We start from the raw sequence: 110,219 nt of genomic DNA, 5'->3' as shown, positions 1-110,219 counted from the left end.
GCTGGGAGTGGACGACGAATTCAAAAGAATTCTGTCCTGCTCCCTTTTTATTTTAATAAAACTTAATTAAAATTATCAGAAAGTGAAATATTTTTGATAATTTAATAATAATAAATTTTCATAAAATGATTTAAAATTGACACATCAAAACCGCTTACATTTATGGTAAATTAATAAAGGAACTGTATACATAGTATAGTTATCGATAAAATAATTGAATATCGTACGTATTGGGAGTGAACGGAATGTTTAAGTTTTTTCAAAAATTAGGTAGATCCTTAATGTTGCCTGTTGCTGTATTACCTGCAGGCGCAATTATTGTTGGTATCGGTAATTTGCTTAAAGCATTAAATGTATTACCAACAATATCACTATTCTTCACTACTGTAGGGTCAGCTATATTGGGCCAACTTGGTCTTATCTTCGCAATTGGTGTAGCAATAGGCATGGCTAAGAAAAACGATGGTGCAGTAGCATTAGCAGGTGCATTAGGATATGCACTGGTTGTAAAAGTATTATCTCCAGAGTTCATCGCACCATTATTTAACATCAAAGTAAGTGCTGTCAACGATGGATTTAGTAAGATGGATAATTCAAATGTATTTATAGGTATTATTATAGGATTAATTGCAGCATACTGTTATAACAAATTCAGTGATGTTGAATTACCAACAGCATTATCATTCTTTAGTGGTAAGCGTTTAGTTCCAATTATGACTGTTTTTTATTGTACATTTTTAATTGCGATTTTACTATTTGCTTGGCCATTTATTTACTCTGCAATTGTAGCTTTTGGTAAATGGCTAATTGGTTTTGGACCATTTGGGGCATTTTTATACGGCTTCTTCAACCGACTATTAATTCCTACTGGACTTCACCATGCATTAAATGCAGTGTTCTGGTTTGATACAGCAGGTATTAATGATATCGGCAAATTCCAAACTGGACAAGATGCTATTAAAGGTATCACTGGTCGATATCAAGCAGGATTTTTCCCAATTATGATGTTTGGTATGCCTGCTGCAGCGCTAGCAATGTATCATACTGCTGAATCAAGTCAGAAGAAACAAGTGTATGGTTGGTTTGTAGCAAGTGCTATTTCAGCATTTATGGTCGGCGTAACAGAACCGATTGAATTTGCGTTTATGTTTGTTGCACCAGTACTATTTGTGATTCATGCGTTATTAACAGGTTTATCATTATTTGTCGCAGCATTATTCCACTGGACAGCAGGCTTTTCATTTAGTGCAGGCTTAATAGATTATGCATTATCATTAATTAATCCTGTAGCTAACCACCCGTTAATGATTCTGGTTCAAGGGATTGTATTTTTCGCGCTATATTACTTTATCTTTAGATTTGTTATTAAAATATTTAATCTTAATACAATTGGACGTGGCGATAATTTATTAGCGGATCCTACAGCTAATACAACTGAAAATGAAGATACAAAAACTTCATCAAGTAAAAGTAAGTATTATCAATCTGCAAGTCAAATTCTTGAGGGGTTAGGTGGTAGTGACAATATTACTACGCTAACAAATTGTGCTACAAGATTAAGAATGGAATTAAAAGATAATTCTATAATTGATGAACAAAAAATTAGAAATGCTGGCGCAGTAGGTGTGACAAAAAGTGGTCAACATTCAGCACAAGTCATCATCGGCACACACGTACAACAAGTTGCGGATGAAATAGAAAAACAACTATAAATTGAAGAGAATCATTTTAAAAGTACGTCGACAGACACAATATGTCTTAGTGATTTGATAAGATATAAGCATATTGATAAATATATGTTGTTCAACTAACTGATGAATTTTAGGAGGCACCTATAATTCATCAGTTTTTTTATAATAGCAATATTGACATTAAGTGTGAAGACGTTAAGATTATAAGTATCAGAATATTCAAAAATAATGGAGCGAAAAAGCTATGAAATCAATACTATTTGATGTAGATGGTGTATTCTTAAGTGAAGAACGTTGCTTTGATACGTCAGCACTAACAATTGAAACACTACTTAAAAGTGAACAATTTTTAGGTATGGGTAAATCTTTTAAACTAAATGAATTAAATGACCAGCGTATTACTAAAATACGCAACAATATTTTTAAAAATGATATCATTCTAAATCGGTTAAAATCGATGGGGTTAAATTCAAATTGGGATATGTTATTTGTCGTTTTTAGTATTCATTTTATACAACTGTTGAAACAACTTTCATTACAAGAACGAGAAGAGATATTAAGCGAAAGTCATATCTCTGCTACAAACATGCGCGAAATTCAACCATTTATCGACAAAGCGTATCAAATTAATTATGAATTGCCTATTGCGTTTATTAATCAAAGTCAAAGTGGTAAAGATAATATTTATGCAGAACTAGAACGCTATGCGATGGAGCAGTTAAGTGTTAAAGATGCGAGTTTCTTCAAGCTCAAGGGACCATTATGGTATCTTACGAGAGACGTATACCAAGAGTTATACTTAGGATCTAACTTATTTGAACAAGTCGAACAAAAGCAACCGACGCTAAATGGCATAGACGGCTTTATTTATCACGAAACTGTGCTAAGACCTGTTGAAGAAATTCAATCATTACTTAACATGTTACAAGAGAAAGGCTATCATCTTGCTATTGCCACAGGTAGACCTAGAACTGAAACGTTAGTACCATTTGAATCACTTGGAATTAAATCATTCTTTTCAGATCAACATATTGTGACTGCAAGTGACGTAATGCAAGCTGAAAATGACTATCCTGACTTTGTACCACTTGGCAAGCCCAATCCGTTTTGTTATATTGCCACGTTAAATGGAAATAAAAAGGAAAATTATAAACAGTACATTACGGAACAAAATCACATAGTAAATAAAGAAGATGTAGTGATTGTTGGAGATTCATTGGCAGATTTATTTTGTGCTAAGCAAATAGGTGCCACATTTATTGGTACATTAACTGGGTTGAAAGGGCAAGACGCACGTGAGGAATTAGAACATTATGAAGCGGATTATATCGTCGACCATATAGGTTTAATTAAAGATATTTTATGCTAAAGTTAAAATTTTAAGTGTTTAAATTGTAAATTATAAATATTAAAAACCCCTTAATGATATAACGAAATCAATCATTAAGGGGTATAATCATGGGATTCACAAGATGTTTAATCTTAACTTAAGATAAATTATTTAACTGAAAGCGTAGTACCGTAAATTTTATTAAAACCACCTAAGCGGTATAATGCTTCAATGATTTCCTCTGTGACGGGTTGGTCAATAGATAATACCATCATGGCTTGGCCACCTTGTTCATTTCTTCCTAATGACATTGATGCAATATTTATATGATGTTCACCTAATAATTGGCCAGTCAAACCAACGATGCCAGGTTTATCACCATGATAAGAAACAAGTTGATAAGCATTAGGTTTAAAGTCAACTGAGTAATTATTAATACGTACAATGCGTGCTCCGAAACCAGCAATGACAGTGGCACCAATTTTAACTTCTTCTGAATCACTAATTAAGTGAACTTGAATATAATTGTTGAAAGTACCTTGTGATGCTCGTTTCTCTACGTTTCGTGTAACACCTTGTTCATTTAATAGTGCGAATGCATTAATGATATTGACACGGTCACCTAAATCTTGTTCTAATATTCGCTTAACAATTGAACGTGTAATTAAATCTGTTTCTTGTTTGGCTACATCACCATTAAATGTGACTTTGATTTCTCTTGGTGCACCATCAAGCAATTGAATGGCTAATTCACCAGATAACTCACCAATATCAATCCATTGTTGTGTTATGTCATCTATATCATTGAAACTAATTTTTGGTGCATTGACTGCATGAGTGACGTTTCCTTTTTCCAAAATATCTATTATTTCTTCTGAAACTGAAACTGCAACTTTTTCTTGAGCTTCTACTGTTGATGCGCCTAAATGCGGTGTCACAATAATTTTCTCATGTTCTAATAGCGGTGAATCGGTAGGTGGTTCATGTTCAAAGACATCTAATGCTGCACGCGCAATTTGGTTGTGATTCAGTGCATGCAATAATGCTTCTTCATCAATAATGCCGCCTCGAGCAACATTAATAATTTGTAATGTTGGCTTTGCTTTTGAAAAGAATTCCGCATTAACGATACCTTTTGTTTTAGGTGTTAATGGTGTATGAACAGTTACAAAGTCAGCTTGCTTTGCGATTTCGTCAATAGTAGCAAGTTTAACACCGAGTTGTTGCGCTTTATCTTCAGTAAGGTAGGGGTCATAAGCTAATACGTTCATACCGAAACTTTGAAGGCGTTGTGCTACACCGATACCAATTCGCCCAGCCCCAATGACACCTAATGTTTTTTGATACAGTTCTACCCCTTTGAATGCTTTACGATTCCACGCTTTATTTTTTAAAGATGCGTGTGCTTGAGGGATATTACGAGCCATCGCTAAAATCATCGCTACTGAATGTTCTGTTGCAGAGATGGTATTTCCATCAGGTGCATTAATTACAAGTATACCTTGTAGTGTTGCTGCATCAATATCAATATTGTCCACACCAACACCAGCTCGTGCAATCACTTTCAAGCTACTAGCGTGTTTAATCACTTGTTGGGTAACTTGAGTTTGGCTTCGAACGATTAAGCCCTCATAATCACCTATAATATTAATTAAAGCTTGTTCATCTAAATCCGTCTTAATATCTACGTGAAAATCAGGATGGTTTAATAAACTTTGTAAACCATCAGTTGAAATAGGATCTGAGACTAGAATGTTATGCTTCACTATGAATCACCTCTGAAAATTTTGTTATACCTTGTCCAATATAATTTGTCTGACGATAATCAGTAAGTATGACTTCTAATGCACTCACGACAGCTAGAATATCGAAAGGAGATACTTTACCCATATGTCCAATGCGTAAAATCTTTCCTTTTAATTTTCCTTGACCGCCAGCGATAGTGATATTGAATTTTGTTTTTAACGTTGACTTGATATGAGTCAGTTCGTCTTTATCTGTTGGTATAAACGATGTTACCGTAGGGGAAGCGAAATCATCTTCAACTAAAAGTTCCAAATCTAACGCACGTAATGCCGCTCTTAAACCATCTCTAATAATGTAATGACGTTTAATTGTGTTTTCAAAGCCTTCTGCATTAATTAAGTCAGCATAAGCGTTAACGGCTCTAAATAATCCAACATTTGGTGTGAAAGGGGTTGAGTCCTGCTGCAATGAATCAAAGTATTTATTTAAATTTAAGTAAAAGCGTGGTGTCGTAACTTCTTGGAAACGTTGCAATGCACGGTTAGAATAAGCTACGAAGGCTAGTCCGGGCGGTAGCATGATTGCTTTTTGGCTTCCAGAAACTAAAACATCAATGTAATCGCGTTTCAAGTTAACATCGACTGCACCAATACAACTAACTCCATCTACTATGAAATAGATAGCTTGATTGAATAGTTTCAACGCCTTACCTAATTCGGCTACAGGATGTAAAACAGCAGTTGAAGTTTCACAGAATTGTGTAAATACAGCTGTAATGGTATGTTCTAAATGACTGAGATATGTCATAAAATCATTTACATTAACGGGCTGTCCCCATTCTACGTTATAAATATGGACATTCGTGTAATACGTTTCTGCAATTTGTTTGAAACGATTACCAAATGCACCTGACACAATAACGACGAAATGATCATCAGGATTGACGATATTCAACATGCTTGCTTCTAAGACACTTGTCCCACTTGATGTTAAAATCATTACTTCATTATCAGTACCAAAAATGGGCTTCAAGTTGTTGAAGGCTTTTTTGGCGATGATTTCAAAATCTGGAGAGCGATGACCGACCATTGGCAATCCTAATGCATGATTAATTTCATTTGGAACTGGCGTAGGTCCTGGTGTTAATAATAGTGGTTCATAATAATTCATTAAAATTCCTCCCACGGTATAAGATTTTACCATTTTACCAAATATTCTGATAATTTAAAAGTGCAATCACCACCACATGGTTAGGCAAATGGTGATTGATGTTGTTTATTGTATGGTTGCTTGAATTTGAATTTCTACATTATTACGAATCGCATTTGATATCATGCAGTTGTGATCTGCGACTTCTAATAGTTTAGGTAGTCGATTTTCAAGTTTTTCCTTTTCTGATGAAGTGACTAAAATTTTTGGATAATGTGAAATCGTCGCCATCTTGAATTTGCCATTTTCAAATAGGGCGGTACCTATCGAATCATTTGTAATTTGAATGTTAGTAAATTTGGCTCTTTCTAATGTAGCTGCTAAAGAGATGATATAACAAGAAGATGCGGCAGAAACGAGTAATTCGTCAGGATTAGTACCTGTTCCGTTACCGCCGAGTGGTGCAGGTATGGAAATTTGTTCAGTAATCACATCGCCGCTAACAGTTCCAACTTCTTCGCGACCTCCACGCCATTGGGTTTGTATTTTAAAGTCATGCTTAACCATTTATATTTGACCTCCAGTTATATTATGGTAACTTTAGTGTAGTTTAAAGTGTGACATAATTAAAGAAAGGTGACTTCAATGAAAATAAATAGACCGAATCAAGCATTTCAAATCGTTGCGCATCGTGGTTTATCTAATCAATTTCCAGAAAATACACTACTTAGTTTTAAGGCTGCATTAATGCAACATGTTGATATGTTAGAAATTGATGTACATTTTAGTAAAGATCATCATTTAGTCGTTATACATGACGATACTATCGATCGTACTTCTAATGGTAAAGGTAAAGTCAAAGACTACACATTTGAAGAATTATCAACATTTGATTTTGGGATACAACATAATCCTTCTTTTATAAATACAAAAATTTCTAAATTTGAAGACGTATTATCCTTAAGTAAAAACTATTCAAAAACGTTACTTATTGAAATAAAAGTGCCACATCAGTATCCGGGTATTGAAGAAGCTGTTCTAAAAGCGCTTAAAGCTTATAATGTGCCTGAGCATAAAGCGATTATTCAATCGTTTGATGACACATCTGTGAAGCGGTTAAGGTCATTGGGAAGTGTGTATCCATTAGGGTTACTTGTTAGTAGAAAGAAATATTGGTATAAAGCTCCGGATTTTGAAGCAATATCACAGTACGCGGATTTTATTAATCCTAATTATAAATTAGTTACTTCTAAATTTATTAAAAATGCACACCGCCATTCATTGAAAGTTATACCGTACACTGTTAATCACTCGAAAGATGCTAAAAAACTAATACGTCTAGGTGTAGATGGCATCATATCTGATTTACCTGAAGCGCTCTTTAAGTTATAGAATTAAGCGAAAGGTTTATAAAAAAACCACCCATTCCATGAGGAAGGGTGGTTGTTCATTGTTATGAACTTATCTTGAGTAGTACTCAACGATTAATTGTTCATTGATTTCAGCTGGTAATTCGCTACGTTCAGGGAAGCGTACGAAAGTACCTTTTAAGCTATCTGCATCAAAGTCTAAGTATTCTGGTACGAAATTGTTAATTTCAACAGATTCTTTGATGATGTCTAAGTTTTGTGATTTTTCACGTACAGTGATAACTTGACCAGGTTTTAATGAGTAAGATGGGATGTCAACACGACGACCATCTACTTCAACGTGACCGTGACCAACTAATTGACGAGCTTGACGACGTGTACGAGCTAAACCTAATGAATATACAACTGCGTCTAAACGACTAGCTAATAAAATCATGAAGTTTTCACCGTGTACACCGTGTTGTTTACCAGCGATGTCAAATGTGTTACGGAATTGTCTTTCAGTCATGCCATATAAGTAACGTAATTTTTGTTTTTCACGTAATTGTAAACCATATTCTGATAATTTTTTACGTTGGTTTGGACCATGTTGTCCTGGTGCGTAAGGACGTTTTTCTAATTCTTTACCAGTACCGCTTAATGAGATACCTAAACGACGAGATTTTTTCCAGTTTGAACCTCTGAATCGAGCCATATTAAGACTCCTCCTTTTTCTTTTTTGTTGTTATGAATAAACAAAAAAGAGTGTTGCATGCCCAATAGGATATGTTGTTTTATGTGTCTTCACCTTATAGCGTCAGTTACGCGACACGTCCGCATTGGGAACAACATAGAGCTTATTGATATACAACTGCTATTTTCGTTAATTCACACAAAATCCATTGTAACAGTATTTATCAATGTGTCAATACTTTTTAATTAATTCGTTAGTTGTTTTTCGAGAACTTGAACAATATTTTCTAAACCTTGCTGATCTTCTATTGTAAATCGGTCTTTAATTGGTGCATCGATATCTAAAACACCTATAATGTCGTTGTTAACGTGGATAGGAATAACAATTTCAGATTTACTATTTGCATCACATGCAATATGGCCTGGAAAAGCATGAACATCTTGTACTAATTGTGTTTGATTCTCTGCTACTGCAGTACCACAAACACCTTTACCAATTGCAATATGAACACAGGCTGGATGACCTTGGAAAGGGCCAAGGATAAGCTCGTCATTGTCAATAAGATAAAAACCGACCCAATTGATTTGGTCTAAATTATCGTTTAACAGGGCTGATGTGTTACTTAAAATGGCAATAAGATTTTGTTCATCTTCAATTAAACTTTGAAGCTGCTTCATCAATAGATTGTAATTTGTTTCTTTTATTATTGGCATACACATACCTCATTTGTTATTTTTATTAAAATTATAAATGGAAAAATTTATTCTATCAATTCATTCATTTACTATTTTAATGAAAGCGGTAATTGCGTTATAATGATGATAATATAGGAGGAGAATGAGATGGTTTTATACACAATATTAGCAATAATTGTCATTGTTTTAATCATTGTAGGAATCATGTTTTATTTGCGTTCCAATAAACGAAAAGTTGTTGAAGACGCTGAAGAACGTAAATTAAAAGTTCAAAAATTACCTTTTGAAGAAAATTTAAAACAACTTTCTGCATTCAATTTAAAAGGTGAAACTAGAACGAAATATGATGCCTTTAAGCAAGACACCTTAGATTATACAAACAACTACTTAGCACCTGTGGAAGAGAAAATTCACGATGCTGAAATTCAACTTGATAAGTTTCAATTTTCTGGAGCACAAAGTGACATTGATGACGCACATGAGTTAATGGACAAATATGAGGCTGGCTACCAACAACAAGTTGAAGAAGTAAATGAAATCGTAGCTTTACATAAAGAAAACGATCAAGTTTTTGAAAAATGTAAAACGAATTATCGAGAAATGAAACGTGATGTTTTAGCAAACAGACATCAGTTTGGTGATGCTGCATCACCTCTTGAAAAGAGAATAGAATCATTTGAACCAGAACTTGAACAGTATGAATTACTTAAAGCGGATGGTAATTATGTTCAAGCACACAACCACATTATGGGGCTAAATGAATCGATGGAAGAAATTCAAGAATATATGGAAGAAATTCCGGAATTAATTCGAGAAGCGCAAAAAGAACTTCCTGGTCAGTTCCAAGATTTAAAATATGGTTGTCGTGATTTGAAGATGAATGGCTATGATTTAGATCACGTCAAAATTGATGGTACATTACAAAGTTTAAAAACAGAGTTAAATTTTGTGGAGCCAATGATTAGTCGTCTTGAGTTAGATAATGCAAATGATAAATTAGAACAAATCAATGATAAGCTTGATGAAATGTATGATTTAATTGAGCATGAAGTCAAAGCAAAAAATGAAGTTGAAGAAACTAAAGAACAAATCACTGATGAATTATTTAAAGCACGTGAAATGAACTATACTTTACGTACTGAGATCGACTATATTCGTGAAAATTACTTCATTAACGAAAGTGATGTTCATAGTATTAGACAGCATGAGAACGAAATTCAAAACTTAGTCGCTGTTTATGATGACATTCTTAAAGAGATGGCAAAATCTGCAGTCCGTTATAGTGAAGTCAAAGACAACTTAGAATATTTAGACGATCATGTTAAAGTCATTAACGAGGACCAAGAAAAATTACAAAATCATCTCATCCAATTGAGAGAGGACGAAGCTGAAGCGGAAGATAACCTCTTACGTATCCAATCTAAAAAAGAAGAAGTTTATCGTCGACTTTTAGCTTCAAACTTAACGAGTGTGCCTGAACGCTTCATTATTATGAAAAATGAAATTGATCATGAAGTACGTGAGACAAATGATCAATTTAGTGAACGCCCAATCCACGTTAAACAACTTAAAGATAAAGTTGCTAAAATTGTTATTCAAATGAATACATTTGAAGATGAAGCAAATGATGTATTGATAAATGCGGTATATGCAGAGCGCTTAATTCAATACGGAAACCGTTATCGTAAGGATCATAATAATGTAGATAAAAGTTTAAATGAGGCAGAACGCTTATTTAAGAATAATCGTTATAAACGCTCAATCGAAATTTCAGAACAAGCATTAGAAAGTGTAGAGCCTGGAATTACAAAATACATTGAAGATGAGGTAGCGAAAGGCTAGTTAAACTTTTAACGTTGTATATAACTTTATCGCGTTACTTTAAAATGAAACCTGTCTAATGAAAATAAATGTAAGCTACATCGCAATGTTGCAGTAGCGAATTGAATTGAGAATGAAGGTTAATGCAAATGTTCTCAAAGCCAGTCATCCTCGTAAGGGGTGGAACAATGAACTCTAATTGAGTTCTGTTCCACTCCTTTTTATATTTATCACTATGCTTCATACTAAAATGAATTTGATTATAAATTTATCTATTTCGAAGTTGAAGTATTGCTTTATAGATGAGTTTATTTAAATTTATGTTTGACGTCTTTTAATTTTATTTAAAAATAGTATAATGCTTTAGTATCTATTTTTGTAAAATATGTATATTAGAGTTCAATTTGACATAAATAAAATTAATAATTAAACGGAGAATGAAAGAGAGTGTTATAAGTGATATATTTTGACAATGCTGCCACTACAAAGCCCCATAGAGACGTGCTCGATTCATTTATTAAAGTTAATGAAGCGGTTTATTTTAATCCTAATAGTCCGCATAAGTGGGGGTTGCAAGCGGAAAAAGTGCTGCTACAGTCTAAGGAACGCATTCAAGCCATGCTACCCATTGGACAGAATACAGATGTTATATTCACAAGTGGAGCCACAGAATCTAACAATATAGCTTTAAAAGGGATAGCTTATAGAAAGAAACAGTTTGCTAATGAAATTATAACTTCTGTTCTAGAACATCCATCAGTTTTAGAAGTAATGAGACATTTAGAAGATGATGGTTTTAAATTAAAATATGTGAATATCACTTCAGATGGTCGTATCGATATCAATCATTTAGCATCGTTAATGAATGATAGAGTCGGGCTTGTTACTTGTATGTATGTCAATAATATTATGGGACAAATACAACCTATAGATGAAATAGTGACATTATTAAAAGATTATCCTAAAGCCCATCTACATGTAGATGCTGTTCAAGCATTGGGTAAAATTCCATTGCACCTTGAAGGGATTAATAGTGTAAGTTTCAGTGGTCATAAATTTAATGGACTTAAAGGTCAGGGATTACTATTAATTGATAATAAAGATAAATTAGAGCCCATTGTACATGGTGGAGGCCAAGAATATGGTATACGAAGTGGAACGGTTAACTTACCTATGAACGTCTCCTTAGTGAAAGCAATTGCTTTAGCACTAGATGATTTAAATGACCGTAACCATCGTATGCGTCATTTTAATAATGAGCTTCGTCAATTTTTCAAAAAATATAAAGGCGTTTATATTAATTCACCTGAAGATGGTGCACCACAAATATTAAATATTGCGTTCCCAGGGGTAAAAGGTGAAGTGTTAGTTAATGCATTTTCAAAATCTGATATTATGGTCTCAACGACAAGTGCTTGCTCATCTAAAAGAGGGAAATTAAATGAAGTATTAATGGCGATGGAAATTGCTGACAATAAAATAGAAGGTAGTATTAGATTATCATTTGGTGATTTGACTACAGAAGATGATATTAATCATTTTAAAGAAAAATTTGAAATAATATTTACAGAAATTAAGGAGTTGTTAAAGTAAATGAAGTTCGATCACTTATTAGTTAGATATGGAGAATTAACTTTAAAAGGAACGAATCGTAAAAAGTTTGTTAATGCATTGAAAGATAATGTGATTAAATCATTACAAACGATTGAGGGTACCCATGTAAAGGGGAAAAGAGATAGAATGTATATCTCATTAACTGAAGAAGCGGATGCGCAAGAAGTCATCGATCGATTAACTAAAATTTTCGGTATTAAATCGGTAAGTCCAGTGCATAAAACATCACAAGAATTAGAAGATATTAAAAAATTATGTGTTGATTTAGCTCAGGATTTCAAAGCGGGAGATACATTTAAGATTGATGTTAAACGTGTAGATAAATCATTCCCATTTGATACGTATGCATTACAACGTGAACTTGGAGGCACAATATTACAAGGCACGGAAGATATATCTGTAGATGTAAAACATCCAGATCATAATGTCAGAGTTGAAGTAAGAATGGATGGAGTTTATGTCTTTACACAAGTATTTGAAGGTGCCGGTGGTTTGCCAGTTGGTACAGGTGGTAAAACGCTCTTAATGTTATCAGGTGGCATAGATTCACCTGTAGCTGGAATGGAAATTATGAAACGTGGTGTAAACATAGAGGCGGTTCACTTCCATAGCCCACCTTTTACAAGTGAAAAGGCTAAAGACAAAGTGATTGAACTTACACGTATTTTATCAGAGAGAGTGGGACCAATTAAATTGCATATTGTGCCATTTACAGAACTACAGAAACAAATAAATAAAGTAGTTCACCCTAGATATACGATGACATCAACACGTCGCATGATGTTACGTGTAGCCGATATTGTATTAGAGAACGTTGGTGCACATGCGATTGTTAATGGTGAAAATTTAGGACAAGTTGCAAGTCAAACGCTAAAGAGTATGTATGCGATCAATGATGTCACATCTACTCCAATTTTGAGACCACTTGTTTCGTTAGATAAAGAGGATATTATTAAAAAAGCACGTGAAATAGGTACATTTGATGTGTCCATTCAACCTTATGAAGATTGTTGCACAATCTTCACACCAAAAAATCCTGTGACTGAACCAGATTTTGATAAAGTAGTTAAATATGAAAGTGTATTTGACTTTGATGACATGGTACAACGTGCGGCAGATAATATTGAAACCTTAACAATTAATAAAGATTATAAAAGTGAAAAAGACCAAAACACTGATGCATTAATGGATGAGTTATTTTAAAATAGAATAAACATACATTCAAATAAAGGGGAATTGCATCATGGAGATAACGTTAAATGTCATTTTAATTATTATTGCGTTTGGCTTCTTAGCTGCATTTATTGATGCTGTCGTAGGTGGGGGTGGCCTCATATCAATACCAGCACTATTAGCCATTGGAATGCCACCTTCTCTAGCTTTAGGTACGAATAAACTGGCTAGTTCGTTTGGCTCACTTACAAGCGCAATCAAGTTTATACGGTCGGGTAAAGTAGATTTAAACATTGTACTCAAACTTTTTCCATTTGTGTTTATCTTTGCAGCCTGTGGGGCGAGTTTAGCTACATTGTTGCCTGCACAAGTTTTGAAGCCATTAGTGATTATCATATTAACGCTTGTGCTTATTTATACAATATTCAAAAAAGATTGGGGAAATGTGCGCACCTTTTCAAAGCTGACAATTGGTAAAGCCATTATGTTTACATCTTTACTGTTACTAATTGGATTTTATGATGGTTTTTTAGGTGGGGGTACAGGTTCCTTTATGTTATTTGTGTTACTGATGTTTGGCTTTGATTTTTTGAGTGCAGCAGGTAACGCTAAAGTATTGAATTTTGCGTCCAATCTAGGTGCATTGGTTCTTTTTATTATTTTGGGCCAAGTTGATTTTGTATATGGATTGATTATGGCAGCGAGTATGGTGATAGGTTCCTTTGTAGGTGCACAATTTGCCATAAGTAAAGGTGTAGGATACGTCAAAATACTGTTTATCATTGTTACGGCGCTACTCATTTTGAAAAATACGTATGATTATATAATACAATTGTTACAACATTAACATGTATCAGTTCCAATTGATTGATTTCAGTTTTATGACTGTCGTATGATAACAATATAATGAAAATACTATAGGAGGTCATTTCATCATGACACAAATTACTTTTAAAAATAATCCAATTCATTTAACTGGTTCTGAAGTTTCAGAAGGGCAACAAGCGCCTGACTTTAAAGTACTGGATAATGATTTAAATGAAGTTAGTTTAGAAAATTATAAAGGTCAAAAGAAATTAATCAGCGTAGTACCTTCTATTGATACTGGTGTGTGTGATCAACAAACACGTAAATTTAATGAAGAAGCTGCACAAGAAGATGGCGTTGTTCTAACAATTTCTGCCGATTTACCATTTGCTCAAAAGAGATGGTGTGCATCTAATGGTTTAGATAATGTGATTACGTTAAGTGACCATAAAGATTTATCATTCGGACAACAATACGGTGTTGTTATGGAAGAGTTAAGATTATTAGCGCGTTCAGTCTTCGTATTAGATAGTAATGATAAAGTGGTTTATAAAGAATTAGTAAGTGAAGGTACAGACTTCCCTAATTTTGATGCTGCATTAGAAGCATACCGTAACATTTAATATTCAATTTAGATAATAGATATAACGTAAAAGTGTCCATATTTATTTCAATAATGCTATCTAAAGCTAGCGTTGATTATTTTACAGAAATAAACCTGATGGACACTTTTTTATTGGAGAGGATTAGGTATATGAGTGAAGAACAAACAGTGATGGAGAAGCTTTTCAAAACATTAGATGAAAATGCTAAAGCTTTAAATGAGCAAAATGGGCAAAGTTTCATTGAAAATTTAGGACTTGCAATGGAGGATGTATATCGCAATAAACGCGAATTGTTAGAACAAGCAACGTTGCAAGACCGTAGAAAGGCATTTCAATTTGCTTACTTAAGTTTAATGCAAGAGGAATCAATCCAAGCAAATCATCAGATTACGCCTGATTCGATTGGACTAATTCTTGGCTTTTTAGTTCAGAAATTTACTGAGAATAAAAACGAATTACATGTTGTAGATATGGCTAGTGGAGCTGGTCATTTAAGTGCTTCTGTTAATGAGGTGCTTAAAGACACAACAGTGATGCATCATCTAATTGAAGTAGACCCTGTATTATCAAGAGTGAGTGTCCATCTTGCTAATTTCTTGGAGATCCCTTTTGATGTTTACCCTCAAGATGCAATTATGCCATTACCATTAGAAGAAGCGGATATTGTGATTGGTGATTTACCGATTGGCTATTATCCTTTAGATGAGCGAAGCCATGAATTGCAATTAGGCTTTAAAGAGGGGCATAGCTACTCACATTATTTATTAATTGAACAAGCAGTCACTGCCTTAAAACAAACAGGTTTCACTTTTTTAGTCGTTCCAAGTAATTTATTTGAAGATGACAATGTAAAACAGTTAGAAAATTTCATTGCAACAGAGACAGAAATGCAAGCATTTTTAAATTTACCTAAGACGTTATTTAAAAATGAAAATGCGCGTAAATCAATATTGATCTTGCAAAAGAAAAAAGTGAATGAAACTAAGCCAGTTGAAGTATTATTAGCAAATATTCCTGATTTTAAAAATCCAAATCAATTCCAAGGATTTATTAGTGAATTGAATTCTTGGATGGAAGAAAATCATCCCAAAAAATAAACTGTGATATTCTTGAATTATGACTGTATTAATGGTTAAATAAATATGGATATTAATTAATAAATTGGAGGACAATATATATGTCTAGTTTAGTTTTAGCGATTAACGCTGGTAGTTCTTCTTTAAAATTCCAACTCATTAGAATGCCTGAAGAAACTATAGTAACAAAAGGTTTAGTAGAACGTATCGGTATTAAAGACTCAATTTTCACAATTGAAGTGAATGGTGAAAAAATTAAAAACGTTAAAGATATCAAAGACCATGAAGAAGCAATCAACATCATGTTAGATAGCTTCAAAGAACACGGTATCATTGATGATATTAACGATATTGCTGGTACTGGACATCGTGTCGTACACGGTGGTGAGTTATTCCCAACTTCTGCATTAGTTACTGACGAAGTTGAAGAAAAAATTGAGTCACTATGTGAATTAGCACCATTGCATAACCCAGCTAACTTAATGGGAATTCGTGCATTCAGAAAATTATTACCAAATATTCCACATGTCGTAGTGTTTGATACTTCATTCCATCAAACAATGCCAGAACAATCATATTTATATAGCTTACCTTACCAATATTATAAAGATTATGGCATTCGTAAATATGGTTTCCACGGCACAAGCCATAAATACGTGTCACAACGTGCAGCCGAAATCATGGATAAACCAATTGAAGAATTACGTATCATCTCTTGCCATATTGGTAATGGTGCTTCAATCGCGGCCATTGATGGCGGCGAATCAATTGATACTTCAATGGGATTCACACCATTAGCAGGTGTAACAATGGGTACACGTTCAGGTAACATTGACCCTGCATTAATTCCATTTATTATGCACAAAACAGGTCAAAGTGCTGAAGAAGTGCTTAATGTATTAAACAAAGAATCAGGTTTATTAGGTATTTCAGGTACTTCAAGTGATTTACGTGACCTTGAAAGTGATGCTGAAGAAGGTAAAGAGCGTGCGCAATTAGCATTAGATGTATTCGCTTCTAGAATCCACAAATACATCGGCTCTTATGCAACAAGAATGCATGGTGTAGATGTAATTGTCTTCACAGCTGGTGTAGGTGAGAACTCTTCAACAGTGCGTGCGAAAGTATTAGAAGGATTAGAATTCATGGGCATCTATTGGGATCCTAAGAAAAATGAAGCAATTCATGGTGAAGAAGGATTTATTAATTACCCACATTCTCCAGTTAAAGTTATTGTTATTCCAACAAATGAAGAAGTTATGATTGCTAGAGATACAGTTAAATATGGCGAATTATAATCGTTAGGAAGATAAAATCAAAAAGCACAAAAATGATTGTTGTTTTAAACATCATTTTTGTGCTTTTTTTATGATTACAAATTCGATTCATTGTTTAAAATGAGTATGAGCATGCTTGAGTGATACCATCGACTTCCTACGGTTTAGCTGTATGATATGACAGTAGTAATATTATTTTAGGACTCCAAGAAATTTTAACAGGGACTAATGTTGTATTGGTGATAAATAAAAAATGAGATAGAGCATTAAACTCTATCCCATTCATGATTACATCGATTGTGCTTTAATCTTATGAATATTGTTGTCTAAATTCAGGTGTTGCAACTTCAGGTTGGAAATCTTCAGGAATTTCTTCTGTACGTACAACTAATACATCACATGGTGCATGACGAACGATAGCCTCTGATACAGAACCTACGATAAATCGTTCTACTGCGTTTAAGCCTGAAGTACCACACATAATTAAATCGGCACCTAATTCACTTGCTAATTTCTTAGGGATGATAGCTTTTGGAGAACCAAATTCTAATCGAGTTTCGACATTAGTTACGCCTGCGCGTGTTGCTACTTCTTGGTAACCTTTCAATAATTCTTCAGAGAAACTTTTAGATTTCTCAGTGAATTGTGCATCATATACTTCATAAGAAGAATATGTTCTTGAATCGATAATGTTCACTATAGTTAATTTAGCGTCATTACGTTTAGCTACGTCTACTGCTTTATTGAAAGCCCACTCAGCTTCGTGTGAACCATCAACTGCGATTAAAATGTTTTTGTATGTTAACATCTTAATAACCCCCTTAGCTTTTCTTACTTATATTTTACCACAAATTTCAGAATATTTATTCTTTATATTTTAACAATAATGTGTACTTTTTCTGATTGCGCTTTCATTGGTTTAGCGTTACGATAGTGATGGAGGTGGATGGAATGAAAATTGGTATTCCAAAAGAGATAAAAAATAACGAAAATAGAGTTGGTTTATCACCAAGTGGTGTACATGCATTAGTAGAACAAGGTCATACTGTACTTGTTGAGAAAGATGCTGGGTTAGGTTCATTCTTTGAAGATAAAGACTACAAAGATGCAGGTGCTGAAATTGTATCTGAACAATCATCTGTATGGGATGTAGAAATGGTTATCAAAGTTAAAGAACCATTAGAAGAAGAGTATAAATATTTCAAAGAAGACTTAATCTTATTTACATACTTACATCTTGCTAATGAAGAAAAATTAACTCAAGCGTTAGTTGACAATAAAGTCGTAGGTATTGCCTATGAAACGGTTCAATTACCTGACCGTTCATTACCATTATTAACACCAATGAGTGAAGTTGCAGGACGTATGTCTGCACAAGTTGGATCACAATTCCTACAAAAATTTAACGGTGGAATGGGTATTTTACTTGCCGGTGTACCTGGGGTACCAAAAGGTAAAGTAACTATTATCGGTGGCGGTCAAGCTGGTACAAATGCAGCGAAAATCGCATTAGGTTTAGGTGCCAACGTTACTATTTTAGATGTTAATCCTAAACGTTTAGCTGAATTAGATGATTTATTTGATGGCCGTGTGAACACAATCATGTCTAACCCATTAAATATCGAAAATGCTGTTAAAGAAAGTGATTTAGTTATCGGTGCCGTATTAATTCCTGGTGCCAAAGCACCTAACTTGGTAACTGAAGACATGATCAAACAAATGAAAGATGGATCAGTTATCGTCGACATTGCTATTGACCAAGGTGGTATTTTTGAAACGACTGACAAAATCACAACACATGATGATCCAACATATGTCAAACATGGTGTTGTTCACTATGCTGTTGCTAATATGCCAGGTGCAGTACCACGTACGTCTACAATTGCATTAAATAATGCAACATTACCATATGCGCAATTATTAGCAAGTAAAGGCTTCCGTGAAGCATTTAAAGCTAACCATGCGTTATCATTAGGTTTAAATACTTACAAAGGACATGTTACACATAAAGGTGTAGCTGAAGCCTTTGGTTTAGAATATACTTCTATCGAAGAAGCACTTAAAGAAGATTAATAAACGATTGTAATAAAAATAATCCAGTTGTTTATAGATTATCTTAGTCTATAAGTACAACTGGATTTTTTAAATTTTATTTATCGTAATGTGTCAGAATTTCACAACCATCTTCAGTGACTAATATATCATCCTCAATACGAACGCCTGCAACATTCGGTACGTAAATTCCTGGTTCAATCGTAATAACCATTCCAGCTTCAAGTAAATTCGTATTGCTACTTGAAACATCTTGGTATTCATGTTCTTCTAAGCCAAGACCGTGGCCTAATCGATGTGGGAAATACTCACCATATCCAGCGTTACTGATGATATCTCTAGCAATTTGATCGATATCTTGTAAAGGTACACCTGCTTTTATGGCTTTTATAGCGCTTGTTTCCGCTTCTAAAACAATTTTATAAATGGTTTGTGCTTCTTCAGAAGGGGTACCAAATTTAACTGTGCGTGTCATATCACTGCAATAGTGATTGTATATTACACCTAAATCAAATAATACATATTCATCATTGACTAATTTTCGGTCACCTGGTGTTCCATGAGGTGAAGCAGCGTGATCACCAAATAGTACCATTGTGTCGAAACTCATTTCACTCACACCATATTTTTTGATTTCATTTTCAATGTGATTAACAACTTCTCGTTCTGTTATACCAACTTTTAAGAATGCTGTTCCGATTTCAATACACTTATCGGCTAGTTTTGCAGCTTCACGAATATTTTCGATTTCTGAATCATTTTTAATGTTACGTAAATCTTTGATTGTTTGATCAATATCACCATAGTGTTGTACGCCAAAGTTCTGAGTTAATTCACGTTGACGTTTGACAGTTAAATGTTCGCTTTCAATTAATAATTTATTAAATGAGCGTGGTTCAATTTCAAATGGATTCTCAGTGTCCAAATAACCAATGATTTTTCCATCAAACGAAGAACGTTTCACTTCTTCAACTTCCATCTTAGGACAATATAACGTTTGACTTCCATCTGAAGTAATTAAAAGAGCGAATAATCTCTCATGAGGTTCACTTCTATATCCAGTGAAGTAGAATACATTCAGTGGCGTTGTTATCCATGCCGCATCAGCTTTCGCTTGGTTTAATTGTTCAATTATTGTTTCAATTTTACTCATCTAATCATCTCCATTAAGTATTTAGTTTAATTTTACGTCTAATTGAACGATAATTCAAAATGATTTAATAAAGTAAGGTTTATTTCCAGTTTATGTTATAAGTTTTTATAGCTAGGGTATAATACAATTAATCAAGCTATAGGAGGCTATAATTATGAAACTTTCTTTTCATGGTCAATCAACGATTTATTTTGAAGGTAATGGTAAAAAAGTAATTGTAGATCCATTTATTTCAGGTAATGACAAATGTGATTTAGATGAACAAACCTTAGATGTAGATTATATCATCTTAACGCATGGTCATGCTGATCACTTTGGGGATGTAGTAGAATTAGCAAATCGTAATCACGCAACTGTAATAGGCTCTGCTGAGTTACAAGGGTATTTAAGCACTTATTATGGTGTAGAAGACGTGCATGGCATGAATATTGGTGGGAAAGCAACATTTGATTTTGGTAGTGTAAAATACGTACAAGCTTTCCATAGTTCTAGCTTTACGCATGAAAATGGTATACCGGTATATTTAGGAATGCCTATGGGACTCATTCTAGAAGTAGAAGGTAAAACAATTTATCACATGGGTGATACAGGATTATTTAGTGATATGAAGTTAATCGCTGATAGACACCCAGTTGATGTTTGCTTTGTTCCGATTGGCGATAATTTTACAATGGGTATTGATGATGCGAGCTATGCCATCAATGAATTTGTAAAACCAAAAATCTCTGTTCCTGTACATTACAATACATTCCCTTTAATTGAACAAGATCCTCAGCAATTTAAAGATGCAGTTCATGAAGGTGAGGTACAAATATTAGAACCTGGTGAATCAGTCACTTTCTAATTTAATCGTAAATGAATTTATAAATCATTTCATAATGCACACAAAAGAGGCTGGGACATAGTCATATGTCTCAGCCTATTTATCATTTTGGCAGTAGGTGGCTGATTTGAAAATAAACTTAAATCAAGCTTTTTCAAACCTAGCCCTCCTTAACGGCCAGACCCAGGCGACGAGAACTTCACTAAGAAATTCTACAAACAAAGCCGGATGGGGAGGACAACGAATTTTGTTATTTCTGTCCCGCTCCCTAGTAAATTAATTTTTATTTCAAACAGTTTACTAACTATTTTACAATTAATACAGGGATGGTAGCACGTTTTGCTACTTTGTGACTTACGCTTCCTAGTACGAATTTTTTCTGTGATTCAGCTTTACGGTTACTCAATACAACAATTTCGTATTTACCGCTATTTGCGTGTTTTACTAATTCATCTTTAGGGTTTCCACGTACAATGATTTGATCGTAATCAATGCCATAATTTTCTAAAGTAGTACGTGTTTTTTCTAATAATCGACTACGTTTCTCAGTCAATTCATTAATATGTGTACCAGCTTTAATTGATGCTTGGGCATCTTGCTCACCAATCGCATTTAAAATAGTTACTACAGTATCTGGACCTGCCAATTTTGATACTTCTTTTAACGCTTTCTCATTTTTTAATTGAGTATCTACACCTAATAAAATATTTTTATACATAGGTCATCCCTCCTCACATTCAATTATATATAAAATATTTTAATTTTACCAATGTATATAATTAAAATAATTAAATATTTAATTTACATAACTTGATTTAATATTTAATAAAAAATCAAACTCATTATGCTTATTTAAGACGGATGAATTTGCATTTTCTAAATCGATTTTTTTGGCTTAAAAAGTTATAATAAATACAACACTGTACATTATAAAGAGGTATTTCAATGACTAAACATGAACAAATCATAGCATACATAGAATCATTAAATGTTGGCCAAAAAATTTCTGTCAGGAAAGTTGCCAAAGTAATGAAAGTATCAGAGGGGACAGCATATAGAGCTATTAAAGATGCGGGTCAACTCGGATTAGTAACTACCATAGATAGAGTTGGTACAGTACGTATTGATAAAAAGAACCGAGAAGAAATTGAAAATTTGACGTTCAAAGAAATATTAAAAATAATTGATGGCGATATCATCGGTGGTAAAAATGGATTATCGAAAAGTGTTTCTAAATTTGCGATTGGCGCTATGGAACTTAAAGATGTCGTTAAGTATTTAAGTCATCATACACTTTTAATTGTTGGGAATAGACCAGATGTTCAATTAGAAGCTTTAAAAAGAGGGAGTGGCGTACTGATAACAGGCGGTTTTAAAACCACTCAAAAGATTATTGATTATGCCAATAAACATGATTTACCAATCCTATCTTCAAATTATGATACATTTCTAGTAGCAAATATTATTAATAGAGCGATGTATAACCAAATGATTCGAAAAGAAATTCTAATCGTAGAAGATATCGTAAAACCGATTAATGATATGACAGTTGTTTTTGATGAGATGGGAATAAAAGATTATAAATCACGTGCAAAAGTAACTGGACATTCCAGATTTCCTGTTGTAGATAAGGATTGGAGATTAGTTGGTATCGTTACGAGTAAAGAAGTTATTCAAATGAATGCCGATGATACGATTGCTAAAGTGATGACTAAACGTCCTATCAATGTGGAATTAAACACAACAGTAGCGAGTTGCGCACATATTATGATTTGGGAAGGTATTGAAATATTACCAGTAACACAAAATAAAAAAGCGATAGGTGTCATTACGAGAGATGATGTTCTAAAAGCAATGCAACTGATTGGCAGACAACCCCAAATCGGTGAGACCATTAATGATCAGATAGCAAAACATATCACAATTGCCCAAAATGCTATTTCAGTGGAAGTATCTCCATTATTGACGAATCAGTACGGTACACTCAGTAAAGCCGTCTTCGTTGCAATTATTGAAGAGACAATTAAACACCAATTACGTAAATATAAAAAAGTCGATGTAATGATTGAAAGTTTAAACATTATTTATATTAAAACAGTGCCTATCGAAGCATCTATAAGCGTAGAATACGATATGCTTGATGTTGGACGTAATTTTGCTAAATTAGAAGTCACGATGTTAAGCGGTAATGATAAAGTAGCGAATGCGATGATTATTTGTCAGATGTTCGAAGATATGCAAAATAATTAATTTTTGAAGAAATATTTTTAGAAGGAGATTTTACAATGGTAGAAATTTTTAATGAGATTATGAAGAAAATAAAAGAAGCGAATACAATTATTATTCATAGACACGTAAGACCCGATCCAGATGCTTACGGTTCTCAACTTGGATTGAAGTTGTATCTTGAACGTAAGTTTCCTGAAAAAAATATTTACTCAACTGGTGAAGGAGAGCCATCTTTATCATTTATAGGAGAGTTAGATACAGTCGAAGATAATGTATACAACGATGCACTCGTCATAGTCTGTGATACAGCTAATGCACCTCGTATTGATGATCAAAGATACGCTAACGGACAAGCGTTAATTAAAATCGATCATCATCCGGCAATCGATCAATATGGGGAAATCAATTATGTTAATACAGAAGCATCATCAACAAGTGAAATTATATTTGATTTTATTACTCATTTTAATGATCTTAGCATTATCGATGAACATGTCGCACGTGTATTATATCTAGGTATAGTGGGGGATACTGGACGTTTCTTATTCAGTAATACATCGACGCATACGATGGAAGTCGCTAGTCAATTATTAGCATTCCCATTTAATCATAATGCTGAGTTAAATAAGATGTCAGAAAAAGATCCTAAATTAATGCCGTTTCAAGGATATATTTTGCAGCATTTTGAGCTTTCAGATTCCCATGAATATTGTCAAATTCGAATTACAAATGATGTATTAAAACAATTTAATATCCAACCCAACGAAGCATCTCAATTTGTAAATACTGTAGCAGATATTAGCGGTCTGAAAATATGGATGTTTGGTGTAGACGAAGGGGATCAAATTAGATGCCGCATTCGCTCAAAAGGGATTACTATTAATGATATCGCTAATCAATTTGGTGGTGGAGGACACCCTAATGCGTCCGGTGTATCTGTATACAGTTGGGACGAATTTGAAGACTTAGCGCAAGCATTACGCCAAAAATTATAAAATTTAGAAAGGAAGTCATCAATGGTTGCACACTTAAATCTTCATACAACCTACGATTTATTGAATTCTAGTTTGAGAATTAATGATGTAGTCAAAAAAGCACAGCATAATCAATATGATTCGTTAGCAATTACTGACACTAATGTTTTATATGGCTTCCCTAAATTTTATGATGCTTGTATAAAAGCCAATATTAAACCAATTTTTGGAATGACCGTACACGTAACGGACGGTTTATATACAATAGAAACTGTGATTTTGGCGATGAATAATGATGGTCTAAAGTCACTGTACCAACTCTCTTCTGCGATAAAGATGAAACAAAAAGATGTCATCTCTATTGATTGGTTAAAACGCTATGCAAGCAATTTGGCAATTATTTTCAAACAAGCAGATCAATCACATTATGCCATTATTGATCAATTCAGTGATCACGACTATATATATATTAATCATTCAAGTGATATAACTTTTTATAACCAATTAAAAATAGTATGGCTTGAAAATGCGCGTTATTTGAATGAAGAAGATGTAGAAACCATAACTGCGCTTGAGGCGATTAAAAACAACTCTAAGTTGGATTTAGTTCATGAAACTGAAAGCATGGGAGAACATTTTCCGAATCAAGATGATATAGCGTCATTAAATGTAACGACAGAAGTGTGGGATAATACACTCGAATTGGCCAATATGTGTAATGCCAATATAGAATATCATCAAAATTTACTACCTAAATTTGATGCGCCATCAGGTGATTCCTCTAAACAGTATTTATGGTCTCAATTACAATCGCGTTTACAGAAGTTTGGATTACATCAAGATGAACGTTATATCCAAAGGTTGAATCATGAATATCAGGTTATTACGGAAATGGGCTTTGAAGACTACTTCTTGATTGTAAGTGATTTAATTCATTATGCTAAAACACATGATGTAATGGTTGGACCTGGACGTGGTTCTTCAGCGGGATCGCTAGTAAGCTATTTGTTAGGTATCACAACCATCGATCCTATTAAATTCAACCTACTATTTGAGCGATTTCTAAATCCAGAACGTGTGACAATGCCAGATATTGATATTGATTTTGAAGATACAAGGAGAGACAAGGTCATCCAATATGTACAAGACAAATATGGACACCATCGTGTCTCAGGTATCGTAACTTTTGGGCATCTATTAGCTAGAGCAGTTGCAAGAGATGTGGGCCGTATTATTGGTTTTGATGATACGACATTAAATGAGATTTCTAAATTAATTCCTCATCAACTTGGAATAACATTAGACAAGGCATATGAAGATGAGCGATTTAAACAGTTTGTACATAGAAATCATAGACATGAGAAATGGTTTGAATTAAGTAAAAAATTAGAAGGATTACCCAGACATACTTCTACGCATGCAGCAGGTATTATTATTAATGATCAACCATTATATGACTATGCACCGTTGACATTAGGAGACACAGGTTTACTAACGCAATGGACGATGACAGAAGCAGAGCGCATTGGTTTACTTAAAATTGACTTTTTAGGATTGAGAAATTTATCTATTATTCATCAAATTGTGACTCAAGTGAAAAAAGATTTAAATATCTCTATTGAAATTGAATCTATACCATTTGATGATGACGATGTGTTTAAACTGTTGTCTAGAGGCGATACAACTGGTATTTTCCAACTTGAATCAGATGGCGTAAGAAAAGTTTTGAAAAGATTACAACCTGAACATTTTGAAGATATCGTTGCAGTTACTTCGCTTTATCGACCAGGACCTATGGAAGAAATTCCTACATATATTTCACGAAGACATAACGAAAGTGAAATTAACTACTTACATCCTGATTTAGCTCCTATACTTAAAAGTACGTATGGCGTTATCATCTATCAAGAACAAATTATGCAAATAGCAAGTAAGTTTGCGAGCTTTAGTTATGGTCAGGCAGACATATTACGCCGTGCAATGAGTAAAAAAAATAGAGCTGTCTTAGAAAGTGAAAGACAACACTTTATCGAAGGCGCGATGAAAAATAATTATGATAAAACAATAAGTAAACAAATCTTTGACTTAATACTCAAATTTGCTGATTATGGGTTCCCTAGAGCACATGCAGTAAGCTATTCTAAAATTGCTTATATTATGGCATATTTAAAAGTACATTATCCAAATTATTTTTATGCAAATATCTTAAGTAATGTAGTTGGAAATGAAGCTAAAACCGCTGCTATCATTGACGAAGCTAAAAATCAACATTTAAAAATTTTACCACCTAATATTAATGAAAGTCATTGGTATTATAAGGCTACTCAATCCAATATTTATCTATCTTTAGGTGCTATCAAAGGTGTTGGTTATCAAAGCGTGAAATCAATTGTAGATGAAAGATATGAAAATGGTAAATATAAAGATTTCTTTGACTTTGCTAGACGCATACCGAATCGCATTAAAACTAAAAGATTACTTGAATCATTAATACTAGTAGGTGCTTTTGATTCATTTGGAAAGACACGTGCAACATTAGTAGGTGCCATTGATCAAGTGTTAGATGAAGTATCAGATGTAGAACAAAATAATTTATTGTTAGACATGTTAACACCAAAGCAATCTTACACTGACAAAGAAGAATTTAGTGATCAAATGATTAGTAATTATGAAATGGAATACCTAGGTTTTTATATCTCTAATCATCCAGTGGAAAAGCAATTCAAACAAAAACAATATTTAGGGATCTATACACTAGGTAATGTCCTAAACAACAAACCGATATTAATTCAAGTGGATCAAATTAAACAGATTAGAACAAAAAATGGTCAAAATATGGCGTTTTTAGTTCTAAATGATGGCCGTCATGTTATGGATGCAGTTCTGTTTCCGGATAAATTCAAACGTTATGAAACACAATTAAACGAGAAGGAAATGTATATTGTGTGGGGAAAATTTGAGAAGAGGAACCAACAATTGCAACTCATTATAAATCAAATTGATTCTGTTGAGCATTTTGAATCAACAAAAATTAAAGAAGCCGCACAGATAGTTTTAAGAAACATTCAACACATAGAAGCTATAAAACAGCAACTCAATGCAGAACCTAATGGCCAAATGATTCATGTCAATATATATAACGAAAAGACTGGTCAACTTGATTATTTAGGAAGTTTGACTAAAACACCAGTTACGATTACAAACTTTATTAAAGGGTTTGAACCGAGTGATATAAGAATTTTATAACTTTTATGTCTAAAAAAATTATGATATAGTAAACTGATGATTTATAAAATAAAGTCATCAGTTTATTTTTTGTTAAAAAATTTTAAATAAAGCGTATATAAATTCATTATACTGATTAAATTGTCGGTATATTAGCAAATAAATAGGGGTTGATTTAATGTCTTTAAGAGATGATGCATTACAAATGCACAAAGAAAACCAAGGTAAGTTGGAAATAACACCTAATATTAAAGTTACTAATAAAGAAGAGTTAAGTTTAGCCTACTCACCAGGTGTAGCAGAGCCATGTAAAGAAATCCATGAAGATCCAAGAACGGTATACGATTACACAATTAAAAGAAATACCGTAGCGGTCGTCACTGATGGTACCGCGGTACTAGGTTTAGGTAATATAGGCGCATCAGCGAGTATTCCAGTTATGGAAGGTAAAGCTGTTCTATTTAAAAGCTTTGCCGGAATTAACGGTGTACCTATCGCTTTAGATACGAAAGACCCTGAAGAAATTATTAGAACTGTAAAATTAATTTCACCAAACTACGGCGGTATCAATTTAGAAGATATTTCAGCACCTAGATGTTTTGAAATAGAGGATCGTCTTAAAAAAGAAACAAACATTCCAGTATTTCATGATGATCAACATGGTACAGCAATTGTGACGATGGCAGGTTTAATCAATGCGTTAAGAATTGTAGATAAAGACTTATCCGATATCAAAGTTGTGTTAAATGGTGCAGGTGCAGCAGGCATTGCAATAGTTAAATTGTTAGATTCTTATGGTGTTAGAAACATGATCATGTGCGATTCAAGAGGTGCCATTTTTGAAGGACGTTCGTATGGTATGAATGATACTAAAGATTATGTTGCTAAATTCACTAACAAAGATAAGATTGAAGGATCATTAAAAGATGTAATCAAAGATGCTGATGTATTTATAGGTGTTTCAGTTGCCAACTTACTATCTAAAGACATGGTTAAATCAATGGCTGATGACGCAATTATATTTGCAATGGCCAATCCTGATCCAGAAATTAAACCAAATGATGCAAAAGAAGCGGGTGCTAAAGTTGTAGGTACAGGGCGCTCAGATTTCCCAAATCAGATTAATAATGTATTGGCATTCCCGGGTATTTTTAGAGGCGCCTTAGATACTGAATCAACACATATCAATGAAGATATGAAAAAAGCAGCAGTTGAAGCAATTGCGAACTTAATAGAAGCTGATGAACTCAACCCAGATTATTGTATTCCAGGGCCTTTCGATAAAAGAGTGGCACCTTCAGTTGCACGAGAAGTCGCTAAAGCGGCTATGGAAACTGGTGTAGCAAGAATAGAGGTTGATCCACAAGCGGTTTATGATAAAACAATGCAATTAACAGATTTGAAATAACCTAGAAGGGCAACAATTTTTATATAGAAACACAGACATGTATAATTGAGACATTATGATATAACGTATCCATAATGTCTCGCTCATATTTTATGTTCGATATTATTATTTCAGAATGTAAACAATTAATGTTGTATGGTTAGGTGGAGGTTTAAGAATGTTTAAAGACTTTTTTAATCGCAGTAGTAAAAAGCGAAAATATTTAACAGTCCAAGACTCAAAACAAAATGAAGTACCAGCAGGCATTATGACAAAATGTCCTAAATGTAAAAAAATAATGTATACAAAAGAATTAAATGAAAATCTGAATGTATGCTTTAACTGTGATCATCATATTGCATTGCCTGCATATAAGAGAATTGAAGCAATTACTGATGAGAATAGTTTCGTTGAATTCGATAAAGGTATGACATCAGCTAATCCATTAGACTTCCCTGGTTACCAAGAGAAAATTGAAAAAGATCAACAAAAAACAGATTTAAGTGAGGCAGTTGTGACTGGTACTGCCAAATTAGAGGGTATTGAATTTGCTGTTGCAGTTATGGATGCTAGATTTAGAATGGGAAGTATGGGATCCGTTGTTGGTGAAAAAATATGTCGAATTATAGATTACGCTACAGAACATAGACTACCGTTTATTTTATTTTCTGCAAGTGGTGGTGCAAGAATGCAAGAGGGGATTATTTCGTTAATGCAAATGGGTAAAACGAGTGTTTCCTTAAAACGACATTCAGATGCGGGATTACTTTATATTTCATATCTAACGCATCCAACAACTGGTGGTGTTTCTGCAAGCTTTGCTTCTGTTGGTGACATCAATTTAAGTGAGCCTAAAGCATTAATAGGATTTGCTGGTCGACGTGTCATTGAACAAACTATAAATGAGAAACTTCCAGATGATTTCCAAACTGCAGAGTTTCTACTTGAACATGGACAATTAGATAAAGTTGTTCATCGTAAAGAAATGAAAGATACACTTGCCCAGTTATTAAAAATGCACCAAGAGGTGAAAAAAGATGCTTGATTTTGAAAAACCACTTTTTGAAATAAAAAATAAAATTGAATCACTTAAACAATCTCAAGAAAAAAATGATGTCGATTTACAGGATGAAATTGATTTACTTGAGGCATCACTTGAAAGAGAAACTAAAAAAATATATACCAATCTCAAGCCATGGGATAGAGTACAAATTGCACGTCTTCAAGAAAGACCTACAACATTAGATTATATCCCGTATATTTTTGATTCATTTATTGAATTACATGGTGACCGTAATTTTAGAGACGACCCTGCGATGATAGGTGGGATTGGCTATTTGAATGGAACACCTGTCACAGTAATAGGCCAACAACGAGGTAAAGATACTAAGGATAATATTTATCGTAACTTTGGGATGGCTCACCCTGAAGGATATCGTAAAGCCTTAAGATTAATGAAACAAGCTGAGAAATTTAATAGACCTATCTTCACATTTATAGATACTAAAGGTGCCTATCCAGGTAAAGCTGCTGAAGAGCGAGGGCAAAGTGAATCTATTGCTAGAAATTTAGTAGAGATGGCTTCATTAAAAGTACCTGTTATAGCAATTGTCATCGGTGAAGGTGGTAGTGGTGGCGCACTCGGCATTGGCATTGCAAATAGAATTATGATGCTTGAAAATAGTACCTATTCTGTTATTTCTCCAGAAGGGGCCGCAGCACTATTATGGAAAGATAGTTCATTAGCTAAAATGGCTGCCGAAACGATGAAAATCACTGCAAAAGATTTATATCATTTAAAAGTGATAGACAGCGTTATTGATGAACCATTAGGTGGTGCACATAATAATGTAGAGCAACAAGCGGTTGAAATTAAAAAGGCCTTCATTAATCAATTAGAACAATTGCAATCATTAAGTAGTGATGAACTCGTTGAAAATAGATTTACGAAATTTAGAAATATTGGTTCTTTTATTGAAAATTAATAAAGGAATTAATGACTATAATAACTTTCAAATTTAAATATCAATTTACATCAATTCACTGAGCAATGAAAGAACTTATATAATCTATAATGTTCTTGTCATTCTTAAGCGGGTGGGACGAAAAATTCGTATAGAATTTTGTCCCACCTTTTTTCTGTATCATTATAAATTTTCTTTATAAAACGTTTACATCAATTTTATACACCTATATTGATGGAACACTAAAAAAAATTGTGGTAATTTATTATTAAAGAGAAATCTAGTTAGGAAAGGGAATGTCGTCATGAAGAAAATTGCAGTTTTAACTAGTGGTGGAGATTCACCAGGCATGAATGCTGCTGTAAGAGCAGTTGTACGTAAGGCGATTTATAACAACATTGAAGTTTATGGAATTTATCAAGGTTATCAAGGATTGCTAGATGATAATATTCATAAATTAGAATTGGGTTCAGTAGGGGATACAATTCAACGTGGAGGTACTTTCCTTTACTCTGCAAGATGTCCTCAATTTAAAGAGGCAAGTGTAAGACAAAAAGGTATAGAGAATTTACACAAACGTGGTATTGAAGGACTCGTAGTTGTCGGAGGAGACGGTAGTTACCGAGGTGCCCAACGTATTAGTGAAGAAACTAAAGATATTAAGACAATTGGTATCCCAGGTACAATTGATAATGATATTAATGGTACTGACTTCACTATTGGATTTGACACAGCATTAAATACGATTATTGATAGTGTTGATAAGATCAGAGATACTGCTTCAAGTCATGCAAGAACATTTGTTGTTGAAGTTATGGGGCGTGATTGTGGTGATTTAGCACTTTGGGCTGGATTATCAGTAGGTGCTGAAACAATATTAGTTCCAGAAGCGAATACAGACATTAAAGATATCGCTGAAAAGATAGAAAGTGGTATCAAGCGTGGTAAGAAACACTCAATCGTGATGGTAGCTGAAGGAAGTATGAGTGGTCAAGAATGTGCGGATCAATTGATGAAATATATTAATGTTGATGCACGTGTATCTGTATTAGGTCACATTCAACGTGGCGGTAGCCCATCAGGTGCCGATAGAGTATTAGCATCACGTTTAGGTGGTTATGCTGTTGACCTATTAATGCAAGGTCGTTCTGGACAAGGAGTTGGTATCATGAATAATAAATTGACTGCTACACCATTTGATGAAATCTTCAATGGCAACGACCATAAATTTAATACAGATATTTATGAATTAGCGAAAGAGTTATCTATTTAATTTAGGAGGCTTTTTAAAATGAGAAAGACTAAAATTGTATGTACAATTGGACCTGCATCAGAGTCTGAAGAAATGTTAGAAAAATTAATGAAAGCTGGTATGAACGTAGCGCGTTTGAACTTCTCTCATGGTAGTCATGAAGAACATAAAGCACGTATTGATACGATTCGTAAAGTAGCAGATAGATTAGGTAAAACAATCGGTATCTTATTAGATACAAAAGGACCTGAAATTCGTACTCATGACATGAAAGATGGCTTAATTATGCTTGAAAAAGGCAAAGAAGTAATCGTAAGTATGTCACAAGTTGAAGGTACACCTGAAAAATTCTCAGTAACTTATGAAGACTTAATTAATGATGTACAAGTAGGGTCATACATCTTACTTGATGATGGTTTAGTTGAATTACAAGTTAAAGACATCGATAAAACTAAAGGCGAAGTTAAATGTGATATCTTAAACACTGGTGAATTAAAAAATAAAAAAGGTGTTAACTTACCTGGCGTAAAAGTTAATTTACCTGGTATTACTGATAAAGATGCTGACGATATCTTATTTGGTATCAAAGAAGATGTTGATTATATCGCAGCTAGCTTTGTACGTCGTCCTAGTGATGTTTTAGATATTCGTGAAATTTTAGAAAGAGAAAATAATCATAACATTACTATTTTCCCTAAAATTGAAAACCAAGAAGGTATTGATAATATCGAAGAAATATTAGAAGTATCTGACGGTTTAATGGTAGCTCGTGGTGATATGGGTGTTGAAATACCGCCTGAATCAGTACCAATCGTACAAAAAGATTTAATTAGAAAATGTAATAAATTAGGTAAACCAGTTATTACTGCAACACAAATGTTAGATTCAATGCAACGTAATCCACGTGCAACTAGAGCAGAAGCAAGTGACGTTGCCAATGCGATCTATGATGGTACTGACGCTGTGATGCTTTCAGGTGAAACTGCTGCAGGTTTATATCCTGAAGAAGCTGTTAAAACAATGAGAAATATTGCTGTTTCTGCTGAAGCTGCTCAAGATTACAAAAAATTATTATCAGACCGTACTAAATTAGTAGAAACTTCATTAGTTAACGCTATTGGTGTATCAGTTGCACATACTGCATTAAACTTAAATGTTAAAGCGATTGTTGCGGCAACTGAAAGTGGTTCTACAGCTGTAACAATTTCAAAATATCGTCCTCATTCAGATATTATTGCAGTTACACCAAGTGAACATACTGCGCGTCAATTAGCTTTAGTTTGGGGTGCATATCCTGTCATTAAAAAAGGACGTAAAACTACGGATGACTTATTAAATAATGCAGTTGCAACTGCAGTCGAAACGGGTCGCGTTACAAATGGTGACTTAATCATTATCACTGCTGGTGTACCTACTGGTGAAAAAGGTACAACTAACATGATGAAATTACATTTAGTTGGCGATGAAATTGCTAAAGGGCAAGGTGTAGGTCGTGGATCTGTTGTTGGTAAAACAATAGTTGCAAACAGTGCAAACGATTTAGAAGGTGTAGATTTAAGTGAGTCAATTATTGTAACAAACTCTGTAGATGAAACATTAGTACCTTACATTGAACAAGCGGTTGGCTTAATCACAGAAGAAAATGGTATCACTTCACCAAGTGCAATTATTGGTCTTGAAAAAGGTATTCCAACAATTATTGGTGTTGAAAATGCGACTAAAGAATTAAAAGATGGTATCTTAGTAACCGTCGATGCAGCCCAAGGTAAAATCTTTGAAGGGTATGCAAATGTTCTTTAATCTTTGATGATAAAAGCACAATTGCGTAGTGTATGAGACGCTTAAAGAATCATTATGATTAGTTAAAGTGTACAATATAAAATATATTATTTATGCTACATTGCTAAACCACAGTAGTTGACTAGAATTGGAATATTTTTGCGAAAGATGTTTTTCAACATTTTAGTCTTCGATACGGGAGTGAGACAGTGAACACTGTGCCACTCCCGTTCTGTTTTTGCTTAGAAGTTTAGGAAACTTAGAGAAACTCATTTTGAATAAGTTTATTTTTTATGGTAATATAGCATGGATAAAATTAGAGATATTAATATAAGAAGGTTTAATAATTATGAAAGAAAATTTTTGGAGTGAATTACCACGTCCTTTTTTTATTTTGGCACCAATGGAGGATGTAACTGATATTGTTTTTCGTCACGTTGTAAGTGAAGCTGCAAGGCCTGATGTTTTTTTCACTGAATTCACTAACACTGAAAGTTTTTGTCATCCAGAAGGTATCCATAGTGTACGTGGAAGGTTGACTTTTAGTGAAGATGAACAGCCAATGGTAGCCCATATATGGGGAGATAAACCAGAGCAATTTAGAGAGATGAGCTTTGGTTTAGCGGACATGGGATTTAAAGGTATAGATTTAAATATGGGATGTCCTGTTGCTAATGTGGCTAAGAAAGGAAAGGGGTCTGGTTTAATACTAAGACCAGAAACTGCGGCAGCAATTATTCAAGCAACAAAAGCAGGAGGCTTACCAGTAAGTGTAAAAACACGTCTAGGATATTACGATATCAATGAGTGGAGAGATTGGTTAAAGCATGTCTTTGAACAAGACATTGCAAACTTATCAATCCATCTCAGAACGCGTAAAGAAATGAGTAAAGTAGATGCTCATTGGGAGTTAATTGAAGCGATTAAAGCGTTAAGAGATGAGATTGCCCCAAATACGTTACTAACGATTAATGGTGACATTCCTGATAGACAAACTGGACTAGAACTTGCGACCAAATATGGTGTAGATGGCGTTATGATTGGTAGAGGGATTTTTAATAATCCTTTTGCTTTTGAAAAAGAACCTCGTGAACACTCAAGTAAAGAATTATTGGATTTGTTTAGATTACATTTAACATTGTTTGAAAAATATAGTAATGATGAAAGCCAACAATTCAAAAGTTTACGAAGATTTTTCAAGATATACGTAAAAGGTATCAAAGGTGCTAGCCAATTACGTCATCAATTAATGAGTACAGAGTCTGTTGATGAAGCACGTGCGCTATTGGATGAATTCGAAGCTAATATTACAGAAACTATAGATTGATCTTCGAGCCGACATAGACACTATCTCAACAGTAGTGATAACAATAAAAGGCCAGTAGATGAATTATTATCAATTCATCTACTGGCCTTTTTAGGTCTTAATCAATGTTTCAACTATTTAGTACGTTTTGCAACTTGTCTATATCTTAAGTACATTAAACCTAATAGTACAAACCATATAGGAGTTAGGAAGATAGCATTTCTAGTTGTTTCATTTACAAATAATAAACAAAATACTAAGAAGAAGAATACTAAAATCGCATAACCCATGTATTTACCACCAGGAAGTTTATAAGATACAGTTTTATGTAACTCTGGATTTTTTCTGTGATAATTAATATAAGCAATAATAATTAATGCCCATACGATAATAAATAATACAGTCGAAATAGTAGTTACATACGTAAACACTAATGTAGCGTCAGGGAATATATAGTTTAATAACGCTGTAACTAATAATAATGCTGATGAACCAATGATAGCAAAATGAGGAACACCATTTTTATTTGTACTTCTAAAGATTGGTGGTGCTTGGTCTTGTTCAGATAATCCGAATAGCATACGGCTATTTGAGAATATACCACTATTACAAGATGAAGCTGCCGCAGTAAGTACTACAAAGTTGATTAATCCAGCAGCGAAAGGAATACCTATTAATGAGAATAATCTAACAAATGGACTCTCATTAGGATCAACTTTATCCCAAGGGATAATAGACATGATAACTGCTAATGCACCCACATAGAATACTAAAATTCTTAAAGGTACAGCATTAATCGCTTTTGGAATTGTTTTTTCTGGGTCTTTAGTTTCACCGGCAGTAACACCAATCATTTCAATACCTACGAATGAGAATAACGCCATTTGGAATGACATAAAGAAACCAGATGCACCATTAGTAAATATGCCATGTTTATATAAATTTGTGAAACTAGCATGTCCAAATTGTGTTTTATAAGCAATTAAAATCATCACTAAACCTACAACAATTAAAGCAATAATTGTTATGATTTTGATAATAGCGAACCAGAATTCTAATTCGCCAAATAATTTAGCACTTAGTAAATTAAATAGCATTAATATAAGTACACAAAATAGTGCACTGATCCAGTTAGGAATTGCAGGGAACCAGAAACTAACGTACTTAGCAACCGCTGTAACTTCTGCCATACCTGTTATAATCCAACATAACCAATATGTCCAACCAGTAACGAAACCAGCAAACGGTCCTATGTATTCATTTGTCACGTCGGCAAAAGATTTGAAGCGAGTATTTTGAATAATAATCTCACCTAAGCCTCTCATAAACATGAACAACATGAAACCTATAATAATATAAGTTAATAGAATAGATGGACCAGTCATTGCTATGGTTTGACCTGCTCCCAAGAATAACCCAGTACCAATAGCGCCGCCAATAGCAATCAATTGCACATGACGATTACTCAATCCTCTTTGTAATTTTTCTTCAGCCATAAGACAACTCCCTTACATTTAATTAATATTATTATGCACCTATATGTTCAATTCGACAATTATTTTTCTAATATTTTCTAAAAATTCCTTTAAATTTTGATTAAATAATTGTAATCAAGCTTGATAATAAAAATGAAATTTTCAATATTTTCTCATTAATTACATAATTTGAATTGGATTGAATGCTTATATAATGGCGTTTATTGGGTATTTGAGTAAAAATAAGTCTATTAAATTAAAGTTAATTACCATTTATTGAGCGATATATAATCGTTCACAAAAGTTATTTGTTTGGCTATAATGATACTTGAAAGCCATTACATTATGTATAAGAAAAGGGGAATTACTTATGGCAGAATTACAAAAAGGTTTAGAAGGGGTAATTGCAGCTGAAACAAAAATCAGTTCAATTATTGATAGTCAATTAACATATGCGGGATATGATATTGATGATTTAGCAGAAAATGCATTATTTGAAGAAGTCGTGTTCTTATTATGGAACTATAGACTACCAACACAAGATGAATTAGATGCATTGAGAGAAAAATTAAATCATTATATGACTTTAAATCCGAGAGTTTATAAACATTTTGAAGAATATGCGACGGATAATGTGCATCCTATGACGGCATTACGTACATCTGTATCATATATTGCACACTTTGATCCTGATGCTGAAAATGAAACAGAAGAAAATAGAAAAGAAAGAGCCATTCGTATTCAAGCTAAAATTGCTTCTTTAGTTACAGCGTTTGCGCGTGTTCGTGAAGGAAAAGAACCTGTTAAACCAAATCCTGATTTAGGGTATGCAGCGAACTTCTTATATATGCTAAGAGGGGAATTACCTACAGATACTGAAGTTGAAGCATTTAATAAAGCTTTAGTATTGCACGCAGACCATGAACTTAATGCTTCTGCATTTACAGCTCGTTGTGCCGTTTCTTCTTTATCTGATATGTATTCAGGCATTGCAGCTGCAGTAGGTTCATTAAAAGGACCATTACATGGTGGTGCGAATGAACAAGTTATGAGCATGCTTTCTGATGTTAAATCAGTAGATGAAGTGGATGCTTACTTAGATGAAAAATTCAAAAACAAAGAAAAAATTATGGGATTCGGTCACAGAGTTTATAAAGACGGAGATCCTAGAGCCAAATATTTACGTGAGATGAGCCGTAAAATTACTTCTGAAACGGGTAGAAGCGAATTATATGATATTTCAATTGCTATTGAAAAGCGTATGAAAGAAGAAAAAGGCCTTATTCCTAATGTCGATTTCTTCAGTGCTACGGTATATCATAGTATGGATATCCCACATGATTTATTTACGCCTATATTCGCAGTAAGTCGTACATCAGGTTGGACTGCACATATTCTTGAACAATATCGTGACAATAGAATTATGCGTCCAAGAGCAAATTACATCGGTGAAACAGATCGTAAGTATATACCAATTGAAGAAAGATAAATAATAAAGTCAAATAGATTCACAATATTTGGAGGTAAAATTATGTCAGCTGAAAAAATTACAAGATTAAATGATGGATTAAACGTCCCTAATGAACCAATTATTCCTTTTATAATTGGTGATGGTATTGGACCAGATATTTGGAAAGCAGCAAGCCGTGTTATCGATGCAGCTGTTGAAAAAGCTTATAACGGTGAGAAACGTATTGAATGGAAAGAAGTTCTAGCTGGTCAAAAAGCTTATGACGAAACTGGTGAATGGTTACCTCAAGAAACATTAGATACAATAAAAGAATATTTAATTGCGATTAAAGGACCATTAACTACGCCAATCGGTGGTGGTATTCGTTCATTAAATGTTGCTTTACGTCAAGAGTTAGACTTATTTACTTGCTTACGTCCAGTACGCTGGTTCAAAGGTGTACCTTCACCTGTTAAACGTCCACAAGATGTAGATATGGTAATCTTCCGTGAAAATACTGAAGATATTTATGCTGGTATTGAATTTAAAGAAGGTACTGATGAAGTTAAAAAAATAATTGAGTTCTTACAAAATGAAATGGGTGCTACGAATATTCGATTCCCAGAAACTTCAGGTATTGGTGTCAAACCAGTTTCTAAAGAAGGTACTGAGCGATTAGTTAGAGCAGCAATCCAATATGCAATCGATAATGACCGTAAAACGGTAACGCTTGTTCATAAAGGTAATATCATGAAATTTACTGAAGGTGCATTCAAACAATGGGGCTATGATGTAGCACATAATGAATTTGCTGATAAAGTATTTACATGGCAACAATATGATGAAATAGTTGAACAAGATGGTAAAGATGCAGCTAATCAAGCGCAAGAAAAAGCAGAACAAGATGGAAAAATCATTATTAAAGATTCAATTGCTGACATTTTCTTACAACAAATTTTAACTCGTCCAGCCGAACATGATGTTGTTGCTACAATGAATCTTAACGGTGACTATATTTCAGATGCTTTAGCCGCTCAAGTAGGTGGTATTGGTATCGCACCTGGTGCAAACATTAACTATGAATCTGGTCACGCTATTTTTGAAGCAACACATGGTACAGCACCTAAATATGCTGGTTTAAATAAAGTTAACCCATCTTCTGAATTGTTAAGTTCAGTGTTAATGTTAGAACATTTAGGCTGGCAAGAAGCTGCTGATAAGATTACTGATGCAATTGAAGCGACAATCGCATCTAAAGTTGTAACTTATGATTTTGCACGCTTAATGGATGGCGCTACTGAAGTATCTACTTCAGATTTCGCTGATGAATTAATTAAAAACTTAAAATAAGTCAATCAGTGAACAAGGCTTAGTTGTTTATACAAAATAATCTTAGTTAAATCATGATAATTAGATAGTTAGCGATACATCTGAGTAAGGCTTTATTTAAACCCTTTCTCGAAGTTGCTATCACTCAAAGGAGTGGAACTTGGTATTCAAATAAATCCAGTTCCATTCTTTTTTATTAAAAATTAGTTGAATAATTTTATATTTTCTTAACAATATTTAAATAAGAGTAATACAAATACTCAATAATTAGAAAAAGATAATTTGATTGTTAAGATTATGTAAATTTAATATGTTGTATGTTATTTTTGTTTTAACTTCCGTTATAATGAAATTAAAATGTTATATTTATTCAGGGAGGCACATTATGTCACAAAAAGTATTAGTGGTTGACGATGAGCAATCAATTGTAACTTTATTAAAATATAATCTTGAAACGGCTGGTTACATCGTTGAAGTAGCATACGATGGTGAAGAAGCTTTGGAAAAGGTAAACGAAATTCAACCAGAACTTGTCGTTTTGGATGTAATGTTACCTAAAAAAGATGGTATTGAAGTATGTAAAACAATACGTTCTGATAAAAATTTAGTTCCTATTTTAATGCTAACTGCAAAAGATGATGAGTTTGATCGTGTATTAGGATTAGAATTAGGTGCAGATGACTATATGACAAAACCTTTTTCACCGAGAGAAGTAGTTGCAAGAGTGAAGGCTATCTTGAGAAGATCTAAATTTGCTAGTGAAATTGAAAAAGAAGATGTTGATGATGAGGATATATTAATTGAGAACATTCGAATCAGACCTGAGTTCTTTGAAGTTTATAAAGATGATGAGTTATTAGAACTTACGCCTAAAGAGTTTGAATTACTATTATATCTCATAGAGAGACAAGGGCGAGTAATTACCCGTGAACATATGTTAAATTCAGTTTGGAATTATGAATTCGCAGGCGATTCTCGAATTGTTGACGTTCACATTAGCCATTTGCGAGATAAGCTCGAAGAGAATCCAAAACAACCTAAATTAATCAAAACTGTTCGTGGACTTGGTTATAAATTAGAAAGACCTAAGGCTTAATGCTCAAATTTCATCATCGGTTATTATTATTATTAAGTACAATTACCATTATCAGTTTTATTGGTTTAGGTATCATTATTCATCATACAATTTATCAAATATTATCAACAGCGCAAGTCACAGAGCTCAAACATGTTTCCGAAAATTTCCTTAAATTAAACAAACAAAATGACAATAAGGAAATAAAGAACATTTCAGCTAATCAAAATCTAATCGTTAAGATTACTAAAAACGGAGAAGTCATTTATCAATCAGGGAATCAACATAAATTTAATAATAACATTGATAATGAAGCTAACCCGTCTAATATTATTTATAATCGAGAAAACGGACAGGTTAGATATACATTCAAAACGGTTATTAATGATAAAACGGTATACATAAGTGGGATGAATACTGAAATTCTTGAATTACAGAAGAGTATGTGGAAGTATTTATCTTTAATTGGAATTATTGTTCTTTTAGCAATATATTTGGCAGTTAGAAGCATTCATCGTACATATATTAGACCGATTAATGAGGTTACTTATGCGACTTCGTTAATCGCTGATGGCTATTATCATGTTCGCGTGCCTGAAAGTAATGTCAAGGAGACCAAAGCACTGTTTGTTACAACTAATGATTTGGCTAGACGCTTACAAAAGCTTAATAATAAGCAAAAAATGCAATCCAATCGTTTAAAAACTACATTAGAAAATATTCCGAGTTCCGTTTTAATGATTGACAAACATGGCGAAATCGTAGTTGCAAACCACGCCTATTATGATTTGTTTAGACCAAATGGTAAGGTTGAAAATAAAAAGTATACCTCATATTTAGATACTAAAATTCAACAATTGATTTTAGAAAGTTTTAAAACTGAAAAGCCACTCTATGAGCAAATTGAAATCGTATTAAATAACGTTCATCATAAATATTTTGATCTATCTTGTGTTCCGATACTTAGTAAATCTAAAAAGAAATTACAAGGTATGGTTGTTGTTATGCATGACATCACAAATCTTAAAAAATTAGAAAACTTACGACGTGAATTTGTGGCAAACGTTTCTCATGAACTTAAAACGCCTATTACTTCTATTAAAGGTTTTGCTGAAACATTAATTGAAGGTGCAAAAAACGATGAACAGTCGCTTGATATGTTTTTAAACATCATTTTAAAAGAATCTAATCGTATTGAGTCTCTTGTTGCGGACCTATTAGATTTATCTCATATCGAACAACAAACTGAGATAGAAACATCGTTTGTGAATCTCTCAGAACTTGCTTATACTACAATTGATAATCTACAAAACCAAGCAAGATATAAAAATATTAGCATTTTGCCTGAAATTGAAAAAGATATCATCATAGAAGCACATGAAAATAAAATGGCACAAGTCATTACTAATTTACTTTCAAATGCGATTAATTATTCACTTGAAAATAGTGACGTTATTGTAAGAGTTTATAGAAAAGGACTTGAAGTTAACTTAGAAATTCAAGATTTTGGCATAGGAATTGAGAAGAGTGACCAAAACCATATTTTCGAAAGATTTTATCGTGTAGATAAAGCGAGAAGTAGAGATTCAGGTGGCACAGGTTTAGGGTTGTCTATAACGAAACATATTGTCGAAGCACATCATGGTACAATAAATGTTGAAAGCAATATTGGTGAAGGTTCGTTATTTAGAGTTTCATTCATAGATGAACAAAAATAATATTTCATCCATTAAGGCCTTTCGTTCATATTCAATGATTCAATTGATTAATGAAACGAGAGTGCCTTTTTATTTACAGAAATTTTTAACCTAACAGAGACTTTTGAAGAAACCATACATTCGTTAACGAACTCTGAATATGCTAAAATATAATAAAATCACTCTGGAGGTATACGCTTTGAATAAACTAGTTTTAATTGATGGTAATAGTTTAAGTTTTCGAGCATTTTATGCATTACCACTTCTTTCTAACAAAGCAGGAATACATACGAATGCAATATATGGTTTTGCGATGTTACTTGAAAAGATTTTAAGAGAAGAACAACCAAGTCATTTTTTAGTTGCGTTTGATGCAGGCAAAACTACATTTAGACATTCAAAATATAGTGAATATAAAGGCGGTAGACAAAGCACGCCACCGGAATTAAGTGAACAATTCCCGTATATTCGACAACTATTGGATACGTATCATATCAAACATTATGAGTTAGAGAACTACGAAGCTGATGATATCATTGGTACATTAAGCAAAGAAGCAAATGAGCAAGGATTTGAAACAATCATTGTTACAGGTGATAGAGACTTAACTCAACTCGCTACTGATCATGTAACCATCTATTACACTAAAAAAGGTGTTACAGATGTCGATCATTATACTCCAGAATTTATTAATGAAAAATATGATGGGCTTGTGCCTAGTCAAATTATTGATATGAAGGGACTCATGGGTGATACATCTGATAACATCCCAGGTGTTGCTGGTGTGGGTGAGAAGACAGCTATCAAGTTATTGAAACAATTTAATACGGTTGAAGGTGTCTATGAAAATTTAGATGCAGTTTCAGGAAAAAAATTAAAAGAAAAACTTGAGAATAGTCGTGACGATGCATTCATGAGTAAAGATTTAGCAACAATAAATAAAGATAGTCCAATTGAAGTAGCACTTAAAGATACTAAATTAGATAATCAAGATGATAATCAAGATAAAATTGAACTATTTAAAAAGTTAGAATTCAAACAATTATTAGCTGATATCGATAGTAATCCATCAGAAGAATCTCAAGAAGACAAAGTATTTGAAGTTCATCATGATTTCAACAAGATTAATTTTAATGATTTAAAAGAAGCGGTCATCCATATTGAAGTGGATGGTACCAATTACTTACAAGATGCTATTCTCAAATTTGGCTTCTACAATGGCGTGGAACACATTGTTATTCCTGCTGATCAACTTAAAGATTATCCAGAACTGATTGATTGGCTAGAGAATGAAACTACAGAAAAGGTAGTTTATGATGCTAAAAAGACATACGTGGTTGCGCATAGATTAGACATTGATATTAAAAATATTGTGTTTGATGTTATGTTAGCTAGTTATATTATCGATCCATCAAGAACAATTGAAGATGTTAATTCGGTTGTTAGTAACTATAAACAAAACTATGTTCAAGATGATGTGTCAATCTATGGAAAAGGAAAAAAACGACACATTCCAGAAGATTCGGTTTTAGATAAGCATATTGCATCCATTACTGAGGCAATTCATGCTTGTAAACCTGAAATGGTTGATGAACTAAAATCTCATCAACAAATAGAGTTATTGCTAAACTTAGAACTTCCATTAGCGCGCATCTTGAGTGAAATGGAAGAAACTGGCATTTACACTGATGTTAATGATTTGAAAGAAATGCAGTCTGAAATTCAAGAGAAATTAGATTTATTAATCAGTAATATACATGAGGCAGCTGGAGAAGAATTTAATATTAATTCTCCTAAACAACTAGGTGTAGTCCTATTTGAAACATTGGAATTACCAGTCATTAAGAAAACTAAAACAGGTTATTCTACTGCGGTTGATGTGTTAGAACAACTACAAGGTCAACATCCTATCATTGATTACATTTTAGAATATCGTCAATTATCTAAATTACAATCTACCTATGTTGAAGGGTTACAAAAAGTAATTAGTGATGATAATCGCATTCATACCCGCTTCAACCAAACGTTAGCACAAACGGGACGTTTATCAAGTGTAGATCCAAACTTACAAAATATACCTGTTCGTCTTGAAGAAGGACGTAAAATTAGAAGAGCCTTCAAACCCACTTCTAATGACAGTGTGATTTTATCAGCAGACTATTCTCAAATTGAATTACGTGTGCTTGCGCATATCACTCAGGATGAAAGTATGAAAGAGGCATTTATTCACGAAAGAGATGTCCATACTGCAACTGCAATGAAAGTATTTGGAGTAGAAGCGGAAGAGGTTGATGCGCTAATGCGTAGACAAGCCAAAGCTGTTAACTTTGGCATCGTTTACGGTATTAGTGATTATGGTTTAAGTCAAAGCTTAAATATTACGCGAAAAAAAGCAAAAGCATTTATCGATGATTATTTAGCCAGTTTTCCAGGTGTAAAACAATATATGTCTGACATCGTTAAAGATGCTAAAGCCGATGGATTTGTGAAAACATTATTGCATCGTCGTAGATATATTCCTGATATTAATAGTCGAAACTTTAATTTAAGAGGATTTGCTGAACGTACAGCTATGAATACGCCAATACAAGGTAGCGCAGCAGATATTATTAAGTTAGCAATGGTTGAATTTGATAAACAAATAAAACAAACGTCATACCATGCGCAATTGTTATTACAAGTACACGATGAGTTGATTTTCGAGGTGCCAGCAAATGAAGTAGAGGATTTCAGTTTGTTTGTTGAAGAAATTATGGAACACGCACTACAATTAGATGTACCGCTAAAAGTAGACTCTAATTACGGAGCTACATGGTATGATGCAAAATAGAAAGAGGAATTAGAAATGCCAGAATTACCAGAGGTTGAACATGTAAAGAGAGGGATTGAACCTTATATCTTAAATACGACAATTAAAAGTGTGACATTTTCGAGTAAAGTGATAGAAGGAAAACAACAAGGAAAAGAGACCATCATTAAAGGTATCAACTTGGATGGGTTCCGATTGAATAGCGAAGGGTATGCTATACAATCTGTGGAACGTAGAAGTAAATATATTGTTTTCACAATTCAAAAAAACCAAACGCAACGTATTATATTAAGTCATTTAGGTATGGCGGGAGGCTTTTTTATCGTTGATAAATTATCAGATATTAGTACACCAAATTATCGAAAACATTGGCATGTTGTATTTCACTTAGATAATGGTAAACAACTAGTATATTCGGATATCAGACGATTTGGTGAGTTAAGAAATTTGGCGTCTTTCCAAGATTACCCTGCTTTTCTTGATATTGCACCTGAACCATTTAATGATGATGCATTAAATCACTTTTTAAATCGTATTAAACTTAAAAAATATCAAAATAAACCCATTAAACAAATGCTACTTGATCATAAGATGATAGCAGGATGTGGCAATATTTATGCGTGTGAAGCTTTGTTTAGAGCAGGTGTATTACCAGATCGGAAAGTTAAACAAACTTCAGACCAAGAACGTCAAATGTTGTTTTACTATGTTCAAGAAGTGTTAAAAGAGGGTATAAACAACGGTGGTACTAGCATTTCAGATTATCGTCATGCAGATGGTAAAACAGGAGAAATGCAATTACATTTAAATGTATATAAACAAAAGACATGTAACGTTTGTGGGCATGATATTGAGCAAAAGGTAGTGGCTACACGTAATAGTCATTTCTGCCCACATTGTCAGAAATAAAGGTGAGTGAATATTTATGCCAAAAGTAATAGGATTAACAGGTGGTATTGCCACAGGTAAATCAACAGTTTCTGAATTATTGACAGCATATGGTTTTAAGGTTGTAGATGCTGACATTGCTTCAAGGCAAGCTGTTGCAAAAGGAACGAAAGGTTTAGAACAAGTGCGTACTGCTTTTGGTGAACGTGCTATCACAGATGAAGGTGAAATGGATCGTCAATACGTAGGAGAAATTGTGTTTAATCATCCAGAAAAGCGCATCGAGTTAAATGATATCGTGCATCCAATAGTTAGAGAAATAATGGAAAAAGAGAAACAAAACTATCTTAATCAAGGTTATGATGTCATTATGGATATTCCACTCCTTTTTGAAAATGAATTACAGGATACAGTGGATGAAGTATGGTTAGTTTATACATCTGAAAGCATTCAAATAGAGAGATTGATGGAACGTAATCAATTGTCACTTGAAGATGCTAAAGCGCGTGTATATAGCCAAATTTCAATTGATAAAAAAAGCAGAATGGCAGATCATGTTATAGATAACCTAGGAGATAAGTTAGAACTTAAACAAAATTTAGAACAACTATTAACTGAAAAAGGGTTTATCAATAGAGAAATATAAATTCTATGTGACTCAATTTATAAATTATAGCTCTAGTAGACGAAACATGCTTAAACTTTAATTTTTGCATTATTACGTTTATTAGAGCTTTTTGCTAATTTAAAATAATCAGCTTAAAAAAATTTTTTAAAATCATCAGAAAACGCTTTCAAATTTTCGTTATTATGTTACACTAATTTTATAAAGTATAACATATAAACAAACAATCAAGGGGTGCTTTAAATGTCAACAAATATAGCAATTAATGGTATGGGTAGAATTGGTAGAATGGTGTTAAGAATCGCTTTACATAAAGAAGACTTAAATATTGTAGCGATTAACGCAAGCTATCCACCTGAAACAATTGCGCATCTAATTAATTATGATACTACTCATGGTAGATTCGATAAGAAGGTTGAACCTATTGAGAATGGTATCCGTGTCGATGGACATGATATTAAACTTGTGTCTGACCGTAACCCTGAAAATTTACCTTGGGAAGCGTTAGATATTGATATCGTTATTGAAGCTACGGGTAAATTTAATCATGGTGACAAAGCGATTGGACATATCAAAGCTGGGGCTAAAAAAGTATTATTAACTGGACCATCTAAAGGTGGACATGTACAAATGGTAGTTAAAGGGGTAAATGATAATCAATTAGATGTTGAAGCGTATGACATTTTTAGTAATGCGTCATGTACAACAAACTGTATTGGACCGGTAGCTAAAGTTTTAAATGATCAATTTGGTATTGTTAATGGACTTATGACAACAGTTCATGCAATTACAAATGATCAAAATAATATAGATAATCCACATAAAGACTTACGTCGCGCACGTTCTTGTAACGAAAGTATTATACCAACGTCAACTGGTGCTGCTAAAGCTTTAAAAGAAGTACTACCAGAATTAGAAGGTAAACTTCATGGTTTAGCTTTACGTGTACCAACTAAAAACGTTTCACTTGTTGATTTAGTGGTTGATTTAAAAGAAAACGTAACAGCAGAACAAGTTAACGATGCATTCCGTAATGCAGGTTTAGATGGTATTCTTGATGTGGAAGATGCACCTTTAGTTTCAATGGACTTTAATACTAACCCTAATTCAGCAGTCATCGATGCTCAAAACACAATTGTAATGGGTGATAATAAAGTAAAAGTGATTGCATGGTACGATAACGAGTGGGGTTATTCAAATAGAGTAGTTGAAGTTGCTCAACAAATTGCCAAATTAATTGGTTCTGAAAATGTTGCGACTGCGAAATAATAAATTTTAACAGTCGAATATCGCGAGACTATTAAATCTTTTAACTAAGATTAAATAGTCTCGCTTTTTTGTTTTATATCATTTAGATACAAACCTTTTACATAGTATTAGAAATTAAGGTATAGGTTATACGTAAATTAGAATTTTTATTAAATTTTTTAAATTTTAGTGTTTTTTTAATGCGCATTGGACTTCTTTTGTCTAGAATGCTTTTATAGTATAATGAATCATAATCTATTCAAGAGGGTGAAAGAAATGAAATGCCCAAAATGTAGTTCAACGCATTCGCGTGTTGTTGATTCAAGACATGCAGATGATGCTAATGCAATTAGACGTAGAAGAGAATGTGAAAATTGTGGCACTCGATTTACGACATTTGAACATATAGAAGTAAGTCCATTAATTGTGGTTAAGAAGGATGGGACGCGAGAACAATTTTTAAGAGAGAAAATATTGAATGGACTTGTTAGATCATGTGAGAAGCGACCTGTACGTTATCAGCAATTAGAGGATATTACGAATAAGGTTGAATGGCAATTACGTGATAGCGGCCAAACAGAAATTTCTTCTAGAGATATTGGAGAACATGTAATGAATTTATTAATGCATGTTGATCAAGTATCTTATGTAAGATTTGCTTCAGTATATAAAGAATTTAAAGATGTTGATCAATTATTAGCATCAATGCAAGGCATCTTGAATGATAATAAACGGAGTGATATATAAATGAGTTTGCACTCATATGAATATGGTTTAAGCCCGCATGACGGTTATAAAGTGTATCGTCAGTTCCAATTTAATCATAATCATTTGGAGATACTTAATCGATTGTACATGCCCTTAATAGGTGCACAAGCTATAGGTACTTATCACTTTATGAACCAATTTGTGAACAGTGATGAAACATTAACGCATTATACAATCATGAATGAATTAAAATTGAATTTGGCAGAATTTCGTCAATATATGGATTTATTAGAAGCAATTGGTTTGATTAAAACATATGTAAATCACGATGAACAACAATCATTTTTCATTTATGAATTAGTACAGCCACCTACGGCATATCAATTTTTTAATGATCCTATGTTATCTGTTTACTTATATAATCAAGTTGATAAACAACGTTATAAAAGCCTAAAAAATTATTTTAAAAAGCAAGAACCTGATTTAAATGGCTTTCAACAAGTTACGCGCAAATTCACTGATGTATTTAAAGTACCTCATGCTAATGTTCCTATAGATGCATCATCAATAAAAAAAGAAAAGTCGTACAATGGTATTGATTTATCTAATGTGTCATTTGATTTTGAAATTTTAAAAGAGATGCTACGTAACCATTTTATTAGCGATGAAATTATTACTAAAGAAACCAAAGATTTAATAGTTCAATTGGCGACATTATATGGTTTAACAGAAGATGCTATGAAGCGTATTATTTTAAATTCAATAACAAGTAATCAACAGTTATCGCATGAAGAAATTAGAAAACATGCCCGTTCGTATTATTTGATTGAACATAATCAACAATTACCTGAGCTGGAACCAAAAGGTAGCAGTGAAAGCCAAAGTGAAGTTACTCATATTCGTCAAGCTACATCGTCAGAACAAGTCACTACAGATAATAATTGGTTGCAATTGTTAGAAGAAACGAGCCCAATTGATATGTTGACATCTTGGTCTGGGTCAGAGCCAACATTCCAACAAAAGAAAATGGTTGAAGAATTAATTGAAAGAGAAAAGTTAAACTTTGGTGTTATAAATATTTTGATTCAATTTGTCATGTTAAAAAATGATATGAAATTACCAAAGACATACATTTTAGAAATTGCATCAAACTGGAAGAAATTGGGCATTAAGTCTGCAAAAGAGGCATATGACTACGCATTAAAAGCTAGTGAGCAAAAAGCCGATTACAAAGGCAACGATAAATCTCAATCAAGAAAACGATATGCTAAATCTCGAGAAATCGTATCTAGAGAGAAAACGCCAAAATGGTTGAAAAATAGAGGACAGGAAAAACAGGAAAAAGCACTAACCAAAGAAGAACAGGAACGTTTTGAAAAAGAACGCGCTGCATTCCGTGAACAACTCATACGTGATTGGGAGGAGGATTAAATGAAGTCATTTAATAGTATTATCAAGGCAAATGGAGATTTAGAGAAACGAATTGCTAAGATCAAGCAGCAAGTCATAAATGACCCTGCTGTAAAAGTATTCTTAAATCAGCATCAATCTGAATTGACGAACGACATCATTGATAATGATCTGAATGTATTACAAGAGTATAAAGATCAACAAAAGATTTATGATGGTCATGATTACGAACACTGTCCGAATTTTGTAAAAGGACATGTTCCTGAATTATATGTGGAGAATCATAGAATAAAAATTCGTTATAATAAGTGTCCATGTAAAATTAAACATGATGAAGAAAAATTCAATGCGCATTTAATAACTTCACACCATATGCAACGCGATACATTAAACGCTAAGATGAAAGATATCTACGATTCAGATATACATCGACTAGCTATCGCTAAACATGCGAATGATATGTGCAAGCAATTAGTTAATGGCGAGAAGGTAAAAGGTATGTATATTCATGGTCCATTTGGAACTGGTAAGTCGTTTATCTTAGGTGCAATTGCAAACCAACTTAAAGCTAAAAGTATCGCCTCAACGATTGTTTATTTACCTGAATATATTCGTACGCTTAAAAGTGGTTTCAAAGATGGTAGTTACGAAACTAAGTTACAACGCATAAGAGAAGCTAATATATTAATGATAGATGATATTGGCGCAGAAGAAGTGACACCATGGGTGAGAGATGAAGTGATTGGTCCATTGTTACACTATCGAATGGTCCAAGAACTTCCAACATTTTTCTCATCAAATTTAAATTTTGACGAGTTAGAGCATCATTTATCGATTACGCGTGAAGGTGCAGAAGAAACGAAAGCAGCTAGAATTATAGAAAGAATTAAAACATTGTCAACACCATATTATTTAGATGGTAAAAATTTAAGAAATAATTGAAATTTAAAATAACTATTGTATAATTAAGATAAATCTTAATCATTGAAATAGTTGAAGATATGATAATTTAATCCATGTTATACAGCGAGCTAATATTTAGGATGAGAATTTAGCTAACATATTAAGTTATTACTCCTTCATTATTAGGTATTGGTAATCAATGCCCGGCTCAAGACCGTTATCTTAAGCAGAGATGTTTAGCAATTGCTAAATAACTAGGGTGGTACCACGACAAACTCGTCCCTTTTTTAGGGGGCGAGTTTTTTTATTTCAACGAAAATAGAATTTAATTACGGAGGTTTTATAAATGGATCAAATCAATGTTCAATTTCCAGATGGTAATTCGAAAGCGTATGATAAAGGAACAACAACTGAAGATATAGCACAATCAATTAGCCCAGGATTAAGAAAAAAAGCTGTGGCTGGTAAATTTAATAATCAAATGGTGGATTTAACAAGACCATTAGAAGAAGATGGAAGTATTGAAATTGTAACACCTGGTAGTGATGAAGCACTTGAAGTTTTACGCCATTCTACTGCACATTTAATGGCTCAAGCTTTAAAACGTTTATACGGTGATGTGAAATTTGGTGTTGGACCGGTTATAGATGGCGGTTTTTATTATGATTTTGATATGGACGAAAAAGTTTCATCAGATGACTTTGAAAAAATTGAAAAAACAATGAAACAAATTGTTAATGAAAATCATAAAATTGAACGCAAAGTTGTATCTAGAGATGAAGCCAAAGCTTTCTTCAAAGATGATCCATATAAATTAGAATTAATCGAAGCTATTCCCGAAGATGAGAGTGTAACGTTATATTCTCAAGGTGAATTTACCGATTTATGTCGCGGTGTGCACGTTCCTTCAACTTCTAAAATCAAGGAATTTAAGTTACTTTCAACTGCTGGTGCCTATTGGCGTGGAGACAGTAATAATAAAATGTTACAACGTATTTATGGTACAGCCTTTTTCGATAAAAAAGATTTAAAAGCACATTTAGAAATGCTTGAAGAACGTCGTGAACGAGATCATCGCCGTATTGGTAAAGATTTAGAACTATTCACTAATAACCAATTAGTAGGGGCTGGATTACCATTATGGTTACCAAACGGTGCTACAATCCGTCGTGAAATTGAACGCTACATTGTTGATAAAGAGGTAAGTATGGGATATGACCATGTTTATACACCTGTATTAGCAAATGTGGAGTTATATAAAACGTCTGGACACTGGGACCATTATAGAGATGATATGTTCCCACCAATGAAATTAGATGAAACAGAAGAGATGGTATTACGACCTATGAACTGTCCGCATCATATGATGGTTTATAACAATCGTCCACATTCTTATCGTGAATTACCTATTCGTATTGCTGAGTTAGGTACTATGCATAGATATGAAGCGAGTGGTGCTGTATCAGGATTACAACGTGTACGTGGAATGACATTAAATGACTCTCACATTTTTGTAAGACCTGATCAAATCAAAGATGAGTTTAAACGTGTTGTAAATATGATTCAAGAAGTATATAGAGACTTTGGCTTTGAGGATTATACATTTAGATTAAGTTACAGAGATCCTGAAGATAAAGAGAAATATATGGATGACGATGAAATGTGGAATAAAGCTGAAACTATGCTAAAAGAAGCGGTTGATGAGATGGGATTACCATACGTTGAAGCGATTGGCGAAGCGGCATTCTACGGTCCAAAACTAGACGTACAGGTTAAAACTGCTATGGGTAAAGAAGAAACATTATCTACTGCGCAAATTGATTTCTTATTACCAGAAAGATTTGAATTAACTTACATCGGTAGTGATGGTGAAAATCATCGACCAGTCGTTATTCATCGTGGTGTCGTTTCAACTATGGAACGTTTCGTAGCCTTCTTAACTGAGGAAACAAAAGGTGCCTTCCCAACATGGTTAGCACCAAAACAAGTTGAAATTATCCCAGTTAATGTAGACTTACATTATGATTATGCTAGAAATTTACAAGATGAATTAAAATCACAAGGTGTTCGTGTAGAAATTGATGACCGTAATGAAAAAATGGGTTACAAAATACGTGAAGCCCAAATGCAAAAAATACCTTACCAAGTTGTAGTAGGCGATAAAGAAGTTGAAAATAACGAGGTTAATGTACGTAAGTATGGTTCTCAAGATCAAGACACAGTTGAAAAAGATGAATTCATTTGGAATTTAGTTGATGAAATTCGTTTGAAAAAACGCAGATAGTCTTGATAAAAAAGACAGCATAATGTATATTACTATATAGTTAAATAAAAAAGAGTTAGAGGTTGCGTCTTTAATGAGTAACACTTCAGAAGTTATTAGGGAACGTATGTTGAAAGTGTGAAAGGTAAAGATGCCGAAATGAATGATATCCTTAAAGATCATTTGTTGGGACAGTTATCGAACAGAAACTGTACTGTCACAATTTGTGATGTGCTACCGAAATAGATTAAGCAAATGGTTGCATATCTTAAGGTATGCAACCATTTTTATATGCTTTAAAAAGTATTAAAAAATGGTTTGAAAGTATTGATTGAATGCGTTCATAATCATCGCATAACACAACAAAACGATTTTAGTTAGCCTCTACTGTAAGAAAGGGAGCTTCTATGAGAAAAGTAGAAAGTCAAAATGACGGTATCAAAAGAGGATTGAAAGATCGCCATATTTCTATGATCGCTATGGGAGGATGTATAGGAACTGGATTATTCATGACATCTGGTGGTGCAATACATGATGCTGGTGCATTAGGTGCTTTAATTGCGTATGCCATTATAGGTGCGATGGTGTTTTTCCTAATGACATCTCTTGGTGAAATGGCAACTTATCTACCGGTTTCTGGATCATTCAGTACTTATGCAACACGATTCGTAGATCCATCTTTAGGATTTGCGTTAGGATGGAATTATTGGTTTAACTGGGTTATTACAGTTGCAGCGGATGTTACAATTGCTGCTCAAGTTATTCAATATTGGACACCTATGGCTGGCATTCCAGCTTGGATATGGAGTTGTATTTTCTTAGTCATTATATTCGCTTTGAATTCTTTATCAGTGAGAGTTTATGGAGAAAGTGAATATTGGTTCGCATTAATCAAAGTCGTAACAGTTATCATCTTTATCGTCATTGGTTTGTTAACGATATTAGGTATCATGGGTGGCGAATTTGTAGGCTTTGATACATTTACTAAGGGTGAAGGACCTATTTTAGGTGGCAACCTAGGCGGCAGTTTATTATCAATTCTAGGTGTATTCTTAGTTGCTGGATTCTCATTCCAAGGTACTGAATTAATTGGTATAACTGCTGGAGAATCTGAAAATCCAGAGCGCGCAGTACCAAAAGCCATTAAACAAGTATTCTGGAGAATATTACTATTCTATATTTTAGCGATATTTGTTATTGGTATGTTAATTCCTTATGATAGCAATGCTTTGATGGGTGGCGATGACAATATTGCTACGTCACCTTTTACATTAGTATTCAAAAATGCTGGTTTAGCCTTTGCAGCATCATTTATGAATGCAGTTATTTTAACTTCTGTATTATCTGCAGGTAACTCAGGTATGTATGCATCAACACGAATGTTATATTCTATGAGTAAAGATAAATTAGCTTTCCATTCATTTGGTAAAACGAATAAATATGGTGTGCCATACTTATCATTATTTGCGACAGCGATTTTAGTTGTTATTATCTTCTTAGTCCAAAAACTAAGTGGTGACGCATATGAATATATTGTTGCTGCAAGTGGTATGACAGGCTTTATCGCATGGGTTGGTATTGCGATTAGTCATTATAGATTTAGACGCGCATTTGAAAAACAACATCACAGTAAGAGAGAATTAAAATATAAAGCAAAATGGTTCCCATTCGGTCCAATTTTTGCAGGGATACTTTGTGTGATTGTTATCATTGGGCAAGATGTTGATTTCATTAAAACAGGTCATTTTGATTTAAATCGATTTGTTATCACATACATGGGTATTCCAGTATTCTTAGTGTTCTTTATTTATCATAAATTAAGATATAAAACTAAGATGATTCCATTGGATAAAGTAGACTTAAGACAAGATGTATCAATGGATGAAGTAAAACATCATTAAATTAAAAATATTTGTTGACTTATACCACATACACTGATATGATTAATAACGTTGAATACGAAACGTACCAAGTAGAAACACCCGTTTCTCACCTGTAGCGACGCATCAAGCAGTTGGCAGGTTAATCATGTCACACATTATATGTGTATGAGAGAAGAGCGGGCATTCTATGTTCGCTCTTTTTGCTTGGAAAATTTCGTAAAATTTTGGGAGGTGTCAACCATAGCAAAAGATCAAACGCAAGTTAACGAAAAGATTCGCGCTAAAGAATTACGTTTAATTGGCCAAAATGGTGACCAAATTGGTGTTAAATCAAAACGAGAAGCATTAGAAATGGCTGAACGTGTTGAATTAGATTTAGTAGTTGTAGCACCAAATGCTAAACCACCTGTTGCGAGAATTATGGATTATGGTAAATATAAATTCGAACAACAGAAAAAAGAAAAAGAAATGAAAAAGAAACAAAAAGTTATCAATGTTAAAGAAATACGCTTAAGTCCAACTATTGAGGAACACGATTTCCAAACTAAGTTGAAAAATGGTCGTAAATTCTTATCTAAAGGCGATAAATGTAAAGTTTCTATTCGTTTTAGAGGTCGTGCAATTACGCATAAAGAAATTGGTCAACGCGTATTAGAAAAATTCGCTGACGAATGTAAAGATATTGCCACTGTTGAACAGAAACCTAAAATGGAAGGGCGTCAAATGTTTATCATGTTAGCGCCTGTTAACGAAAAATAATTCATTATTATTAGGAGGAAATGAATCATGCCAAAAATGAAAACTCACCGTGGAGCAGCTAAACGTGTTAAAAGAACTGGTTCAGGTCAATTAAAACGTTCAAGAGCTTTCACATCTCACTTATTCGCAAATAAAAACACTAAACAAAAACGTAAATTACGTAGAGCTAAATTAGTTTCTAAAAGCGATATGAAACGCGTAAAACAATTATTAGCTTATAAAAAATAATTGTCATTAATAAACGAACGATAAATCATTGTTATATCTAAGGAGGAATTTAATATGCCACGAGTTAAAGGTGGAACAGTAACAAGAGCACGTCGTAAAAAAACGATTAAATTAGCTAAAGGTTACTTCGGTGCTAAACACACATTATATAAAGTAGCAAAACAACAAGTAATGAAATCAGGTCAATACGCTTTCCGTGACCGTCGTCAACGTAAACGTGACTTCCGTAAATTATGGATTACACGTATCAATGCAGCTGCACGTCAACATGACATGAGCTATTCAAGATTAATGAACGGCTTGAAAAAAGCAGACATCAATATTAACCGTAAAATGCTTTCTGAAGTAGCTATTTCAGATGAAAAAGCATTCGCTGAATTAGTATCTAAAGCTAAAGAAGCTTTAAAATAATTGATTTATTAAAGGTGACTTTGAAGTCATCTTTTTTTGTTTTCAAATAATTAAAATTGAAATTATAAATCGTTCATGCACCTTTATTTGTTCTTTGGTGATTGAGTTTGATAAAATGCTAATTAAGAAATTATTGTAAGGAGAACACTATGTCTAAATATGATGAGCAAATTATAGTAGTACCAAGAGATATTCTTTTTGAAGAAGAATCAAATGCCTTTAATGGGTTTTTAACTAAAAATGATCCACAAGGCAAAGCAATATTTAATACTTTTTCTAAATATGAAGTTAAACGACGTGGAGATATGGAAGAGGACCCTTCATATAAACAATTAATTTCATATTGCTTACTAGAAAATGAAAAAAATGAATTGCTAATTTATAAAAGGTTAAGCGGTGGTGGAGAATCACGTTTACACGGTCAATCATCTATTGGTGTGGGTGGACACATGAATGATGTAATAGGCGCGAGTTCGATTAATGAAATTTTAAGAGAAAATGCTCAAAGAGAACTTGAAGAGGAAGTAGGATTAACTGAAGCCAATTCTCAAAACATGGAATATATCGGATTTATAAATGATGATACAAATGATGTTGGCAAAGTACATATTGGTGTAGTTTTTAAAATTAAAGTTAACTCAAATGATATTGAAGTTCGTGAAACAGATACATTAAAAATTCAATGGTTGGAGAAAGAAAGCATTGACAATTATGATGATTTTGAAACATGGAGTGCATTGATTTTAAAAGAGTTATAGGAGGGAGATGAAATGTCTGATATTATCCCTTTTCCGAAATTGCAACAAAAACTATATAAAGATATTAAAGTAGCACATAACAAGCAACAATATGAAATGCTATACCAATTATTTGAAAATTATGAGACACAATTTGAATTAGACGAAACACTAGCTTTAATTAAATGTAATATGCTGTATCATTTAAATTCTTTTTTGGAGTTAAGAGAAGAGGCTATTGTACTCTTGAAAAGAGGGATTCAACAATATGATGACTTAATGTTATATTACATCAAGGCGTTAAATGGTCTTGGACAGTACTATGAATCCGTCAATGTTATAAATCAGATCATAGATGAAGTTCAAAGTCATAAAACTAGAATGGCGCTATTCCCACTAAAAGAATATGCGCAATCACAGTTGAATGAAGATAAACATATAACTAGTCAAATGTTAGCTAAATTCAACACCTTGAACCTAAACGAACAAATTCAATTAATTCTTAAATTGATTGATAATGGCCACTATGAATTTAAAGAAACCATTGCCTTTTTGCTAGCCAATGAGGTAGAAGCAGATAATTTAAAGAGTTTAATGATCGAATTCTTAAGGTTTGCTGGATATCATTCAGCGATTTCGATAAATAAGATGGGTCACGACATTAAAGTTATTCCATCTGAGCTTAATGGCTTAGAACATACTGAACTTAAAACTCAAGTCATTCCTAAAGTCATTGATCGTTTAGAGAATGGCGCACTAAACATCATAGATGAAGCCATACATGCAATGAATAACCATGCTATATTATTATATCCACTTAATATATATGAATTATTTGATTATGAAGATTGGATTGTGGGATATGATGTTTATTTTAAATCAATGATTGGTATAGAAAATACGGAAGCTAATTTAGACGTATTAAGTTTTATTCATCAACTTGATGGTCAACTTTGAGCAAATTATTTTATAATATTAAATGAATTCGTTAAAGTTAGATTATTGAAATTTAAAAGTGTTTTAAAGCCCTATAAAAGACTGTTTGTGTCCGTATTGGACGTGTGCTATAATAGGGAAGTTGAAAAAATAAAAATGTAATCATGGAGGTATTTATACATGACAGCAACTTGGGAAAAAAAGGAAGGTAACGAAGGATTATTAAAAGTTACAGTTCCAGCAGAAAAAGTAGACAAAGCATTAGATCAAGCATTTAAAAAAGTAGTTAAACAAATTAACGTGCCTGGTTTCCGTAAAGGTAAAGTGCCTCGTCCTATCTTTGAACAACGTTTCGGTGTAGAAGCATTATATCAAGATGCAGTAGACATTCTATTACCTGAAGCTTATGGTGAAGCGATTGATGAAACTGGTATTAACCCAGTAGCGCAACCTGAAATTAATGTTACACAAATTGAAAAAGGTAAAGATTTCGAATTTGAAGCTACTGTAACGGTTGAACCAGAAGTTCAATTAGGTGATTACAAAGGTTTAGAAATTGAAAAACAAGATTCAGAATTAACTGACGAAGATTTACAAGAAGCAATTGACCACAGCTTAGGTCACTTAGCTGATATGGTAGTTAAAGAAGATGGCGCTGTTGAAAATGGTGATACAGTGAATATCGACTTTGATGGCTATGTTGACGGTGAACAATTTGAAGGTGGACAAGCTGACGGTTACGATCTTGAAATCGGTTCAGGTTCATTTATCCCTGGATTTGAAGATCAATTAGTAGGCGTTAAAAAAGGTGAAGAAAAAGACGTAGTTGTTACATTCCCTGAAGAATATCATGCTGAAGAATTAGCTGGTAAAGAAGCTACTTTCAAAACAAAAGTAAATGAAATTAAATATAAAGAAGTACCAGAATTAGATGACGAAATCGCTAATGAATTAGATTCTGAAGCTAATAGTGTTGATGAATACAAAGAAAACTTACGTGAACGTTTATCAGAACAAAAAGCTGAAGAAGCTAAAAATGTAGAAAAAGAAGAAGCAATTAACAAAGCGACTGATAATGTAACAATCGATATTCCTCAAGCAATGATTGATACTGAATTAGATCGTATGGTTCAAGAATTTGGTCAAAGAATTCAACAACAAGGATTAGACTTACAAACTTATTTCCAAATTTCAGGTCAAGATGAGTCTCAATTAAGAGAACAAATGAAAGATGATGCTGAACAACGCATTAAAACAAACTTAACACTTTCAGCAATTGCAGATAAAGAAAATATTGAAGCAACTGATGAAGATATCGATAAAGAATTAGAAAAAATGAGTAAACAATTTAATATCTCTGTAGAAGATATTAAAAACACTTTAGGTAATACAGACATCATTAAAAATGATGTACGTATTCAAAAAGTTATTGACTTACTTAGAGACAATGCTAAATACGTTGAATCTACAAAAGAAGACAAATAATAATTCATTGTTAAATTAATAATTAAAATTTAAAGTAGCAGGTGCATCAATATATGTAACCTGCTACTCTATGTTTTAAGCATTTTAGTTGTTAACCATGAATTTGCATTGTAGAATGCTATCTAGTATAGTCGTTTGAGAATAGAGGTGTAAATGAATGTTTAAATTCAATGAAGATGAAGAAAATTTAAAATGTTCTTTCTGTGGTAAGGACCAAGACCAAGTTAAGAAATTAGTCGCAGGAAGTGGCGTATATATCTGTAATGAGTGTATCGAATTATGTTCAGAAATTGTGGAAGAAGAGTTGGCTCAAACGACTTCTGAAGAATTTACTGAACTGCCTACACCGAAAGAAATTATGGATCATTTAAATGAATATGTTATTGGTCAAGAAAAAGCTAAAAAATCTTTAGCAGTAGCTGTATATAATCACTACAAACGTATTCAACAATTAGGACCTAATGAAGACGAAGTCGAGTTACAAAAAAGTAACATTGCGTTAATAGGACCAACTGGTAGCGGTAAAACTTTACTCGCACAAACATTAGCCAAAACGTTAAACGTTCCATTTGCAATTGCAGATGCTACAAGTTTAACAGAAGCTGGCTACGTTGGTGATGACGTAGAGAATATTCTATTACGATTAATTCAAGCAGCCGACTTTGATATTGATAAAGCTGAAAAAGGTATTATCTATGTTGATGAGATTGATAAGATTGCTCGAAAATCTGAAAATACGTCTATTACACGTGATGTATCTGGTGAAGGTGTTCAACAAGCTTTACTTAAAATTCTTGAAGGCACGACTGCTAGCGTGCCACCACAGGGCGGACGTAAACATCCAAACCAAGAATTAATCCAAATTGATACAACGAATATCTTATTCATTTTAGGTGGTGCGTTTGATGGCATCGATGAAGTTATTAAACGTCGCTTAGGTGAAAAAGTAATTGGATTTGCAAGTAATGAGGCGGATAAATATGATGAAGAAGCATTTTTAGAACAAATTCGTCCAGAAGATTTACAATCATATGGTTTAATTCCTGAGTTTATCGGACGTGTGCCAATTGTTGCTAACTTGGAAACATTAGATGTAGAGGCGCTTAAAAATATTTTAACGCAACCTAAGAACGCTTTAGTAAAACAATATACTAAAATGTTAGAACTTGATAATGTCGAGTTAGAATTTACAGAAGAAGCATTAGCTGCTGTAAGTGAAAAAGCAATTGAACGTAAAACAGGTGCTCGTGGCTTACGTTCTATTATTGAAGAAGCATTAATTGATATCATGTATGATGTGCCATCATCAGAAGATGTAACTAAAGTCGTAATTACAGATAAAACAATTAATGATGAAGTTGAACCAGAACTATATGACGCTGAAGGCAACTTATTGAATGATAGTAAAACATCTGCTTAATTAAATATATTGCTTAATATGCTTTAATCATTCACAGTCACCAGTGTTAAAGAAATTGAAGACAATTATAAATTGGAGTGGGACCTCGAATTCAATTTGAATTCCGTTCCACTCTTTTTAATTTGAGTAATTGTTTGTTTAGAAATATCACAATATATATTATAATGAAACAGTTAAAATTAATTCTAAAAGAGAGGATAATCTATGAATATTAATCCTAATAATATTGATTTAATTATTAGTGCAGTTCAAGAAGCACAGTATCCAGATTCAGGTTTATCTGAAGTAGCGTTAAGCGGACGTTCAAATGTCGGTAAATCCTCATTTATAAATAGTATGATAGGTAGAAAGAATATGGCACGTACGTCACAACAACCAGGGAAAACACAAACATTAAATTTCTTTAATATTGATGATCAATTAATATTTGTTGATGTACCTGGATATGGATATGCAAAAGTAAGTAAATCTCAACGTGAGAAATTTGGTAAAATGATAGAAGAGTATCTAACTAAAAGAGAAAGTTTAAAGTTAGTTATTCAATTAGTTGACTTACGCCACAATCCTACGGAAGATGATGTTTTAATGTATAATTATTTAAAACATTTTGATATTCCTACTTTAGTCATCTGTACTAAAGAGGACAAGATTGCTAAAGGCAAAGTTCAAAAGCACATCAAAAATATCAAAGAAAAATTAGATTTAGATACTGATGACACGATCATTAGTTACTCATCAATTCAAAATACTAAACAACAACAAATATGGGATTTAATTGCTAATTATTTATAATCATTACAATCTAAACAAAGTTGAAACTTTTGTTTAGATTGTTTTATGTTTAAAGTGTCAAAATTTTGACTTTAAATTAGAATCTTTCTAATTTGTTTGAGCAATCAACTTAAAATCGTTAAATTATGTGTTATACTAACAGTATTGTTAGTATTTGGAGGGCGTTATAAATGCATTTTATTGCTTTAAGTATAAATCATCGCACTGCCGATGTAGCACTTAGAGAGCAAGTCGCTTTTAGAGATGATGCCTTACGATTAGCCCATGAAGATTTGTTCGAAACTAAATCTATTTTAGAGAACGTTATTCTATCTACATGTAATCGTACTGAAGTATATGCCATAGTTGATCAAATCCATACAGGTCGTTATTATATACAAAGATTTTTAGCGCGTTCATTTGGATTTGAAGTAGATGATATAAAACAAATGTCAGAAGTTAAAGTGGGGGACGAAGCAGTTGAACATTTACTGCGTGTCACTTCTGGCTTAGATTCTATTGTACTGGGTGAAACACAAATTCTTGGACAAATGAGAGACGCATTCTTTTTAGCTCAAGATCTTCAAACAACTGGTACAATGTTCAATCATTTATTTAAGCAGGCTATTACATTTGCTAAAAAAGCGCATAATGAAACTGATATAGCAGATAATGCTGTTAGCGTTTCATATGCTGCGGTTGAATTAGCTAAAAAGGTATTTGGTAAACTAAAAGGTAAACAAGCTATCATCATAGGTGCAGGGGAAATGAGTGAGTTATCACTTTTAAATTTGTTAGGTTCAGGTATTGATGATATTACTGTTGTAAATCGAACTGAAACTAATGCGTATAAATTAGCAAACAAGCACGGCGCGAATTATAATACACTTGAGTCATTACCAACTCTATTGACTGATGCGGATATTGTTATCAGTTCAACAAGTTCACCAGATTTTATTGTTACAAAATCTATGATAGAAGAAGTCAATCTTCAAAGAAAAGCTTCATCATTACTGTTAATTGATATTGCAGTTCCTAGAGATATTGAACCAGATGTTAACATTAGTGAGAATATATTCAGTTATGATGTGGATGACCTTAAAGGTTTAGTTGATGCAAACTTACGAGAACGTCAAATGGCTGCAGATTTTATAGCTAGTCAAATTCCTGATGAAGTACAAGCACATAACGATTGGGTGAATATGTTAGGTGTTGTACCTGTTATTAGAGCGTTACGTGAAAAATCAATGACAATCCAATCAGAAACGATGGATAGTATCGACAGAAAGCTTCCTAATCTTACAGATAGAGAACGTACAATAATTTCGAAACACACTAAAAGTATTATCAATCAAATGTTGAAAGATCCAATAAAACAGGCCAAAGAATTGAGTAATGATAAGAGAAGTAATGAAAAATTAGAGCTATTTCAAAACATATTTGATATTGATGCTGAAGATCCTTACGAACATATTAAAGCGCGTAAAGTACAAAAAGAAAAAGAAATGTCTATCCGTCATATCTTTAGTTTTGAATAAGCATATTTATATGGTGATAATATGCAAGAGACCCTGTTTATTAGATTTCATGAAATAATATTAATTATATATTTAATTAGTATTCTCTGTTATTTTATTGACTTCGTTAAAAAGAGTCACAAAATTAGACAATTGGGAATTTATACATTAGGGATTGTTTGGATATTACAAACAATCTCTTTGTCTGTTTATATCACTTCACATAATAGAATTCCTTTAAGTTCGTTATTTGATGTATTTTTCTTTTTATCGTGGATAATCATATGTATTGCATTGATTTTAAATGTTGTTAAAGTATTAAGTTTTTCTGTGTTCTTTCTTAATGTAATAGGATTTATCTTATTAATGATGAATACGTTTCAACCTGAACATTATTCAACAAACGTGCAACGGGTTGCAGTTATTAATGAATTATTGTTAGTGCACATTGGATTAGCAGTATTAAGTTATGCATTTTTTGCTTTAGCTTTTGTTAATTCGTTGCTGTATATTATTCAGTACCGAAATTTGAGAGAGAAGAATTTTGATCAAAAGTATTTTAGGATTGGTAGCGTAGCTACACTTGAAACCGTTGTGTTCTACTCATCTTTAGCTGGATTCATCATCTTGATTTTAAGTGTTATCCTAGGTGCTCAGTGGGGCGTGTATGCCATAGGTCATAGTATCTTTGCTGACCCTAAAGTGGTATTATCGTCAATTATTACCATTTTCTACGCTATTTATTTAATAAGTCGTATCAATCACTGGTTTAAAACAATTTATTTAATCTACTTTAACATTGTGTTATTTTGCTTATGTATGGTTAATTTATTTTTTACAACGCATTTCACTTAAATTTTTTAAATGTCATTAGGAGGCAACAAGTATGCGCAAATTAGTTGTAGGCTCACGTAGAAGTAAACTTGCTTTAACACAGAGCCAACAATTTATCGATAAGTTAAAAGAAATGGATCCAACTCTAGAAATTGAAATTAAAGAGATTGTCACAAAAGGTGATCGCATTGTAAACAAACAACTATCTAAAGTTGGTGGTAAAGGGCTATTCGTCAAAGAGATTCAGCAAGAACTTTTTGATAAAGATATCGACATGGCGATTCACTCACTTAAAGATGTGCCGAGCATCATACCTGAAGGTTTAACCTTAGGTTGTATACCAGATAGGGAAGTACCGTTTGATGCTTATATTTCAAAAAATCATGTTCCATTACATGAATTACCAGACGGTAGTATAATTGGAACAAGTTCGTTAAGACGTGGTGCTCAAATTTTATCTAAATATCCCAATTTAGAAATAAAATGGATAAGAGGTAATATTGACACGCGCCTTCATAAACTTGAAACTGAAGATTATGATGCCATTATTTTAGCTGCTGCTGGATTGAGACGCATGGGTTGGTCAGATGACATCGTTACAACGTATTTAGATAAAGATGTTTTATTACCAGCTATCGGCCAAGGTGCATTAGGTATTGAATGTCGTAGTGATGATACCGAGTTATTAGAATTATTGCAGAAAGTCCATAATCAATCAGTAGCAGACTGTGTTACTGCTGAAAGAACATTCCTTTCGGCTATGGATGGAAGTTGCCAAGTACCTATTGGTGGTTATGCCACAAACAAAGAAAATGGGGAAATTGAATTTACTGGGCTCATTATGACGCCAGATGGCTCAGAAAGATATGAACATACAGAAGTTGGTAGCAATCCAATTGATTTAGGTGAAAAAGTCAGTCGTGTATTAAAAGAGCAAGGCGCTTATGACATCATAAAAAAATTAAACGAAGAACAATCGCATTAAACCAAATTTTAGAGGTGCAATGAATTATGAAACCAGTTGTAGTTATGACGCAATCGAGTGAATTTAGTAGTGATTTAGTTGAAATAGTGCATAAGCCATTTATTGAAATTCAATCACTTGAATTTGACACTCAAGTTTTGCATCATAATTATGACTGGATTATTTTTTCCTCTAAAAATGCGGTTCGATTATTTTATCAATATTTAAATCAAGTAGATGTTAACTATGTAGCAGTTATTGGCAAGAAAACAGCAGAGCTATGTGAAACGTTAAATATTAATGTGGACTTTGTTCCTGATGATTACTCTCAAGAAGGGTTGTTAGAACAGTTTAAACAAGAAAATCAATCTATTTTAATACCAAGTAGTGCTATGGCGCGACCTAAACTTCATCAAACGTTAGCACTAACTAATAGTGTGACCAAAATCGATTTATATGAACCTATTGCGAATAATAGACATATTAGTGAAGTGATTCAACAAGTCGAAAGTCATAAGATTGATGCTATAACGTTTTCAAGTTCTTCTGCTGTAAACGCATATGTAAAGCATAATGTGCCGAAACAGTTTAATAACTATTTTGCAATAGGAAAGCAAACTGCGAACACATTACATCAACATGGTTTAAAATCATTGGTAGCAGATAAACAAACTTCAGAATCGCTTATAAATAAAATTATTGAAAGTTGGTATAATAATGAAATTTGATAGACATAGACGATTACGTTCATCAGAATCAATGCGTAATTTAGTTAGAGAAAATCATGTTAGAAAAGAAGATTTAATTTACCCAATATTTGTAGTTGAAAAAGATGATGTAAAAAGTGAAATAAAATCACTTCCTGGCGTTTATCAAATCAGTTTAAATTTGTTAGATGATGAAATTAATGAGGCATATGACTTAGGTATAAGAGCGATTATGTTCTTTGGTGTACCGAATGCTAAAGATGATGTAGGTTCAGGTGCATATGATCATAATGGCATTATTCAAGAAGCGACTAGAAAAGCCAAAGCATTGCATCAAGATTTATTAATCGTTGCAGATACATGTTTATGTGAATATACAGACCACGGTCATTGTGGTGTGATCGATGAGCATACGCATGATGTAGATAATGATAAATCCTTACCATTGCTTGTTAGAACGGCTCTTTCACAAGTTGAAGCAGGTGCTGATATTATTGCACCAAGTAATATGATGGACGGTTTTGTCGCTGAAATTCGAAAAGGCTTGGATGACGCAGGTTATTATAATGTTCCAATTATGAGTTATGGCATTAAATACGCATCAAGCTTCTTTGGACCATTCAGAGATGCGGCAGACTCGGCACCGTCATTTGGAGATAGAAAAACATATCAAATGGATCCCGCAAATCGTTTAGAAGCATTCCGTGAACTTGAAAGTGACTTAAAAGAAGGCGCAGATATGATGATCGTAAAACCTGCGTTAAGTTACTTAGATATTGTTAGAGATGTTAAAAATAATACAAATATTCCTGTTATCGCTTATAACGTTAGTGGTGAATATGCGATGACGAAAGCTGCAGCTCAAAATGGTTGGATTGATGAAGAACGTGTTGTTATGGAACAAATGGTTTCTATGAAACGCGCTGGCGCAGATATGATTATTACTTACTTTGCTAAAGACATTTGTCGTTATTTAGATAAATAAAATAACTAGTAGGAGGACTTTGATATGGGTTACGAGAAATCGATAGAGGCTATGCAAGTTGCTGAAAATCTAATGCCAGGTGGTGTTAATAGCCCTGTAAGAGCATTTAAATCTGTAGATACACCAGCAATTTTTATGGATCATGCTAAAGGATCAAGAATTTATGATATTGATGGCAATGAATATATTGATTATGTATTAAGTTGGGGGCCATTAATTTTAGGACATAAGAATGAACAAGTCATTAAAAAACTTCATGAAGCTGTAGATAGAGGCACAAGTTTTGGTGCATCTACATTAGAGGAAAATAAACTTGCTGAATTAGTTATCGAACGCGTGCCATCAATTGAAAAGGTACGTATGGTTTCGTCTGGAACTGAAGCAACATTAGCAGCTTTACGATTGGCTCGTGGTTATACAGGACGTAATAAGATCGTTAAATTTGAAGGATGTTATCACGGCCATAGTGATTCATTATTAATTAAAGCGGGTTCTGGTGTTGCAACACTTGGCTTACCTGATTCACCTGGTGTACCTGAAGGCACTGCTAAAAATACAATCACCGTTCCTTATAATGATCTTGATGCAATTAAAGTTGCATTTGAGAATTACGGGGATGATATAGCTGGTATTATTGTAGAGCCTGTTGCAGGTAATATGGGGGTTGTTCCACCTAAAGATGGATTTTTACAAGGATTACGTGATATTACAAATGATTATGGTGCACTTCTTATTTTTGATGAGGTTATGACAGGTTTCCGAGTAGGATACAATTGTGCACAAGGTTACTTTGGTATTACGCCAGATCTTACTTGCTTAGGTAAAGTTATCGGTGGCGGACTACCAGTAGGTGCTTTTGGTGGTAAAAAAGAAATAATGGATAAAATTGCGCCAGTAGGTAATATTTATCAAGCAGGAACACTTTCAGGTAACCCGTTAGCGATGACAAGTGGTTATGAAACACTAAGTCAATTAACACCTGAGTCATATGAATATTTCCAAGAATTAGGTGATATGTTAGAAGAGGGACTTAAAAAAGTCTTTAGTAAACATAACGTCCCAATCACTATAAATAGAGCTGGTTCTATGATTGGATACTTCCTAAATGAAGGACCTGTCACTAATTTTGAAGAAGCAAATAAAAGTGATTTAGAACGATTTAGTCAAATGTATCGTGAAATGGCAAAAGAAGGGGTATTCTTACCACCATCTCAATTTGAAGGTACTTTCTTATCTACAGCACATAGTAAAGAAGACATTGAAAAAACCATCCAAGCATTTGATACTGCTCTAAGTCGTATTGTATAATGTTATGAAATAGAATGAGGTTAGGACTTTCAACTCGATGATGTCTTAACCTCATTTTTAATGAAAGAAGTGGATGCATAATGAAAAAAATATGGATCAATAACTTTATTCTTTTAGTGACAGCAATTGTAATAAGCTTAATACTGCATGTTGCACACATTCTTTTACCATATATGTTTGGTCCTATTATTGCATCAATAATTGTCATTAAGGTATTTAAATTAGAGGTTAAATGGCCTTTTTGGTTCAGTCAGATTGGTCTTATTTTATTAGGTGTTCAAATTGGATCGACATTCACGACTGAAGTGCTTCATGATATCAATGATGATTGGCTGACAATTATTATTGTTACACTATTACTTATCATTTTATCGCTACTGATAGCATTCTTTTTTAAGAAAATAGCAAATGTTAACACTGAAACGGCGATATTAAGTGTTATACCCGGTGCATTAAGTCAAATGTTGATCATGGCTGAGGAAAATAAAAATGCAAATATACTCGTGGTGAGTTTAACGCAAACGTCTCGAGTCATTTTTGTAGTGATATTAGTACCAATGATTTCATATTTCTTTAGTAGCCATGGTGATAATGGCGTAACGCCTCTGAAATCACCACCATTAACAGAAGTACTTAACTTATCGCAAGTTATATTACTCGTGTGTTGTATTGCCATTGTTTATAGTTTTATGGCGAAAATTAATTTTCCTAATAAACAATTATTAGCGCCTATATTAGTTTTGGTTATTTGGAATTTGACGACACAACACATATTTACACTGGATAACTATATCCTTGCTTCTGCACAAGTGATCTATATGATTAGAATCGGACTACAGATTGCCAATTTATTCTCAGATTTAAAAGGTCGTATTGCCGTAGCTATAATTTATCAAAATGTCTTTTTAATCATTGGATCATTTATCATGGTATACGTTGTGCATCTGTTTACAAATAATAATATTAATGAATTATTTTTAGGTGGGGCGCCGGGAGGTATGAGTCAAATTGTTCTAGTCGCAATGGCAACTGGGGCAGATGTGGCAATGATTTCTAGTTTCCATATATTTAGAATCTTTTTTATTTTATTTGTAGTAGCACCTATCATTGGCTTTTTCTTACGTGGTGGTATATCGAAATTTCTGAAAAAAAGATGAGGTTGGAGCAAAATAGTTAGATAATATTACTTGGTAAATTTACAGTAGCCGATTGAACTAAGAAGATGCTTAAATCAAACGTTTAACAAACCTAGTTATCTTTGCTAGCCGGGTCCTAGCTAAGTGAATGTCATCATAAAAAGCTACAAGCTAAGCAAGCTGGGGCGGGACAACAAATATATTTTATTTCTGTTCCGCCCCATATTAATTTTATGAAGGTTTAGATGGGCATCCTTTTAAATGAGCGTCATATAACCCAGCCGCTTCTAAAAATGAAAATACAGTTACTGGACCAAGAAACTTAAAGCCATATTTTTTTAAGTATTTAGACAATTGCTTAGCACGATCATCTACGGTTAATCTTTCCGAAGCATTTGTGTAGTTTAAATCAATTGGTTTGTGATTTACATAAGACCATAGAAAGTGGCTAAAGCTACCATAGTCTTTTTCTATTTCGAAATAGCCCTTGGCTTGTGACACAATGGCTTCTAACTTTTTACGATTATGAACAATATTTGGAAATTCCATTAATGCATCAATATCACTTGGTGTCATTTGTGCAATTTTGCTTGGTTCGAAGTTGTAAAATGCTTCTTCATATGAGTGCTTCTTTTTTAATATAGTGAGCCATGATAGCCCAGCATGTTGAGATTCTAAAGCCATTAGTTTAAATAAGGCTTTACTATCATATATAGGTTGTCCCCAGACATTGTCATGATAATCTAAGTAAGTCGGGTCTGTTGTGCTAAATGCACATTCATTCATAAATATACCTCCAAGAGATTGACTTATCACGATTTCCATTATACTATAATTAAGTAATGAAATATATTATTGGGAAGAGTAAGTTTGAATGATAGCACAGAGAGCATATGGTCGGTGTAAATATGTATAACATTCAATCTGAAGGTAGCCCACTAGAACTTTTATTGAACAATTAATAAGTAGATAAAAGCGTGTTTGAGCGTTAATCAAATTAAGTGCAAGTATATGGATATATGCTTGAATTTAGGTGGTACCACGGAACATCCGTCCTATGTTATTTAGGAGGATGTTTTTTTAATTATTAGGAGGTTTTTAATCGATGAACATGGAACCTAAGTATAATCCACGCGAAGTTGAGGCTGGGCGTTATGAAGAATGGGTAAAGAATGGTTATTTCAAACCCTCAGAAGACAAATCAAAAGAAACATACACAATTGTAATTCCACCACCCAATGTAACAGGTAAATTACATCTTGGACATGCATGGGATACAACGTTACAAGATATCATTACGCGAATGAAACGTATGCAAGGTTATGACACTTTATATTTACCTGGTATGGACCATGCTGGTATTGCTACTCAAGCTAAGGTAGATGCTAAATTAAAAGAACAAGGCATTTCTCGTCATGATATTGGACGTGAAAAGTTCTTAGAACATGCATGGTCATGGAAAGAGAAATACGCATCATTTATTCGCCAACAATGGGCTAAATTAGGATTAGGACTTGATTATAGTCGAGAACGATTTACTTTGGATGACGGATTAAGTAAAGCAGTGAGAAAAGTCTTTGTTGACTTATACAATAAAGGTATCATCTATCGTGGAGAACGTATTATTAACTGGGATCCCGAAGCTCGAACTGCGCTATCAGATATTGAAGTCATTCATGAAGATGTTCAAGGTCATTTTTATCATTTTAAATATCCTTATGCTGATGGTGAAGGGTATATTGAAATCGCAACAACAAGACCTGAAACAATGTTAGGAGATACTGCTATAGTAGTAAATCCAAATGATGACCGCTATAAAGATGTAATTGGAAAGACAGTTATATTACCTATTGTTGGTCGTGAATTACCAATATTAGCTGATGAATATGTTGATATTGATTTTGGTAGTGGGGCAATGAAAGTTACACCTGCACACGATCCAAATGACTTTGAAATTGGGCAACGACATGATTTAGAAAATATTATAGTCATGGATGAAAATGGTAAAATGAACGATAAAGCTGGTAAATATGCTGGTTTAGATCGCTTCGAATGCCGTAAACAGTTAGTTGAAGACTTAAAAGCGCAAGATTTAGTTATTAAAATTGAAGAGCACGTTCACTCTGTTGGGCATTCTGAACGTTCTGGTGCTATTGTTGAGCCGTACTTATCTACGCAATGGTTTGTAAAAATGAAACCACTAGCACAACGTTCACTTGATAATCAAAAAACGGATGATCGCATTGATTTTTATCCACCACGTTTTGAGAATACTTTCAATCGCTGGATGGAAGAAATTAGAGACTGGACGATTTCTAGACAATTATGGTGGGGACACCAAATTCCTGCATGGTATCATAAAGAAACAGGAGATATTTATGTTGGAGAAGAAGCACCTAAAAACATTGATAATTGGGAACAAGATGAAGATGTATTAGATACTTGGTTCTCAAGTGCGTTATGGCCGTTCTCAACTTTAGGTTGGCCAAACATCGATGCCGACGATTACAAACGCTACTATCCTACGAATGCGTTAGTAACGGGTTATGACATTATCTTTTTCTGGGTTGCGAGAATGATATTCCAAGGTCTGGAATTTACAGATAGAAGACCATTCAATGATGTTTTACTTCATGGATTAGTTCGAGCTGAAGACGGCCGAAAAATGAGTAAGTCTTTAGGTAATGGTGTAGACCCTATGGATGTTATTGAAGAATATGGGGCAGACAGTCTCAGATATTTCCTAGCAACAGGATCATCACCTGGTCATGATTTACGTTACTCTACTGAAAAAGTAGAATCCGTTTGGAATTTCATTAATAAAATTTGGAACGGTGCACGTTTCAGTTTAATGAATATTGGAGAAGAATTTAAATTCGAAGATATCGACTTAAGTGGTAATTTATCACTTGCAGATAAATGGATACTAACTCGCTTAAACGAAACAATAGAAACAGTTACAAACTTAAGCGAGAAATATGAATTTGGTGAAGTTGGTCGAGCATTATATAACTTCATTTGGGATGAATTCTGTGATTGGTACATTGAAATGAGTAAAATCCCAATGAATGGTGATGATGAGGTACAAAAACAAACAACACGTTCTGTTTTAAGTTACACACTTGATCAAACGATGAGAATGTTACATCCATTCATGCCATTTGTCACTGAGAAGATATGGCAAAGTCTTCCGCATGAAGGAGAAACTATTGTAAAAGCATCATGGCCAACTGTTAAAGAAGAATATATCTTTGAAGATAGTAAACAAACGATGCAACAATTAGTTGAAATCATCAAATCTGTAAGACAATCACGTGTTGAAGTGAATACACCACTTTCAAAAGCTATTCCTATTTTCATTCAAGCCAAAGATGAAAATATTAAAGCAACACTTATTGAAAATGCAGATTATATTCATAAATTCTGTAATCCAAGTGAATTAACGATAGATACACATATTGATATACCAGAAAAAGCGATGACTGCAGTAGTAGTTGCTGGTAAAGTTGTATTGCCTTTAGAAGGTTTAATCGATATGGATAAAGAAATTGCACGCTTAGAAAAAGAATTAGATAAATTACAAAAAGAACTAGATCGTGTTGATAAAAAATTATCTAATGAAAATTTTGTTAATAAAGCGCCTGAAAAAATCATCAACGAAGAAAAAGAAAAACAGCAACGTTATCAAGAAAAATATGATGGTGTGAAAAACAGAATTGAACAATTAAAAGCATAGGAGAATCGCCAATGAATTACCTAGAGAGTTTGTATTGGATACATGAGAGAACTAAATTTGGTATCAAACCCGGTGTAAAACGTATGGAATGGATGCTAGATCGTTTGAATAATCCTCAATTAAATATCAGAGGCATACATGTTGGTGGTACAAATGGTAAAGGCTCAACTGTCGCTTATATAAGAGCCGCTTTAGTTGAAAATGGTTATGAAGTAGGAACGTTCACTTCTCCATTTATTGAAACGTTCAACGAAAGAATCAGTTTAAATGGACTTCCAATTACAAATGATGAAATTGTTGAATTAGTTGAAATAGTTAAACCAATTAGTGAAGCTTTAGAACAAGAAACAGAATTAGGTGGCGCTACTGAATTTGAAATCATCACAACGATGATGTTCGTTTACTTTGGTCAAATCCATCCAGTTGATTTCGTTGTTGTTGAAGCGGGATTAGGTATAAAAAATGATTCCACTAATGTGTTTAATCCAATTCTCTCAGTACTTACAAGTATAGGATTAGATCATACAGATATATTAGGTAACACATATTTAGATATTGCAAAAGATAAAGGTGCAATTATCAAGCCGAATACACCTGTCATTTATGCTGTTAAGAATGAGGAAGCACTTAAATATATCCGTGATCTTGCAGAGAGTACTGAAGCAAAACCTATTGAACTTGATCGTGAAATCGTTGTGGTATCACAAGATGATGAATTTACTTACCGATATAAAGATTATGAGCTCGAAACAATTATTCTAAATATGCTTGGAGAACATCAAAAAGAAAATGCATCTCTTGCCATTACTGCACTGATAGAACTTTACGAGCAAGATGTTATCACTTTGGATTTTAATAAGATGATTGATGCAATTGAGAGTGTTACATGGACTGGTCGCATTGAACAAGTCAAAGAGAATCCATTAATGATTATCGATGGTGCGCATAATAATGAAAGTATTGAAGCGCTAATTGATACTATCAAAAATTATTATGACAATGAAAAAATGGATATTCTATTCTCAGCCATAAAAGGTAAACCGGTTCACGGTATGCTTAATAAACTTGAAGAAATATCAAATCACTTATATTTCACTGAATTTGATTTTCCTAAAGCACTAACTAAAGAGGAATTGTCCGAACAAGTAAATCTAGAAAATATTGAATTCATCGATGACTATGTGTCGTTCATAAAGAATTACGATGGTGACGGGCTATTAATTACCGGTAGTTTGTATTTTATAAGTGAAGTAAAAAGTAATACTGAGTTTTAAATTTATAGTAGTTTATTCCCAAGTTGTCTAGGTGACTAAAAATACCTAGTTGACTTGGGAATTTTAGTTATAACGATAATTTGAAAAACCGCTTCAATTTTTCTCTGTTTTTTAAATACTATATATTATTTATAATATAAATCACACAACTTATTTACTTTTATAGGGGAAGCGTTATACTTATTATAGGTGATGCTAGTGCTATTAACGTCTTTTGTTTGCAGTGTTCTATTTAGTTTTTTATATCAACTGACAAATATGACGCAATTAAAATTCAATTATCTAACAATGCGTTCTAAATGTGATTATTGTGACTCGAAATTACAATGGTTTGTTCTAATACCTATACTTAGCTTTTTTATTTTAAGAGGGAACACCGCTTGTTGTCACAATAAGTTAAAACGTCATTATATTATAGGAGAATGTTTATCGTTTATACTGATTCCGATAATTATTTATTTCGACGTCCAAGTGCATTTACCTCTTTTCATTACCACGTATTTATTTTTACTGACCATGGCACTTTATGATATAGAAACATTATCCATTAATGTATTTATGTTAATTCTCTTCGCGATAGTGTGTACGGCACACTCAATATTTTATTTTTCCACATTTATTATTTTTTTCTTCATATTACATGCATTTTATTTTTTATCCCCTAAACATATAGGCTACGGTGATATACTACTTTTAACCATTTTATCCTGCTTTTTCCCTTATCATTTTTACGTAATATTTTTACTCTTTACGCTTTTTATTGCTATTATCGTATCTTCAGTTTTATTCATCACGAAACAGCAAACGTATATTCCATTTGTACCATTTATGTTTATTGGATTTATATTTGCAAGCTGTTTATACCATTCCACACTAATGTATTTATAGAAAGGTTGATAATTATTGAGAATTAAAAGTATGGCAAAGTCTGAATTACCTAGAGAGCGACTCATACATAATGGAGAGAAAAGCTTATCTAATAGTGAGTTGTTTGCAATTCTTATTAATACAGGAAGGCAAGGATTTTCAAGTATAGATATTGCCAATGAATTAATCATACGTTTTGATGGTTTAAAAGCGCTCAAACATTTATCAATAAATGACTTTACAAAAATTAAAGGAATAGGATTATATAAAGCAGTCATTCTTAAAGCTGCTTTTGAACTTGGTGAGAGAATGTATGCTAGAGACCTCAGTGAAAAGATTAAAATAACTTCTCCAAGTGACGTTGCAGATATTATGATGTCAAAGATGAAAGATTTGACTCAAGAACATTTTGTTGTACTCTTATTAAATTCTAAAAATATTGTGATTAAAGAAGAAACAATTTATAAAGGAACATTGAATGCATCCGTTATTCATCCACGAGAAGTCTTTAAAGCAGCTATTAGAGCATCTAGTAATGCCATTATCGTATTACATAACCATCCTTCTGGCGATGTCTTAAACATAGTATCCTAAACTAGAGTACTCTAAGTACTCGAAGTTTAGGATTTTTTAATTACAGTGCTTTAACTATTAAATATATAAGGGTATTATTAATAGTAGTTAAAGTATTTAAAGGTGGTGGAAAGATGAAGGTTCAGAAAGTAATTGTGGAGGAAAAATCATATCCGTTATACATACTGCTAGATAAAGAATTTGAAGTGATAGAACCGGTTAAGCGATTTATAAAGTACTTGGATAATACGGGCAAAGCTCCAAATACCATTAAAACATATTGTTATCATCTCAAGCTGTTTTATGAATTTATGAGCCAAAGTAGAATCGAATTAGGAGATTTACAATTTGAGGATTTAGCAAACTTTGTAGGATGGTTAAGAAATCCAGCAGGGCATTTAAAGGTAATAGATATACAACCAAAGAAGGCTAAAAGAGAGGAAACATCAGTTAATTCCATACTTAACGCTGTAACTAGTTTCTTAGAGTATTTAAATCGCACAGAAAATTTTAAAGCTATAGATATGTCTAAAGAAGCAAGAGGAAGAAACTTTAAGGGGTTTCTTCACCATATTTCTAAAGGTAGATCCTATAAAAAAAATATTTTAAAGCTTAGGGTCAAAAAGAAACTTGTACAAGTATTAGAACATGGACAAGTCAAAGCAATAATTGAGGCATGTCATACCAAAAGAGATAAGTTACTTATTATGCTTATGTATGAAGGGGGACTTCGGATAGGAGAAGCATTATCCCTTCGTATTGAAGATATTTCAACATGGGATAACCAGATTAACATCAGGCCAAGAGATCATAATGAAAATGGAGCTTATATTAAACTTAAAAAAAAAGAACTATTGATGTAAGTAAGGAATTAATGGCATTATATACCGATTACTTAGTACATGAATATGGGGAAGATTTAGATCATGATTATATATTTATTAATCTTAAAGATTCTTATTTTGGCCACCCTCTAAAATATCAAAGTGTATTAGACTTAATAAGAAGACTAGGAAAACGGACAGGGATTACTTTCACTGCCCATATATTACGTCATACGCATGCCACAGAGCTTATTAGAAGTGGATGGGATGCTGCATATGTACAAAAAAGATTAGGGCATGCCCATGTACAAACAACACTTGATACGTATGTTCATCTTTCTGATCAAGATATGAAGAATGAATATAAAAAGTATCTTCAAGGGAGAGAAACATGACAATGAAATTTCCAAGTGTAGCAACTAATCGAAAGCTTATCGCTAGTACAGAGATTAATAAAAAAATAGCTAATATGACAAGTGTTTTAAAAGGTTATTGGGCAGCAGATAGATGGGATATAAGAATTTGTCCGCATCCTAGTGCAATTGAGTTAAGTAAGAATCCGTCACTAAGAAATCGTTGGGTAAATTTCGATAAGGTGGAAAATGTCTGGTTGAAAACAGAATTAAAATATTTTTATTACCTTCACTTGAATAATGGAGCTTGGAATGCAAAATCCGTTTGGATTAGAAAGGGAACAGTGATAAGCCGGATGATGGGATTTTTAAATTTAAAATATCCTAATATTACATCGATAACCGAAGTGCCTATAAAAAAAGCTTTGACAGAATACCGGACCTACTTAACAGAACAAAAAGTAAAAACTACGACTACTAATTACAAACTTGATGTAAATCAGCAGAAAGTTACTGTACATGCGAATTCCTATTACGTTACTCATCTTAAGCAGTTTATGGAATTCTATGAGGACTTCTATTTTGATGGGGAAGAATGGGAAAAAGATGTTTGGAATCGAAGAAAATTATCATTACCGGAAGATAAGGTAAACCCAACATCCTACGAATATACGATCAACTTTAAGGGTTTTAAGAATAATTATTTTAAAGAAATAGTTAAGCGATATTGTAAACTAATGTTAAACACAGCTAGCTTTTCTCACGTAGTAGATATAGCTTCAAAATTAAAAGAATTTTTTAATTTCATGAACAAAAATTGTGAAGGTATACAAAGGATTCATCAATTAACTAGAAATGAAATTGAGCAATATTTTAATTATATTAATTTAAAAGGTTTAAAACCCAGTACTGTAACTGGACGAATATCTACTTTAGACGTTTTTTTTACTACAATTCAAAGATATGACTGGAAGGATACACCTTCTAAGATCCTTATCTTTCAAGAAGATTACCCTAAAGTGCCGAAGGCACTACCACGTTATATTGATGAACATATACTTGAACAATTAAATGGGAAATTAGATAAATTGGAACCTTATATTGCTACAATGGTTATGGTACTTCAAGAATGCGGGATGCGTATCAGTGAACTTTGTACATTGAAAAAAGGGAGCGTCATAACCGATAAAGAAGGGGATTGCTTTTTAAAGTATTATCAGTGGAAAATGAAGAAAGAGCATATCATTCCTATTTCTAAAGAAATTGCTGCATTGATATTAGTTCAAGAGCAAAGGGTGGCTGATGAACTCGATGATGGATGTGTATATGTGTTTCCCCGAAAAGATTGCTCACCATTGAAACAAGATACCTTTAGGGTTAAATTAAATGAACTAGCTTATGAAGAAAAGATAACGGACAGCAACGGAGAAATTTTTCGTTTTCATGCTCATGCCTTTCGGCATACAGTTGGCACTAGAATGATAAATAACGGAGTGCCACAACATATTGTCCAGAAGTTCTTGGGTCACGAATCACCGGAAATGACGGCAAGATATGCACATATTTTTGATGAAACCCTAAAGAAGGAATTTACGAAATTTAAGGAAACCTTAGTAACGAATAACGGTAGCATTCTGGATTTAAGTGAGGAAAATACTGAAGCTGACAATACAGATCTTCAATGGTTTAAAAAGAATATCAATGCACAGGCACTTCCTAATGGCTATTGTCGGTTACCAGTAATTGCAGGACCATGTCCTCACGCAAATGCATGTTTAGATTGTACGAATTTCTGTACAAGTAAACAATTTCTTACTGAACATGAAGAGCACTTAGAGCGAACTAAAGAAATACTAAATAGGGCTAAACAAAACCAATGGCAGCGTCAGGTTGAAACCAATGAACGTGTTAAAAATAGATTAGAACAGATTATTCATTCGTTAAAGGAGACGAATTAAAATGATTAGAAAAGGTAACACAACTGCCATAGTTCAGCTAGCTAAAGACAAGTCGGAGAAAACAAGAATTAGGGTTGAAAAGACAATTTCAGAGATGGCATTGAAAGAAGAGAAGATTAATTTTAATTCCGTTGCACAAAAAGCAAATGTTTCAAAGTCATGGCTTTACAAACAAAAAGATATTAGAACTAGAGTGGAGACATTAAGAGGGATGCAGATAAGTGAGTTAACCCCCCGTAAACCTAGTAAAAGCCCTCGTTCAGAGGACGTATTAATAAAAACCTTAAAAAGCCGTATAAAGGCGTTAGAAGAAGAGAATGAACGGTTAAAGGATCAAGTTCAAAAATTACATGGCAAGCTGTTTTAGCAGATTTGTGTTTCTTGGAATTTATTGGGCACTTTGAATTGGCTACCTAAAATGAAATCGCTAAAACCTTCAATAACTTCAATAGCCCATTTCCCTAAATGTGTTAAGGGGAAATGGGCTTTCTTCTAGTATTGTTGGCATGATCGCAGAAGTGTTTTATGCTCTTAAATAATACTTTTTAATATATTGCAAATACTCATTAGCACTTTTCTGTATCTCTTCGCCCTTCATATCCGAATTAGCACCGTAAAGTACAAACTCTGGTACATATTCAGCATGAATCTATGCACATAAAGATTTGAATGGTGTTAACATCTGGGTTAATGTATGCTTGTTTTTACCCATACTTGTAAATTCACCTTTTTTTACGCCAGCTGATATAGCTAATCCTAATTTTCGATTATAAAATATTCTTTTACCCTTTGATCCGTAAGCCCATCCATATATAATCACTTCATCGATCCATTTTTTTAATAATGAAGGAGAACTATACCAATATAATGGAAATTGAAAAATAATATTATCATGATTTTCAACTAATTCCTGCTCTCTTTTTACATTCATAATAAAATCAGGATACTCTCTATAAAGATCATGAATGGTAATTTCGTTTGAATAAGACGCTGCTTTTTCTACCCAAACTTTATTGATTCGAGAATTTGGCATATCTGGGTGAGAAACGATCACCAATGTTTTCATTGTTTCATCCTTAACATACTCAACTTTCGCACCAATAAAACAGTGTACGAAAGTTGAGTTACTTAAAAGTATTCTATTCTAAGAAATTCAAATTTGCGTGATTCCTAAGCTATTTATTTACAGCTTAAACTATAGAAGATGAACTAAACAATAACTAATCTTTACATAACTAAGTTATTACCCACGCTTTTTTAAACCTAATCCAGCTATTAAGGCAATGAGTATTGCCCCTGTAGCTGCAAGGAACGCATCTGAGTAGGACATAGCGTCCAATATATATAATGGATTTATCGGCTCAGTAGCATCACGTCGAGCGGATAATAATGCTCCAATCATACCTGCTCCAGTTCCTGCTCCAAGGTACAAAGCACCTTGGAAAATCCCCATTCCGACACCAACCTTGTCTGCATCGAGTGCACTTACTGCGGCGTTATTTGCGGGAGAATTCGTGAATGCAAAAGCAATCCCTACTCCGAGGACCCCCACGGAAACTAACAGAGGTGAAGCACCAGATGCATAGGTGGACAAGAATAAGGTAGACAGCCCCATCAGAGTCATCCCAGTAATTATCAGACGTTTATCCCCAAATCGATCAGAAAGACGGCCAACGAAGGGAGATAAGATTGCAACAGCCACACCACCTGGCAACAATATCATTCCAGCCTGTCCAGAAGAGAGTCCATTCACCTCAACGACTAGTAATGGGACGAACACAAGAACAGCGTAATAAGCAAACATCGAAAAAAATGCAATTATGACCGTATTGACATAATCCTTGTTATTGAACAGGACAGGTGGTACAAATGGATTTTCTGCGGTAACAATTCTCCAAATAAATCCCACCAAAGCTACAACAGAACCAATTAGGCTAGTTAACGATGAGAACGAAGAAAAACCAGAAGTTTCTCCTTGAGTGATGCCAAAAAGGAGTAATCCTACTGTGAGGCCGAGGAATAAACCACCAATGAAATCAAAGTTCTTATTGCTTCCTACGGATTCTGCCGGTTTAATTGTCGGTAACGCGTAGTAGGCACCAATAACAATCATAATGGCTAACAAAAATGTGAACCAAAACAAGGCATTCCACCCTAAATATTGACCAACTACTCCACCAAATATTGGACCAGCAGCAGTTCCAACACCAATACTTCCTGCGATAATTCCCAAAGCTCCCCCACGTTTTCCTTGTGGGAAAACCTTCGAAATTGCAATGACTGATAGAACTGGAATTGCGGACATCCCAGCACCCTGAACCATTCTTCCCAAAACCAACAATGGGAGGTTCGGGGCAATTGCACATAAAAGACTACCACTTGCCAGAATCATAATGGTAAAGATATATAGCTTTCGTAACTCAAAAAAGTCTGAGATTCGACCATAAATCGGAACTCCAATCGCAAGAACAAGTGCAATACCACTAACTATCCAACTCACTTGAGATTTCGAAGCTTCTAAATCTTTGCTTATTAGTGGAAGTACGGGATTGACTAAATCAGCCGTAATTGCACCTACAAGTACAGATAGGGAGAGTACCATCATTAAAAGCCTAGTAGAACCCCTTTTTTCAGATTGAATCATTTCTTTAGATTTACTATCCTTTTTCATTTTATTTCCTCCTAAAATATATTGTGATTTTAGGAGGCTAAATCCACTGCTTTCACCATAAACCTCACCTCATATCTATTTATATTGTAAAACCAAATCAACGAACTCACCATATTTCTACAGCATGATTAAAGATTCGGTTCTCCAAACTAACTGAACTGATCAAACAAAAAAAAGGCACCAGTTTAACAACCGGTGCCTAATCATTCGTATGCATTTTTACAAATGCAATAGATTCATAAATTTTTGCCCATTATATAAAAGGAGGCAAAAAGTTTTCCGGTAGTGTTTCCATTTTTTGTTTTTGTGAAAAAGGACATACTGATCCCGTTGTACCTAAATCCCCTGAAACTTTTACATGCTTTCTAAACTCGACATTAATGAAATCAATTCCCATTACTTTTTGCCTCCTTTCTCATATTGTGATAATAACACAATAATAATTGATGAAAAAGAAATAATCAACCCTACTTTTTTGAAAACCAATTTAAAGCTTTACTACTTTTACTTACATAATAAAGGCAGGTGCAGTATAAACTTTTTTAAATAGGTCTTCTTTAACGAGCAGGTAGCGTCAGTTAAAGTAGATAATTTAAGATCGAAATCATATTATAGATATTCCGAAATTGGGCGTGATTGTTGCAGGTCAAAAGCTTAATTCCTCGATAAAATAAAAAGGAATTAGTTTTTTTATTTGTGGTACATTCTTCTGACCGTAATCAATTGTCATCTAATAATGACATTGTATTTTTTCATTTGATTTAACACGTTAAATATATGTTCTTAAAGTAAAAACATTGATGTTAATGGATTTTTAGTAATTTACTCTTGATAAGACATCACACCTTCTAAAGAAGATATAGCAACTACTATAAGATTAAAAGATTGCGGTGAATTATTAGGGATTCAAGTCCTTGATCATATTATTATTGGAGATCAGAAATATGCAAGTTTAGTGGAAGAAGGTTATTTTGAATAAGTCAATTTAAAGAATGATTTGTTTTAATGATTAATCATCTTGTATAATTGTGTTTGAAAAATTTTATAGAGGTGCTTTATGACATTATTTTTAATCATTGGGATTTTGATACCAGTTATATATGTATTAAGACTTACAATTAAAGAATACACCATTGGACTTAAAGAAATGCTTGTTACAGTTGTTCTTTCTATGATAGGCATTGCGATATTTACCGTGCTAGGCGTGTTGATTAGTGGCCAAGATATAAATATTGCTACATTAATTTTAGCTTCGTTAATTACAGGGGCTATATGGGGGATATTACTATCTAGCATTTATAAATTATTTAACTATCTAAGACATACATTTCGTAAATAAAAACTAGCCATTGCAATATCAATTATGATAAGTGATAATGCATGGCTAGTTTCCAATTTATTGAATATAGGCGGATAATACTTGGAAATTTTCCATAATCCAAAGTATACCTTGATATCCTAAATATAATCCTAATAGTATTAAGGCTACAGATATTACAAATCTAAGAATTGCAAAACCAACCCTAAATAGCAATATCACAAGTAATGCAATTAAAATGATACTCACAATACTCATTATCAACACTCCTCATGAATATCCATAAACAATAATATAGTTATATTATAAAACATTCTTGATTAATTTGGTATCATACTTTAGTGCATACCATTTTCATGCTTAAGACTGATGATGTTGTGACAACGGTCATTTATAATAATATGGAATACTATTGGAGGGTATTTAATGCGATTTTTACTTAGTATTATTAAAAATATCATTGCAGTCATAGCTATTATTTGTATTATATATTTTGCATTAAAATACGCACCATTTTTAAGAGATCAAGATTGGAATCCAATTAATCATCCTATTAATAATGAGCAAGTCAGTAACGCACCAAATAATTTGAATCGTCCACAAAATATTCCGGCTAATGGTAAGCATTATGAAATCCAAGATAATGATATTTTACAAAATATACCAGCAAGTCAAACTAGAAATGTATTTAAATATTTGGATAAAAAAGAGTTTATGGCGGTTTCTGGTCTAGGTAGAATGGGATATAATGACAATTATTTAGCAGGTCAACGTGATGATGAATTCATTATTTATAAATTTGGTAGTGATCATATTAAAGTATATCGAACTGAAATAGAAATGGAACAAGATTTAAATGCGCTCGGTCAATATATTGAATTAAGACCTTTTGATGCATATTAATTAAGTTTTCATAATTGAACTCGCTTATTTTCTGCGTTATGGTTATGTTATAAACTAAATTTCGAAGGTTGGTGTGATGAATGTCTGAACAATCTAAAGAAAAACAAGCAAATGAACAAGCTAAAGCGCAAAATCTTTTCGCGAAATGGAGAAAAGATGAAAAACTTTATAGTGATGATGATAAAAAAGATAAAGACAAAAAGTAAAATTAATTTCAAAATGAGTTTGATGAGTAAGATTAGATAATATAGGCTATGTAACACGTTTCATAATAGTCTAGTTATCTAATCTCTTTTTTATTTTAAGATGATACTATAGAATAAACTTAGTGCTTTATTTAAGACTCCGAGTAATATAAAATAATATAGGATGATTAAAATTAGAATTTATAGAGGTGTTATGAGTGCAAAAGTTTTTCAAAAATAACAAATTAATTGTTGTTTTTTGTGCGGTTATTATTTTTATTGCACTGATTGGTTTGTCATTAAGATCGCAGACGCAATCACCTCCTGAACAATATGTAGGGGATTCCGTTTCTCTTGGACAAAGAGTCGTGAGTTATCCTGTCAATTTTGTTACTGGAGCGATTAATAATCTTTTTAGCTCAAATAAAACAACTGATAATAATAAAGTGAAACAGCTAGAGGCTAAAAATGAAAAGCTAGAAGCGGAAAATAAAGATTTAAAAAAAGAATTAGATATGACTGACATTTCTAAATATGATCCTATTTCTGGTGCAGTAATCGCTAGAAATGCAGATCAGTGGATGAATACAGTTATTATCGATAAAGGTAAAAAAGATGGTGTTAAATCTAATATAGCTGTTATGACCGCTGAAGGCTTAGTTGGAAGGGTAACGAAAGTCAACCAATTTTCAGCTCAAGTAGACTTATTATCAACGAATACAAGAACAGGTAAATTGTCTGTTAATATTCAACATGATTCTAAAAATGTGTTTGGCTTAATCGACCATTACGATAAAAAGAATCAGGAACTTGTGATTGGAAATATTAATAATAAAGATAAGATTTCAAAAGGCGATAAAGTTGTTACAAGCGGATTAGCCGATCAATTGCCAAGTGATTTATACATAGGTGAAGTTACCAAAGTTGAGAATGATGAGTATGGATTAGCAAAAGAAGTGAGCGTTAAGACGGGTGCCAATTTATCAGATATTAGCCACGTTTATATTGCCAAAAAAGATCCTGACAATGGTACGGATGAAAGCAGGGACAATTGATGAGAGTATTGTGGTACTTAATTGTTGGCGTTGTGTTGTTTTACATCGACAGCATCATTGGACTTGTGATACCGATGCATTTTGGTCATTTTGAGTTTAATCTTATCCCACACTTAATGTTATTATATATTTTGTTGTTAACAATTTATCGTGGCTTCGGTATAGGATTAATCTTTGCAGTATTATTTGGAATTGTAACGGATGTTTATACCGGTAGTGTATATGGTTTATATATGTTTGGTTACTTAGCACTCGTGGTTATTTTCGATAAATTCCTTAACGTTTTTTATCGAGATTACACTATGGTTTTTGCATTAAGTATTGCAAGTATCATTGTGTTTGAGATTTATATAGCAATGATATATGGTGTGATTGGGTTCGCAAATATTGATATCATTAATCTTATTTTATTGAGATTAATACCAACAGTAATAATGAATATCTTATTGTTAATGATTCTATTTCCTATATTTATGAAATTAATGAAAAAAACACAAAATCAAGATTGACACATAGATGTAGTAATGGTAAGATGCAGTAGTTGAGTAGTTTTATAGCTACATACAACCGCTCAAATATAGGTTTAAGAACATTTCGATGTCACCTATATATGGCGTGACTTATAATTATAGGAGGTGCAAAGTATGTTTGCTATTATCGAAACAGGCGGTAAACAAATTAAAGTAGAAGAAGGTCAAGAAATCTTCGTTGAAAAATTAGATGTTAATGAAGGTGACTCATTCACATTTGATAAAGTTTTATTTGTAGGTGGCGATTCAGTTAAAGTTGGTGCGCCAACTGTTGAAGGCGCTACAGTTACTGCTACAGTTAATAAACAAGGACGCGGTAAAAAAATCACTGTATTTACGTACAAACGTCGTAAAGACTCTAAACGTAAAAAAGGTCATCGTCAACCATACACTAAATTAACTATTGATAAAATCAACGCTTAATCTATGATTACGGTTGATATTACTATTAATGATAGTGGAAAAGTAACTGACGTTATCATGGATGGTCATGCTAATCATGGTGAATATGGTCATGATATTGTTTGTGCAGGTGCATCAGCGGTTATATTTGGAAGTGTTAATGCGATTCTAGGTTTAACGACTGAGAAACCAGACATTGATTATGAAGATGACGGAGGTCATTTTCATATCAGAAGTGTAGATACAAACAATGAACAAGCGCAACTAATTCTTCAAGCGATGTTAGTTTCTTTACAAACGATTGAAGATGAATATAATGAAAATATCAGATTAAATTACAAGTGAGGTGTATCCCGATGTTAAAATTAAACTTACAGTTCTTCGCATCTAAAAAAGGGGTAAGTTCTACTAAAAACGGTCGTGACTCTGAATCTAAACGTTTAGGTGCTAAACGTGCTGACGGTCAATACGTTACAGGTGGTTCAATTTTATACCGTCAACGTGGTACTAAAATTTATCCTGGTGAAAATGTAGGTCGTGGTGGCGATGATACATTATTCGCTAAAATCGACGGCGTTGTTCGTTTCGAACGTAAAGGTCGTGACAAAAAACAAGTTTCTGTTTATGCAGTAGCTGAATAATTTTGTCTAGTTAACACCAGAAGTGAATGCTTCTGGTGTTTTATTTTGTTTTTATAGAATTTAACTAACTTTATTGTATTAGTTTTTTATACTTTAATGGATAATGATATAATATTGTCATTGAAGAACAAATCGTAAAAGAGGTGAGATATATGTTTGTCGATCAAGTTACAATATCTCTTAAAGCCGGTGATGGTGGTAATGGTATCACAGCTTATCGAAGAGAGAAGTATGTCCCATTTGGTGGACCTGCTGGTGGTGACGGTGGTAAAGGCGCATCAGTAGTTTTTGAAGTAGATGAAGGTTTAAGAACATTATTAGATTTTAGATATCAACGTCACTTTAAAGCTAAAAAAGGTGAAAATGGACAAAGTAGTAACATGCATGGTAGAGGTGCCGAAGATTTAGTATTAAAAGTACCACCTGGCACGATAATTAAAAGTGTTGAAACGGATGAAGTTTTAGCAGACTTAGTTGAAGATGGCCAACGCGCTATAGTTGCTCGAGGTGGACGAGGCGGACGTGGTAATTCTCGATTTGCAACGCCTAGAAATCCGGCGCCTGATTTTAGTGAAAATGGTGAACCTGGTGAGGAATTAGATGTTACATTAGAACTGAAATTACTTGCTGATGTTGGATTAGTAGGATTCCCTAGTGTAGGAAAATCAACGTTGTTATCAATCGTTTCCAAAGCTAAACCCAAAATTGGTGCCTATCATTTCACTACGATTAAACCGAATTTAGGTGTTGTTTCAACACCAGACAATAGAAGTTTTGTAATGGCTGATTTACCAGGTTTAATTGAAGGTGCTTCCGACGGTGTTGGATTAGGACATCAATTTTTAAGACATGTTGAACGTACAAAAGTAATTGTGCATATGATAGATATGAGTGGATCAGAAGGCAGAGATCCATATGAAGATTATCAAATCATTAATAAGGAATTAGTTAATTATAAGCAAAGATTAGAGGATAGACCTCAAATCGTTGTAGCTAACAAAATGGATATGCCTAACGCAGAAGACAATCTAACGCTATTTAAAGAAGAAGTAGATAATGATGTTGTAATCATTCCTGTCTCAACGATTACACGTGATAATATTGATCAATTGTTATATGCGATAGCGGATAAATTAGATGAAGTTAAAGATATTGACTTCAGCGTCGATAATGACGAAGAAGTAGGTGTTAACCGCGTACTTTATAAACATACGCCTTCACAAGATAAATTTACTATTACGCGAGATGATGATGGCGCTTATGTTGTCAGTGGTAATGCTATTGAAAGAATGTTCAAAATGACAGACTTCAATAGTGATCCTGCAGTTAGAAGATTTGCTCGACAAATGCGCTCAATGGGTATTGATGATGCATTGAGAGAGCGTGGTTGTAGTAATGGAGACATCGTTAGAATTTTAGGTGGAGAATTTGAATTTGTAGAATAGGAGTGCTAACAGTGGACAACAAAGATTATAAAAAGTTTTATTTGATACGAGAAGATGTTTTACCTGAATCAGTGGTTAAGACATTAAAAATTAAAGATGCTTTAAAAAATAATCCGGAATTGTCCATTTATGAAGCAGTTAAATTATTCGATCTTTCCCGGAGTGCATTTTACAAATATAGAGAAACCATATTTCCTGTAGATGAGAAAATGCTAGACCATCGTGAATTTACACTCATCCTTTATGTAAATGACATTGTAGGAATGCTAGCACAAGTACTGAATACTATTTCTAAACTACAATTATCTGTACTTACAATTCATCAAAGTGTACCTATGGAAGAGAAAGCTACGATAACGCTATCTTTAAGCGCCCAAAATACTACGATTTCAATTGACGAAATAATTAAAGCTTTACGAAATATTGATCATGTTTCTAAAGTCGAATTAATCAGTATGAGTATGTAAGGAAGGTTAATAATGTACGCTTATATTAAAGGGAAATTAACACAATTATTTCCAACTCACGTAGTTGTTGAAACATCGAATGGAGTAGGGTACGAAATTCAAACACCTAATTCTTATCGTTTTCAAAAATATTTGGACCAAGAAGTAGTCATATATACTTCTTTGATTGTTAGAGAAGATGCAGAGTTACTTTATGGCTTCATCAATGAAGAAGAAAAAGATATGTTTTTAAGTTTGATTAAAGTAACAGGGATAGGCCCTAAATCTGCATTAGCAATTTTAGCGACAAGCACTCCAAATGAAGTTAAACTAGCCATTGAGAATGAAAATGACGCTTATTTAACGAAGTTTCCAGGTATAGGGAAGAAAACTGCGCGTCAAATTGTGCTTGATTTAAAAGGAAAAGTACAAATTACAACAGAAACAACTGAATCACTACTCAGTATCAATGAAAATAGTTCAAATAATGAGCAACTAGTGAAAGAAGCTTTACTTGCGCTTGAAGCTTTAGGATATTCAAAACGTGAAATAGCTAAAGTTGAAAAAGTATTGAACAAATCATCATTTGATTCAGTTGATGAAGCAGTGAAACTCGGCTTAAAAACACTGGTATCTTGATTTTTTAAAAGCAGAGACGAAACATTAACTAATGTAACTGGGGGAGAAAATATGGATGACAGAATGGTTGATCAATCTTTGCATAATGAAGAAACGTCTTTCGAGCTGTCACTTAGACCAACAAGATTAAAACAGTATATAGGACAATCTTCAATTAAGAATAATCTCGAAGTATTCATTAAAGCGGCTAAACTTCGTGAAGAACCATTAGATCATGTACTTTTATTCGGACCACCAGGACTTGGTAAAACAACGCTATCTAATATTATTGCAAATGAAATGGATGTTAATATCAGAACTGTTTCAGGACCATCATTAGATAGACCTGGTGACCTAGCTGCGATACTTTCTGGCTTACAACCTGGCGATGTATTATTTATTGACGAAATTCACCGTTTAAGTAGTACTGTAGAAGAAGTGTTATATTCAGCAATGGAAGATTTCTTCATTGATATTATTATTGGTAAAGGTGACGAGGCGAGAAGTATTAGAATAGACTTACCTCCATTTACGTTAGTTGGTGCAACTACACGAGCTGGAAGTTTAACAGGCCCATTGAGAGATAGATTTGGTGTTCATCTAAGATTGGAATATTATAACGAAAATGATTTAAAAGAAATCATTATCCGTACAGCAGAAGTTTTAAATACTAAAATTGACGATGAAAGTGCGACTGAATTAGCGAAACGTTCGCGAGGTACACCACGTGTTGCCAATCGTTTATTAAAACGTGTCAGAGACTTTCAACAAGTTAATGAAGATGAACAAATTTATATTGAAACAACGAAACAAGCTTTACAATTACTACAAGTAGATGCAGAAGGTTTAGATTATATTGATCATAAAATGATGAGATGTATTATAAATCAATACAATGGAGGACCTGTAGGACTGGATACAATAGCGGTATCTATAGGTGAAGAACGTGTAACCATTGAGGATGTCTACGAGCCTTTTTTAATTCAAAAAGGCTTTATAGAACGTACACCTAGAGGTAGAAAAGCCACTGCATATGCGTATGAACATTTCAAAAATTTTAATAAATGAGGGAATAAAAATGAATGTTGAGGAATTTGATTATGACTTGCCTGAATCATTAATTGCTCAGACCCCTTTGAAAGATAGAGACCAAAGTAAATTATTGGTGTTAGGTAGAAAAGATGGTCACATCACACATAAACATTTCAAGGATGTGATTGATTATTTAGAAGCTGGTGATACGCTTGTCTTAAATGATACGCGTGTTATGCCTGCACGATTATTTGGTTTGAAAGAAGAAACTGGCGCAAAAGTTGAAATGCTAATGCTTACCCGAATTGAGGATAACGATTGGGAAGTATTACTTAAACCTGCAAAACGAATTAAAGTGGGTAATAAATTATCTTTCGGAGACGGTAAGATTGTAGCTGAATGCATCAAAGAATTAGATCAAGGTGGACGCATCATGCGTTTACATTATGAAGGAATATTAGAAGAAAGATTGAATGAACTCGGTGAAATGCCACTACCTCCATATATTAAAGAACGCTTAGATGATCCTGATCGTTATCAAACTGTATATGCCAAAGAAAGCGGCTCAGCAGCAGCGCCAACAGCTGGGCTACATTTTACAGATGAATTGTTAGATGATATTAGAGCTAAAGGAATAAATATTGCATTTATTACCTTACATGTTGGATTAGGTACATTTAGACCTGTGAGTGTTGAAGACATCAATGACCATGAAATGCACAGTGAATATTACCAAATGACACAAGAAACAGCGGACTTATTAAATCAAACTAAAAAAGAAGGCCACAGAATCATTTCTGTAGGTACAACATCTACTAGAACCTTAGAGACGATTCGTAGAGATTATAGTGAATTTGTAGCTGTCAGTGGCTGGACTGATATTTTTATCTATCCAGGATTTACGTACAAAGCGATAGATGGTTTGATTACTAATTTCCATTTACCTAAATCAACGCTTGTCATGCTTGTTTCCGCATTTAGTAGTCGAGAAAACATTTTAAACGCATATAAAGAAGCTGTTAACTTGGAATATAGATTCTTCAGTTTCGGTGATGCGATGTTAATTATTTAATGAATGAGAGGTATTAAATATGCCAGCAGTAACTTATGAACATATAAAGACTTGTAAACAATCAGGCGCACGCTTAGGTATCGTTCACACACCACATGGTTCTTTTGAAACGCCGATGTTTATGCCAGTTGGTACAAAAGCAACCGTTAAAACAATGAGTCCTGAAGAATTACGCCAAATTGAAGCTAAAATTATACTTGGAAATACGTATCATTTGTGGTTACAACCTGGAAATGATATTATCAAACAAGCTGGGGGTCTACATAAGTTTATGAATTGGGATGGCCCAATTCTTACTGACTCAGGTGGTTTCCAAGTATTTAGTTTAAGTAATCTTCGTAAGATCAGTGAAGAAGGCGTTGAGTTTAGACATCATACGAATGGATCGAAATTATTTTTAAGTCCTGAGAAATCGATGGAGATTCAAAATGATTTAGGTTCAGATATTATGATGGCGTTCGATGAATGTCCACCTATGCCTTCAGAATATAAATATGTAAAAGACTCAATTGAACGTACGACACGATGGGCTGAACGTTGCTTAAAAGCGCATAAGCGTCCTGATGATCAAGCGCTCTTTGGTATTATCCAAGGTGGAGAATACAAGGATTTAAGAGAACAAAGTGCGAAAGAATTAGTTGCACTAGATTTCCCTGGATATGCAATCGGTGGCTTATCTGTAGGTGAACCTAAACCAGTAATGTACGAAATGGTTGAACATACTGTGCAATATATGCCAGATGATAAACCACGTTACCTTATGGGTGTAGGGTCTCCAGATGCGTTAATTGAGTGTAGTATACGTGGAATGGATATGTTTGACTGTGTTTTACCGACGCGTATCGCTAGAAATGGTACATGTATGACATCGAACGGAAGATTAGTGATTAAGAATGCTAAATATGCCAACGATTTTAAACCACTAGATGAAAATTGTGATTGCTACACATGTAAGAATTATTCACGCGCATATATCAGACATCTGATTAAAGCTGAAGAAACTTTCGGTATCCGTCTTACTACTATTCATAATTTACATTTTCTGCTAAAATTGATGGAAGATATTAGACAAGCGATTCGAGAAGATCGTCTTTTAGATTTTAAAGATGAATTCTTTGAACAATATGGGCTTAATGTAGAGAACCCTAAAAATTTCTAAATAAGGAGACAACATAATGAACGTTTCAGCGTTAATTTTACCTATAATTTTAATTATAGTATTTTATTTCTTTTTAATTCGACCTCAACAAAAACGTGCGAAAGAGCATCGTGAAATGATTAGTCGAATTGAATCAGGTCAACGTATTACTACAATTGGTGGTTTAAAAGGAACTGTTAAAGCTGTGGATGAAACTACAGTTGTTATTACAGTTAATGGTCATGGTACTGAAATGACTTTCGAAAAACCAGCGATTAAACAAGTAGACCCTTCTTAATATTAAGGGAGATACGAAATGAATTATCTAAAGCTGTCGACAGAGATGATCTTTGTTGACAGTTTTTTTAGTTTTAAAGGGTTAGGTGCAATGATCTTAATTTCACTAATAGATGTGGTATGTTAATATAGATAGGTCATGTAATAACTATGTAATTTTTTATTAACTTGCACATGGTTTATTAAAAGATTATTCTTAGTACATAAGTAAACAATGAGGTGTTCATGTGAAGAAATTTAGTAGGATAATTGCATTCATACTAATCGTAGCCGTTCTATTTGTTGGAATGGGGATGACTTACAAGAATGTAGTTAAAAATGTAAATCTCGGACTAGATTTACAAGGTGGATTCGAAGTGCTTTATCAAGTTAAACCACTTGATGGGGATAAAAAAATCGATGAAAAAGCCTTGCAATCTACTGCTAGAACTTTGGAAAACCGTGTCAACGTGCTAGGTGTTTCTGAACCTCACATTCAAGTTGAGGATCCAGATCGTATCAGAGTTCAATTAGCAGGTGTAAAAGATCCTGATGAGGCACGTAAAATATTATCTTCTCAGGCTAATTTAACGATTCGTGATGCTAATGACAAAGTTAAATTAACAGGTAAAGATATTGTACAAGGCTCAGCTAAGCAAGAATTCAAGCAAGGTACAAATGAGCCGGCAGTTACGTTTAAATTAAAAGACCGCGCAAAATTTAAAAAAGTAACAGAAGAAATTTCAAAAAAACAAGAAAACATGATGGTAGTTTGGCTTGATTTTAAAAAAGGAGATAGCTACCATAAAGAATTAGAAAAACCTGAAGACAAACGTAAATTCGTTTCAGCAGCGTCTGTTGATCAACCAATTAATTCTGATAGCGTTGAAATTTCAGGTGGCTTCCATGGTCAAGAAGGTGTGGAACGTGCTAAACAAATTGCAGAATTACTTAACGCAGGTTCTTTACCAGTTGACTTAAAAGAAATTTACTCTAATTCAGTAGGTGCACAATTTGGTCAAGACGCACTTGATAAAACTATATTTGCATCTGCAATTGGAGTAGCAATTATATACTTATTTATGGTAGGCTTCTACAGACTTCCAGGTATCGTTGCTATTATCGCATTAACAGTATATATTTACCTTACTTTAGTAGCATTTAACTTTATTTCTGGTGTGCTTACATTACCGGGATTAGCGGCACTTGTGCTTGGTGTAGGTATGGCGGTAGATGCGAATATTATCATGTATGAGCGGATAAAAGATGAATTGCGAATCGGTAGGACATTAAAACAGGCTTACTCTAAAGCAAATAAAAGTTCATTCTTAACTATCTTTGACTCGAACTTAACAACAGTAATTGCAGCTGGTGTGTTATTCTTCTTCGGTGAAAGCTCAGTTAAAGGTTTCGCAACAATGTTACTTTTAGGTATCTTGATGATATTTGTAACAGCCGTATTCTTATCAAGAGGTTTATTATCATTACTCGTATCTTCTAACTACTTTAAGAAGAAATTCTGGTTATTTGGTGTTAGTAAGAAGGATCGACATGATATTAATGAAGGCGTAGATGTTCATGATCTTAAAACCTCATACGAAAAATGGAATTTTGTAAAATTAGCAAAACCATTAATTGGATTTAGTATTTTAATCTTAATCGTTGGTATTGTTATATTGAGTATCTTCAAATTAAACCTAGGTATTGATTTTTCAGCAGGTACTAGAGTAGACATTGATTCTAATACGAAACTATCACAACCTAAAGTTGAACGTACGATGAAAGATTTAGGATTATCACCAGATCAAGTTCAAATTAATGGTAATGACAACAAACAAGCGACTGTTCAATTCAAAAAAGACTTATCTAAAAATAAAGTCGTAGAGTTAAATAAAAAAGTAAATGATGAGTATGGTCATAAACCAACAGTCAATACTGTATCACCTATGATTGGTCAAGAATTAGCTAAAAACGCAATGAAAGCACTTATATACGCTGCAATAGGTATTATTATCTATGTATCACTAAGATTCGAATGGAGAATGGGATTATCATCTGTTTTAGCATTGCTCCATGACGTCTTTATGATTGTTGCTTTATTCAGTTTATTCCGATTAGAAGTTGATATTACATTTATCGCAGCTGTACTAACCATTGTAGGTTATTCAATTAATGATACGATTGTTACATTCGACCGTGTAAGGGAGAACCTTCATAAAATTAAGGTTATTACTAAACTTGAACAAATCGATGAAATCGTCAATCGATCTATACGTCAAACAATGACACGTTCTATCAATACGGTATTAACTGTTATTGTGGTCGTAGTAGCGATTTTAATCTTTGGTGCATCAAGTTTATTTAACTTCTCATTAGCACTATTAATCGGATTAGTTTCTGGTGTATTCTCTTCAGTATTTATTGCTGTGCCATTATGGGGTATTATGAAAAAACGACAACTTAAGAAATCAGATAATGGTAAATTAACGGTATACAAAGAGAAAAAATCAAATGATGAAAAAATATTAGTATAAATTATAAGAGTAGAATGGTGAATTCAATTAGAATTCCGTTCTACTCTTTTTTAACGCTTTTAATAACTTAACGTTGATTACTTTTTATTTAGCTCAATTTTCGGTATAATGGCTTTTGGAAAAAGGGAGGATAATGACATGATTAAATCAAAATATAATTGGCTATATGAACCTCCAACACAATACATAGATGAAACATTAGCAAATAAACATCAATTAACACCTATTATAAAAAAAGTACTTGAAAGTAAATCCATTACTGAAGATGCGTCTATTAAAGCGATTTTAAATCAAACAGCCGTCAACCATGATCCTTGGTTATTAAGTGATATGGAAAAAGCGGTCAATCGAATTAATGAAGCTATAGATAAAAATGAACGCATTTTAGTATATGGTGATTATGATGCTGATGGTGTCACGTCTACGACTATATTGGTTAATACGTTAAAGACATTAGGTGCTGAGGTAGGTTGGTATATTCCGAATCGCTTCACAGAAGGTTATGGACCTAATGAACTTGCATTTAGAAATGCACATGACGAAGGTGTATCCCTAATCATAACTGTCGATAATGGTATACAAGGTCATAAAGAGATTGAAATGATACAAGAACTAGGCGTTGACGTTATTGTTACTGACCATCATGAAATTGGTCGAACGTTACCTTCAGCATATGCAATCGTGCACCCAATGCACCCGGAATATGATTATCCATTTCATTATTTGTGTGGTGCTGGCGTGGCGTATAAATTATCTCAAGTTTTATTGGATAATCCACCTAATTATTTTGTAGGCTTAGCTGCAATAGGAACGATTGCAGATTTAGTTTCATTGACTGACGAAAATCGTTCGATTGTAAAACAAGGATTAGCTTTGTTAAACGAAAGCTGTCCGATACAAATTAAAGCTTTACTTAACCAAGCGGGTTATAATGACACGATTAACGAAGAAACGATAGGTTTCATTATAGGACCCAGACTAAATGCAGTAGGCCGATTAGAAGATGCTTCGTTAGCAGCAGAATTATTAATGACAGAAGATGAAGAAGAAGCGGAATTTCTAGCGGAACAAGTTGAACATTTTAATATTGAACGTAAAGAGATAGTTGCTCAGATTACTGAAGAAGCATTAGCCATAGCCGAGGATAAAGTGAACAAGGGCAAACAATTTTTGTTATTAGCTAAAGAAGATTGGCATGAAGGTGTCCTTGGTATCGTAGCATCTAGAATAGTTGAAACCTATGGACTACCGACTTTGATGCTTAATATTGATTTAAAACAAAACCATGCTAAAGGGTCAGCACGAAGTATAGAGCAAGTATCTATGTTTGAAATTTTAAGTGCACATCAAGATTTAATTTCTAAATTCGGTGGTCACCATATGGCGGCTGGAATGACAATGGAAATTGATTATATTGAGTCGTTAGAGCAAGGATTAAATGAATGGATGCACCAATTATCAGAACATACGTCATTAGAGCCAAACAAACGTGTCGCAGTTAAATTAGAAGAGAATGATATTACGATTAACAATATTCGTGATATTCAAAGACTCAGTCCATTTGGTACGGATTTTGAGAAACCGTTATTAGAATTAGATGACAATGAAGTTGTAGATGTTAAAGCCATAGGCAAAGATAAAAACCACTTAAAATTAGTAACTGGGCAGTTGAAACTGCAAAGTTTATTTTGGCAAAATGGTGATTTAGCTACGCAAATAGAACTTGGTCAACCAATTAATCTTCTGGGTAATTTGCAAATCAACGAATGGAATGGTAATCAATCACCACAATTTATTATTCAAGATATTGCAACAAATAATGAACAAATATTAGACTATCGAAGTAAACGTAAACAATTGAATTTGGATCCTAATGATACTAATATTGCATTCTTGATTCATCCTAAAAAAGAAAAATTACATGATAATTACTATTATTATAGTGATAAAATAAATGGGGACCATGAAGTCGTTGTCTTAAGAGATTTACCACTTGATTTAGAGAGTTTAAAAATGAGTCTCGAAGAATTAAATTATTCTCAACTTTATTTAGTGTTACAACACCAACAATCAATCTATTTTGATGGTATGCCGACGACGACGCAATTCAAAAACTGTTATAAAGCACTAATAACTAAAAAAGAAACAAATTTAGAACAAGAAGGCATGTTATTATGTCAATTTCTAGATGTAAAGCCTAACATTTTAAAATTTATGCTAAAAGTATTTTTTGAGTTAGGTTTTGTAACAGAGGAAAATGGTATAATTAAAATTAAAGATAATCCTAATAAACAAAATATTGAAACAAGTCGTGTTTATCAACTAAGACAATCAAGAATGGAAGTTGAGAAACTTCTTCTTTATGATGATTTTACGCAACTAAAAACTTGGATTAAATCACAAAAGGGTTAGATTATAGGAGGAAATAGATAAATGGATTTAAAGCAATATGTTTCGGAAGTGCAAGATTGGCCAAAACCGGGAGTAAGTTTCAAAGATATAACTACAATCATGGATAATGGAGAAGCTTATGGTTATGCTACCGATCAAATTGTAAAATATGCTAAAGACAGAGATGTAGATGTTGTTGTAGGTCCAGAAGCTAGAGGATTTATCATTGGATGTCCAGTAGCGTATTCAATGGGTATTGGTTTTGCGCCAGTTAGAAAAGAAGGTAAGTTACCTCGTGAGGTCATTCGCTACGAATATGACTTAGAGTACGGAACAAATGTTTTAACGATGCATAATGATGCAATTAAACCAGGTCAACGTGTGCTTATCACAGATGATTTGTTAGCAACTGGAGGTACGATTGAAGCTGCAATTAAATTAGTTGAAAAGCTTGGCGGTATCGTTGTTGGAATTGCATTTATTATTGAACTTAAATATTTAAATGGTATTGAAAAAATTAAAGATTATGACGTTATGAGCTTAATTTCATACGATGAATAATTGACTAGCGTACGACATAAGCGTTGCGCATGTTGATTAATTCTTGCGTAATAAGTGGGAGTGGGATAATGAATTCGAAAGGAATTCTATCTTATTCCCACTTTTTGTTACTAAAATAAACGACTTGTTTTTGTTTTAGTGTAACACCATTTATTTATTTAAAAACTTGTAGTATCATAGAACTATTATTTATATAATTGTTAAAGCTTTTATAGTTCTTTTAACATTTGATAAAATTAAAGTAATACTCGCATTTCTATATCGAAATAGATGATATACTCGGATTAAAGAAGGACAATGTATGTTTTCTTAATTTTCAAAAATTCGAATATTGGTTGAGTATTTGAAATACAAATGAGTTGGGGTGTCATATATTGAATAACGAGTATCCATATAGCGCTGACGAGGTGCTAAATAAAGCTAAATCATATTTATCAACTGATGATTATCAATACGTCTTAAAAAGTTACCATATCGCTTATGAAGCTCATCAAGGCCAGTTTCGTAAAAATGGTCTTCCGTATATCATGCATCCTATTCAAGTAGCGGGCATACTTACAGAAATGCGTTTAGATGGTCCAACGATTGTTGCTGGATTTCTTCATGATGTTATAGAGGATACACCATATACATTTGATGATGTGAAGGATATGTTTAATGAGGAAATCGCACGAATTGTGGATGGCGTAACTAAACTAAAAAAAGTAAAATATCGTTCTAAAGAAGAACAACAAGCAGAAAATCATCGTAAATTATTTATTGCAATCGCAAAAGATGTTCGAGTCATACTTGTTAAACTAGCAGATAGATTACACAATATGAGAACATTAAAAGCGATGGCCCGAGAAAAACAAGTGCGTATTTCAAAAGAAACATTAGAAATTTATGCACCATTAGCGCATCGTTTAGGTATTAATACAATTAAATGGGAATTAGAAGATACTGCGTTACGATACATAGATAGTGTTCAGTATTTCCGTATTGTTAATTTAATGAAAAAGAAACGTAGTGAAAGAGAAGCATATATCGCAAACGCTATAGATAAAATTCAAACAGAAATGGTGAAAATGGATATCACTGGTGACATTAGTGGTAGACCGAAACATATTTATAGTATTTATCGTAAAATGATGAAACAGAAAAAGCAGTTTGATCAAATATTCGATTTATTAGCTATTCGCGTAATAGTTAATTCAATTAATGATTGTTATGCAATATTAGGATTAGTTCATACGTTATGGAAACCAATGCCTGGACGATTTAAAGATTATATTGCAATGCCTAAACAAAATATGTATCAATCGCTTCATACAACAGTAGTTGGACCAAATGGAGACCCATTGGAAATTCAAATTAGAACGTATGAAATGCATGAAATTGCAGAACATGGTGTTGCTGCGCATTGGGCATATAAAGAGGGTAAAACCGTCAATGAAAAGAACCAAGATTTCCAAAACAAATTGAATTGGTTAAAAGAATTAGCTGAAGCCGACCATACTTCATCTGATGCACAAGAATTTATGGAATCATTGAAGTATGATTTGCAAAGCGATAAAGTATATGCGTTTACACCTGCAAGTGATGTTATCGAATTACCTTATGGTGCTGTTCCAATTGATTTCGCCTATGCCATTCATAGTGAAGTCGGTAATAAAATGATTGGTGCTAAAGTAAACGGTAAAATTGTCCCAATTGATTATGTCCTACAAACTGGAGATATTATTGAAATTCGCACCAGCAAGCATTCGTATGGGCCAAGTAGAGATTGGCTCAAAATAGTTAAATCATCAAGTGCTAAAAGTAAAATTAAAGGATTCTTTAAAAAGCAAGACCGTTCCTCTAACATTGAAAAAGGTAAATTTATGGTTGAAGCTGAAATTAAGGAACAAGGCTTTAGAGTAGATGATATTTTAACGGATAAAAATATTGAAGTCGTCAATGAAAAATATAATTTTGCTAATGACGACGATTTATTTGCTGCTGTTGGTTTTGGTGGTGTAACAGCACTTCAAGTTGTGAATAAATTAACGGAAAGACAACGGATACAAGACAAGCAAAAAGCACTTAACGAAGCACAAGAAGTGATTAAGTCATTACCAATCAAAGAAGATATCATTACGGATAGTGGTGTTTATGTTGAAGGTATTGAGAACGTATTAATCAAACTCTCAAAATGTTGTAATCCAATCCCAGGAGATGATATTGTAGGTTATATCACTAAGGGACATGGCATTAAAGTACATCGCACGGATTGTCCAAATGTTAAAAATGAAACAGAGCGATTAATCGCAGTTGAATGGGTAAAATCTAAAGATTCAACACAACGATACCAAGTTGACCTAGAGGTAAGTGCTTATGATCGTAATGGTTTATTAAATGAAGTAATACAAGCTGTTAATTCTACAGTTGGAAGTATTATCAAAATTAATGGACGTTCTGATACAGATAAAAATGCAATTATCACAATTAGTGTTATGGTACGTAACGTTAATGATGTCTTCCGTGTTGTGGAGAAACTTAAACAACTAAGTGATGTATACACTGTAAGTAGAGTATGGAATTAATGAGGTGCTATTAATATGAGAGTAGTTGTACAAAGAGTAAAAAGAGCAGCAGTTACAAATGACAGCATTCATAATGAAATAGACAAAGGTTATTGCTTGCTAGTTGGTATAGGTAAGGAAACAACTGAAGCCGACATAGAAGCAGTTGCTAAAAAAATCATAAATGCACGTTTGTTTGAAGATGATAATGGCAAACTTAATTTAAATATTCAACAGGTGGATGGTCAAATTTTATCTATTTCACAATTTACGTTATATGCTGACGTCCGCAAGGGTAATCGACCTGGATTTTCAAATTCAAAGAACCCTGAAGAAGCCAATGTGTTATATGAAAAATTTAACACTGTCTTAAGATCGTACGATGTTGAAGTGCAAACTGGTGAATTTGGCACGGACATGGAAGTTGAAATTATAAATGATGGTCCAGTTACGATTATTTATGAAAGTCAGGATGGCAAAATAATATGAATAAAATAGATGCATGGTTATCTAAACATGATCTTAAAAATCTAACAACATTGGTTGTTGTATGCGCATTTATATTATTTTTAATTTTATTATATATGCTTATGAATCATAGTGATCAAGGAAGCAATAGAATTACAGTTTCTGAAGATGCTGAATTACTTACTGGTCCAAATGCCGCCTATCCTGTGATTTATCATGTCGATAAAGGCGACACATTCACAAGATTAGGTAAATCTGGTAAATGGATAGAAGTTGAAAGTAGAGATGGCACTGAAAAGGGATGGATAGCTGGATGGCATACAAGCTTAAATATTGAAGCGGATGCTAACAAGAATGAAAACCCTTTGAAAAATAAGGTCATTGTCTTAGACCCTGGACATGGAGGCAATGACCAAGGTGCATCCAGTAATACTACAAAAAAGAGTTTAGAGAAGAATTATACTTTGAAAACTGCAAAAGAATTGAAGCGTGCACTTGAAAAAGCAGGTGCAACAGTAAAGTTAACGAGATCAGATGATACTTATGTTAGTCTAGATGATAGAAAAATGAATGGTGATGCTTTTATCAGTATACATAATGATTCTCTTGATAGTCCTAATGCAAATGGTGCAACGGTTTATTGGTATAAAGATAATCAGGAAACATTAGCAGAGACGTTGAATGCTAATATACAAAAGAAAGCATTATTGTCTAATAGGGGCACACGACAAGAGAACTTCCAAGTACTTAGACAAACGAATAAGCCAGCTGTATTATTAGAGCTTGGTTATATTAGTAATCCAACTGATGAAGTAATGATCAGAGATCAAATCCATAGACAAGTTGTAGAAGAAGCTGTTGTTGATGGATTAAAACAATATTTTGCATCTTAAAGCTTGCAAACTATACATAAACTCGTTATCATAGTTATTGAACTTTATAATTAATACCGATATGATTCTTGAAAGTATAAATGAAAGAGACAACAATTCATATAATTGTGTAGAGATATAATCCTTGGCTGGAAGATTATACTGAGTAATTTATAACTTTGAACACAAGAACAGGTGCTTTAATAGATTAAGCCGATTGACGTACGTTACGCGTTTTGAGTGGTAACTTAGTTTAAGAAATAGACTTCGTTACAATTAGGGTGGCAACACGGCGATTCGTCCCTTGTATAGTAGTTATACTATATAAGGGGCTTTTTTTATTAAAGAGAGTTTAAAAAAGAAAATGAAGGAGTGATTGTGTGATTAGAATTCCTAGAGGTACACAAGACATCTTACCTGAAGAGTCTAGTAAGTGGCGCTATATAGAAAACCAATTAGACGAATTAATGAAATTATACAATTATAAAGAAATACGCACACCTATTTTTGAAAGTACAGATTTGTTCGCTCGTGGCGTCGGCGATTCTACAGATGTCGTACAAAAAGAAATGTACACGTTCAAAGATAAAGGTGATAGAAGTATAACATTAAGACCAGAAGGAACAGCAGCAGTTGTGCGTTCTTATATTGAAAATAAAATGCAAGGGTTACCAAATCAACCTGTCAAATTATACTATAATGGCCCAATGTTTAGATACGAACGTAAGCAAAAAGGGCGTTATCGTCAATTTAATCAATTTGGTGTTGAAGCAATTGGTGCTGAAAATCCAAGTATGGATGCCGAAGTTTTAGCAATGGTGATGCATATATATGAATCATTTGGCTTAAAACATCTAAAATTAGTTATCAATAGTATTGGTGATGCTGATTCACGTAAAGAATATAATGAAGCACTGATTCGTCATTTCGAACCAGTTATTGATACGTTTTGTGATGATTGTAAATCAAGACTGCATACTAATCCGATGAGAATATTGGATTGTAAAGTAGATAGAGATAAAGAAGCGGTTAAAAATGCGCCGAGAATCACTGACTATTTAAATGAAGAGTCAAAAGCTTATTATGATGAGGTCAAAAGTCATTTGGATCGTTTAGGTATTTCATATGTAGAAGATCCAAATCTTGTACGTGGACTTGATTATTATACACACACTGCTTTTGAATTAATGATGGACAATCCTAATTATGACGGTGCTATAACTACTTTATGTGGCGGTGGTCGTTATAATGGATTACTTGAACTATTAGATGGACCAAGTCAAACAGGTATTGGTTTCGCATTAAGTATCGAAAGATTGTTGTTAGCACTTGAAGAAGAAGGCATTGAACTTAACGTTGAGGATGAGTTTGATTTATTTATTGTTACAATGGGCGAAGAAGCTGAAAGATATAGTGTTAAGCTTTTAAATCAATTGAGAAAAGCCGGTGTTAGAGCCGATAAAGACTATTTGCAACGTAAAATAAAAGGCCAAATGAAACAAGCCGATCGTTTAAATGCTAAATATACAGTTGTCATTGGTGATCAAGAACTCGAGAATGAAACGATTGATGTTAAAGACATGACGACTGGTGAATCTGAAACAATTAAGTTAACAAACTTAGTGAATTATTTTCAAAACAAAAAATAAATGATTATAAAAGGAGAATATAAATGAGTAAAAGAACAACATATTGTGGTTTGGTTACAGAAGAACTTTTAGATCAAAAAGTTACTTTAAAAGGTTGGGTTCATAATCGTCGTGATTTAGGCGGTTTAATCTTTGTAGACTTACGTGACCGTGAAGGTATTGTGCAAATTGTATTTAACCCTGATTTCTCTGAGGAAGCATTGAGTATTGCTGAGACAGTTAGATCTGAATATGTCGTTGAAGTTGAAGGTACAGTAACTAAAAGAGATGAAGATACTGTAAATCCTAAAATTAAAACGGGACAGGTAGAAGTTCAAGTTTCAAAAATTACAATTATTAATAAATCAGACACACCACCATTTTCAATCAATGAAGAAAATCAAAATGTCGATGAAAATATTCGTTTAAAATATCGCTATTTAGATCTTAGACGTCCAGAGTTAGCACAAACATTTAAAATGAGACATCAAACAACACGTTCTATTCGCGAATATTTAGATAATAATGGCTTTTTCGATATCGAAACGCCTGTTTTAACGAAATCTACGCCAGAAGGTGCGAGAGATTATTTAGTACCTTCTCGTGTACATGAAGGTGAATTTTATGCTTTACCACAATCACCACAATTGTTTAAACAATTATTAATGATTAGTGGCTTTGATAAATACTATCAAATCGTTAAATGTTTCCGAGATGAAGATTTACGTGCTGATCGTCAGCCAGAATTCACTCAAGTCGATATTGAAATGAGTTTCGTTGATCAAGAAGACATCATCGAGATGGGTGAAGAGATGTTACGTAAAGTTGTAAAAGATGTTAAAGGTATTGATGTTCAAGGTCCTTTCCCTAGAATGACTTACGAAGAAGCAATGAGACGTTATGGCTCAGATAAGCCAGATACACGTTTTGACATGGAACTTAAAGATGTATCACAATTAGGTCGAGAAATGGACTTTAAAGTATTTAAAGATACTGTTGAAAATAATGGTGAAGTAAAAGCAATAGTAGCAAAAGGTGCTGCTGATAACTATACTCGTAAAGATATGGATGCATTAACAGAGTTTGTTAATATTTATGGTGCAAAAGGGCTTGCATGGGTGAAAGTTGTTGAGGAAGGATTAAGTGGTCCTATTGCGCGTTTCTTTGAAGATGCGAATGTATCAACATTAAAAGAACTTACACAAGCTGAACCAGGAGACTTAGTAATGTTTGTTGCTGATAAGCCTAATGTAGTAGCTCAAAGTTTAGGCGCTTTACGTATTAAAATTGCTAAAGAGCTAAATCTAATTGATGAAACAAAACTTAATTTCCTATGGGTAACAGATTGGCCATTACTAGAATACGATGAAGATGCTAAACGTTATGTTGCAGCGCATCATCCATTTACATCTCCTAAACAAGAGGATATTAGTAAATTAGATTCAGAGCCTGAAAATGCACAAGCGAATGCATATGATATTGTCTTAAATGGTTATGAATTAGGTGGCGGTTCAATCAGAATTGCTGATGGTGAATTACAAGAAAAAATGTTCGAAGTACTAGGATTTACTAAAGAACAAGCAAGAGAACAATTTGGTTTCCTATTAGATGCATTTAAATATGGTGCACCGCCACATGGTGGTATTGCTTTAGGTTTAGACCGTTTAGTTATGTTATTAACGAATCGTACAAACTTACGTGATACAATTGCATTCCCTAAAACTGCGTCTGCAACATGCTTACTAACAGACGCACCAGGTGAAGTTTCTGACAAGCAATTAGAAGAATTATCATTACGTATTCGTCATTAAACTAAATAGTGTTTATTATAGTCATCAAAATCGTTAGCGATTTTGGTGGCTTTTTTAAAATTTAAATTATTTGAGATATACGTTTATTGATTTATAACAACTATAATTATATTATGTAAACTTATAATGTTTAAATTTTTAGGTTCACAAAAAATACATTTCTACACAAGCAATAAGGATTTCCTTATCTTGGTCTCTGTGGTAATATATTCATATAAGGTAGTCATCTGTATTGTTCGTATGTTTGCTTTTTATTTGGGCCTAACACTTTTTGATCAGGGAGCCCAATAGGTTTTCTTGCAGCGCACACGCCTCAATTGGAGGACTTGCAAAACAAGAAACAGGGCACCCACCTGTATATAGCAGGCCGAATGATCAAGCTTTTTATAACTACGGCAATTACGGACTCTACCGGTACGCAAGGCTTTTTAAGTCTTGCGTATTTTTATTTGTCTTTTTCTGTTAATATTAAATTATCGTATTGTTTTTATAAAGGAGTTTAAAATGAAACATCAATTTTCAAGAAATGAATTAGCATATGGACAAGAAGGTTTAGATTTATTAAAAGAGAAAACAGTAGTTGTCCTTGGTGTAGGTGGTGTAGGCTCATTTGCTGCAGAAGCATTAGCACGAACTAATATTGGTCATATCATTTTAATCGACAAAGATGATGTAGATATTACTAATGTCAATCGTCAAATACATGCACTTACAACAACCATTGGACAAAGTAAAGTCACATTGATGGAAGAACGGATTAAATTAATTAATCCTGAATGTAAAGTGACACCACTTCATATGTTTTATACTGAAGAGACATATGAAGAACTGTTCAATAACTATGATATTGATTACTTTATCGATGCGAGTGATACAATTATTTATAAAGTGCATTTAATGAAAGAATGTTTAGAGAGAAATATTAAAGTGATTTCAAGTATGGGTGCAGCTAATAAAACGGATCCTACACGTTTCCGAATTGCTGATATTTCGAAAACATTTATGGATCCTATGGCTAAAATTATTCGAAATAAATTAAAACGTCAAGGGATAAAAAAAGGCGTGCCGGTTGTATTTTCTGATGAAAGTCCAATTGTAATTCGTGAAGATGTTAAGGCTACAGTTGGAGATGCTAACGCTATTAATCGTAAAGGACAAATGCCACCGTCATCTAACGCATTTGTACCTAGCACGGTTGGATTAATTTGTGCTAGTTATGTTGTGAATGATATTTTAAAAAACATTCCTGTTCGACGTATTAAGGATAAAGGTAACTTATAAATATAAAGACTATGAATCAAACGAAATGCCAGTAATACATTGCATTGGCTTCGTGTAATTCATAGTCTTTTGTTATTTTTGATTTCTTAAATTATCATATATAGTTTTAAATTGTTGTTCACTTTTAGAGGTTGTTTTAGGTTGATAATAGATTTTATCTTTCAGTTTATCAGGTAAATACTGTTGGACGACATGACCATTCTCATAGTTGTGAGGATACTTATAACCAGTGGCGCGACCTAACGCTTTAGCACCAGTATAATGGCCATCTCGTAAATGATTCGGTATTTGACCTATATTTCCTTGGCGGATGTCGCTTAGTGCATTATCAATTGATGTAATAGCTGAATTTGATTTAGGCGATAACGAGAGCTCAATAACTGCTTGACTAAGTGGAATTCTCGCTTCTGGAAATCCTAATCGCTCTGCTGATTGAATAGCTGCAAGGGTTCGTTGTCCTGCATTAGGGGAAGCTAAGCCTACATCTTCGTAACTAATGACTAATAAGCGTCTAACAATTGTTGGTAAATCTCCAGCTTCAATTAACCTTGCCAAATAATGAAGTGCGGCATTAACATCACTACCTCTAATCGATTTTTGAAACGCACTCATAACATCATAATGCATATCTCCATCTTTATCACTGACAAACGCACCTTTTTGAAGACAATCTTTAGCATCCTCAAGTGTGATATGTCTATTTTCATCAACTATTGGTGAGCTTAAGACAGCCAACTCAAGCGCATTCAATGCACTTCTAACATCACCTTGGCTTTGAGTAGCAAAATAGTCTAATGCATCTTCATCAACTACAGGTTTATAGTCAGCTAATCCACGTTCTGAATCACTAAGTGCTCTCTCAATAGCAAGTCGCACATCATTGTGATCTAAAGCGTATAACTCAAATATTTGAGCTCTAGAACGAATAGCGGGATTAATAGCATGGTAAGGGTTAGAGGTTGTCGCTCCAATTAAAACGATTTTGCCATTCTCTAAATGAGGTAATAAAAAATCTTGCTTAGCTTTATCTAATCGGTGAATTTCATCTAATAAAAGAATGACTTGTCCGGACATCTTGGCTTCTTCAACAACCATTTGCATATCTTTTTTTGAATTAGTAACCGCATTTAATTGTCTAAATTTATATTCAGTACTACCAGAAATTGCTTTCGCGATACTTGTTTTACCAATTCCTGGTGGCCCGTAAAATATCATTGAAGATAATCTCTTAGTTTCAACCATACGTCTAATGATGCCTCTAGGTCCCACTAGATGTTGTTGAGAGATTATCTCATCGATATTAGTAGGTCTCATTCTTGAGGCTAAAGGTTCAGTAGTCACGATTTTCACACCTTTCTATTACTATCTTAACTGAAAAAATGCTAGAATGGTATTATATATTATTCGAATTAAGTGAGGTTATGTTATGAAGATATCAACGAAAGGGAGATATGGCTTAACTTTAATGATTTCCCTTGCTAAAAGAGAAGGGCAAGGATGCGTATCTTTAAAGTCAATTGCTGAAGAGAATAGTTTGAGTGATTTATATCTCGAACAATTAGTTGGCCCTTTAAGAAATGCTGGTTTAATTCGAAGTGTTCGTGGTGCTAAAGGTGGTTATCAACTAAGAGTACCAGCTGACGAAATTAAAGCAGGCGATATTATTCGCTTATTAGAAGGTCCTATAACAATAGTAGAAAGTATTGAATCAGAACCACCTGCACAAAAACAGTTATGGTTACGTATGAGAGATGCAGTTAGAGAAGTATTAGATAATACCACTTTAAAATATTTAGCAGATTATGTTGAAACTGATGATAAACTTGATGGTTACATGTTTTATATTTAATTTTAAATAAATGTTTATAATAAGTTGTAAGTGGTAAACAGATATTACAACAGTATAGATACATTGATTTATTGATTTTTTGTATCTCAGAATGCACGCAATACTTGATCGATAATTATTCTTAAATTTGAAAGGAGAATTTCATTATGGGATTCATGGATAAAGCGAAAGATGCAGCAGAAAAATTTAAAAATAGCGATAACGAACAAGTTAATAAAGCTAAAGATAAAATCAATGAATATACTGAAAAAGGCAACGATGATAAAAAAGAAGATAAATAATTAAATTTTCAAGTACAGGATAACATTCCTAAAAATATAGCCAGTAAAAGCGACATTGTGATGTGCTTTTACTGGCTTATTTATATATGCTACTACGTTTTTGGCATACTTTTTGATAAGGATTTACATAACGATGTTTCATGATTTATTTTTCAATGCCACGCTTTAATCAATTATTAAGGGTTACCTAAAAACATATAAAGAAGGGCACTGAATCCAAATTGATTATTGTTCCACTCTCAAATTAAATTCTATATGCCCATAATGATTTTAATTACTTTACGTTACTTTATATACCAATTATTGGTTTAATTTTTCGATTACATTGTGTAAACGTTTAAAGGATTCAAATTGTTTATCTTGATCATAAATATAACTAATGCCCATTAATTCATCAATTTCTCCATATTCCTCAATAAATGATTCTAATTTTTCTTTTACGGTTTCTTCAGAACCTATTAATGAATCGTTGAATCTTTGTTGAGCCATTTCATATTCTCTAGGTGTTAAAAGTGTTTGTAAATCATTTGTCGGTGGTTGTACTGGCTGCATTCTACCACGCGCAATGCCAATAAATACTTGTGCTAAAGTACTTGCTAAGTATTCGGCTTCTTCATCGGTTTCGGCTACAATCGCATTTAAACATACAATCATATATGGTTTATCTAACACATCTGAAGGTTCGAACAACTCTTTGTAAATTTGCATAGCCTCTTTCATTTGTTGCGGTGCAAAATGACCTGCAAAAACATACGGTAATCCTTTACGTGCAGCTAAATGCGCTGAATCTGTAGAAGAACCCAAAATATATAATGGTACATTTTTACCTACTGCTGGATACGCTCTTACATAAGCTTGTTTGTTACCAGGTCCGAAATAAGTTTGTAATTGTTCAACTTCTTCAGGGAATTCGTAAACACCATTATGTTGATCACGTCGTAACGCACTTGCAGTCATCATATCTGTACCTGGTGCTCTTCCTAAGCCTAAATCAACTCTATGTGGAAAGAGTGTCTCCATTGTTCCAAATTGTTCAGCAACAATCAATGGCGCATGGTTTGGCAACATGATACCTCCAGAACCAACTTTGATACGGTGTGTGTGTTCAAGTGCATGTTGAATTAATAGAGAAGTAGCAGAACTTACTAAATTAGGTGCATTATGATGTTCTGCAATCCAATAACGCTCATAATTAAGTGAATCTAGTTCTTGAGCTAAACTAACCATGTCCTCAATGGCCTCTTTATCACTTTGACCTTCTCTAATTGGAACTAAATTTAATGCAGATACCTTAATATTACCCACAAATTTCATCTCCTCAAATATATTTAGTATGCTTAAGTTTAACAAGAGCAATGATAGAGTGATATTGAAATGCTCAAAGTTGCAAAAATTATAAAATTAAGTTAACTTTCGTTAATCATAATACAGAGGATGGGACATAAATAGTATAAAGAAGCTATTTTGCAAATTCGCAGTAGCTGACTGAACTGAGAAGGCGCTTTAATCAAACTTTTCTCAGTTCTAGTCATCCTTGCGGGCGGGGCCCCA

95 protein-coding genes, 1 other RNA gene, 4 pseudogenes, 1 riboswitch and 3 other annotated features are annotated in these 110,219 nt (G+C 33.3%); of the genes and pseudogenes, 84 read left to right on the top strand and 16 right to left on the bottom strand.

Features of this window, described 5'->3' with window-relative positions; translation table 11 throughout:
• Nucleotides 1-245: 245 nt before the first annotated feature.
• Both nagE and JVV30_RS06090 read left to right on the top strand, forming a co-directional pair.
• Nucleotides 246-1,712, top strand: a complete 1,467-nt coding sequence (gene nagE, locus JVV30_RS06095) for an N-acetylglucosamine-specific PTS transporter subunit IIBC (RefSeq protein ID WP_070855693.1) — start codon at nt 246-248, stop codon at nt 1,710-1,712.
• A gap of 223 nt (nt 1,713-1,935) precedes the next feature.
• On the top strand, nt 1,936-3,060 hold the full coding sequence (locus tag JVV30_RS06090) for an HAD family hydrolase (RefSeq protein ID WP_070855694.1): 1,125 nt from the start codon (nt 1,936-1,938) through the stop codon (nt 3,058-3,060).
• A 128-nt stretch (nt 3,061-3,188) separates the two neighbouring features.
• Here the strand turns inward: JVV30_RS06090 and serA are convergent, their stop codons facing one another.
• The 3 genes from serA to JVV30_RS06075 form a co-directional block, all read right to left on the bottom strand.
• Entirely contained in the window at nt 3,189-4,787 is a 1,599-nt protein-coding gene (serA, locus tag JVV30_RS06085) for a phosphoglycerate dehydrogenase (protein ID WP_070855695.1), read from the bottom strand.
• Entirely contained in the window at nt 4,777-5,937 is a 1,161-nt protein-coding gene (locus JVV30_RS06080; RefSeq protein WP_070855696.1) for a pyridoxal-phosphate-dependent aminotransferase family protein, read from the bottom strand. Before JVV30_RS06080 ends, serA begins: the two co-directional genes overlap by 11 nt.
• Before the next feature lie 105 nt (nt 5,938-6,042).
• On the bottom strand, nt 6,043-6,483 hold the full coding sequence (locus JVV30_RS06075) for an OsmC family protein (protein WP_070855697.1): 441 nt from the start codon (nt 6,481-6,483) through the stop codon (nt 6,043-6,045).
• A gap of 78 nt (nt 6,484-6,561) precedes the next feature.
• Between JVV30_RS06075 and JVV30_RS06070 the strand changes: the two genes are divergently transcribed.
• Nucleotides 6,562-7,308, top strand: a complete 747-nt coding sequence (locus tag JVV30_RS06070) for a glycerophosphodiester phosphodiesterase (RefSeq protein WP_204193661.1) — start codon at nt 6,562-6,564, stop codon at nt 7,306-7,308.
• A 69-nt stretch (nt 7,309-7,377) separates the two neighbouring features.
• Here JVV30_RS06070 and rpsD read toward each other — a convergent pair whose 3' ends face one another.
• Together rpsD and JVV30_RS06060 are read right to left on the bottom strand one after the other, a co-directional pair.
• The gene (gene rpsD, locus JVV30_RS06065; protein WP_011275505.1) at nt 7,378-7,980 is read right to left on the bottom strand and encodes a 30S ribosomal protein S4; all 603 of its coding nucleotides are present in this window, start codon (nt 7,978-7,980) and stop codon (nt 7,378-7,380) included.
• A 224-nt stretch (nt 7,981-8,204) separates the two neighbouring features.
• Nucleotides 8,205-8,672, bottom strand: coding sequence for a GAF domain-containing protein (locus tag JVV30_RS06060; protein WP_070855699.1), 468 nt, complete (start codon nt 8,670-8,672; stop codon nt 8,205-8,207).
• A 129-nt stretch (nt 8,673-8,801) separates the two neighbouring features.
• Between JVV30_RS06060 and ezrA the strand changes: the two genes are divergently transcribed.
• From ezrA to JVV30_RS06025, 7 genes are all read left to right on the top strand, one after another.
• Nucleotides 8,802-10,496 carry a septation ring formation regulator EzrA gene (ezrA, locus tag JVV30_RS06055; protein WP_053029630.1) on the top strand — a complete coding sequence of 565 codons (1,695 nt, stop codon included), beginning with the start codon at nt 8,802-8,804 and terminating at the stop codon, nt 10,494-10,496.
• A 435-nt stretch (nt 10,497-10,931) separates the two neighbouring features.
• Complete coding sequence (locus JVV30_RS06050) at nt 10,932-12,068, top strand: aminotransferase class V-fold PLP-dependent enzyme (RefSeq protein WP_204193659.1); 1,137 nt, start codon at nt 10,932-10,934, stop codon at nt 12,066-12,068.
• Nucleotides 12,069-13,292 (top strand): tRNA uracil 4-sulfurtransferase ThiI, encoded by a 1,224-nt coding sequence (gene thiI / locus JVV30_RS06045; protein ID WP_204193658.1) that lies wholly within the window; start codon nt 12,069-12,071, stop codon nt 13,290-13,292.
• A gap of 40 nt (nt 13,293-13,332) precedes the next feature.
• Nucleotides 13,333-14,109 carry a sulfite exporter TauE/SafE family protein gene (locus JVV30_RS06040; RefSeq protein WP_204193657.1) on the top strand — a complete coding sequence of 259 codons (777 nt, stop codon included), beginning with the start codon at nt 13,333-13,335 and terminating at the stop codon, nt 14,107-14,109.
• Nucleotides 14,110-14,197: 88 nt separating this feature from the next.
• Nucleotides 14,198-14,692 carry a thiol peroxidase gene (tpx, locus tag JVV30_RS06035; protein WP_053029626.1) on the top strand — a complete coding sequence of 165 codons (495 nt, stop codon included), beginning with the start codon at nt 14,198-14,200 and terminating at the stop codon, nt 14,690-14,692.
• A gap of 131 nt (nt 14,693-14,823) precedes the next feature.
• Nucleotides 14,824-15,771: a class I SAM-dependent methyltransferase gene (locus tag JVV30_RS06030; RefSeq protein WP_053029625.1), complete on the top strand. Its 948-nt coding sequence runs from the start codon at nt 14,824-14,826 to the stop codon at nt 15,769-15,771.
• An 80-nt stretch (nt 15,772-15,851) separates the two neighbouring features.
• Nucleotides 15,852-17,048 (top strand): acetate kinase, encoded by a 1,197-nt coding sequence (locus JVV30_RS06025; protein WP_053029624.1) that lies wholly within the window; start codon nt 15,852-15,854, stop codon nt 17,046-17,048.
• A 289-nt stretch (nt 17,049-17,337) separates the two neighbouring features.
• On the opposite strand, the gene JVV30_RS06020 is transcribed toward JVV30_RS06025, so the two are convergent.
• Nucleotides 17,338-17,835, bottom strand: coding sequence for a universal stress protein (locus JVV30_RS06020; protein ID WP_053029623.1), 498 nt, complete (start codon nt 17,833-17,835; stop codon nt 17,338-17,340).
• A 143-nt stretch (nt 17,836-17,978) separates the two neighbouring features.
• Between JVV30_RS06020 and ald the strand changes: the two genes are divergently transcribed.
• A complete protein-coding gene (gene ald / locus JVV30_RS06015) occupies nt 17,979-19,100 on the top strand; it encodes an alanine dehydrogenase (protein ID WP_053029622.1) in 1,122 nt (373 codons plus the stop codon).
• Nucleotides 19,101-19,176: 76 nt separating this feature from the next.
• Here ald and JVV30_RS06010 read toward each other — a convergent pair whose 3' ends face one another.
• The gene (locus JVV30_RS06010) at nt 19,177-20,232 is read right to left on the bottom strand and encodes a M24 family metallopeptidase (RefSeq protein WP_053029621.1); all 1,056 of its coding nucleotides are present in this window, start codon (nt 20,230-20,232) and stop codon (nt 19,177-19,179) included.
• Between the two features lie 154 nt (nt 20,233-20,386).
• Between JVV30_RS06010 and JVV30_RS06005 the strand changes: the two genes are divergently transcribed.
• Nucleotides 20,387-21,076, top strand: a complete 690-nt coding sequence (locus tag JVV30_RS06005; protein ID WP_070855704.1) for a metal-dependent hydrolase — start codon at nt 20,387-20,389, stop codon at nt 21,074-21,076.
• 283 nt (nt 21,077-21,359) lie between these two features.
• Here the strand turns inward: JVV30_RS06005 and JVV30_RS06000 are convergent, their stop codons facing one another.
• Nucleotides 21,360-21,773 carry a universal stress protein gene (locus JVV30_RS06000; protein ID WP_070855705.1) on the bottom strand — a complete coding sequence of 138 codons (414 nt, stop codon included), beginning with the start codon at nt 21,771-21,773 and terminating at the stop codon, nt 21,360-21,362.
• Between the two features lie 227 nt (nt 21,774-22,000).
• On the opposite strand from JVV30_RS06000, the gene JVV30_RS05995 reads away from it, so the two are divergent.
• The 9 genes and pseudogenes from JVV30_RS05995 to JVV30_RS05955 all read left to right on the top strand — a co-directional run bounded on the left by JVV30_RS05995 (nt 22,001) and on the right by JVV30_RS05955 (nt 35,192).
• Nucleotides 22,001-23,305 (top strand): DRTGG domain-containing protein, encoded by a 1,305-nt coding sequence (locus JVV30_RS05995; protein WP_053029618.1) that lies wholly within the window; start codon nt 22,001-22,003, stop codon nt 23,303-23,305.
• Between the two features lie 35 nt (nt 23,306-23,340).
• Nucleotides 23,341-24,279 carry a DHH family phosphoesterase gene (locus tag JVV30_RS05990; protein WP_070855707.1) on the top strand — a complete coding sequence of 313 codons (939 nt, stop codon included), beginning with the start codon at nt 23,341-23,343 and terminating at the stop codon, nt 24,277-24,279.
• A gap of 21 nt (nt 24,280-24,300) precedes the next feature.
• Nucleotides 24,301-27,331, top strand: a pseudogene (locus JVV30_RS05985) (DNA polymerase III subunit alpha); the annotation flags it as partial.
• Between the two features lie 330 nt (nt 27,332-27,661).
• Nucleotides 27,662-28,891 (top strand): NADP-dependent malic enzyme, encoded by a 1,230-nt coding sequence (gene ystJ / locus JVV30_RS05980; protein WP_070855709.1) that lies wholly within the window; start codon nt 27,662-27,664, stop codon nt 28,889-28,891.
• 157 nt (nt 28,892-29,048) lie between these two features.
• Entirely contained in the window at nt 29,049-29,915 is an 867-nt protein-coding gene (gene accD / locus JVV30_RS05975) for an acetyl-CoA carboxylase, carboxyltransferase subunit beta (protein WP_053029614.1), read from the top strand.
• Complete coding sequence (locus tag JVV30_RS05970; protein WP_053029613.1) at nt 29,908-30,855, top strand: acetyl-CoA carboxylase carboxyltransferase subunit alpha; 948 nt, start codon at nt 29,908-29,910, stop codon at nt 30,853-30,855. Before accD ends, JVV30_RS05970 begins: the two co-directional genes overlap by 8 nt.
• 283 nt (nt 30,856-31,138) lie before the next feature.
• Complete coding sequence (pfkA, locus tag JVV30_RS05965; protein WP_053029612.1) at nt 31,139-32,107, top strand: 6-phosphofructokinase; 969 nt, start codon at nt 31,139-31,141, stop codon at nt 32,105-32,107.
• Nucleotides 32,108-32,125: 18 nt separating this feature from the next.
• Nucleotides 32,126-33,886, top strand: coding sequence for a pyruvate kinase (gene pyk, locus JVV30_RS05960; RefSeq protein WP_053029611.1), 1,761 nt, complete (start codon nt 32,126-32,128; stop codon nt 33,884-33,886).
• Between the two features lie 328 nt (nt 33,887-34,214).
• Nucleotides 34,215-35,192 (top strand): tRNA dihydrouridine synthase, encoded by a 978-nt coding sequence (locus JVV30_RS05955; RefSeq protein WP_070855711.1) that lies wholly within the window; start codon nt 34,215-34,217, stop codon nt 35,190-35,192.
• Between the two features lie 113 nt (nt 35,193-35,305).
• Here the strand turns inward: JVV30_RS05955 and JVV30_RS05950 are convergent, their stop codons facing one another.
• Nucleotides 35,306-36,667, bottom strand: coding sequence for an amino acid permease (locus JVV30_RS05950; protein ID WP_053029609.1), 1,362 nt, complete (start codon nt 36,665-36,667; stop codon nt 35,306-35,308).
• Nucleotides 36,668-37,016: 349 nt separating this feature from the next.
• Here JVV30_RS05950 and JVV30_RS05945 point away from each other — a divergent pair, with 349 nt between their 5' ends.
• The 28 genes from JVV30_RS05945 to JVV30_RS05810 all read left to right on the top strand — a co-directional run bounded on the left by JVV30_RS05945 (nt 37,017) and on the right by JVV30_RS05810 (nt 69,153).
• A complete protein-coding gene (locus JVV30_RS05945) occupies nt 37,017-38,135 on the top strand; it encodes a citrate synthase (RefSeq protein ID WP_053029608.1) in 1,119 nt (372 codons plus the stop codon).
• A gap of 42 nt (nt 38,136-38,177) precedes the next feature.
• A complete protein-coding gene (icd, locus tag JVV30_RS05940; protein WP_070855712.1) occupies nt 38,178-39,446 on the top strand; it encodes an NADP-dependent isocitrate dehydrogenase in 1,269 nt (422 codons plus the stop codon).
• Nucleotides 39,447-39,810: 364 nt separating this feature from the next.
• Nucleotides 39,811-40,521 (top strand): response regulator transcription factor, encoded by a 711-nt coding sequence (locus tag JVV30_RS05935; protein WP_037536805.1) that lies wholly within the window; start codon nt 39,811-39,813, stop codon nt 40,519-40,521.
• Nucleotides 40,521-42,218: a two-component system histidine kinase PnpS gene (pnpS, locus tag JVV30_RS05930; RefSeq protein ID WP_070855713.1), complete on the top strand. Its 1,698-nt coding sequence runs from the start codon at nt 40,521-40,523 to the stop codon at nt 42,216-42,218. Before JVV30_RS05935 ends, pnpS begins: the two co-directional genes overlap by 1 nt.
• 178 nt (nt 42,219-42,396) lie before the next feature.
• Nucleotides 42,397-45,027, top strand: coding sequence for a DNA polymerase I (gene polA / locus JVV30_RS05925; RefSeq protein WP_070855714.1), 2,631 nt, complete (start codon nt 42,397-42,399; stop codon nt 45,025-45,027).
• Between the two features lie 15 nt (nt 45,028-45,042).
• Complete coding sequence (gene mutM / locus JVV30_RS05920; protein WP_070855715.1) at nt 45,043-45,915, top strand: bifunctional DNA-formamidopyrimidine glycosylase/DNA-(apurinic or apyrimidinic site) lyase; 873 nt, start codon at nt 45,043-45,045, stop codon at nt 45,913-45,915.
• 16 nt (nt 45,916-45,931) lie between these two features.
• A complete protein-coding gene (gene coaE / locus JVV30_RS05915) occupies nt 45,932-46,540 on the top strand; it encodes a dephospho-CoA kinase (RefSeq protein ID WP_053029603.1) in 609 nt (202 codons plus the stop codon).
• A 222-nt stretch (nt 46,541-46,762) separates the two neighbouring features.
• Nucleotides 46,763-47,788, top strand: a complete 1,026-nt coding sequence (gene gap / locus JVV30_RS05910) for a type I glyceraldehyde-3-phosphate dehydrogenase (RefSeq protein WP_070855716.1) — start codon at nt 46,763-46,765, stop codon at nt 47,786-47,788.
• A 255-nt stretch (nt 47,789-48,043) separates the two neighbouring features.
• Entirely contained in the window at nt 48,044-48,514 is a 471-nt protein-coding gene (gene nrdR / locus JVV30_RS05905) for a transcriptional regulator NrdR (RefSeq protein ID WP_037551021.1), read from the top strand.
• Nucleotides 48,515-49,906 (top strand): replicative helicase loading/DNA remodeling protein DnaB, encoded by a 1,392-nt coding sequence (locus tag JVV30_RS05900; protein WP_204193655.1) that lies wholly within the window; start codon nt 48,515-48,517, stop codon nt 49,904-49,906.
• On the top strand, nt 49,907-50,827 hold the full coding sequence (gene dnaI, locus JVV30_RS05895; protein ID WP_070855718.1) for a primosomal protein DnaI: 921 nt from the start codon (nt 49,907-49,909) through the stop codon (nt 50,825-50,827). It begins immediately after the preceding gene.
• A 307-nt stretch (nt 50,828-51,134) separates the two neighbouring features.
• On the top strand, nt 51,135-53,072 hold the full coding sequence (thrS, locus tag JVV30_RS05890; protein WP_070855719.1) for a threonine--tRNA ligase: 1,938 nt from the start codon (nt 51,135-51,137) through the stop codon (nt 53,070-53,072).
• A gap of 48 nt (nt 53,073-53,120) precedes the next feature.
• Nucleotides 53,121-53,296: riboswitch (Lysine riboswitch) on the top strand.
• A 162-nt stretch (nt 53,297-53,458) separates the two neighbouring features.
• Nucleotides 53,459-54,952: an amino acid permease gene (locus JVV30_RS05885; protein ID WP_053029598.1), complete on the top strand. Its 1,494-nt coding sequence runs from the start codon at nt 53,459-53,461 to the stop codon at nt 54,950-54,952.
• Nucleotides 54,953-55,015: 63 nt separating this feature from the next.
• Nucleotides 55,016-55,143, top strand: a sequence feature (ribosomal protein L20 leader region).
• A gap of 22 nt (nt 55,144-55,165) precedes the next feature.
• Nucleotides 55,166-55,693 (top strand): translation initiation factor IF-3, encoded by a 528-nt coding sequence (gene infC / locus JVV30_RS05880; protein WP_053029651.1) that lies wholly within the window; start codon nt 55,166-55,168, stop codon nt 55,691-55,693.
• Between the two features lie 27 nt (nt 55,694-55,720).
• Nucleotides 55,721-55,921, top strand: coding sequence for a 50S ribosomal protein L35 (gene rpmI, locus JVV30_RS05875; RefSeq protein WP_070855720.1), 201 nt, complete (start codon nt 55,721-55,723; stop codon nt 55,919-55,921).
• Nucleotides 55,922-55,975: 54 nt separating this feature from the next.
• A complete protein-coding gene (gene rplT, locus JVV30_RS05870; protein ID WP_011275545.1) occupies nt 55,976-56,332 on the top strand; it encodes a 50S ribosomal protein L20 in 357 nt (118 codons plus the stop codon).
• Between the two features lie 149 nt (nt 56,333-56,481).
• Nucleotides 56,482-57,090: an NUDIX domain-containing protein gene (locus JVV30_RS05865; protein WP_053029597.1), complete on the top strand. Its 609-nt coding sequence runs from the start codon at nt 56,482-56,484 to the stop codon at nt 57,088-57,090.
• A 12-nt stretch (nt 57,091-57,102) separates the two neighbouring features.
• Nucleotides 57,103-58,026 (top strand): hypothetical protein, encoded by a 924-nt coding sequence (locus JVV30_RS05860; RefSeq protein WP_070854901.1) that lies wholly within the window; start codon nt 57,103-57,105, stop codon nt 58,024-58,026.
• Between the two features lie 159 nt (nt 58,027-58,185).
• Nucleotides 58,186-59,490: a trigger factor gene (gene tig / locus JVV30_RS05855; protein ID WP_070854902.1), complete on the top strand. Its 1,305-nt coding sequence runs from the start codon at nt 58,186-58,188 to the stop codon at nt 59,488-59,490.
• A 157-nt stretch (nt 59,491-59,647) separates the two neighbouring features.
• A complete protein-coding gene (clpX, locus tag JVV30_RS05850) occupies nt 59,648-60,910 on the top strand; it encodes an ATP-dependent Clp protease ATP-binding subunit ClpX (protein WP_204193654.1) in 1,263 nt (420 codons plus the stop codon).
• A 204-nt stretch (nt 60,911-61,114) separates the two neighbouring features.
• Nucleotides 61,115-61,702, top strand: a complete 588-nt coding sequence (gene yihA / locus JVV30_RS05845; protein WP_070854904.1) for a ribosome biogenesis GTP-binding protein YihA/YsxC — start codon at nt 61,115-61,117, stop codon at nt 61,700-61,702.
• A gap of 170 nt (nt 61,703-61,872) precedes the next feature.
• Nucleotides 61,873-63,219, top strand: coding sequence for a glutamyl-tRNA reductase (gene hemA / locus JVV30_RS05840; RefSeq protein ID WP_204193652.1), 1,347 nt, complete (start codon nt 61,873-61,875; stop codon nt 63,217-63,219).
• A 21-nt stretch (nt 63,220-63,240) separates the two neighbouring features.
• Nucleotides 63,241-64,053: a cytochrome C assembly family protein gene (locus JVV30_RS05835; protein WP_070854906.1), complete on the top strand. Its 813-nt coding sequence runs from the start codon at nt 63,241-63,243 to the stop codon at nt 64,051-64,053.
• Nucleotides 64,054-64,084: 31 nt separating this feature from the next.
• Complete coding sequence (gene hemC, locus JVV30_RS05830; RefSeq protein ID WP_070854907.1) at nt 64,085-65,017, top strand: hydroxymethylbilane synthase; 933 nt, start codon at nt 64,085-64,087, stop codon at nt 65,015-65,017.
• Between the two features lie 26 nt (nt 65,018-65,043).
• Nucleotides 65,044-65,724, top strand: a complete 681-nt coding sequence (locus tag JVV30_RS05825) for a uroporphyrinogen-III synthase (protein WP_070854908.1) — start codon at nt 65,044-65,046, stop codon at nt 65,722-65,724.
• Complete coding sequence (gene hemB, locus JVV30_RS05820) at nt 65,714-66,688, top strand: porphobilinogen synthase (protein WP_070854909.1); 975 nt, start codon at nt 65,714-65,716, stop codon at nt 66,686-66,688. Before JVV30_RS05825 ends, hemB begins: the two co-directional genes overlap by 11 nt.
• A gap of 24 nt (nt 66,689-66,712) precedes the next feature.
• Complete coding sequence (gene hemL / locus JVV30_RS05815) at nt 66,713-67,996, top strand: glutamate-1-semialdehyde 2,1-aminomutase (protein ID WP_053029587.1); 1,284 nt, start codon at nt 66,713-66,715, stop codon at nt 67,994-67,996.
• An 80-nt stretch (nt 67,997-68,076) separates the two neighbouring features.
• A complete protein-coding gene (locus JVV30_RS05810; protein WP_204193649.1) occupies nt 68,077-69,153 on the top strand; it encodes an AbrB family transcriptional regulator in 1,077 nt (358 codons plus the stop codon).
• Between the two features lie 210 nt (nt 69,154-69,363).
• On the opposite strand, the gene JVV30_RS05805 is transcribed toward JVV30_RS05810, so the two are convergent.
• Complete coding sequence (locus JVV30_RS05805) at nt 69,364-69,918, bottom strand: DNA-3-methyladenine glycosylase I (protein WP_204193647.1); 555 nt, start codon at nt 69,916-69,918, stop codon at nt 69,364-69,366.
• A 56-nt stretch (nt 69,919-69,974) separates the two neighbouring features.
• Nucleotides 69,975-70,193 (top strand) — a binding site (T-box leader).
• 44 nt (nt 70,194-70,237) lie between these two features.
• Here JVV30_RS05805 and JVV30_RS05800 point away from each other — a divergent pair.
• From JVV30_RS05800 to JVV30_RS05770, 7 genes and pseudogenes are all read left to right on the top strand, one after another.
• On the top strand, nt 70,238-72,868 hold the full coding sequence (locus JVV30_RS05800) for a valine--tRNA ligase (protein WP_204193646.1): 2,631 nt from the start codon (nt 70,238-70,240) through the stop codon (nt 72,866-72,868).
• Nucleotides 72,869-72,879: 11 nt separating this feature from the next.
• A complete protein-coding gene (locus tag JVV30_RS05795) occupies nt 72,880-74,142 on the top strand; it encodes a bifunctional folylpolyglutamate synthase/dihydrofolate synthase (RefSeq protein ID WP_053029583.1) in 1,263 nt (420 codons plus the stop codon).
• A 192-nt stretch (nt 74,143-74,334) separates the two neighbouring features.
• Entirely contained in the window at nt 74,335-75,030 is a 696-nt protein-coding gene (locus tag JVV30_RS13545) for a prepilin peptidase (RefSeq protein WP_083324753.1), read from the top strand.
• A 15-nt stretch (nt 75,031-75,045) separates the two neighbouring features.
• Nucleotides 75,046-75,585: pseudogene (gene radC, locus JVV30_RS05785) on the top strand (RadC family protein); the annotation flags it as partial.
• A 131-nt stretch (nt 75,586-75,716) separates the two neighbouring features.
• Nucleotides 75,717-76,801 (top strand): annotated as a pseudogene (locus JVV30_RS05780) (tyrosine-type recombinase/integrase).
• Between the two features lie 2 nt (nt 76,802-76,803).
• Nucleotides 76,804-78,717, top strand: coding sequence for a tyrosine-type recombinase/integrase (locus tag JVV30_RS05775; protein ID WP_029658482.1), 1,914 nt, complete (start codon nt 76,804-76,806; stop codon nt 78,715-78,717).
• A gap of 1 nt (nt 78,718) precedes the next feature.
• Complete coding sequence (locus tag JVV30_RS05770) at nt 78,719-79,084, top strand: DUF6262 family protein (protein WP_000619629.1); 366 nt, start codon at nt 78,719-78,721, stop codon at nt 79,082-79,084.
• 282 nt (nt 79,085-79,366) lie between these two features.
• Here the strand turns inward: JVV30_RS05770 and JVV30_RS05765 are convergent, their stop codons facing one another.
• From JVV30_RS05765 to JVV30_RS05755, 3 genes are all read right to left on the bottom strand, one after another.
• Entirely contained in the window at nt 79,367-79,783 is a 417-nt protein-coding gene (locus JVV30_RS05765) for an NAD(P)H-dependent oxidoreductase (RefSeq protein WP_031883923.1), read from the bottom strand.
• A gap of 177 nt (nt 79,784-79,960) precedes the next feature.
• Complete coding sequence (fexA, locus tag JVV30_RS05760) at nt 79,961-81,388, bottom strand: chloramphenicol/florfenicol efflux MFS transporter FexA (RefSeq protein ID WP_113587801.1); 1,428 nt, start codon at nt 81,386-81,388, stop codon at nt 79,961-79,963.
• Nucleotides 81,389-81,641: 253 nt separating this feature from the next.
• Nucleotides 81,642-81,785 (bottom strand): hypothetical protein, encoded by a 144-nt coding sequence (locus tag JVV30_RS05755; RefSeq protein WP_002360221.1) that lies wholly within the window; start codon nt 81,783-81,785, stop codon nt 81,642-81,644.
• 438 nt (nt 81,786-82,223) lie between these two features.
• Between JVV30_RS05755 and JVV30_RS05750 the strand changes: the two are divergent.
• Nucleotides 82,224-82,367: pseudogene (locus tag JVV30_RS05750) on the top strand (JAB domain-containing protein); the annotation flags it as partial.
• Between the two features lie 78 nt (nt 82,368-82,445).
• Nucleotides 82,446-82,727, top strand: coding sequence for a hypothetical protein (locus JVV30_RS05745; RefSeq protein ID WP_053029581.1), 282 nt, complete (start codon nt 82,446-82,448; stop codon nt 82,725-82,727).
• A gap of 57 nt (nt 82,728-82,784) precedes the next feature.
• Here the strand turns inward: JVV30_RS05745 and JVV30_RS05740 are convergent, their stop codons facing one another.
• Nucleotides 82,785-82,964, bottom strand: a complete 180-nt coding sequence (locus JVV30_RS05740) for a hypothetical protein (RefSeq protein WP_204193644.1) — start codon at nt 82,962-82,964, stop codon at nt 82,785-82,787.
• A 168-nt stretch (nt 82,965-83,132) separates the two neighbouring features.
• Between JVV30_RS05740 and JVV30_RS05735 the strand changes: the two genes are divergently transcribed.
• From JVV30_RS05735 to JVV30_RS05625, 24 genes are all read left to right on the top strand, one after another.
• On the top strand, nt 83,133-83,609 hold the full coding sequence (locus tag JVV30_RS05735) for a DUF4930 family protein (protein ID WP_053029579.1): 477 nt from the start codon (nt 83,133-83,135) through the stop codon (nt 83,607-83,609).
• Nucleotides 83,610-83,689: 80 nt separating this feature from the next.
• Nucleotides 83,690-83,815, top strand: coding sequence for a hypothetical protein (locus tag JVV30_RS13230; RefSeq protein WP_107629785.1), 126 nt, complete (start codon nt 83,690-83,692; stop codon nt 83,813-83,815).
• Nucleotides 83,816-84,012: 197 nt separating this feature from the next.
• Nucleotides 84,013-84,849: a rod shape-determining protein MreC gene (gene mreC / locus JVV30_RS05730; protein WP_204193643.1), complete on the top strand. Its 837-nt coding sequence runs from the start codon at nt 84,013-84,015 to the stop codon at nt 84,847-84,849.
• Nucleotides 84,849-85,358, top strand: a complete 510-nt coding sequence (gene mreD, locus JVV30_RS05725) for a rod shape-determining protein MreD (RefSeq protein WP_070854915.1) — start codon at nt 84,849-84,851, stop codon at nt 85,356-85,358. Before mreC ends, mreD begins: the two co-directional genes overlap by 1 nt.
• Nucleotides 85,359-85,404: 46 nt before the next feature.
• Nucleotides 85,405-85,480: a sequence feature (ribosomal protein L21 leader region), on the top strand.
• A 13-nt stretch (nt 85,481-85,493) separates the two neighbouring features.
• Nucleotides 85,494-85,802: a 50S ribosomal protein L21 gene (rplU, locus tag JVV30_RS05720; protein ID WP_002448968.1), complete on the top strand. Its 309-nt coding sequence runs from the start codon at nt 85,494-85,496 to the stop codon at nt 85,800-85,802.
• A gap of 3 nt (nt 85,803-85,805) precedes the next feature.
• The gene (locus JVV30_RS05715; protein ID WP_053029576.1) at nt 85,806-86,126 is read left to right on the top strand and encodes a ribosomal-processing cysteine protease Prp; all 321 of its coding nucleotides are present in this window, start codon (nt 85,806-85,808) and stop codon (nt 86,124-86,126) included.
• Nucleotides 86,127-86,137: 11 nt separating this feature from the next.
• On the top strand, nt 86,138-86,422 hold the full coding sequence (rpmA, locus tag JVV30_RS05710) for a 50S ribosomal protein L27 (RefSeq protein ID WP_011275573.1): 285 nt from the start codon (nt 86,138-86,140) through the stop codon (nt 86,420-86,422).
• A 152-nt stretch (nt 86,423-86,574) separates the two neighbouring features.
• Nucleotides 86,575-87,867: a GTPase ObgE gene (gene obgE / locus JVV30_RS05705; RefSeq protein ID WP_070854916.1), complete on the top strand. Its 1,293-nt coding sequence runs from the start codon at nt 86,575-86,577 to the stop codon at nt 87,865-87,867.
• 11 nt (nt 87,868-87,878) lie between these two features.
• Nucleotides 87,879-88,334, top strand: coding sequence for an ACT domain-containing protein (locus tag JVV30_RS05700; protein WP_070854917.1), 456 nt, complete (start codon nt 87,879-87,881; stop codon nt 88,332-88,334).
• Between the two features lie 12 nt (nt 88,335-88,346).
• Nucleotides 88,347-88,952, top strand: a complete 606-nt coding sequence (ruvA, locus tag JVV30_RS05695) for a Holliday junction branch migration protein RuvA (RefSeq protein WP_053029573.1) — start codon at nt 88,347-88,349, stop codon at nt 88,950-88,952.
• Between the two features lie 51 nt (nt 88,953-89,003).
• Nucleotides 89,004-89,999 carry a Holliday junction branch migration DNA helicase RuvB gene (ruvB, locus tag JVV30_RS05690; RefSeq protein WP_053029572.1) on the top strand — a complete coding sequence of 332 codons (996 nt, stop codon included), beginning with the start codon at nt 89,004-89,006 and terminating at the stop codon, nt 89,997-89,999.
• 10 nt (nt 90,000-90,009) lie between these two features.
• Nucleotides 90,010-91,035 (top strand): tRNA preQ1(34) S-adenosylmethionine ribosyltransferase-isomerase QueA, encoded by a 1,026-nt coding sequence (gene queA / locus JVV30_RS05685; protein ID WP_053029650.1) that lies wholly within the window; start codon nt 90,010-90,012, stop codon nt 91,033-91,035.
• A gap of 19 nt (nt 91,036-91,054) precedes the next feature.
• Nucleotides 91,055-92,194, top strand: a complete 1,140-nt coding sequence (tgt, locus tag JVV30_RS05680; RefSeq protein ID WP_070854918.1) for a tRNA guanosine(34) transglycosylase Tgt — start codon at nt 91,055-91,057, stop codon at nt 92,192-92,194.
• A 16-nt stretch (nt 92,195-92,210) separates the two neighbouring features.
• Entirely contained in the window at nt 92,211-92,471 is a 261-nt protein-coding gene (yajC, locus tag JVV30_RS05675; RefSeq protein WP_011275581.1) for a preprotein translocase subunit YajC, read from the top strand.
• 226 nt (nt 92,472-92,697) lie between these two features.
• Complete coding sequence (gene secDF, locus JVV30_RS05670; protein ID WP_204193642.1) at nt 92,698-94,983, top strand: protein translocase subunit SecDF; 2,286 nt, start codon at nt 92,698-92,700, stop codon at nt 94,981-94,983.
• 138 nt (nt 94,984-95,121) lie between these two features.
• Complete coding sequence (gene recJ / locus JVV30_RS05665) at nt 95,122-97,395, top strand: single-stranded-DNA-specific exonuclease RecJ (RefSeq protein WP_204193641.1); 2,274 nt, start codon at nt 95,122-95,124, stop codon at nt 97,393-97,395.
• 21 nt (nt 97,396-97,416) lie between these two features.
• Nucleotides 97,417-97,935, top strand: coding sequence for an adenine phosphoribosyltransferase (locus JVV30_RS05660; RefSeq protein ID WP_053029568.1), 519 nt, complete (start codon nt 97,417-97,419; stop codon nt 97,933-97,935).
• Nucleotides 97,936-98,309: 374 nt separating this feature from the next.
• Nucleotides 98,310-100,499 carry a RelA/SpoT family protein gene (locus JVV30_RS05655; RefSeq protein ID WP_053029567.1) on the top strand — a complete coding sequence of 730 codons (2,190 nt, stop codon included), beginning with the start codon at nt 98,310-98,312 and terminating at the stop codon, nt 100,497-100,499.
• Nucleotides 100,500-100,514: 15 nt separating this feature from the next.
• A complete protein-coding gene (dtd, locus tag JVV30_RS05650) occupies nt 100,515-100,967 on the top strand; it encodes a D-aminoacyl-tRNA deacylase (RefSeq protein ID WP_070854921.1) in 453 nt (150 codons plus the stop codon).
• Entirely contained in the window at nt 100,964-101,839 is an 876-nt protein-coding gene (locus JVV30_RS05645) for an N-acetylmuramoyl-L-alanine amidase family protein (RefSeq protein ID WP_070854922.1), read from the top strand. The genes dtd and JVV30_RS05645 overlap by 4 nt, the downstream gene beginning before the upstream one ends.
• Nucleotides 101,840-102,198: 359 nt before the next feature.
• Nucleotides 102,199-103,467, top strand: a complete 1,269-nt coding sequence (gene hisS, locus JVV30_RS05640; RefSeq protein ID WP_070854923.1) for a histidine--tRNA ligase — start codon at nt 102,199-102,201, stop codon at nt 103,465-103,467.
• Between the two features lie 23 nt (nt 103,468-103,490).
• On the top strand, nt 103,491-105,257 hold the full coding sequence (aspS, locus tag JVV30_RS05635; protein ID WP_053029563.1) for an aspartate--tRNA ligase: 1,767 nt from the start codon (nt 103,491-103,493) through the stop codon (nt 105,255-105,257).
• Nucleotides 105,258-105,478: 221 nt separating this feature from the next.
• Nucleotides 105,479-105,669, top strand: a non-coding RNA gene (ssrS, locus tag JVV30_RS05630) — 6S RNA.
• A 92-nt stretch (nt 105,670-105,761) separates the two neighbouring features.
• Nucleotides 105,762-106,538 (top strand): tRNA threonylcarbamoyladenosine dehydratase, encoded by a 777-nt coding sequence (locus tag JVV30_RS05625; protein ID WP_053029562.1) that lies wholly within the window; start codon nt 105,762-105,764, stop codon nt 106,536-106,538.
• Nucleotides 106,539-106,610: 72 nt separating this feature from the next.
• Here the strand turns inward: JVV30_RS05625 and JVV30_RS05620 are convergent, their stop codons facing one another.
• Nucleotides 106,611-107,879, bottom strand: a complete 1,269-nt coding sequence (locus JVV30_RS05620; RefSeq protein ID WP_070854924.1) for a replication-associated recombination protein A — start codon at nt 107,877-107,879, stop codon at nt 106,611-106,613.
• 85 nt (nt 107,880-107,964) lie between these two features.
• Between JVV30_RS05620 and cymR the strand changes: the two genes are divergently transcribed.
• Nucleotides 107,965-108,387, top strand: a complete 423-nt coding sequence (cymR, locus tag JVV30_RS05615; protein WP_033080142.1) for a cysteine metabolism transcriptional regulator CymR — start codon at nt 107,965-107,967, stop codon at nt 108,385-108,387.
• Between the two features lie 146 nt (nt 108,388-108,533).
• The gene (locus JVV30_RS13420) at nt 108,534-108,668 is read left to right on the top strand and encodes an SAS049 family protein (protein ID WP_254613586.1); all 135 of its coding nucleotides are present in this window, start codon (nt 108,534-108,536) and stop codon (nt 108,666-108,668) included.
• Nucleotides 108,669-108,968: 300 nt separating this feature from the next.
• Here JVV30_RS13420 and JVV30_RS05610 read toward each other — a convergent pair whose 3' ends face one another.
• Nucleotides 108,969-109,982 (bottom strand): LLM class flavin-dependent oxidoreductase, encoded by a 1,014-nt coding sequence (locus tag JVV30_RS05610; protein WP_176747950.1) that lies wholly within the window; start codon nt 109,980-109,982, stop codon nt 108,969-108,971.
• Nucleotides 109,983-110,219: the final 237 nt, after the last annotated feature.

This window comes from Staphylococcus sp. GDY8P47P, from assembly GCF_016892225.1.
Taxonomy (GTDB): Bacteria; Bacillota; Bacilli; order Staphylococcales; family Staphylococcaceae; genus Staphylococcus; species Staphylococcus borealis.
This window is presented reverse-complemented; position numbering and strand designations above follow the sequence as displayed.

Bases quoted from the DNA above. Each gene is read 5' to 3' on its own strand.
- nagE (WP_070855693.1), top strand. From the start codon at position 246: ATGTTTAAGTTTTTTCAAAAATTAGGTAGATCCTTAATGTTGCCTGTT.
- JVV30_RS06090 (WP_070855694.1), top strand. From the start codon at position 1,936: ATGAAATCAATACTATTTGATGTAGATGGTGTATTCTTAAGTGAAGAA.
- JVV30_RS06080 (WP_070855696.1), bottom strand. From the start codon at position 5,937: ATGAATTATTATGAACCACTATTATTAACACCAGGACCTACGCCAGTT.
- JVV30_RS06075 (WP_070855697.1), bottom strand. From the start codon at position 6,483: ATGGTTAAGCATGACTTTAAAATACAAACCCAATGGCGTGGAGGTCGC.
- JVV30_RS06070 (WP_204193661.1), top strand. From the start codon at position 6,562: ATGAAAATAAATAGACCGAATCAAGCATTTCAAATCGTTGCGCATCGT.
- rpsD (WP_011275505.1), bottom strand. From the start codon at position 7,980: ATGGCTCGATTCAGAGGTTCAAACTGGAAAAAATCTCGTCGTTTAGGT.
- JVV30_RS06060 (WP_070855699.1), bottom strand. From the start codon at position 8,672: ATGCCAATAATAAAAGAAACAAATTACAATCTATTGATGAAGCAGCTT.
- ezrA (WP_053029630.1), top strand. From the start codon at position 8,802: ATGGTTTTATACACAATATTAGCAATAATTGTCATTGTTTTAATCATT.
- thiI (WP_204193658.1), top strand. From the start codon at position 12,069: ATGAAGTTCGATCACTTATTAGTTAGATATGGAGAATTAACTTTAAAA.
- JVV30_RS06040 (WP_204193657.1), top strand. From the start codon at position 13,333: ATGGAGATAACGTTAAATGTCATTTTAATTATTATTGCGTTTGGCTTC.
- tpx (WP_053029626.1), top strand. From the start codon at position 14,198: ATGACACAAATTACTTTTAAAAATAATCCAATTCATTTAACTGGTTCT.
- JVV30_RS06030 (WP_053029625.1), top strand. From the start codon at position 14,824: ATGAGTGAAGAACAAACAGTGATGGAGAAGCTTTTCAAAACATTAGAT.
- JVV30_RS06025 (WP_053029624.1), top strand. From the start codon at position 15,852: ATGTCTAGTTTAGTTTTAGCGATTAACGCTGGTAGTTCTTCTTTAAAA.
- JVV30_RS06020 (WP_053029623.1), bottom strand. From the start codon at position 17,835: ATGTTAACATACAAAAACATTTTAATCGCAGTTGATGGTTCACACGAA.
- ald (WP_053029622.1), top strand. From the start codon at position 17,979: ATGAAAATTGGTATTCCAAAAGAGATAAAAAATAACGAAAATAGAGTT.
- JVV30_RS06010 (WP_053029621.1), bottom strand. From the start codon at position 20,232: ATGAGTAAAATTGAAACAATAATTGAACAATTAAACCAAGCGAAAGCT.
- JVV30_RS06005 (WP_070855704.1), top strand. From the start codon at position 20,387: ATGAAACTTTCTTTTCATGGTCAATCAACGATTTATTTTGAAGGTAAT.
- JVV30_RS06000 (WP_070855705.1), bottom strand. From the start codon at position 21,773: ATGTATAAAAATATTTTATTAGGTGTAGATACTCAATTAAAAAATGAG.
- JVV30_RS05995 (WP_053029618.1), top strand. From the start codon at position 22,001: ATGACTAAACATGAACAAATCATAGCATACATAGAATCATTAAATGTT.
- JVV30_RS05990 (WP_070855707.1), top strand. From the start codon at position 23,341: ATGGTAGAAATTTTTAATGAGATTATGAAGAAAATAAAAGAAGCGAAT.
- ystJ (WP_070855709.1), top strand. From the start codon at position 27,662: ATGTCTTTAAGAGATGATGCATTACAAATGCACAAAGAAAACCAAGGT.
- accD (WP_053029614.1), top strand. From the start codon at position 29,049: ATGTTTAAAGACTTTTTTAATCGCAGTAGTAAAAAGCGAAAATATTTA.
- JVV30_RS05970 (WP_053029613.1), top strand. From the start codon at position 29,908: ATGCTTGATTTTGAAAAACCACTTTTTGAAATAAAAAATAAAATTGAA.
- pfkA (WP_053029612.1), top strand. From the start codon at position 31,139: ATGAAGAAAATTGCAGTTTTAACTAGTGGTGGAGATTCACCAGGCATG.
- pyk (WP_053029611.1), top strand. From the start codon at position 32,126: ATGAGAAAGACTAAAATTGTATGTACAATTGGACCTGCATCAGAGTCT.
- JVV30_RS05955 (WP_070855711.1), top strand. From the start codon at position 34,215: ATGAAAGAAAATTTTTGGAGTGAATTACCACGTCCTTTTTTTATTTTG.
- JVV30_RS05950 (WP_053029609.1), bottom strand. From the start codon at position 36,667: ATGGCTGAAGAAAAATTACAAAGAGGATTGAGTAATCGTCATGTGCAA.
- JVV30_RS05945 (WP_053029608.1), top strand. From the start codon at position 37,017: ATGGCAGAATTACAAAAAGGTTTAGAAGGGGTAATTGCAGCTGAAACA.
- icd (WP_070855712.1), top strand. From the start codon at position 38,178: ATGTCAGCTGAAAAAATTACAAGATTAAATGATGGATTAAACGTCCCT.
- JVV30_RS05935 (WP_037536805.1), top strand. From the start codon at position 39,811: ATGTCACAAAAAGTATTAGTGGTTGACGATGAGCAATCAATTGTAACT.
- pnpS (WP_070855713.1), top strand. From the start codon at position 40,521: ATGCTCAAATTTCATCATCGGTTATTATTATTATTAAGTACAATTACC.
- mutM (WP_070855715.1), top strand. From the start codon at position 45,043: ATGCCAGAATTACCAGAGGTTGAACATGTAAAGAGAGGGATTGAACCT.
- coaE (WP_053029603.1), top strand. From the start codon at position 45,932: ATGCCAAAAGTAATAGGATTAACAGGTGGTATTGCCACAGGTAAATCA.
- gap (WP_070855716.1), top strand. From the start codon at position 46,763: ATGTCAACAAATATAGCAATTAATGGTATGGGTAGAATTGGTAGAATG.
- nrdR (WP_037551021.1), top strand. From the start codon at position 48,044: ATGAAATGCCCAAAATGTAGTTCAACGCATTCGCGTGTTGTTGATTCA.
- JVV30_RS05900 (WP_204193655.1), top strand. From the start codon at position 48,515: ATGAGTTTGCACTCATATGAATATGGTTTAAGCCCGCATGACGGTTAT.
- dnaI (WP_070855718.1), top strand. From the start codon at position 49,907: ATGAAGTCATTTAATAGTATTATCAAGGCAAATGGAGATTTAGAGAAA.
- thrS (WP_070855719.1), top strand. From the start codon at position 51,135: ATGGATCAAATCAATGTTCAATTTCCAGATGGTAATTCGAAAGCGTAT.
- JVV30_RS05885 (WP_053029598.1), top strand. From the start codon at position 53,459: ATGAGAAAAGTAGAAAGTCAAAATGACGGTATCAAAAGAGGATTGAAA.
- rpmI (WP_070855720.1), top strand. From the start codon at position 55,721: ATGCCAAAAATGAAAACTCACCGTGGAGCAGCTAAACGTGTTAAAAGA.
- rplT (WP_011275545.1), top strand. From the start codon at position 55,976: ATGCCACGAGTTAAAGGTGGAACAGTAACAAGAGCACGTCGTAAAAAA.
- JVV30_RS05865 (WP_053029597.1), top strand. From the start codon at position 56,482: ATGTCTAAATATGATGAGCAAATTATAGTAGTACCAAGAGATATTCTT.
- JVV30_RS05860 (WP_070854901.1), top strand. From the start codon at position 57,103: ATGTCTGATATTATCCCTTTTCCGAAATTGCAACAAAAACTATATAAA.
- tig (WP_070854902.1), top strand. From the start codon at position 58,186: ATGACAGCAACTTGGGAAAAAAAGGAAGGTAACGAAGGATTATTAAAA.
- clpX (WP_204193654.1), top strand. From the start codon at position 59,648: ATGTTTAAATTCAATGAAGATGAAGAAAATTTAAAATGTTCTTTCTGT.
- yihA (WP_070854904.1), top strand. From the start codon at position 61,115: ATGAATATTAATCCTAATAATATTGATTTAATTATTAGTGCAGTTCAA.
- hemA (WP_204193652.1), top strand. From the start codon at position 61,873: ATGCATTTTATTGCTTTAAGTATAAATCATCGCACTGCCGATGTAGCA.
- JVV30_RS05835 (WP_070854906.1), top strand. From the start codon at position 63,241: ATGCAAGAGACCCTGTTTATTAGATTTCATGAAATAATATTAATTATA.
- hemC (WP_070854907.1), top strand. From the start codon at position 64,085: ATGCGCAAATTAGTTGTAGGCTCACGTAGAAGTAAACTTGCTTTAACA.
- JVV30_RS05825 (WP_070854908.1), top strand. From the start codon at position 65,044: ATGAAACCAGTTGTAGTTATGACGCAATCGAGTGAATTTAGTAGTGAT.
- hemB (WP_070854909.1), top strand. From the start codon at position 65,714: ATGAAATTTGATAGACATAGACGATTACGTTCATCAGAATCAATGCGT.
- hemL (WP_053029587.1), top strand. From the start codon at position 66,713: ATGGGTTACGAGAAATCGATAGAGGCTATGCAAGTTGCTGAAAATCTA.
- JVV30_RS05810 (WP_204193649.1), top strand. From the start codon at position 68,077: ATGAAAAAAATATGGATCAATAACTTTATTCTTTTAGTGACAGCAATT.
- JVV30_RS05805 (WP_204193647.1), bottom strand. From the start codon at position 69,918: ATGAATGAATGTGCATTTAGCACAACAGACCCGACTTACTTAGATTAT.
- JVV30_RS05800 (WP_204193646.1), top strand. From the start codon at position 70,238: ATGAACATGGAACCTAAGTATAATCCACGCGAAGTTGAGGCTGGGCGT.
- JVV30_RS05795 (WP_053029583.1), top strand. From the start codon at position 72,880: ATGAATTACCTAGAGAGTTTGTATTGGATACATGAGAGAACTAAATTT.
- JVV30_RS13545 (WP_083324753.1), top strand. From the start codon at position 74,335: ATGCTAGTGCTATTAACGTCTTTTGTTTGCAGTGTTCTATTTAGTTTT.
- JVV30_RS05775 (WP_029658482.1), top strand. From the start codon at position 76,804: ATGAAATTTCCAAGTGTAGCAACTAATCGAAAGCTTATCGCTAGTACA.
- JVV30_RS05770 (WP_000619629.1), top strand. From the start codon at position 78,719: ATGATTAGAAAAGGTAACACAACTGCCATAGTTCAGCTAGCTAAAGAC.
- JVV30_RS05765 (WP_031883923.1), bottom strand. From the start codon at position 79,783: ATGAAAACATTGGTGATCGTTTCTCACCCAGATATGCCAAATTCTCGA.
- fexA (WP_113587801.1), bottom strand. From the start codon at position 81,388: ATGAAAAAGGATAGTAAATCTAAAGAAATGATTCAATCTGAAAAAAGG.
- JVV30_RS05755 (WP_002360221.1), bottom strand. From the start codon at position 81,785: ATGGGAATTGATTTCATTAATGTCGAGTTTAGAAAGCATGTAAAAGTT.
- JVV30_RS05745 (WP_053029581.1), top strand. From the start codon at position 82,446: ATGACATTATTTTTAATCATTGGGATTTTGATACCAGTTATATATGTA.
- JVV30_RS05740 (WP_204193644.1), bottom strand. From the start codon at position 82,964: ATGAGTATTGTGAGTATCATTTTAATTGCATTACTTGTGATATTGCTA.
- JVV30_RS05735 (WP_053029579.1), top strand. From the start codon at position 83,133: ATGCGATTTTTACTTAGTATTATTAAAAATATCATTGCAGTCATAGCT.
- JVV30_RS13230 (WP_107629785.1), top strand. From the start codon at position 83,690: ATGTCTGAACAATCTAAAGAAAAACAAGCAAATGAACAAGCTAAAGCG.
- mreD (WP_070854915.1), top strand. From the start codon at position 84,849: ATGAGAGTATTGTGGTACTTAATTGTTGGCGTTGTGTTGTTTTACATC.
- rplU (WP_002448968.1), top strand. From the start codon at position 85,494: ATGTTTGCTATTATCGAAACAGGCGGTAAACAAATTAAAGTAGAAGAA.
- JVV30_RS05715 (WP_053029576.1), top strand. From the start codon at position 85,806: ATGATTACGGTTGATATTACTATTAATGATAGTGGAAAAGTAACTGAC.
- rpmA (WP_011275573.1), top strand. From the start codon at position 86,138: ATGTTAAAATTAAACTTACAGTTCTTCGCATCTAAAAAAGGGGTAAGT.
- obgE (WP_070854916.1), top strand. From the start codon at position 86,575: ATGTTTGTCGATCAAGTTACAATATCTCTTAAAGCCGGTGATGGTGGT.
- ruvA (WP_053029573.1), top strand. From the start codon at position 88,347: ATGTACGCTTATATTAAAGGGAAATTAACACAATTATTTCCAACTCAC.
- ruvB (WP_053029572.1), top strand. From the start codon at position 89,004: ATGGATGACAGAATGGTTGATCAATCTTTGCATAATGAAGAAACGTCT.
- queA (WP_053029650.1), top strand. From the start codon at position 90,010: ATGAATGTTGAGGAATTTGATTATGACTTGCCTGAATCATTAATTGCT.
- tgt (WP_070854918.1), top strand. From the start codon at position 91,055: ATGCCAGCAGTAACTTATGAACATATAAAGACTTGTAAACAATCAGGC.
- yajC (WP_011275581.1), top strand. From the start codon at position 92,211: ATGAACGTTTCAGCGTTAATTTTACCTATAATTTTAATTATAGTATTT.
- recJ (WP_204193641.1), top strand. From the start codon at position 95,122: ATGATTAAATCAAAATATAATTGGCTATATGAACCTCCAACACAATAC.
- JVV30_RS05660 (WP_053029568.1), top strand. From the start codon at position 97,417: ATGGATTTAAAGCAATATGTTTCGGAAGTGCAAGATTGGCCAAAACCG.
- dtd (WP_070854921.1), top strand. From the start codon at position 100,515: ATGAGAGTAGTTGTACAAAGAGTAAAAAGAGCAGCAGTTACAAATGAC.
- JVV30_RS05645 (WP_070854922.1), top strand. From the start codon at position 100,964: ATGAATAAAATAGATGCATGGTTATCTAAACATGATCTTAAAAATCTA.
- aspS (WP_053029563.1), top strand. From the start codon at position 103,491: ATGAGTAAAAGAACAACATATTGTGGTTTGGTTACAGAAGAACTTTTA.
- JVV30_RS05625 (WP_053029562.1), top strand. From the start codon at position 105,762: ATGAAACATCAATTTTCAAGAAATGAATTAGCATATGGACAAGAAGGT.
- cymR (WP_033080142.1), top strand. From the start codon at position 107,965: ATGAAGATATCAACGAAAGGGAGATATGGCTTAACTTTAATGATTTCC.
- JVV30_RS13420 (WP_254613586.1), top strand. From the start codon at position 108,534: ATGGGATTCATGGATAAAGCGAAAGATGCAGCAGAAAAATTTAAAAAT.
- JVV30_RS05610 (WP_176747950.1), bottom strand. From the start codon at position 109,982: ATGAAATTTGTGGGTAATATTAAGGTATCTGCATTAAATTTAGTTCCA.